We start from the raw sequence: 115,343 nt of genomic DNA on the forward strand, positions 1-115,343 counted from the left end.
GAAGATTTCTCCTGTTTATTCTCTGCTTGCTATTCACATTCACCATCGTTTATGAGACGAAAGCTCAGCAGATGGATGCTGACCCACTCAATACTCAAGAGGTTACTCTCCAGGAAGCTATTAACCAGGCAAAGGTGTCAAGTCCGCTTGCACGTTCTGCGCGTTACAGGTTGATTGCAAATCAATGGCGTTACCGATCTTTTCGGGCAGATTTGCTTCCGGGATTAACGTTGTCGGGCAATGCTCCCAATTACCGGCGTGCTTTTCGTGAAAATTTGAATCCGGACGGTTCTACCTCGTTGATTTATACCCAGCAATCGAACGCAACGGTGGGGGTTACGGTAGACCAACCGCTCATGTATACCGGTGGAAATTTATCGGTTTCTTCCGGCATCACCCGGTTGGGAATTTTTGCTGATGAAAATACCTATTTATGGAGTTCTACGCCGTTGGTGATCGGGTACAGTCAGCCGCTGTTTCAATACAATGATTTGAAATGGAGAAACCGGATTGAACCGCTGCGTCTCCGAATGGCTCAAAAAAGATACGATGAATCTGTGGAGGAACTCTCGTTAACCGTTACACAGCGGTATTTTGATGTGCTTCTGGCAAAGATAAACATGGATATTGCCGAGTTTAATGTTGCCGTAAATGATTCTATCTACAACATTTCCACAGGCCGCTACAACATGGGAAATATTGCGGAAAACGATCTTCTTCAATCCGAACTGCAACTTCGAAATGCCGAGTCAGCACTGACTGAAGCCGCGATTAATTATGATCAACAGCTTAATAATTTTCGTTTGTTGTTGGGATTGGAGGCCAATGCACCGATTGATGTACAAGTTCCCGATACGATCCCCAATTTTTCTGTGGATGGGCAACTGGCCCTGGAAATGGCACGGCGGAATAACAGCACCTCTCTCGATTATCAAATGCAGACCTTGGAAGCCAACAGAACATATGACATGGCGGTGAAGGAGAGTTCATTTTCAGCCACGATCCGTGCAGATTTTGGATTGAACCAAACGTCAGAAGATTTCTCAAATCTCTATGAAGATCCGAGAAATCAGCAGTTTGTTACCCTTAATTTCCAGATTCCGATTTTTAACTGGGGCAAACAGCGTGCAGAGGTAAACTTTGCCCGGAATACACAAAGGCAGGTGGCGGATGATATTGCTTACGAACAAGCTCAATTTGACCTGCAGGTGCAAAATATAGTGGCCGAATTCCGGCAGTTGAGGAACCAGGTTATGCTGGCCGAACTCTCCAGAGATATTGGTGATCGGCGGTACGAAGTGGCCAGAAATCGTTACCGGATCGGACAGATCGATATTACAAATCTTTTCATTGCTCAAAACGAACGGGATGCCGCTCAAAGAGGGTACATTCAGGCAATTCGAAATTACTGGATTAGCGTTTACAATCTCAGAAGGTTGACCCTCTATGATTTTGAAGCCGATGTTCTTATTAATCATGAGTTATAAAAAATCCGTTAAGGCACTCCTGATTGGTTCGAAGGTTGGCTTGCCGTTCATAATTCATTTGCAGGATTCGCGTTGAATTTTAAAATTGGGTCAATCGCAGTTAACAAAACAGAGATATGGAATCCGTTATTGCATTTTTTGAGGATGTCCCCACCACATTCCGTGCCGGAATTTTGATTGGCGGGATCTTTCTTTTTTGGGTAATTGAAGGCGTTTTTCCACTGTTTGAATTCAAATATCGAAAAGTTCGCCATGCTGCAATTAATGGAATTCTGACGGCATTTTTTGTAGTAATTGGATTGGGTTTTGCCAGCTTACTTTTGGGAGCTTCGGAATATGTTACAGCCAACAATTTTGGCCTTTTGAATTGGATTTCCATGCCGGTTTGGCTGCAATGTATTGTAGGAGTGATGCTCCTCGATTTTTTTGGTGCTTACCTCATCCACTGGATTGAACACAAAGTGAAATGGCTGTGGAAATTTCATTTGGTTCATCATACCGATACAACTGTTGATGTAACCACGGGGCTTCGCCACCATCCCGGAGAAGCTATTTTCAGAATGTTATTTACCATTTTGGGAGTGATTGTAGTCGGCGCTCCCATCTGGATTGTTTTCCTTTATCAAAGCATTTCGGCACTTTTTGCGCATATCACACACGCCAATATTAACATGCCGAAAAAAGTGGACCGGACGTTGTCTTATGTATTCATCACACCCCTGATGCATAAGGTTCATCACCACTATACACAGCCTTTAACCGATACCAATTACGGAAATATTTTTGCCGTTTGGGACCGCCTGTTTGGAACCTTCGCCGAGGTAGAAGACACGAGTGAGCTGAAATATGGAATCGATACCCATATGGATCCGGAAGAACATGACCGAATCGGGAATTTGCTGAAAATTCCATTTCAAAAATACAGACCACCGGTAGGCTCAAAATTTAATATCAAGCGGGGAGAAGAGTTGGATGAGTCGGAGTGATTCTGATTATGAACATTTATGTACCGTCACCAGAAGAATCTGAGAATAAGAAAAGAAAAAAGCGTTGGAACTTTTTAAAAGGGTTGATGATTGGGCTCATCTTCTTCGGCTTCAGCAGTTTAGGGTTATTTTGGATGGGTTTGGACAACGTTGAAATCTATACTTGGATAGCTCTTGGGTTGGGAGTTTTGTTTTTTGGTTTTTTTGCGATGATGTTTGGCAGTACTTTCTTCAAAAGCATATTTGAAAAGTTCAGCTTTTAAATGGACAAATCCCCGATTAAAGGCCGAAGTTAACAGGTCGGCATAACGTATAAACAGAACAGGAACAGATGGAAAATAAAACGCCTGGTGAATTTGCAGACAACCAAGACCGTAAACGATTTGAACTTCAAATTGGAGATATTACCGCATTCGTAGACTATATCATCAACAAAAAAGGAGAGATCTATTTAACTCATACTGAAGTTCCCAAAGAAGCGGAGGGGAGAGGCCTCGCAAAAGAGTTATTGGAAAATGTTTTTGCAGACATCGAAAAAAGAGAGTTGAAATTAGTTCCCATCTGTCCGTTTGTGAAAGTCTATTTGCATCGAAATCCACATTGGAAAAAATTACTGGCTGATTTTGCACGGTTCTGATATTGAATTTCCCATAAAATGATCTCTTTCGTTTCCAAAAAGTGCATGTGAAAGTGAATTGAAGTCAGTGAGAGCGAATGCTCTTCAGCCGAACTTTTTGGAAAACGATTTTTATGGGATCAGCAGATATTAAAAAAATATTAGAGCGAACAGGGTTTTTAATACTCCTGCTTGTATGTATAGTTAGTTGTCGCGAAAGCTCTACAAATTCATTAGACAACGTACAATCAACCTGCTCCAATTCAACGGGAATCGAAGGTCTTTTTTGGGATATTATGAATGGAGTTCCAAGGGGCGATATTCCGGGTGGTGTGCCAACCATTAAAAATCCGGGTGGAACATACATACATCCTCAAATTCCTCTTCTTGGGTTTCAATATCCTGCGGGATACACACCCCAAACAGATTTTACACAGAATGCAATTGGCGTGAATGTAATCAGGAATGATAACGGTTCGCTGTGGAGGCAAACACAAATTGCAACTCTAAACCAGGTTCGTGCAAGAGATGTCCTGGCTGCTGAAATCAACTCACTTTTGGGCTTTTTTGGAGGAAATGCAGATCAAATACAAGTCGTCTGTTTTAATGAAGGGACGCAACCATCGGACCAGCTTGCTCCGGGATTTATCGTTGATTTTTCAAACCGACTTATTCGATTTAACGGTGTAACTGCGGTTATTACCACGAGTGTCACTTTTACATCAAGCGGTTTAAACTCCATTGTTATTCAAAAAATGGCGTCGGCAACCAACCAGTTTAATGATGAAATCATGAACACTTACCTGCCTATTTCTTGGCAATTGCTTTTTACGAACGGAGGAGAGCGAGATTCCGATAACGACGGCGTTCCCGACAACCGTGATTTGTGCCCAAATACGCCGCCCGGTACACCGGTCAATGCAAATGGTTGTCGTATTTAATAAAATGGTTAGCGATATCGGAAGTCTGCACTTTTCTTGAGCGCTTTATTCAGTCGCCGCCGATATTCTTCTGATGAGATTTCGATACAACCAAACTGAGAAAGATGATCCGTATAAAATTGTGTGTCCCACAGGGTGAATCCATTCTTTTTTAAAATTTGGTGAGTATGCCAGAGAGCAACTTTATCCGCTTCGGTTGCCTTTTTAAATATCGATTCGCCGAAAAAAGCCGAGCCGAGAGAGACCCCATACGATCCTCCAACGAGATTTTCATCTTCATCAAATATTTCCACAGAATGGGCATGTCCCGCAAGATGAAGCATTTCAAATGAATGAATGATGATGTCTGAAATCCAGGTGGTGTTGCGGTCTGCACATTCTTCCATCACCCGCCGGAAACAGGTATTAATTTGGCAGTTGTATCGGCCTTGGCGAATAATTCTTCGAACATTGGACGATACTCTGAACTTTTCAACGGGAATAATCCCTCTTTGGCGGGCTGAATACCACCTGACAGATTCGTCATCTCTGGATTCGCTCATGGGAAAGATTCCATTCCTGTAGCCGTTCAATAAAACTTCCGGAGGGACAATTCTGTTTTTTGAAAACGACTGCATGGCAGAATACAAAAATGATGAGAAAATGGCTCAGGATACGGTTATGAACCAGTTTTTGCTACTTCGTTATTAATCACTTTATAAACGAAATAGGGAGGAATATTGAGCGCTACAAAATCCGTGTCGTAATTGCCAAACACTTCCATAACCGGTTTTTTCAGGTGACCGCTGGTTTGGTAGGCGAGAAATAGCCCGCCGCCTTTCAGAATTTTTTTTGTCGCCTGGAGTACCTCACGTTTGCGGTCTTTTTTCAGAAAAGAAAACGGAATGCCGGATAGCACATAATCCACATTTCCAACATCCTCAGGGTTCAGCACTGATTCTACTTCACCGGCAAGCCGATTGTGAACGGTGACCCTGGGATCTGTGATAGTTTCCTTTAAATGTGCAGCAAAATCTTCATTGGCTTCAATCAGAATCAGGCGGGAACCGGCGCTCATTTTTCCGAGGATATAATTCGTAAAGACACCGTCTCCGGGGCCGTATTCTACAAGAGTAAAATCTTTAGTGAAGTCGATGTTTTCGCATACTTTTTTTACACAATGCAAAGAAGTCGGGATAACAGAAGCGACATCTTTGTCTTTAATAAATGTTTTAAAAAAATCAATTTTACTCATGTGGTTGTTTAATCATAGTTCTTTTTCCAGTTGTGCTATTTGATCCCGAATCCTTGCCGCTTCTTCAAATTCCATATTTTTTGCTGCCTGTAACATGGAATCGCGTAAATATTCGAGAAATTTTTCCTTGCTTTCAAATGTAACTTCTTTCATTGCCGGGCTGGCTTTGTACTGAATACCTTCCTCGGCTACTTTTACAACTTCAAGGTAATCTTTTTGATCCTCTTTTTTAGGATCGAGTGTAAAATCCTGAGTGGAAATTAGTGACGGATCCACCAGAGGCTTGAGTTCTTTCTTCACAGTTTGCGGGGTGATTCCGTGCTTCTCATTATACTCCCGTTGAAGCTCACGGCGGCGATTGGTTTCCTCAACGACCTTTTGGATGCTGTTTGTCATCTTATCGGCATAAAGGATTGCCTTTCCGTCTACGTTCCTTGCGGCACGCCCTACAATTTGGAAAAGGGATGTTTCCGATCTCAAAAATCCTTCTTTATCTGCATCCATAATAGCAACGAGGCTCAGTTCGGGAATATCAATTCCTTCACGCAGAAGATTAATTCCTACGAGCACATTAAAATCTCCGCGTCGAAATTTATAAAGAACTTCAACTCTTTGCATGGCATCCAGTTCACTGTGCATGTATGCCGCGCTGATGCCGAGATTTTTGAGATACTCGCTTAGCTCTTCACTCAGACGTTTGGTAAGAGTGATACAGAGAACCCGCTCATTTTTCTCTGCACGAATCCGGATTTCTTCAAGCAGGTCATCCACTTGGTTGCCGAGGGGACGAATTTCAATTTCGGGCTCCATTAACCCGGTCGGACGGATAATTTGTTCAACATACACTCCGCCGGATTTTTGAAGTTCATAGTCACTGGGCGTAGCGCTGACAAAAATGGCCTGGTTAATCATCGTCTCCCATTCTTCGAATGTAAGAGGCCGGTTATCCAGGGCTGATGGCAATCGAAATCCGTGTTCGACCAACTCTACTTTTCGGGAACGGTCTCCACCGTACATAGCCCCGATTTGTGGAACGGTTTGGTGGCTTTCATCCACAACGAGCAAATAATCATCCGGGAAATAATCCATCAAACAATAAGGACGTTCACCCGGTTTTCGGGCACTCAGATATCGCGAATAGTTTTCGATGCCGGAACAGTAACCGATTTCCTGCATCATTTCTATATCAAAAAGCGTTCGCTGTTCAAGCCGTTTGGCTTCAAGAAACCGGTGCTCATCCTGAAGCACTTCCACACGCCAGTGCATCTCTTCGCGAATCTGTTCGATTGCCTGTTCCAACCGGTTTTTTGAGGTCACATAATGCGAGGCAGGATAGATTCGAAATTCATCCACCTCTTCCATTACGTTCCCTGAATCCACATCAAAAATTTCCAGTTTTTCGATCTCATCACCCCAGAAAGAAACCCGCAGACCCTCTTCAGAATAAGCCGGGTAAACATCAACCACATCGCCGCGAACACGAAATGTTCCGCGTTTGAAATCAATGTCATTCCGGTTGTAATGGAGATCCACCAAATCGTACAGCAAAGTATTCCGTGGAATTTCCATTTCCGTACTGAGATTGATAATCAGTTTTTCGTATTCGGATGGAGATCCGATGCCGTAAATGCAACTTACGGACGAAACGATAATCACATCTCGCCGGCCGGAAAGGAGAGAACTTGTTGCCCGCAATCGAAGCCGCTGAATTTCTTCGTTGATGGAGAGGTCTTTTTCAATGTATTTGTCCTGCGTGGCAATGTACGCTTCGGGCTGATAATAGTCGTAATAGGAGATGAAAAACTCAACGCGGTTTTCCGGGAAAAAATCACTCAGCTCGCGATATAACTGGGCAGCCAGCGTTTTGTTGTGGCTCATTACCAGTGTGGGTTTCTGCACATTTTCAATCACACCGGCAACCGAACGGGTTTTTCCCGATCCGGTGATTCCAAGCAGCGTTTGAAATTTATCGCCGTGATGAACTCCTTCCGTTAATTCTTTAATGGCTTGTGGCTGATCCCCAGCCGGTTCCCACGGGGAGTGTAATTTAAAGTCTGACATGTGCGGAGCAGATACCTCTCATTAAATCCATAAGAACGGAATATAACAGAATATCGTGCGGGAATCATTTTTTGCCGAAAGGAAATTTATTGGTGCGGTATGATAACGTAGGGGCGTATTGCGATATGCCCCTACATTAAAAATTGTTGGGATGATTTTGATCTTCTTGCCACGATGCAGGATTGTTCTGAATATAATCCCGGATTCGTTCCAGGGATTTTCCATTTCGAATGATGTGTTCGTAGTAGTTTCGTTGCCAGATCTTTTGGCCCGGTGTTTCACGAATCTGGTTAATCTGTTTGGTTACAGTGGATTTATATCCGCGAACAATAGCCCCCACGGTTTTAGACGGTGATTTGAATTCGCGATTGGTTTTGGGTTGTTTTGTATCGCGATACGCCCTTACCGTTGGGCGACGGAATTCATGGACGTCTGCTTTAATTCCAAATATGGCGTGCATGTGATTGGGCATGATCACAAAAATGTCCAATTCAACATTGTCCCGAATGTTTTCGGTTTGCAACCATTCATGGTGGGCAATTTTTCCGAAATCATTTAAAACCATTTTCCCATCCAAAACCTCACCAAATAAACATTCACGATTTTGTGTACAGATGGTGATGAAATATTCACCGGGGGAGGAATAATCGTAATCCCGCAATCGAATAGATCTGCGATTGTGTGGGTTGCGGGATGTCATGATGAATGATTGGTATAATGTTTCCCGTAAGGGCGTATTGTTATACGCCCCACAAGATCTTAACATATAGGGATGTATGGCTATACATCCCTACGGTTTGGTGGCAATATCGTAATTACGCCGCCAATATCTTCGAAACTTCTTCGGCTGCTTCTTTCAGAAGAACGGCAGAAATCACATTCAGATCGCTGTTGTCAATGATCTCTTTGGCTTCTTCGGCATTCGTTCCCTGGAGACGAACAATGATCGGCACATTCTGAACCTTCTCGGCAATTTCCGGATCTTTTACGGCTTCAATCACACCGTTGGCAACACGGTCACATCTCACAATTCCTCCAAAAATATTAATCAGAATGGCTTTTACATTTTTGTCTTCGAGGATGATCCGGAATCCATTTTTAACCGTTTCTACATTGGCTCCCCCACCGACATCAAGAAAATTAGCAGGTTCACCACCGGAAAGTTTGATGATGTCCATCGTAGCCATGGCAAGTCCGGCACCGTTTACCATACAGCCCACATTTCCATCCAGCTTGACATAGTTTAAGCCATATTTTGAAGCTTCCACTTCCACAGGATTTTCTTCTGCGATGTCACGCAGTTCCTGCAAGTCTTTGTGGCGATACATGGCATTTCCATCAAAGGTGACCTTGGCATCAAGAGCCATCACATCGCCGTCAGTGGTGAGGACCAGAGGATTGATTTCAACCATATCAGCATCCTGATCAACATAAAATTTGTAGAGAGAAGTAATGAACTTCACGGCTTTTTTGAATGCATCGCCTTCAAACCCAAGGGCAAATGCAAGGTGGCGAGCCTGATTCGGCGCGAGGTCCATTCCGGCTTCAACCCACTCTTTTACAATTTTTTCGGGAGTTTCTTCAGCTACCTGTTCAATTTCTACGCCGCCTTCGGTGGATACCATGATCACATTTTTGCTTTGTGCGCGATCCAGTAAAATTCCCAGGTAAAACTCTTTCTCAATATCCACGCCGTCAGTAACGTAAATGGTTTTTACTTCCTGTCCTTCCTCTCCGGTTTGAATGGTAACCAGTGTATCTCCCAAAAGGGATTCGGCTGCTTCGCGGACTTCTTCAATCGAGCGGCAGAGAATTACACCCTTGGCATTGTTTTTCTTGGTTCGTCCTTTACCCCGGCCGCCGGCATGGATTTGTGCTTTAACCACAAACAGGCTGGTGCCGTTGTCTTTCATCTCTTCAGCGGCTTTCACGGCTTCATCAACAGATGATGTGGCTACACCATCTGGAACGGCGATGCCATGTTCTTTAAACAACTCTTTGGCTTGATACTCATGAATCTTCATAAAAGGATGCGTTTAGCTAACAATTTCAAGGGTTTAATTTTTCGGTTCGAAAATACCCAAATCGCGGCCTAAAAAAAAGCTCGGAGAAAAACCTGTAAGGAATTTTACAGTTTCGGCTCATACTATAAAGAACCAAAATCGAATTGTGAGATGAGAAACAGGATACGAAAATCGACAGAACTGGTTTATGTTGAGTTGAGAATCGCAGGTAATGTGCCGCTTTTCACAATTACATCATTCCGGAAAAAAATTCTCGACGGGATACAGTGGTGTTGCGATAAACGCGGTCTCCGGGTTTATGAATATTCCCTGTTGCCAGACAGGTTTTTAATGATCGCTAACACCGCCTGGGGATCATTGCCTGAAGTGATTGAATCCTACAAAGACTTTTCTTCTAAAGCGGTAATGCTGATGTTGAGAAATGGTCGTTCAGGCATAAACACTTCGTGGATGTTCTCGGTTTTCCAGGAATTTGGTCCACAGAATAAACATGAAGGGATGCATATCTGGGAAGAAGAAACCCAAACTCGATCCGTTTATACACAGGATCAGATTGATGAAGCGGCACTTTCTATCTTGCATCAATCTGTGAAATTGGGATTTGTTGAGAAACCGCAGCACTATTTGAATTGCAGTGCACATCCGAACAATCCGTTGCAGGAATGGATTGTTGTGGCTACAGATCCGTGGAGTTGACCCAACCTAAATCCCCTTCATCGTTCCGTGCTTTTGCGGAATAGGGTCGGGGGTTGGGTCACGGACTCGGCCGTCTTGCTACTCCAGTTTCAAACGCGGCTTCTTTCACCGCTTTAGATACTTTTCGGACAACCTGTTTGCTGAAAACGCTGGGTACAATGTACTCTTCACTTAGATCATTGTCGTCGATATGGCCGGCAATGGCGTGAGCCGCCGCCAGTTTCATTTCTTCGTTAATGTCTGATGCACGGGCATCCAGCGCTCCGCGAAAAATTCCGGGGAAAGCAAGTACGTTATTGATTTGGTTGGGATAGTCGCTTCGGCCTGTTGCAATAATACGGGCGATATTTTGAATTTTTTCAGGGCGAATTTCAGGAACCGGGTTTGCCAGGGCAAAAACAATTGGATCTTTCGCCATTTTCTCAACGGCTTCGACGGGAATAATATCCGGACCGCTGACACCGATTAAAAGATCAGCTCCGTCGGTCGCATCAAGAATGTTGCCACCCAAATTATTTGGATTGGTATTTTCCGCGATCCATTTTTTACTCTCGTTTAAATTTTTAATTCGGTCTCGGTTAATAATCCCGGAACTGTCGCAGCAAAGAATATCTTTTACACCTTCATTTAACAATATTTGTGCAATTGCCACGCCAGCCGCTCCGGCGCCGACAATCACAATCCGGATATCCTGAAGCTTTTTCCCGACAACTTTCAAAGCGTTGATGGTGGCTGCATGTGTGACGATAGCCGTGCCGTGTTGATCGTCATGAAAAACGGGAATGTCCAGTTTTTCTTTAAGGCGCTGTTCAATTTCAAAACATCTCGGCGCACTGATATCTTCCAGGTTAATTCCCCCAAATCCCGGTGAAATCAGCTCAACGGTTCGTACAATTTCATCGACATCCTGGGTGTTGAGACAGATTGGATACCCGTCCACATCAGCAAATTCCTTGAACAACATGGCCTTTCCTTCCATGACCGGCATGGCGGCTTCAGGGCCAATATTGCCCAGCCCAAGTACGGCAGATCCATCACTGACTACCGCCACAGAATTTTGTTTGATAGTAAGTGTGTGAGCTTTTTCGGGATCTTCAGCAATCGCTTCGCACACTCGTCCCACGCCAGGAGTATAAGCCATCGACAAAGCGTCCCGCGTATCCACCGGTACTTTGTTTTTGATACTGATTTTTCCTCCCAGGTGAAGCAGAAAAACCCGGTCGGAAACATTCCGTACTTTAATTCCCTCAATCTTTTTAACCGCTTTCACGATTGCTTTCGAGTGATCTTCATCACGGGCACTGACGGTGATGTCACGGATTTTATATTTACCTTCCACCCGTACAACATCAACGGCTCCGGGATCTCCTTTTTCATCGGCAATGGCATTTAAAATTTTTGCCAGCATGCCCGGCTTGTTTTCAATATGTACGCGCATGGTAAAACTGTAACTAACACTGGTCTGAATGTCACTCATAAATCAGGGGTTTTATTTTTTCTATGTGATGGATGAAAGGTACGTTCCCCCCACGGATGAAGTCAAAATTAACTGTTTTTTACACTTTCAGTTGAGGTAAAATCAATCGGGTTTAAAATTTTCCCGGAGATTTTGCAAAACGGCGGACATGTTTGTACAAAATTGCAGCCATTTGTTCCTGTCTTCACAAAGTTTTTGATTCACTTCCAACTCAATTCCCAGGTATGAGTTTTCACAAAAATTCTTACGAAGAAAAGTTGTGAATCCGTCTGAAATGCCTTTGTAGGGTTGATTCATCCGAAGCCGAAGATCAGGTAGAATTTCATTGATCTGTGATTTCCAGATTCGGCAGACATTTTTTTCATGATTTCTTTTTGAATCGTACAACAGGCCAATCTCAAAATTTCGCTCTTTTCCATCCAGAATCGGGGTAAAAGTGTGAACACTGATATGAATTACAGGTCGGTTTTTGGAAATATTTTTATTGATTGCATCCGCTACTCTCATTCTGTGCGGATGATAATATTTCTCAATGATTGCTTGCTTCTCCGTTCTGCTCAAAGATCGGGTGAATTCTGAAAAAAGTTTGGGATGGCCGATCGACCGATTCAGTTCAATAAAAAGCCGCGTGAATGAATAGGTGAAAAGTTCTGAGCCGGTTCTCTCAGATAGGATTTGAGCGAGTTCAAATGAACCGGGATCCCATCCGCGATGTGAATTCAGTATTTGTTCGGCCCCTTCAAAAAGAAATACGTATTCATTGGGGATCAGATTTCCCGCGTGCTCACAGCTGAAAATCAACTCAGGGGAGGAAGGGAGTTCCATGTCTCAGGCAATCAGAAAGGTTTTGGTACACATCCAACAAATCATCATGATCGAAACTTTCGGGAAGTGAATTCAGAATTCTTCTTGCAAGGGGACCATATTTGAAGATCAAATCAAGATGACCGACGGATTTTTGAGTGAAATGATAGTCTTCTTGTAACGATGCAAAAAGATGCATCCAAAGTTCTCCGGCAGATATTCGGCTCTCATTCAAACCGAACAGTGACAGGTATTCCGAGTTCGAAATAATTGCCTGTTCACCGTCTTTAACAATCGCCATCAGGATATCATAGAGAGACTGTTCAGACCATTTTTTTTGATCGGCGAGTGGCGCCCATTTTTCATCCACCAATGCTTTTGTGAGATTCACAATGAGTTCAAGTATCGCAAGATCTGCCGCAGGATTTTCCTGGATATCTATCACTCGAATTTCAATCGTTTCGCGAGCCCAGCGGGACATTGCTCCGCGCGAATTGAGCCATTCATCCTGTAAAATTCCGTCCGGATCAAATGGAGCAATATCGCGGTACATCCGCTCTAAAATTTCCGTTTGATATTCTTCGTGAGTAAAAACCGGTTCAGGAACAATCGATCCGGTAACCGATGGAATTCGTTTGGAGTTCGTCCGATAAGTTTCCATTCGAAAATCCAGGAATGGTTTGATCTCGCTGTCGGCAATCGGTGAGCTGGCGGCAACAGCAGGAATTAACGGCAACAAAAGCCGGACAGCAGCGTGAAGCTTTTCAAAATCCTTATCACCATGAAACGGGAGGTTAAGATGGGTGCTTTGAAGGTTTGCCCATCCATGCCCGCGGCAGTCAAAAATGCGATTGTAGGCTTCGTAAACGGGATTAAATTCATGGGGCCAAAGTTTTACTTTAAAAGGATCCATCCATGGATGAATGGCACCGGGCATAAGGCGGGCGTCAAAATCAGCAAGAATTCTTTCGATTTCGATAACTTCATTTTGAAAAATTTCTGCTGCGCCTTCCAGATTTTTTGCCGGGCCGTTGGTCTTGATTTCAATCAGGTGAAGAACCAGTTCATTGCTCCAGGCCATCGGGCCGCGTTCATGTTCAGTGATGATTTTTCCGGCGGCCTTTTCCAGAACTTTGTCTGAAATGGGAAGCACATTCAGGTCAGACTTGCCCACAATAATGTATTCCATTTCAATTCCATATCCCTCAAAAAGATGAAGCGGTCGCTTCTTTTGAATCTCCATATCAGTTTTTTTTCTTTTTCAGTTCAACCCGTCGCAGAAATTCATCCATAATAGCCTGGTAGAGTTTGTCTTTCAGTACGGCATCTTCACAGCCAGAATCGATACTGGGGTTGTCGTTCACTTCAATCACGTAAACTTTTCCATCGATTTCTTTCACATCTACTCCGTAAAGGCCGTTTCCAATGAGTTTCGCTGCTTTCAAGGCATTTTTCACCACGTCTTTCGGCATGTCTTCTATCGCCAGTGTATCGGCATTTCCGGAATAGGTTTTTCCACCTTCGGTTCTTTCATAAATTTGCCAGTGTTTTCGTGCCATGTGATATTTGCAACCGTAAAGCGGTTCTCCGTTCAGAATTCCTACCCGCCAGTCGAAAGTAGTGGGGATGAACTGCTGGGCAATCAATAAATCTGATTTCTCAAAGAGCTGGTTCGATTTCTCTTTAAATTCATTTTGATCATTCACCTTCACAACTCCCTGTGAGAACGAACTGTCCGGCTGTTTCAGAATGCAGGGAAAGCCAAGTTTTTCCGGGACTATTTCAGCCGTTTCAGGACTGATGATCAAGGTTTCCGGTGCCGGAATTTGATGCTTCGTCAGGAGTTCGGCCAGGTACACTTTGTTGGTACACATCAGGATCGATTCCGGGTCGTCAATTACGACGAGTCCTTCAGCAGCGGCTTTTCTCGCCATCCGGTACGTATGATGCATTACGCTGGTCGTTTCGCGGATAAACAAGGCATCGAATTCATTGATTCGTGAATAATCATCTTTTGTGATCAGTTCAGTATGAAAATCAAGTGACTCGGCTGCGCGAATAAATCGTTGAAGAGCTTTCTCATCCGAAGGAGGCAATTCCTCGCCCGGATTCACAAGAATGGCGAGATCGTACCGGGTATCTTTTTTTGGGGTGACGGAATATCGCTTCTTAAAAAAATCCTGTGCCATTTGGGTGATGAACGGCTTGTGCTCCTCCGGAACTTCATTGGCAGAGATTGCCTGGATATTCTTTAGAATCCATTCCTCATCTTTTTTAGAAAATTCTGCTCGAAGAAAAGGTGCCTGGAACTGGTTGAATAGTTTCTGAGCCAGCCGGTCGTACCGTTTGGCAACGTTCTTCCCGAAATAGATGCTCAGGGTAAATTTGTCAGTATGAATCGGTTTCAGGCTTTTTTGAATCAGCTGATTTAACTCATCCGACACAATTCGAATGATGGATTGTGACTTGATATCCTGAATGGCCAGCACATTCGGAAACGGTTTGTGGCCGCGCGCATTTGCCAGCAGAGACACATAATATCCCAAACTTTGATAGCGATAGCTCCGGCAAAGATTATAAACCTTCAGGCTTTTTAGATTGATAAACGCCGGATCGGTGATATAAGATTTGGCAGAAATGATATCCACGCCGGGAATATCAAGCGGCCAGTTTTTGGGATTATTTACAACAATTAGGTGATTCATGTTAAAGAAGACTTATGGAGTGATGATAATAAGATTTGCATCGTAGGTTACGATCCCGAGCAAGATTGCATTCATGACCCGATCGATATTCATTTTATAGAGCTGTCCATCTTCAAACGGGTTTATAATGATGGGGTCGGCGATGAACACATCACGGGTTTCTGAATCGTATCCATGCAGAAGCACGAAGTGGCCGGCCGGTTCGCCGCGCAGATCATCATAATCCATATTGGGCCCGAATTCCCGCGCACTTTGGTACAGATAGGTCGCGCTCAATCCAACAATAATCGGCTGTTCTTTCTTCAGATATTTAGTGATTACTGATGAACGCAGATCTTCGAATTTTAGATGTCCGCCATGCTGTAAAAAAAGAGTGTAAGCATTTACGGCGGCTTGAAGTTTCTTGTCTTTTTTGAACTCCAGTTGTTTTTGAATACGGTCAATCATGAAATCAGAAGTTTCACCAAACCACGTGGGATCAAATACTTGCAGATTGTAGGAGTAAATCGTGGCGTTGTATCCTCTTTTCAGTGCATGGACAGCTAACAGTGCGCCAAGCGTACCACCACCTTCGAGATGATGTACTTCATCAATGACTCTGTTTAGATCAATTGAGTCACTATAAAACTGGTAAACGGCATGAAGACAAGTGGGTCCGCATGTAGTTTCATCCGGCTGCTTTTTTATTGGGATTTCTAACATGATTGTTTAAAAATCTCTCTGATACTTTTAATGAATGAAGACTTGGGAGAAAAGAAAATTACGAGTAAAAAATGAGATTTCATCTACTCTCAAATATTATTTCCCGGAAGGTGTGTCAATAGATTTTGTGCGTCACTGCGAATGAAATGACGAGAATGCACCAATCACATAAGATGTATAAAAATCAAACGTATTGATTCTTTCCGGCTTCCCACCCGGATTTGAGTTTTAAAAGCGCAACAAGGAAGAGAAATGCCAGAGGAATGATCCAGTTTTGGGTCCAATCAAAAAGAGCCCCAAAAAAGACCGGCCCCACGGCGGCAATGGTATATCCAATGGATTGCGACATCCCGGAAAGTTCGTTAGCAGAATCCGAATCCCGGCTTCGAAGTAAAATAAAAAGCAAAGCCAGTCCGAAGCTTCCTCCAAGGCAAAAACCAATAATGCTTATAAAAATTACGACGCCCCAAAAGGGCAGAGGAACAATAAGGCCCAGAAGACTGATCATTTCAAAAAAAACAATCCACAAAACGGATTTCTGCTGGCTCGGTTTTTCAGAAACGAGGTAAGGCGTAACGAAAGTACCAATCACGCCAACGCCATGCATGGTTGCCAAAAGCCATCCTGCATGAATATTGTCTATTCCACGCTCAATCAATATTTCGGGCAGCCAGGCAGTGAGGGTATAAAAGGTAAGTGATTGAAGCCCTACAAAGATAGCTACATGCCATGCCAGTTTGGATGTGCCTAAATCCCGAATGGAGGTTCGGAATGATTTTTTCATAATGGCAGACATGTTTGACTTTAGCTGGGGCAGCCAGACAAGTAAAGTCAAAGCAGAGAAAAATCCCCAGCTACCAAGAGTCCAGCGCCATCCAAGCCCTTTACCCTGCGAGAGTGGTACACTTATGCCGGTTGCAACAGTGGCTGAAACTCCCAACATGGAGGAGTAAATGCCTGTCATTAATCCGGCTCTTTTGGGAAATTTCTTTTTTACAATTCCCGGTAAAAGTACATTCCCCAATGCTATACCAACTCCCAGTAATAAAGTGCCTCCAAAAAGTGCGAGGTTAGCCGGAATGGCTCTCATCAAAGTACCTGCTGTGAGAATAAAAAGAGCAAAAGCCATGGTTCCCTCCGTTCCAATTTTGCGGGTAAAAAGAGGAGTGAGTATCGAAAAGATTCCAAATGCCAGGACGGGCAAGGTAGTGAGCAGGCCAAGCAGGCTGTTTGAAAGTCCCGTGCTTTCCCGAATTTCAGCAATCAAAGGCCCAACAGCCGTAATGGATGGCCTGAGGTTCAGGGATATCAGGATGATGACAAATATGAGGAAGTATTTCTGTTTTTGCTCCGGCGACATGACTCTTTTTTTAATAAGCCCTCAAGGTACGAATATTCAGACTGTAAGTAATAAGAATCATCCTGAATTCAGATCGTTAAGATCAATTGAACCTTTAATTGTTTTACAATCCATCAATCCCTAATTTTAGTCACAAAAATCACCTCGAGGTAATCTTTGGAAGAAGCCAAAATCATGTCGGAAGAGGATGTGAATCGCACCTACCTGCGATTTGCACACCAGTTCTTGGAGCCCCATGACGATCCTTCCGAGCCAGCCATTATTGGAATGCAGACCAGAGGTGTGTTTATCGGCCGAAGAATTGTAAATATTATCGAAGATATATCTGGTATCAAGCCTGATTTTGGAGTTTTGGATGTGACGTTTTACAGGGATGATTTTCGCTCGAAACTAAAAATACCGGAAGTAAAAATAACCGAAATACCGTTTGATCTTTATAACAGAGATGTGATTTTGGTAGATGATGTTCTTTATACCGGCCGAACCGTTCGTTCGGCTATGGACGCCCTGATGGATTACGGCCGCCCAAGAAGTATTAAATTTTGTTGTATGATTGACAGGGGACACCGGGAACTGCCAATCCGTTCGGATTATGTAGGTATGACCGTTCCAACCCATGCCGATGAGGAGGTTCAGGTAAAAGTAAAAGAACTGGACGGAGAAGATGCCGTTTATATTGTGAAGGGAAGGAGGACGGATGCCTGAAGCGACTTCAGAATACAGCTTCAAACAAAAGCACCTTCTGGGTCTGGCTGATTATTCGGCCGATGATATCAAATTTGTACTCGAGCAGGCTAAAACATTCAGGGAAGTACTGGATCGTCCGGTCCCGAAAGTGCCGACTCTCCGCGACAAAACCATTGTAAACCTGTTTTACGAAAACAGTACACGAACCCGCTTGTCTTTTGAACTCGCACAAAAACGAATGGGGGCTGATGTTGTAAATTTTTCTACAAGCACTTCAAGTACCCGAAAAGGTGAGTCTCTGAAAGATACCATTCGCAATATCAGTTCAATGAAGATTGACATGGTTGTGGTGCGTCATGAAAGTCCCGGCGTTCCACATTTCCTTACTAATTGTGTTGATGCGGCAATTCTAAATGCCGGTGATGGTGCTCACGAACATCCAACGCAGGCACTCCTGGACATGTTTACGATTCAGCAGGAATTGTCCCAATTGGAGGGCAGAAAGATTGCCATTATCGGCGATATTACTCACAGCCGTGTGGTTCGTTCCAATATTATTGGGATGTTGAAGATGGGAGCGGAAATCACAATCTGTGGCCCAAAATCGCTTATGCCGGCGTATGTAAACGCTCTGGGCGTGAACGTCTCTTACAATTTGGAAGAAACACTTTCCTGGTGCGATGTGGCAATGGCACTTCGGATTCAGATGGAACGTATTGGTGGCGCAACCGATCTGTTTCCAAGCCTGAGAGAATATCACAGCCTGTTTGGAATAAAAATGTCTCATCTTGAAAAATATCCCCAGTTTACCATTATGCATCCCGGGCCTATCAATCGCGGTGTGGAGATGGAAAGCGAAGTTGCAGACAGCAATCGCGCAGTAATTCTGAACCAGGTTACGAACGGACTCGCGGTCAGAATGGCTATTCTTTACCTGTTAAGCGGCGGCGCCAGAGTATAAATCCCTTCTAATACGCTTCATACGCAGAAAACTTATCTAATTTTTTGTTAAACATTTCTTAACAGAAACCCGTAGAAAAGATTCTCGAAAGTTATTATTTTGACCGTCATTCAATTTCTGACCATTAGTCAAATATGAAAACAAAGATGACCCGTAAAGAGCGGGAACGCAAAGCCCGTAAAGAGCTCATCATTGATGTCACTGAAAAGATCATCGAAGAGCGAGGCTATGAAAATATTACTATGGATGAGATTGCAGAGAAGGCTGAGATGGGCAAGGGATCTCTTTATCTTTATTTCAAAAATAAGACCTCCATTATTTTAGCTATCTGTGATCGTGGTTCAAGGATTTTAACCCAATCTATGAGCAAGGTGCTCACCCAGGAGATCACAGGATTGGAAATGATTGAAAAGTTGGGCCAAACATACTTTCAGTTCATCAAAGATAACCCATTGTATTTTAATGCTTTCAGCTATTTTGAAGGCCTGATGAACCGCGATGCGTTAGACGAAAGTCCTATGGCTAAAAAGTGTGAAGAAAATGCTAAAGAAGCGATGACCTTCATTATCCGGTCAATACAAATTGGCATGCAGGATGGAAGTATCGATTCATCTTACAATCCGAAGGAACTCGGGTTGATTGTTTGGGGCGCTTCGAAAGGGGTTGTTCATATGGCTTATATGAAACAAAAAGAACAACACATGGCTGTTTTGGACGAGGTAGAATTCAGCCTTGAATCACTGATTGATACATTTATGCAGTTGGTAGGACAGGGAATGAAAAATACTGACCATCAGTCAGAAAATGTGTAACAAACAAAAAATGCAAACGTAGCAGGTATCTGATTTTTTAAAATTGTGCAGAAATAAAGAACAATGCAGAAACAAAATAAACGACTAACGAAGGTTTTAGTTCTCTTACTTCTTGGTTTTTTGAACGGGAGTCAGTGGGCATTTTCTCAAAATATAACCGTTGAGCTACCCGAGGATAACGAATTAACGATGAACCAGGTAGTACAGCTTGCTGTTGTGAATAACCCACAAATTAAGCGGGCAATTTTGTCGGTGGAAACAGCCGATGAACAAGTTAAACTTGCCTGGAGTGAGGTTTTACCGGATGTAACAAGCGCGGCCACTTTTACCCGGAATATTGAAATTCCGGTAAACTTTGTGCCGGCAACATTTTTTGATCCCAATGCAGATCCTGATGAATTGGTGCCTTTACAGTTCGGTACGGATAATAATTGGCAGGGCGGTATTACAGTTTCACAAAATATATTTCGCGGTGAAGCGATTGTGGGTATCAGCAGTTCCAGCGTTTTTAAATCATTACAAGTTGAATCACTCCGTTCAACCGTTCAGCAGGTGATAACCCAGGCCCGGAAAGCCTTTCACACAGTTTTGATTGCTGAAGAACAACTCAGGCTACAGGAAGCAACCATCACCCGGATACGGACAAACCTTGACGAGAATCAATCGAGATATGATGCCGGACTTATTGAAGAGTACGATGTTCTGCGCCTTGAAGTGCAGCTGGCAAACCAGGAACCTCAGTTAAAAGACGCTGAACTGGCAGTGGATGAGGCATATCGTTCATTGAAAGAGGTGATGGCACTTCCTCTGGATATGCCGGTGGAAATTACCGGGAGTCTGGGAACGTATACGATTAACAATTCTCCTGAGAATATTGATGTAAACGAAGAGATCTACAAGATCGTAAGCGCTACACCTGTTCCATCACTTTCTGAGGAAGAAGCTCTTGATGTGATGCGTGACAAACGAGGAGACCTGCGGGTTTTGGGAGCGCAAGAAAGTCTGAAAGACCGAGAAATCAGAGCGATTAAAAGTCGGTTTCTGCCAACAATATCAGCCGATTATAATTTACAGTGGACGGCGGCGCAACCAGGTTCGCCAAGGCCGTTTGAAAACGCCGTACGGTTTCAAACGTTGATGCTGAATGTAAGCTTCCCGCTTTTTACCGGTTTTGAAAGAATGGCAAATCTCAATATAGCCAAGATTGAAATGAAGGATATTGAGGTACAGCAGTGGGCTACAGAAAAAACGGCTTTGAATGAATATCAAACAAGTTTGGAACGGCTGCACAACCTTGAAGGAACAGCGAATGCAAGAAAGCAGGCAGTGGATCAAGCTCAAAGAGGTTATGAGATTGCTGCAAACCGCTATGAGAATGGAATCGGCTCACAGTTGGAAGTAACCGAAGCAGAACTACAGGTGCGTGAGGCGGAGTTAAATTATGCAATATCTGTAGCTGATTACCTGAACACCAAAGCAGATTTTGATATCGCCATTGGGATGGTTCCAATGATCGATGAAACCCAATACGAATTTTAAATATCACACAACCAATCATGATGAATAACATTAAAAAACTGACAATACTTTTATTTGCTCTCGGGGTTCTTTCTGCGTGTGAGACAGAAGTAGCTGAGCACGAAGAGCAGGTTAAATCCGTAAATATTGAAACTGAACAGGTAGAAACGGAAGTTTTTGAAAGCTATCTGAGGCTTGTAGGTACCGTTATTACAAACAGCGATGTGCAGGTTGCTGCTGAAGTAAGCGGACGAATTACCGAGGTTCGAAAAAATGAAGGCGAGGTTGTTCGCAAAGGCGAGACCGTTGTAAAGGTTGACGATAGAAAATTACAGCAAGAGTTTAATCGCCTTCGTGCCACAACCGAACAATCCAGAGAAAATTATGAACGCCTCCAACGGTTGTATGAAGAAGAAAATATTGGATCGGAAATTGATTACCTGAATGCAAAGTATGGCTACGAGCAGAATCGGGCCGCTCTGGAATCAATCAAAGTTGATCTTGAAAACACATCTATTTCAGCTCCATTTCCGGGAAGTGTTGAATCAATTTTTACAGAGGCCGGAGAAATGGTTTCTCCCGGTACACCGGTTTTTCGCCTGATTAACAGGGATGACAAAAGAGTTTTGATCGGCGTTCCAGCACGATATTCCGGTGCCGTTGACCTGGGAGACAATACAGAGGTTTGGTTTGATTTTGATCCCGATACAAAGTATCAGTTACCGGTAACATTTGTGGGAAGTGCTATTGACCCGAGAAACCGGACATTTGAAGTAGAAATAAAATTACCGGTGGACATCAGCCAGATAAAAGTGGATATGATTGCAAATGTGCGTCTCCGAACCGAAAGGATTGAAGAAGCCATTGTGGTTAGCGAGCAATACATCTTCCAAAAAGAAGGAAACGATGTAGTGTATGTACTAAATCAAAATGAACAAGGTGAACCTATCGCATCTCAAAAAATTGTGAGCCTGGGTTCGGCGTATGGAAATGCTGTGGTTGTTGAGGATGGATTAAATGCCGGAGATGAACTCATTACACTTGGAGCTTCCTATTTGCAGGATGGTTCAAGAGTTTTCAAAGCAGAATCTGATCAATCGGAAATGGCCTCCAATAAAGAAAATGGGTCTGAATAAATCATGAATGAAGAAATAAATAATCCAATAAAAAAAACTTCAACTTCTGCTGAAGATCGAAAGGAGTTCGGCCTCAGTTCATTCTCCATCAACAACAGGGTAAGTGTGCTGGTGATGATTATTCTCATCGCCATCTTGGGGATTCGGGCATATATGTCCATCCCCAAGGAATCATCTCCTGATATAACGGTGCCAAATATTATTGTTATCACCTTATATCCCGGAACAAGTCCTGAGGATATGGAAAGCCTGGTTACGAGAAGGCTTGAAGAGGAGCTCGCCACAATCTCAGACATTAAAGAGATGAGTTCTACTACCGCCGAGGGATATTCCAGTATTAATTTGGAATTTAATACTGATGTAAATATTGATGAAGCCCTGCAGAAAGTTCGGGAAAAAGTAGATTTGGCAAAACCCGAGTTGCCTTCTGCGGCTGAAGATCCTCTGATACAGGAGATCAATATTTCTGAGTACCCAATCATGCAGGTTAACGTTTCCGGGCAATATGGACTGGAAGATTTAAAGCAGGTAGCGGAAGATCTGCAAGATCGCCTGGAAACCATTCCCCAGGTGTTGGAAGTAAATCTTGCCGGTGGTGTGGAGAAAGAGGTTCAGGTAGATGTTGATCTTCAAAAGCTGAAGTATTACGGCATCGCTTTGGGCGACATCATATTTGCCATCCAGAATGAAAACGTAACGATTCCGGCCGGCGCCGTTGATGTGGGTACCAAAAAATTCCTAATGCGGGTTCCGGGTGAATATGATGATCCCGGCCTGATTGAGGACATTGTCATTGATGCGCCCAGCGATTTCCCAATCTATATTCGGGACATTGCAAATGTGTCTTTCGCTCAGAAGGAGAGAGAATCCTATGCGTATTTGGATGGTGATCCGGTTGTGACTCTTTCCGTGATCAAGCGAAGCGGCACGAATATTATTGAAGCTGCCCAAAGTATCAGGAGCATTATTGACCAGGAACTGCCAAATATGCCTCCCACAACCGATATCAAGATTACTTCTGATATGAGTGAGGAGATCAACATGATGGTAAGCAGTCTGGAGAATAACATTATTTCCGGCCTTATTTTGGTGATTGGTATTCTGCTCTTCTTTCTTGGCGTCAGAAATGCATCGTTTGTGGGAATATCCATTCCTCTTTCCATGTTTATGTCGTTTATCATTTTGCAGATTGCCGGCATTACAATGAACATGATTGTGCTCTTTTCATTAATCCTTGCGCTGGGAATGCTGGTAGACAATGCCATTGTGGTCGTAGAAAATATTTTCCGCTATCTCGAAGAAGGATATGATAATATCGAAGCCGCAAAAAAAGGCACGGGCGAGGTAGCATTGCCGATCATTTCCGGTACGGCAACAACGCTGGCTGCATTTTTGCCCATTGCGTTCTGGCCCGGAATGGTGGGTGAGTTTATGTCGTATCTGCCCATCACACTTATCGTTACGCTGAGCTGTTCTCTTTTTGTGGGCCTGGTTATCAATCCGGTGCTTTGTGCAGTGTTTATGACATTGGAAACCGAAGAAGATACATCCAAACCTTCTATGACCAAGAAAGGGAAATGGGTATTAAGCATTTTTGGTGGAGTGATTCTCGTGCTGCTGTTTCTCGGTAATCCTCCTCTCTGGGGAATGATGATTCTTTTGGGAGTACTACTCTACTTCAGTTTCAGATTTTTCATGAAACCTGTTGGTTTATGGTGGCAGAAGCGTGGTTTAAACAAGGTTCTCGAATATTACGAGTCGTCATTAAAATGGTCGCTCAGCCATCGTTTTATCGTTTTGGGAATTTCCATAGCAGTACTGATTTCCAGTTTCATTGTATTTGGAATGTTCAATCAGGGGGTTGAGTTTTTCCCCGAAGACATTCCTCCGGCGCGGGTGTATGTCCAAATCGAAACTCCTCCCGGAACCAATGTTGAATTTACTCGCGAAGTTGCATTGGAGTTAGAAAACCGGTTAACTCAGCTTTCCAATTACGGAGATGTTGAAACCATTGTGACCACTCCCGGAGCACCGGTATCCAGCGGATTTGAATTCGGAGGCGGAAATAGTTCTAACCGGGGTACCATCGTGCTCAGTTTTGTGGACTACAATGAACAGGAAGGAGATGTGTTCGAGGCAATTGAGCAGATGAGGGAAATCCTTCCGGAAGGAATTGCAGGAGCAGAAATAACGATTGAAAGCGAACAGGGTGGTCCGCCGACCGGTAAGGCGATTAATCTTGAAATCGTAGGTCAGGATCTGGAACAACTCGACAGCATTTCACAAGAAATTCTCAGGATACTGGAAAACGATCCGATTTACGGCAAACTTGATGGTTTGGAAACCGATCTGCCGGAAGCCCGCCCTGAAACACGAATTACCGTAGACCGGGAAAAAGCGGCAATCTTTGGCGTGAATACCTCTGATGTTGGAAATACAATCCGGCAGGCAATTAATGGTGTTGAGGCTTCTCAATACAGGGAGGGTAACGATGAGTACGATATTATTGTGCGCCTGGCAAAAGAGTATCGGGATGATTTAAGTACCCTGAACAGTCTTACCGTTATGGGAGAAGAAGGTCGTCAGATTCCACTTTCAGAAATAGCTGGCTGGAGTATTGAAGAAGGATACGGTGGGATTAGGCGGATCGATCAGAATAGAGTTGTTTCTGTTCAGGCAGATGTGAGGAGCACGTACAACAGTAATGCGGTTCTTGCCGAAGCACAGCAGATCCTTCAGCCGTACCTCCAGGATCTGCCGACAGGTGTAACGGCACGCTGGACAGGGCAAATGGAAGAGCAAAATGAAGCACAGGAATTTTTGACAAATGCATTCTTTATTGCTCTTGGTTTGATGGCGTTTATTCTCATTTCGCAGTTTAATTCCGTTGCCAAACCCTTCATTGTTTTAACATCCGTTATTATGTCCATCGCCGGTGTGTTGTATGGACTGGTTATTTTCCAGATGCCGTTTGGTATCATTATGACAGGTATCGGGGTAATTTCACTGGCTGGGGTGGTTGTAAATAATGCCATCGTGATGATCGACTACATCGACATTCTGAGAGTTCGGGATAAGATGAAGTTGTATGATGCACTGGTACAAGGAGGAATGGTTCGTTTTCGTCCGGTAATTTTAACGGCTGTTACTACAACACTCGGTCTTGTTCCTTTGGCTATTGGTTTTAACCTGGACTTTATCGTTCTGGCCAATGACCCGGTACTGTTTTTCAATAATATCGGAGAATATTTGTACTGGGGTGGAGTACAGGCAGCATGGTGGAGCCCCATGGCAATTGCCGTGATCTGCGGTTTGATGTTCGCCACATTCCTCACTCTGATACTTGTTCCGGTACTCTATTTTATAGTTGAGGAAACGAGGAGAAATACTAACAAATATTTCTTCGACACCGTCAATCCTGCCATTATTATTGATCAAAGCAACAGCATCAGGCAAAATGGATCATCCAAAGAGGAAAAGGAAAAAGAGTACCATACATAAAGGCCTCAAAGAGATTGGCAGATATTCATCTTCGATGTGGTATCTGCCAGTCCATTTCTTTATTTTTTGGGAGAATTTTCACCAAATCTTAGCAGTTTGATCCAACGACCTCAATCCCTCTATTTATTTGTTGCCGCACTTATCAATCTCGGCGTTTTTTTTAATTCAATTTATAGCAAAGCCATGGCCGATCCCGCAGAATGGATTGGGTATGGATTGGCAATTTCCATCACTCTTGCCCTGCTCCTTGCACTGGTTTCAATTTTTCTATACAAGAACCGGCCACTTCAGTTAAACCTGGTCAAGTTTGGAACCTACATTCAAATAGTGGCTCTTGGTTTTGGAACCGGGGTTCTATTTTCACTTGGAGGGTTTGGAATTTTCTTGTGGCAAGAGACAATTGGTGTGGCTCTTCTTGTCTTATCACTTGTAATGTTTTGGCTTGCAGGCAAGAATATTAAGAAAGATGAAGCGCTGGTCAAGTCGATGGACCGCATACGGTAATCTTTTTGAACTCCTCCGATACTTTCCAAATACCTATTCTGAAAGTAGTTATTTTCCTTTTTTTGGGATTGATTTCTTTCGGTTTGGCTCCCATTTTGGTCCGCTTTGCCACAGATGTTGAACCCCTGGTTCTTGCTGCCGTGAGAACCATTTTTGCTGTTCTTTTATTGATGCCCTTTTGGGCATCAAAGGGGAAATCATTCAGGCAGCTAAAAAACAATGGGGTAAATCCATTATGGCTGGGTGGCGCCGGGCTTTGTCTCGGTCTTCACTTCACGTTTTGGATAGCATCACTCCACTATACATCGGTTGCATCAGCCTCTGTTTTGGTAACCATTCATCCCGTAATGTTGATTGTGGCCGAGAGTCTTTTATTTAAAAAAAGTTTTCGGCCGTTGGTTTGGTTGGGTGTTTTTATAGCCTTCATCGGGTCCGTTTTTTTGGGAATAGCTGATAAAGCCCTGGCAGAAGAATTTCCCCAGGCACTTTTCGGGAATGCATTGGCATTCACAGCAGCCGTTATTTTTGTGATATACTTTTTAATCGGGCGAAAAATCAGGCAGCATTCCGAATGGATTGATTATGTTTTCCACGTATATCTTTATGGAGCTATTACATGTACGATTTTATCATTTCTATGGGTGGAAGGAGTGCCGGTCATAACAACACCAGCCATTATTATTGGTCTTGCATTGGCCGTGGGGCCCACTCTGATGGGGCATGGTTCGGTGAATTATGCGGTTAAATATGTTTCTCCAACATTACTTTCCACGTTAATTTTGTCCGAAGCTGTTTTTGCGGCGATTGCTGCATACTTTATTTTTGATGAATTGCCAACGATGCTATCCATTACAGCAATGATAATCATCGTTTGTGGAATTGTATTGACGTGGTCACGCCGAATAATTGGCAAGAAAGATCAGTAAACAGATGTCGGGAAAAGGATGAGATTTGTGTTTTTTTGTTCAATCAAAACAAAACTGCTACTTTAGCGTATAAATATCTTGAAAATTTTTTATTACCCGATAACATTTAACCAGTAAATTCAAGAGAATCAACTGTTTGCGTTTCAAAAAATGATTCGATAGAAAACTGCGTTATAATAGTTGATTTACAAATAGCAGAAGGAGCCGTTAGAAAGTTTTTGGATTTTATGGATAACGATCCTTCACAAACAGGAAACAACCTGTACTTCATGAAATTAAAATCCCCTTTTGTCGCAAAAGAAATAGGTAAGTTGTTTTTTATCCTCTTCATAATTTCTTTTGTTGCAATTTCCTGTACGCGAGATTCAAAGAAGCAGTCTTTTTCTTCTGAATCAGCTCCAATCACTGTTTACGATCCGATTGACCGTGATTTTGATGATATTAAGGAGAGCGGTGTACTGAGAATGATCACCTTTTACAGCTCAAATACCTATTTCTTAAATCAGGGTATCGAAGTTGGCTTTGAATACGAACTCTTGAAGGAATTTGCCCGGGAGAACGACCTTGCACTTGAAGTAATTATTGTCGGTGCTGATGAAAATCCGTTCGATTTGCTGAATAAGGGAGTGGGTGACGTTATTGCCGCCAATTATACGATTACGCCCGAAAGGAGAAGGGTTGCAACGTTTACACGGCCCTATAATATTGTAGATCAAATGGTGGTTTACTCTGTTGAAGAATCTGACAGGCCTCAAACTCTTGAAGAGCTCTCTGAATCCGGAATACCCATCTCTGTTCGGCGAAATAGTTCCTACTACTCCCGCCTCCAGGAATTGAACAATGAAGATTACAATTTTAATATAAATCCTATTTCGGATGGGATGGATACAGAGGCTGCTCTTTATCAGGTAGGCCAGGGTAATCTGCATGCAACGATTGCAGATGATAATATGTATTACGCATCCAGCCGATATATGGAGGGTTTGTTCCCGGGCCCGACTATTGCCGAAGCCGATACAATTGCATGGGCAATACGAAGCAATGCAGAGGAACTCGAATCCAGAATGAACCGGTATCTCTATAAACATTTTCGGTTTTCGGAAGATAAAGATCAGCCGCGGCGTTCTACATTTCTCAATGTGTTGAGGAAAAAATATTTTGAACAGAGCCGGCAAATGGCAGAATATTACAATCCGGAGTGGCAATATCAATCTATGGGAGTTATTTCCCCCTATGATGAAATGGTAAAAGCCGTTGCCGATTCACTAGAGTTGGATTGGTTGATGCTTACGGCGATGATTGCCCAGGAATCCAGCTTTAATCCAAATAGCAGAAGCTGGGCAGGTGCTGTTGGTTTGATGCAAATTATGCCTCAATTTGTAGATTCAACCGCGTACGAATCTTACCGGGAATTATACGATCCTATGACAAATATTCGGGAAGGCGCAAGAATCATCAAAGAACATCTTGAACACTATTCCTATCTCGAGGATAAAGATCAGCAGTGGGCATTTGCACTTGCAGCATATAACGTTGGTTCAGGCCATATGGCCGATGCGAGGAGGCTCGCCATCGATCAAAATAAAAATCCCAATGACTGGGATACCGTATCCAGCGCCTTATTGAAGTTAATGCAGAGAAGACATTATCAGCGTGCCCGCTACGGATTTGTCCGTGGAATCGAGCCGGTGAAATATGTAGAAGAGATTATGAACAGATACCGGACGTATGAGGCGATATTGGCTCTTTCTGAACAACAACAGCAAGCCGGTTTCACAGATGTATTAAGCCCGACATTTAATCGCTAACTTGTTGCCTTTATTATCAACAATGTAAGGTCATCAAAGAGCTTGTGGTTGGAAAATACGGATACTTCATCCACGATAGCCTCCATAATTTCATTGGAGGTTTTATCCCGGTTTCTGATAATACATTCCTTCAAGCGATCAATACCGTACTCCTCTTCGTCAGTATCCATAGCCTCATTCACGCCATCGGTATAACAGATTAAGACATCGTTAAAATTTAGCTGAATGTCTTTTTGATCGTATGGCATCATAGTTTCCATCGCTCCCAAAAGCAGTCCGCCCTCGGATAATTCTTCGAATGTATTGGAATTATTTCGCAGCAGTAACGGAGGGTTATGGCCTGCATTTACATATCGCAAAATTTTATGAGTGCTCAGATATTTTGCCCAAAAGAAAGTGATGAATTTATCAGGGGGAGTGTTTCTATAAATAAGATTGTTGATCCGTTCAGTCGCCTCAGATAGCGTTATATCCACGGGGAGGAGAACATGCAGCATCGACTGAAGGTTGGCCATGAGTAAAGCCGCAGGCACTCCTTTTCCGGTTACATCGGCAATGGCCAGAATCGTATTGCCGTCAAGTGTTTTGGCGATATCAAAATAATCGCCTCCAACTTCACGCGATGAGATCGTGCTTGCGGCCAGGTCCACTCCCTCAATTTCCGGTATTGGGTCAGGAAGTAAACCCTCCTGGATGGATTTGGCAATGGAAAGTTCTTCTTCCATTCTTTCTTTATCAATCCGTTCTTCCAGGAAATATGTTTTTTGGATTGAAATAACAGCGAGATTTGCCAGAGATTTCAGGAAATTGAAATCGGTTTCAGAAAAAGGGACTCCATTCGCACGTTCACCCACGCCGATAACGGCCACCTTCTCATTTTGTATAGATACACTGATTAAGGCGGTAATATCGCTTTCACAAATCCAGGCATGATCTTCACCGAAACTTTCATCCACCTGAATCACATCGTCCTGGGTGGCTTCAAACAGTTTTTGGATCTCTTTGGAATCGGGTTGTTTTTGGAGACCGCTGGCTGCCAATAAATTAATATCATCCTGGTTTTTATATATCAGAAAAAATGTTCTGATAAAAAGCTGTCCCAGCAGAGCGAATTTAAAAATCCTTGAAATCTTCTCCCTGTCCACCAAAAGGTTGAATTCCTTGGAGAGATCAAACAGTGTGTTTAACTCATGAATCCGGCGGTCTAAATTGCGATACGTGTTTTTGAGTTCTGTAAACAGCTGTGAGTTAACCAGTGCGGCTGTAGAGATAATGCATAACCCCTCGATAAACTCAAGTTCATGTTCCTCAAAAGGTTGGCTGTTTGCTTTTTTTCCTAAAAAAAGAAGCCCGTGATGGTTATTGCTGGTTCGAAGGTTAAAAAAGAGGCCGCCATCGGTATCACCTAAAGAGGATCGAAAAGGTTCGTTCGAAAGTTTAGCTTCAAAGTAAACCCGGTCTTTATGTGTGTCTTTCTCAATGATTTGGTATTTGTCATTTTCCTTTAAATCAGGGAGACCCTTGGATTTTCTCAGTGAATAGGAACCGGTTTGAGGGTCGTAGATAAAAATGGCTGCCCGGCTCACCAACAATCTTCCCATCAGAATGAGAAGCAGGTTGTTGATTATGAATTCACTATTACGCGATTCAACCAGCATGCGGCTGGTTTCAAGAACTGTTTTAAGTTCGAATCTGGATTGTAGCCCTTCTTTTTTTTTGGATTGGTTCACTCTGTTAACTCAATTCCGGTTTTTACTCATTCGAAGTATATTCTTCTGATTTTTGATGTTGTATGACACTTCATCCATCAATTTCCTGATTAAATAAACTCCCATACCGCCTCTCTTCTTTTTCTCAATTTGCCTTTTTAAATCCGGCTTTTTGTATTTCTCAATATCAAATCCTGTTCCATGATCGGTCAGGGTAACTACCATTTTATCATTATCAAACTCAAGATTAATAATTACTTCTTTGCTCGAATCATTTTTATAGGCATGTTTGATAATATTCGTATATGCTTCGTCGACAGCCAGCTGGATGTCAGCAACTTTTTGAGCAGAAAAGCCCTGATTTTCGGCATGTTTTGACACAAACTCCCGGATTGTAGAGAGATTTTGTGTCGAAGCATAAACCTTCTTTCGGTATGTGGTTGCCTTATCCAATATTGGTACTACTTTTCATTTAAAAATTTTTCAACGGCATTTTTTTCGTCTTCAAGAATATCATAAAGAGTAGGAAAGCCCAGGAGGTCAAAAACGTTATAAACTTTATCATTCATATTGGTCAGCTTAATATCTCCGCCAATACCGCGAACATCTTCTATGTATGCCATAAATACTCCAAGGCCCGCACTGGCTATATAGTCGAGTTCACTAAAGTTTACGATGATATTGGATTTTTGATTATTGATAAGACGTTTGAGAGAATCTTCGAGCTGAGAAGCAGTGTGCGCGTCTAACTCACCGTAAAGATCTAATACCTCAAAGCCACTGTTCGTGCGGTGATCAATTTTAAAGTTTTTCATTTACTCAATGTACTTGGATTGAAATGATGGAATATATCTAAAATAGGATTAAGAGGAATAGACCGAAAATAAGAATACGTAGGGAAGATAGGGAGGTTTCGCCAAAAAAATAGGGTATCGTACGTATCCGGTACGATACCCTGACTATTCATCAAGAGAGACGCTACTTGAGCGCCCTTCATATTACCAAAAAAGCGACAAAATCCACAACCTTTAATTGAAACATATAGAAGTTTCATTGAAAACGGGTCTTTTCTCCTACTGTTTTTTACTTAGATGATTTTTTTGAACTTAGTGCTAAACACTTGATTTAGTACCCTGCGATTGTTTTTGGATAAAAAAAGCCATCACAACCAAATGTGATGGCTTTAAATAATTAAAAGTTAATGCAGCTAAAATATCAATCCATTCTTCGGATTTTGATATTTCTGAACCATACATCATCTCCATGATCCTGAAGCCCAACGTATCCTTCTTCGGCTACATCGGCCCAGTTTTCATTTAACTCGGGGAATTTACTGTCTGCTACGTCTTCTTCCCATTTGGGTGTCCATAAGTGGTATTCCACAACAGTTTCGCCGTTTTGTTTATGAACTACGGTTCCATCATAAACGATGATCTCGCCGCTGTTCCATTCACCGGCAGGATTTGCGTTTTGAGGATCAGCAGGATATAAATCATAGAGAGAAGCAGATTGCCTGTTACCATTTTCACCCAGCATAGCATCGGGGTGTCGCTCGTTGTCGAGTATCTGGTATTCAGGGGCAGTCATCCAGATGTAATCAAATTCATCTGATTCCTGTCCGAGGTATAAAATACCTGAATTACCACCTTCGGCTACTCTCCATTCAAATTTTAAGTGGAAGTTACCGAAAACTTCATCATAGAGAATATCTCCACCTTCAACTGCTCCGGCTTCGCCGCGCCCTGAGCCCTGGATGTGCAAGGTTCCGTCAACAACTTCCCAGGCACCCGGAAAAGAGTCGCTTTGATAACCGCGCCAGCCTTCAGAAGTTTCTCCATCAAACAAAAGAGTGAAGCCTTGTTCCTCTTCCTGAGCGGTTAGAGTATTTGGAGCTGCCTCCTCAGTTTCTGTCTCCGTTGCTGTGGATTCTGATTGTTGGGTTTCCGTATCTGAAGAGCAGGCTGTAAAAAAGCCTACAACCAGAGCAAGCAGAGTAAACTTGAAGAACCCAATATTTGCAAGTGATTTCATTTTCATAAGTATTATTTATTTAGATTTATAATGGTTTAGTTTACATGGGCATGTCTGGCAGACTCCAAGGAGCTCTGTATTCTTTCTTAATCAAGCCATTCGCAAACTCAAGAGCATTTATTGGATCGGTATATTCTCGACTAAAGGTCGGGTTACCGTCTTCTATATTGAAGCCATCTTTAATAATAATACGCAATTCTTCGTCAGAACCAATATTGGTGAACTCCATGTTTTCACCATCCCACTTCAGTTCTTTGTCGAGTTCCTGAAGACGAACAGCGAGAACTCCCATCACAACCATTTCATTAAATGGTCCGGATTTATCGAAGGATGATTTGGCTTCGGTTCTATTTTCAGGGCTTTCTTTACAAGCACGAACCCAATCCATTTGATGGCCTGCTTCGCCCTCAAGTTCACCTACTTTAACACGTCGTTGTGTTTTAGGAACATTGGGGGTATTTCCAGAGAGTAACCATGGATCAGATCCATAACATCCATGAACCAGTGTGTCTTTGGTTCCGTGCATAAGTACGCCACCTCCACGATGGTTCATGTCTCTGCCTTCTGGCCATCCTTCTGGTTTGAGGGGCTGAAGTCCGCCATCATACCAATGAACTTCTACTTCCGGAAGAGTTCCAAAACTGCTTTCCCGTTCAGGATAGGTTAAGCGCACACGCTGTGCGGTTGGAGCAGATTCCTGAAGAAGAAGTGTTGAACTACCCTGTACTTTTGTCGGATAGCCAAGTTCAAGAGACTTAAATGGTGCGTGCAGAATGTGGCAAGCCATGTCTCCTAAAGCTCCGGTTCCGAAATCCCACCAGCCGCGGAAGTTCCAGGGGGTGTAAATTTCGTTGTATGGACGCATTTCAGCAGGGCCAATAAACAAATCCCAGTTCATTGTATCGGGAACAGCTTGCTCCTCTTCAGGAACGTTCAGGCCTTGTGGCCAAATAGGTCGGTCGGTGAATGCTTCAATTTTTGTTACATCTCCAATTACGCCATTTTGAACCCATTCGGTTACAAGGTTAATACCTTCACCGGAAGCTCCCTGATCTCCCATTTGAGTAGCAACGCCATATTCAGCGGCTAATTTGGTCAGCAATCTTGATTCGTATACGGTATGTGTCAATGGTTTTTCAACGTACACATGTTTGCCCATTGTCATTGCATGAGCAGCAACAATAGCGTGAGAATGATCAGCCGTAGCAACTACCACTGCATCAATTTCGTCTCCCATTTCGTCGAACATTTTACGCCAGTCCCAATATTTTTTTGCATTGGGATATTCATCAAAAGTACTTTGAGCATAACGCCAGTCAACGTCACAAAGAGCTACGATGTTTTCAGTGTCTTTCATGGGTCTGAGGACAGCAGCACCACGACCACCAATCCCTACACCAGCAATGTTTAATTTATCACTGGGAGCCCGGTGTCCCAAACCGCTGATAACCGTGCTTGGAAGAATGGTAAACCCCGCAGCAAAGGCAGCTGATTTGCCTAGGAAGTCTCTGCGGGAGATACCGCCATTCATAACTTTTTTATCTAATTTTTTCATGATATGGGTTTTTTATTATTGAATTCAATGAATAAAAGATGTTGGAAAGTTTCTTAGTGGAAGCGATAATCTTCTGAAGAATATTCGTTGTACCAAATGGTTAGACGAACTTTCCAGTCTATTAAGACATACGTATATATTAATCTTTTTTTGATGTTACTTCAATTTAAAACAAGAATGATTTATTTCAATCTGTTTAACAGATTTTTAAAACTTGTCAGCCTGCTATTTCGTTATAAATTTAATCGGCTGTCAATGAAACAAAAGCGAAAAAATAAACTTATACATTTAGAGTTTATAAAGAAGAATCTGCCATTTATCCATACTCATCAAACAAGTCCAGTTATGAAAAAAGTATTCGTTACATTCGGTTTAATCTTTTTATTAATACCCATCGCCAACACTGTAAATGCACAGTTTGCCATAGGTGCTTCTTACGAAGTACGATCGGAGGACCCCAAGAATGGATTTGGTTTTAGAATGGAGAAAGGTTTTCTGGAAGGAGTACCACTTTTAGACCTGGGGCTTCGGGCTCACTTCAGCTACTTCAATGAAACGAATGAGCTCAGTTTGGACGACCAAAGTATAAGCACCGAGATAGATGTTTATGATTACGGGTTGGCACTCCTCGGCGGGGTAAAGTTAGGCCTTGTAAAACCTTATGTTGGATTGGGAGTAGGGAACCAACAGTTTAAGTTCGATCCTGAAGAAGTTGTTGGTGATGAATCAAGTTTTTACTGGAATGGTTTTGGTGGTGCGGAAATCACGCTTTTGCCACTCTTTAATCCATTTATTGAATATAGAATTGCACATTTAACAAGTGCCGATGACATTGATATCGACAATATCAGCCGGTTGGCTATTGGATTTAATTTGAGGTTTTAATCTGTTGAAATAACCTTTTGAATATATTTCCGGAGGTTTGAAGCGGAAGAGAAATCTCATTACACCTGCTCATTTCAATAAAATGAAATATTCCTTAGTTTATGTAGACTGTATTTAAATAAGTGACTTTATGTTGTAGTCGCATTCAGTCTGCATAAACATGCTTCTTGAAGTTAAAAATATTGCGAAAGCCTTTGTAAAAGGCATTCCGGTTGTAAACCAAACAACCTTTAATGTCCATAAGAACGAGATTTTTGCCCTTCTCGGGCCAAGTGGTTGTGGGAAAACAACAACCCTCCGCCTCATCTCGGGATTTGAACATTTGGACGATGGAGAAATTTATCTGAATGGCACCTTGCTTTCATCTCTTCAAACACATGTTTCTCCTCAGAAAAGAGGGATTGGTTTTGTTTTTCAGGATTATGCTCTTTTCCCCCACATGTCTGCTCTTGATAATGTGGCGTTTGGGTTAAAAGATTTGCCCAAACACAAGCGCAAAGTATTTGCAGAGGAAGTGTTATGCAGAACCGGAATGGGAGATCACAAAGATAAAGGACCTGCCGAACTATCCGGCGGGCAGCAACAACGCGTAGCACTTGCTAGGGCGATTGCACCGGAACCCGAGTTGATTCTGTTGGATGAACCCTTCTCGAATCTTGATGCCATTCTCCGTGATTCGACCCGGAAAGAGGTTCGATCCATTATTAAAAAGGCAGGAATGAGTGCAGTACTTGTTACTCATGATCAGGAAGAAGCACTCTCTTTTGCCGATAGAATCGGTGTGATGAATAATGGCTGCATCGAACAAATCGGGACCCCGGAGGAGGTTTATTATCAACCCAAAAATAAATTTGTTGCCCAGTTTCTTGGAAGAACCAATCTGTTTGAAGGAGATATTGCCGATACGGATACCATCGAAACGAAAATCGGTCACCTGAAGCTAAACCGGAAAGCAAAGGGCAAAATCACTTGTTCCATTCGGCCTGAGCATCTGACAATTGAAAGTTCGAATGGATCGTCCGGTGAATTCAAAAAAGGAATTATTGTAGCGAGAGAATTTAAGGGGCACGATATTACCTATCATGTAGAGTGCGACGGAGAGAGATACATTGTTCATACAGACAACAGGATTTTGTTTGAACAGAACGATGAGGTGATTGTAAAACCCCTTGAGTCGGCGGTGGTTTTGGAACAATAGGTCCGTTTTATTTTAAAATGGAAATGGACAAAAATCTTCGAAACGAAGAGTGTGAGTTGCCGTAAGAACAAGTCCGAATCCGCAGAAAAAATCATTAATGACACGGCATTTATTTCTTCTTCTTTTATTTCTAATAGTCTCAATAACCCCGGCATTCTCTCAGACAGAAGTTCGTGGTATAGTTATTGATTCTGAATCCGGTGAAAGCCTTCCTTCTGCCACAGTTGTTATAGAAGGAACTTATAAAGGAACCATTACAAACGAAGATGGGCTCTTTTCTCTATCGGTTGATTCTCTTCCCGTTACTCTCAACATTCGTTACATCGGCTTTGAAACTTCAAGAATTGAGATTACAAAACGCTCTTCATTACCTGTTCGGGTTGGCTTAAAACCATCCGTTACCGAGCTCGAAGAAATTGTGGTAACAGAACGCGATCCCGGACTTTCAATCATGGAATTGGTCATTGAAAGAAAGAAACTCTGGAGAGCAAATCTGGAAACGTATCAGGCAGAAGCGTACACACGTCAAATTCTTAGCAATGATACGTCCATCGTTTCCATCAGCGAAAGCAGCTCTCTTGTTTTCTGGGATGATGAAAAAGGGCATCGCGAAATCCAAATATCAAGAAAACAAACATCAAATATTTCTGAGGATCAGAATTTTGCCGGTGTTAATTATCAACCCAATTTTTATGATGACAATGTGGAAATTGCCGGCTACAATATTGTTGGAATTACACATCCTGATGCACTGAAATTTTATCACTTTGAACTGCTGGATGTCAACCAAATGGATGGCAAACCGGTCTATAAAATTGGAGTTACGCCCCGCCGGCAACGGCAGCCAACGTTTATGGGCACGGCCTGGGTGCTGGGACGCGATTATGCACTGATTGAAGTAGACCTGAAACCCAACGATGTTGTAAATTTTCCTCCGCCAATCCAGGAATTTAACCTCTCGTATCAACAACAGTTCAGTAACTATGGCGGCGAATTTTGGCTCCCGGTAGATATGCGGGTAGACGGCTCTGTGCGAGTGGGAATGGTAGGATTACGTTTCCCGCCGTTTTTATTCAGTCAAACTTCAAGAATATCCGATTACCAGGTAAATGCCGTTCTACCGGATTCAATTTACCAGGAGCACGACGTTTTTATCAGGGCTGATTCTTCATTCGCCGGAAATCGTGAGGCTGTGATTGAATCAATTCCCCTGACTGCCGAGGAGGTTTCAGCCTATGAAACCATCGACAGTACCCGAACTTTCGAAGAAGCTTTTAAGCCGGAAGGTTTTCTCGCCAATATGGTGGATATGGATGACGACAGCAGCGATAATGATTCAGGACCTTTCAGTAGAATTACGAGCTGGCTTCCTGATGGTTTGGGAATAAGAGCCCGGTTTAACCGGATGGATGGATATCATCTCGGCTTAAAATACCGGAACAGAATGAATGATATTGGCCTGACATTTTCCGGATATGGCGGCTACAGTTTTCACAGTGAGTTGTGGGATATGGGTCTTTCTATAAATCAGGAGTTATTTGATGCTGGAAATACCTCGTTTATTTTGAACGCCGGTTATGAATATGGAACAGACACCCGGTTTTTATCTCCAATGTATTCACTTGGTTTTAACAGCCTGCAAACGCTTGTGTTGGGTACAGAAGATTATTTTGATTATTTCAGAAATGAAAAAATGTTTGCAGGAATCACGATGGAAAATCTGTTTCCAGAACTGGATGTGACAGTAACGGGGAATCGGGAATTACACAACTCTTTTGATGAAACCCCGGTCTTTAACTACAGTTTGTTTGGTTGGCATAAAGATCGCAGACCAAATCCGGCAATTGATGAAGGGACATTACAATCAATTTCACTCAATGTAGCTTATAATAAAGTGCCGAAAGATTTCGGATTTATGGGAAAAAATCAGGTCATTTTAATGGCTGAACACAGCAGCGATGCTCTTGGAAGTGATTTCGATTTTACAAGATTTTCCGCACAGGTTGACGTACACATTGAAACGTTTTACCAACGAAGGCTTTTTGCGAATGCACTTGATCTCTTCTTTGCCGGGGGAACCTACCTTGGAGATTATTTGCCATTGCAACGGTTTGGAAGTGTTGACGGAGCTATGAACCGGTTTACTCCTTTTGGTGTGATTAAAACCCGCAAATCAGTTCCATATGTGGGCAGACGATATTGGACCGCATATGGGGAGCATAATTTCAGAACGATACCATTTGAACTGCTTGGTATCGATTATCTTGTGGATAAGGGCTGGGGAATTATCCTGTTTGGTGGCGCCGGCTATGCGGATGCTAAAAACGAAGATCCCTATAATCTGTTGATTTCAGATGATATTCATACAGAGATAGGGGCAAGTTTGAACAGTGTATTTGGAATTATTCGGCTGGATTTTGCTAAACGCCTCGATGCTCCCGGATTCTTTATCGGGTTTAGCGTTCCAAAATATTTTTAAAAATCACATCAAATAAAAAAGGCGAACTGAAAAGTCCGCCTTTAAAATCTATTCTATTATTTAGTTGAATCAGTTATTCATTGGAGTGAATGAATGAGGATTCACCGGATGCGATTCCGCTCTTCTGTTCTTCTCACAACCGGGGGTATTTGCATCCATTTCGGCTTCGGCACATGGCACAGGTGCTTTCCCTAATCCGCGGAGCTCAATCCTATCTTCACTGATTCCGTTTCTCTTATAAAAATCTGCTACCGAATTCGCTCTCCTCACACTTAAGCGGAGGTTGTACTGGTCGCCGCCAATGTGGTCGGTATAAGCATCAACCCGAACACTAAATGCTTGTGCTCTCAGCAGTCTTTCAACGTTGAGTGACAAGAGTTGAGCAGCTCTGTCGGTAATGTTTGATTGATCAAATCCAAAGTTAATCGTATTCATGGAACCTTCTCGGATAAAAGGAGGATCTTCAGGATCAAGGGGATCTGTACCTTCTTCAATTTCAAGGCCATCACTGAATCCGTCGCCATCAGAATCATTATTTATTGGATCTGTACCATATTCATTTACTTCAGCGCCATCATCCAGGCCATCGCCATCTGTATCTGTATTTAGCGGATCGGTTTCGTGCACATTTACTTCATCACCGTCACTCAAACCATCACCGTCAGAATCCGGATTCAATGGATCCGTATTGTAAACATTTGCTTCATCTCCATCACTAAGTCCGTCTTCATCAGAATCAGCAACCAGAGGATCTGTTCCATATTCAAAAATCTCATCGTAATCGTTCAATCCGTCATCATCTGTATCAGGCTCCAACGGATTGGTCTCGTAAACGTACAGTTCATCGTAATCATTTACGTCATCACCATCGCTGTCTCTCTGTTGGAGTTCTTCGTCAGAAAGGCTCCGAAGGTATTCAATGGTTAGGGGATCAGGCTCAGGTCCGGGACCGCTTGGCCCACATCCGGATAAAATCAGTGCAGAAATGAAAAGTGTAAAAGAAACAATCTTGAGTGGTTTGAGCATATCTTGTTGGATTATTTGGGTATTTCCATATGTTTTTTGCTTATATACCAAAAATAAAGAACCGCAAAGGCAATCAAAAGGTTTTTTGACTTATAAACTGGAAACATGATATATTAGGTCTCTCGTGAGGGGCTATAGCTCAGCTGGCTAGAGCGTCGCGCTGGCAGCGCGAAGGTCCGGGGTTCGAATCCCCGTAGCTCCACATCACTCTCCAAATCTAAAAGATTACTGTTAAAAGTTATAGCGGTTTTAGGTTTAGATTTACTGTAAAAGCTTTTATCTTAGGGATTCGGGCAAGTTCCATACAGCCAGCTCCCTGTGAACTCCGTCAGGGTCGGAAGGCAGCAGCGGTAGCAGGTCGTAGCGGCGTGATATGGGTAGCTTGCCCTCTTTTTTTATTTTTTTCGGGGATAAAAAAGAGGAGTAGAAGTTGCAGTTCTTTTATACATGTTTATTAAAAAACAATAAATATTATACGGGTCTTCGGTATGGGTATCGCAAAAGAAACTTATTTACGAGTTAATGAACCGCATGTAGTACATGAAACCATAGAAGGCGAAGCCATCTTATTGAATTTAAGTACCGGGAATTATTACAGCATTGAATGGCCGGGAACGGTTATTTGGGATCTGATATGCGAATCAGGTGATGTTGATGGGATAAATCAAGCCTTTCAGAAAGCGGATAAAACCAAGAGAAATGAGATTGAGAAAGCGTTCGATGGATTTCTGAAAACTCTCGTCGAGGAAGAATTGCTGGTAGTGGATGAGAAAAGTTCACCTGTTCCTTTTGAAGTGGACAAACAAACTGCAGAGGAATTTAAAAAAGCAGTGGAGAAGCTCGACAAACTCAGCCTTAACAAGTACTCGGATATGAAAGATATGTTGCTTTTAGACCCGATCCACGATGTTGATGAAAAGGGCTGGCCAGAGCCCAAAAAGGAACCTAAACAAGAAAAATAGTGCAATCGAGTGTTGGGGGAGCTTTCCCGAGCCCATCCCAGGAAATGCTTCTCAAAGCAGCATTGATGGATAAAGATGTTGCTCTGCCAGCGTGGAAGCAATGGAGAAAAGAAGTAGATTTCGAATTAGATGTCGATCATGGTTCATTTCGGTTGCTACCCCTTACCTATCATAATCTTTCCTCATTTGGCTATTCAGATGATCTTGTCGAGGGCCGCTTAAAAGGAATTTACCGGCAAGCCTGGATTAAAAATCAACAGCTTTTCTATAAAACCGGAACGGTTCTCGAGACGTTGCATAAAACTGGAATTAAAACAGCCGTTCTGAAAGGGATTGCTCTCACCGAATGGGTCTATAAAAATTACGGCATCCGGCCTATGGCAGATATGGATATTCTGGTCCCATTTACAGAGGCTCACCATGCAATTGACGTTTTAAAAAATACCGGTTTTGTTTTACAAGACACTCATCTGCTTCAGCATAACCTGGATTATGGCAGGGGTATAGCTTTCAAGGATGCGGACAATACTGAAATCGATCTTCACTGGCACGCCATCAGCCATGCTCACGAAAATATTGAGATCACAGATTTTTGGGATGAAGTGATCCCGATTGAAATTGCCGGGGTGAAGACACATATTTTCTCCGCCACGGATAATCTCTTTCATACCATTGTCCACGGAATACGGAAAAACCCCGAGCCACCTATTCGATGGGTTGCAGATGCCGTTACCATCATCAATTCAAAAGATGTTTCTGTGGATTGGCAACGACTTTTGTTGTACTCACAAAAGCTTCGGGTGTACCTTCAGATAAAAGAGGCCTTGTTGTATATTAAAAAACATTTTGGTGCCGATATTCCTCGGGAAGTGATAGACCAAATTAATAACTACAAACCTTCTTATGTCGAAAAAGTTGTTTATTGGCATGGGAAGAAAATCGGTGATAACGCTCTTGAGTTTACATTTTCCGATCGGGTTTATTCATTCTACGCCAGATATTTGCGACAAACCAACCGGGAAGGATTGGTGTCCATTCATTTTGGATTGATTGGATATGCATTAGATAGAATGAAAGCTCGCCTGAAAGAGTAATTGTTCTTCCGGAATTTTAATCATGTAATAGATAATTTTCGATTCGTCAATACATTACATGTAGGTGACAAAATCACACTTTATAGAAAGAAGATGGTAAAGCGTAGCTTTGGGATGGATATTGTACCGGTGGGAATGAATATTCCCCAACGGACTGAAGAAGAACAGCTTCAGTTTTTTGAGCAGTGCATTGATTGTTATTCAGAGGCAGTAAAAAGAACAGGTGAGATTAAACACTATTACAATATTGCCGGCACTACGGTGTGTTTTGTTTTTGCGGGTGCTTCTCTTATTCCGCTATTAACACCGGCTTTATCGCATCTTCGTTTGCCGGCGAAGTCCGAAGCCGAGGCAACCATTTATATCTGGGACTCTGAGTCAACCGGGGTTGACATGGCGGCGCCGCCTTGCGAGAATACACATTTCACAGATCGGGGCGATATTTGGGGATTTAACAGTGAAAGAATAAAAACAGCTTTCCACTGGAGTGAATTTTCAGTGAATGTGATGGATATGGATTCAAACAAAGCTGTGTACTGGGTGAAAAATCCCGACCATCTGCCGTACTGGGCCACTTCCTCACCATTCAGAACGATTTTTCATTGGTGGATGGAAAAAAACGGCTGCCAGCTTATGCATGCGGCTGCCGTTGGTACCGATGACGGAGCTGTTCTAATAACTGCGAAAGGAGGGGCAGGCAAATCTACCACAGCGCTTAGTTCTCTGGTGGATGGAATGTACTATCTTTCGGATGATTATTTGATTGTAAAAAAAGATCCGGTTCCTAAAGTGTTTACCCTGTACAGCACCGCAAAAATTGGTGTGAACGACAAACACCGATTTACTGAATTGGAGGGATATAAAGCTGAACATCTTGAGCAGGATCAGGAAAAGGATGTTATTTATCTCTACCCGGCATTTAAAGGCCAGATAAAAAATGAGCTTCCGATTAAATCCATTTTAATGCCCTCTATCCAAAAAGATCAGGCAGAGACAACCTTTTCGTCCATATCTTTTTGGCAGATTTACAGGGCTATGTCGTTTACAACGATGTCGCAATTGCCGGGTGTTGGAATCCATACTCACGATTATTTCAAAGAGCTGTGTGAGGCCGTCCCATGTATGACGCTTAACCTGGGAAGTGATATCGAAAAAGTGCCGGTTGCATTGCGCAATCATTTAAAAAATCCTGAGTATAAATATTCAGCAGCAAAAACGGGTATTCATCAGAAAGATGATATTCCATTGGTAAGTGTGATCATACCTGTCCATAATGGCGAGAAATTTATCGAAGAAGCCGTGGAGAACGTTCTCAGCCAGGATTATCCTGCCGTTGAGATTATTATTGTGAATGATGGATCAACGGATAATTCCGACTTTATCATCAGAAATTTAAAAACGGACGTACGATATTTCAGCCGCCAAAATTCGGGCCCGTCATCTGCAAGAAATACGGGGATTAAAGATGCTTCTGGAAAATACATTGCTTTTCTTGATGTAGATGATTTATGGCCGGAGAATAATCTTTCCTATTTGGTAGAGCTCCTTGAAGAGAACGAAGATTTGCATGTCGTACGCGGGTATGCCCAGTTATTCAGAGATGCAAAAGCAGGTGGAAAGGAATACTTGGGAAATCCTAAAGAATCGTATGAATTTTACATCGGAGCCGGTCTTTACCGTGCGGATGTATTTTCGAAAGTTGGCTTGTTTGATTTGGGATTACTTTTTGGTGAAGATACGGATTGGTACAATCGTGCGCGGGAAGAACACATTCCCATCAAATGGCTGGATGAAGTAACTTTGTTTGTTCGCAGGCATGGGGAAAATATGACAGAAGGAAAAACTCTTGCTGAGCTGAACAGGCTCAGGACGGTTAAGAGAGCCATTGACCGGCATCGATCCTACAAAGACAAATGATTTTATGGTATCGCAAAGCCATAATAATCCACTGGTATCTGTTGTGCTTCCGGTTTATAACGGGGAGAAATATATATGCCAAGCCATCAGAAGTGTACTTTCACAGGAATATAATCCCCTTGAAATTATTATTGTGAACGATGGCTCGACGGATCAAACCGAAAAATGCCTCAAAGATTTTGATGGACTGATTACGGTCATTAACCAGGCCAATTGTGGTCCCTCTCTGGCAAGGAACAGGGGAATTGAAGCTGCAAATGGAGCGTATATAACCTTTATGGATGCAGATGACATTTGGGCGCCCGGTCATATATTCTTTCACTTGGGGCAGTTCAGGAAATACTGTAATCTTGAAATATCAGTTGGATTAACTGCTGAACTAGATTTCGATTTTCCTGAAGACATCGACATAAAAAAGGCAAAAGAGAGAATTTTTTTACACTTGGTGATGGGTGCAACGATGATAAAAAAAACTGTTTTTAAGAAGGTAGGCCTGTTTGATGAGGAACTGTTTTTAAGGCAGGATACAGACTGGTTCTTAAGAGCAAGAGAGCTTGGATTAAAAATGGGGATTGGGCGGGAACTGGTATTATTCTACAGGAAGCATCCCCATAACAGAACGAATAATAAAGCAAAATCGAATTATTATTTGTTTAAGATTCTTAAGAAGGCGAAAGATAGAAAATCCAAAAATCATCTTTTATCTCAACAGGAAATACCCAAATCGGAAAATCTGGATGATCTGATTGATGTTTGGGATAATATTTCCACCGAGGTTGTAAACTGAAATGGAACCTGCGAAAAAAGTTAGTGTAATCATTCCCGTCTATAACGGCGAAAAATTTGTTGGAGAAGCTATTGAAAGTGTTCTCGGGCAGAGTATAAAACCGGCAGAAATTATTGTTGTAAACGATGGATCTGAAGATACTACAGAAATTGTATTGAAGAAGTTTAAAGATAAGATTCGATACGTTTACAAGGAAAATGGCGGGACAGCATCCGCCCGGAATTGTGGATTGCGAACAGCACAAGGGGAGCTAATCGGATTTTTAGATGCTGATGATATTTGGCTGGAAAATAAATTAGAACGGCAACTTCAACTATTTCATGAAAACCCTGAATACGAAATTGTACTTGGCCTCTTAAAGCGAATTCCAATTTCAAAGACAGAAGAAGCTTTAAAAATAAACCATGAGGATGGCGAGTATGCGGTGTCAGCCGGAAGTTCACTGATTAAAAGAAAAGTTTTTGACAAAGTTGGCACTTTTGATGAAGAAATGGGATTCTGTGAAGATGTTGACCTGTTCTTAAGAATTCTCGATTCAGAAATCAAAGTATTTGGCCATAAGGATGTTGTACAATTTTACCGCCGCCATGACCAGAATATCACGCTGGATAAAAACCGCTCCTTTCACGATTTACTCAGGGTTTTTAAAAAAACAGTTGACAGGCGAAGGAAAGCCGGTAAAAATCTTCCCGATTTAGCAAAAATGGGAGCCATTATGGAGTTTTGGCAGTCGTAAATACAATAGGCATCAGGCCATTGCAACCCACTTATTTTATTATGGAAAGCAAACCATCTGTTAGCGTAATTATACCGGTTTATAATGGTGAGAAATACCTGGACGATTCCATCAAAAGTATTCTTCAGCAAACCATACAGCCTCTTGAGATTATTGTTGTAAATGACGGTTCCACTGATGGCACAGAGAAAATCGCGAAGAAATATGGGGACGTTATTCGGTATGTTTATCAGCAAAATGGCGGTGTTGCAGCAGCGCGGAACAAAGGATTGGAACTGGTTCGGGGAGAATACATTGCTTTCATAGATGCTGATGATATTTGGGTAGAAAATAAGCTCGAATTGCAATTAGAACTATTCCGTAAAAATCCGGACCATGATATGGTGATTGGTCTGCTTAAACGGATTCCGTTCTCAAAAACGAGCAAAATCATTCATGAGGAAAGTAAAAATGGAGAATACGTGCTGCAGTTTGGATGTGCGATTCTGAAAAAGAAAATCTTTGATAAGGTTGGCATATTTGATGAGAGTATGTTTATAGGGGAAGATGTGGATCTTTTTTTAAGAATATTGGAAGCCGGGATAAAAGTTTGGAGCCATCCGGATGTCGTTCAATATTATCGCCGGCATGATCAAAACATAACTCTCGATGAGAGAAGAAAGAATTTTTACCTTCTGAAAGCGTATAAAAAATCACTCGACCGGCGCAGAAAATCAGGGAACAGAAAGGTTGAAGATTTGCCGAAATTAGGGAACATTGAAGAAATCATTAGTTACTGGAAGTCTCAATGACTCGGTATTTGATTTCATTATTTTTGAAAAGTATTGCACACCAAAAAAAACTCAAGCCACCCTTTTCTTGAATGTGGAAATAAAGAATAAAAACCTTATGATAGTTGTGCAGAATGCACTTCAAAATATCGAAAGGGGTAAATTTTAATTTTGCCAGGTAGCTAAAATAATGTCTTTTAAAGAATCCATTAGTGTAATTATTCCGGTTTACAACGCCGAGAAATATTTGGCAGAAGCCGTTGAAAGTGTGCTGGCCCAAACGATTCAGCCACTGGAAATTATTTTGGTCGACGACGGCTCAACCGACAAAAGTGTTGAAGTAGCCCAAAAATATTTTCCTGACGTTCAATTAATTTGTCAGGAAAACAAGGGCATTTCGGGTGCAAGAAATACAGGAATCAGAATTTCCAAGGGAGAATTGCTGGCTTTTTTGGATAATGATGATATTTGGCCGGAAGATCACATAGAAAAACTTCTCGCACTTCTTCATTCAAACGAAGATCTGCAGATGGTTTTTGGGCACGTTCAGCAGTTTATCAGTGGGGATGTGAAATCTCCTGAAAAGCGAATCCCTCAGGGCCAGGAAATTATGCCGGGTTATGTGGCAGGTGCTTCGCTTACCAAAAAAGAGGTGTTTGATGAAGTTGGGCTTTTTAATGAGGAGTTGATTTTGGCCGAATATATCGATTGGTTTTCTCGCGCCAAGGACGCCGGCTTCAAGTTTGAAATTATTGATGACATTGTTTTAAAAAGGAGAATTCACACCGATAATATTGGCATCAAGAAACGGGAATACCGTGGGGATTATATTAAAGTTTTAAAAGAGTCTATTAACAGAAAAAGAGAAAACAAAGGAAGGGACAATTGAACTCCGCTGTTACTGTTTTTTTGAACTACTTTTGCCGAAAATCTGATGGCTGATAAAGATGAATTGATACATGAAGTAAAAATCTACGTGGACAAATTCAGAAGCTGGAAGAGACGTGTTCTCGAAAAAAAAATCAGCTATTATAAACACTTGGTCCGCCAAACAATCCGGGGCATTTCTTTTAAAACGCGGGGCGATAAAATTGAGGAATTTGGTGAGATTCTTCATTCCAATTCTGAAATCTACTTTACAACAGACCTGGTAAAAACAGGCTTTACAGATCAGCTTATTGGCTTTTCTTTTTTATACAAACTGGGATTGGGTTTGGGGTTAAAATATCATCACACCCGGTTAAGCTCGCACAGGAGTTCGGTTCCTTTTCTTTTCTATCCATATTCAAAAGAAAAACTTCCGGGTAAAGACCAATCAGATATTTTTGATTTTTTAGGGTTGAATTCTTTCCTCAAAAGAAATTTCGGCCGGAATTTACCCGACGGCACAAAAGAAGTTAAAATCAACATGGAGGCAACGCTTTTTAGGAGTAACTCTGTAAAGAATTATGAGACGCTGATTGATGAAATGAAGGTGATTCTTCACCCTTTTTTGAAAAACGACCGGACGATTCTTATTACGTTTGAATGCAGTCCGATAACCTATTTTAAATATTATAAATATGTCGCATCAAAGAGAGAACATGAGTTGGATTTTCGCCAACTATTCAGAGACATGGAGAGTGAAAATCAGTTTAAATCGACCTTCAAAGAGAATACTAAAAAAGTGATGGTCCACATACGCCAGGGTGATACAGGTGTTCTGAAAACTCCCTGGAATACATTTATCCCAACGTGGTACGAGACGAAAGGAAAATACACACAATTCCAAAAAAGGCAGGATATATCACATCGGTTACTGATTGATGTAGATGAGTTTTATAGATTTTTGAAGGATTTACTGAAACAATTTGATGCATCGGAAATTTCGGCGGCTGTTTTTTCGGATGGATTTAAGAAGACGTTTCGGGCCATTTATCAGTCCTACAAAGTTGAGGATATTTCTCATAAAGAAATTTCAAAACTGAAGGAGATAGAGTCTACATATGATGAACAGGAATTTCAGGAATTTCGAATGTTACCCGGGGTGGAAAGCGTCATCGGCGAAGAGGTTGAAAAACTGTACAAGTTTATTCACTCGTTTATGGAAGCCGAAATTTTAATTTGCGGTACACAGGGGATCATGATTCCAAAGTTTTTGGCAACTTATGGTGACCAGACAAAAATGCCTCTGATGATTATGCTCTACAAAACTGAAAGGCCGTATTTAAATCATGTGGGTTTCGACAATTCTGAGGACTTCATGATTTTTGTTGATATAGAAAATTATGATATCGACATGGTTTCGAAACAGGTGAAAAACTACTTCAATCAACGAGATTTAATTTCAAAATGATAAGATGTTACAAAAGCCATTCAGGTAGATATTAGGAGCACATATTGTTCAGGCCGGCAATCATATCGATTAAGAAAAGAGCCAAAAGTATAAAGAAAAGCCTTCTTCAAACGTACTACAAAATGCTTTTTTCTCTACAAAAAGATACCCTCCGGAAATTCGATAAACTGGTTGCCGAAAGAGAGAGCTATTTTACGGTTGATGTTGATACAGGGGGATTTACAGACCAGTTAATCAAATTTATGGTTTTTTATTCTTTTGGCACTTCGCTGAACTGTAAATACTATTATACGCCGATACAATCGGAAAGAAGCAGTGCTTTGGAGGGAAATACAAAAAATACAGATAAAGAATACAGCGATATTTTTGACTTTTTGGGTTTGCAGGATTATTTGAAAGAGATTTCCGTGGATACTGCAAAACTCGACAGCAAACCATACACTCTGAAATTGGACGAGTTTTTCTTTCTTGAGAGAGGATTAGAGAGTAAAGAGCTGATTATCGCGTACCTGAAACTGAAGCTGTATCCATCCATAAAAAATCAGAAAAAAGTAAACATCAGGATTATGCTGGAAGGGTACAGTTCTTTTTTTGGAATCTATAATAAACTGGATGGTTGTGAGGATTCAGGTCTTGATTTTAGGTCTGCTTTCCTCAAAAAACACAGTCAAACAGAACAGCAGATTTCGGGACAAGATTTTTCAAACAGGGCTATCGCTCACATTCGCCAGGGAGATACCGCCATGATTAAAACTCCATGGAACACATATGTAAATGTTTGGGGAGACTCTAAGATATCGATGAAAGAGTTTGATGATCCCCGGAAAGCCCGTGCAACAGGCCATATAAAAATTGAAGAGTATTATGAGTTTTTGAAATTATTATGCGATCATTTTGAGAATGAACTTACTCCTCTCACTGTCTTTTCGGATGGGTACAAACGAGCCTTCAACAATTGTATTTTCAACCAAAACAAGTTGGGCTTTACGGAATCGCAAGTGGAGAAACTTGCCGAACTCTCAGAAATCTATGACCGGCAGGCATTTCGAATATTTGATAATGACAGTCGTTTCCACCTCAGAATAGGAGAAGAGGACGAGAAACTTTACCAGATGATACAAATGCTTCTTCATGCCAACATTGTAGTGATGGGTACGCAGCAGAGAATGGTACCCAAGTTTCTGTCTGTTTATTGCAATGCACGGAATATGCCTTTGGTGATTGTTTTATATAACAAGGTGATCCCCAATCATCTTGGATTTGCAAGAAGGGAGTTGATAAACAGCTATCTTTTTGTGGATATAAATAATTACAGCATTCAGGATATTGCAGATCGAATAAAAAAACTTCTCAAGAAGAAGGCTGAAGAAAGTGAATCCGCGCTATAGATTTTTCTCAATATCCGTGGCGATATGATTCGCATGAATACGCGTATTTTCGATAAACAAACTGCTGGTATCCATCCCGCCACAAACCACACCAGCCACATACAATCCCTTTCGGTTGGTTTCCAGGGTTTCAGCACTATGAATAGGCATCCTGATTTCATCGGGTGAAAGTTCGATCCCCAGGTTTTCCATCAACCCAAAATGCGGGTGATAACCGGTCATTGCCAGTACAAAATCATTGGGTATTGTCACCTTTCCATCTGGGGTTTGAATATCCACTTCAGTTTCCCTGATTTCGAGTACTTCAGAATTGAAATATCCCTTGATGGAGCCTTCCTTGATCCGGTTTTCAATATCCGGCTTTACCCAATATTTGATGGTTTGTTTTAAGGTGGGCTCTCTGACCACAACCGTAACATTCGCTTTACACCGCCAGGTTTCGAGTGCGGCATCTGCGGCTGAGTTTCCAGCTCCCACAACAAGCACATTTTGCCAGGCGTATTTGTGGGGATCGTCATAATAGTGAGATACTTTTGGCAGTTCTTCGCCCGGCACGTTCATCAGGTTTTCCTGGCCATAGAAGCCGGTTGCCAGAACCACTTTTTTTGCCTCATAATTGCCTTTCGACGTTTTAACAGTATAACTTCCATCCGTTCCTTCGAGTGCATCTACTTCTTCAAACAAGTGGATATTCAACTCATAATGTTCAGCAACCCGTCTGTAGTATTCCAGGGCTTCTCTTCGCGTAGGCTTTGGCCCGTGTGAAATAAACGGAATATTTCCAATTTCCAGACGATCCGACGTCGAGAAAAAGGTCATATTTGCGGGGTAATGGTAAATAGAGTTAACCAGACATCCCCGTTCGATGATGATCGATTCAATATTTTTCCGTTGTAATTCTATAGCTGTTGCCAATCCGATGGGGCCGGCCCCGATAATAACTACCATGGTGGAATTTTATTTGATTGCATAATGACTTTCAGAATCTTAAAAATACAAATCAATAAGGTTTAATGTCATACGATGTCGGAAGAACGATTTCTTCCTTTTCATTTTAAATGAATGTTTTTCTATTCATTCCAATAAGACAGTCGATTTATTATTTTGCTGAGATGATCATTGGAAATGGATTAATAGCATCCTCTTTTTCAAAGACTCCACATTCATACTCAGATGTGGTGATTTTTGCCAGTGGAGTCTCAAATTCAAATGAGAAATCTATTCTCGCATTTAAATGAGAAGAGGAGTTACTGTTGGCAACACTTACCGAACATACAGAGAGAAAGGTTGTTTACTTTAGTACATGTGCCATTTCTCAGGAGAGAATTTATTCAAAATCGCCATACTTGCAGCACAAACGGATGATGGAAGCGTATGTAAAGCAGCATCCAACTTACCTGATTATACGATTGCCCAATTTGGTTGGCGGTACCGGAAACCCCGAGAACCTGGTAAATCTTTTGGCCAGAAAAGTTCGGCAGCACGAAGTGATCGATATTTGGAAGAATTCAATCCGGAATATTCTTGATGTGGAAGATGCCGTTCAAATAACAAATCAACTTGTAGAGAAAGATATTTTCAACAAGGTTATAAAAGTAGCCAGTACAGTGAATTATAGAATCGAGGAGATAGTAAGTGAGATTTCTGTTTTTTATGGAGCAAAACCGCGCACAAATGTCATTACCAAACCGCCTGATTTTGAGATTTATCCGTCGGAAATTGTCAGGGATATTATCGGGGAATTAGGGCTGAATATGGATAAACTGTATTTCAGAAGAATTCTGGAAAAGTATTTTAACAATCAGAGAAATATTCCGGTTACAAAGAGAGAACCGGATCAGGTAAACGAGGAGAAATAATCGCCGATCTTTTGATTCAGCCAACCATTCGGCAAACTCCAAAAACCAACATGTCCGCCTTTACGCGGGAAATACGCAGTGAATTTTGAGTTGTTCTGAATCTGTTCTGCCGGCGTCCATTCAAACGGACACAAAGGATCTTGTTGGCTGTGAATGACCAGAGTTTCTGTTTGAATCTGATCGATGAAAAATCCACTTGAGCATTGGTGATAATAGTCCTCCGCATTTTCAAAACCGTGGATTGGGCCGGTCACCTGGTCATCAAATTCATAAAGAGTAGATCCTTTAAAGCCCGGAAGGTCAGGATATGTTTGTTGTTTTTCTTCCAGTTTTTTAACCAGGGTTTGCAAAAAAAGCAGAGAATAAATGCGGTTAAATCCTTTTTCCAGGTTTACCGATCCTTGCTTCAAATCAAATGGAGTAGAGATTACGGCACCGGCCCGAAGCGGGTGATGTGTTCCATGCTTTTTTAGATAATTCAGAAGTGTGCTGCCACCCAGCGAGAATCCCGCCGCATAAATCTTTGAGGCTGGAAATGATTCGTGAACCCAGTTGAAGACGGTTTCCAGATCCTCAGTCTCGCCGGAATGATAAAACCGGCGCTGATTATTCATTCGACCTCCGCAACTTCTGAAATTCATCGCAACTACTGAAAAATTACGGTTGATAAGATGTTCAGCAAGTTGAGTGATGTAAAACCTCCTGGAGTTTCCTTCAAGCCCATGAAAAAGAACAACCACTGGCTTGCCGGTTCCCCGGTTGACCACATCCAGCTCAAGGAAATCCTCATCCGGTGTATCAATCCGGATTTTTTCTGAATGCAGATTGGGTGAATCGAACACCAGGGAGCAAAGTACGGTATGAGCATGCCCGTTGAAACACCAAGGGGCCGATTTGAAAGCGGGAACACTATTCATCATAATCCATAAAATTAAAAAAGATGATAGATATATGCAGTGCTTCAAAAAAGAAAGAGGAAGGAAATCAATCCCTCTTGAAACTTGTTTTTAAGTACAAAACCGCAATTCATCACAATTAATTAATAAATGGCGGAAGATTTTGGCAGACACTTTGTTTATCATTTTACTGATGTCTAACCAACGGCCGTAATTCATGACTGAAATTTATTTTAAGAAACCTGTTAAACGGGTTGCCGCAGTTGATTTGGGTACAAACTCGTTCCATGCTGTAATCGTGGATATTTATCCCGATGGAAGTTTCTATACGATTGACAAACTAAAAGAGATGGTTTTGCTGGCCGAAAAGGGAATGGAGAACCGATTATCTGACGAAGCCATGGATCGGGCCCTGAATGCTTTGTACAAGATTAAAACACTTTGTGATCACCAAGGGGTAGACCGCATTCTCGCGTATGCAACCAGCGCTATTCGGGAAGCAGAAAATGGGGGCGAGTTTATTCAGCGTGTTATTGATGAAGTAGGAATTAAAATTGTTGCCATTCCCGGCCGGGTAGAAGCTGAATTGATTGGACTCGCTGTTCAGCATGGAGTGGAAATGCCGGATCATCCGTCACTCATTATGGATATTGGCGGCGGCAGTGTTGAATACATTCTTGCCGATAAAGAGAAGTTTTATCACCTGAGCAGTAAAAAGATGGGAGTGGGCAGGATGACCGCCAAGTTTGTGGATCATGATCCAATCTCGAAAGACGAGATTCAAACCCTTACCGATTATTACAGGGATAACCTGTCGGATGTGGCACAATCTTTTGCATCTAACCGGGCCGCTTTACTTATCGGTTCTTCCGGTACGATGGAGAATATCGCATTGATGATTGCCTACAGAAAGAAGCAATCTCCAAATATGACAGTCAATGAGATTGAATTCTCATCAGAAGAGTTTTTTGAGTTTTATGACGAGGTTATTTCCATGAATTACGACGAACGCTCGAAGCTGAAGGGACTTGATGAGAAGCGAATTGCCCTGTTGCCTGCCGGTCTGGTTTTGGTGCATTATGTGTTGAAGAATTTCGGAATTAAACGGGTCAAGATTTCCTCTCAAGCTTTACGGGAAGGCATTATTCTGAGATATATCAACCAGGAGATGAGTCACATCAAAGAGAGAGAGTTTATTGAAAGTCCGCGCCGCAGAAGTGTCATGGAGCTGGTTCATAAATGTGACTGGCATGAGCAGCATTCCAAACATGTGGCAAAACTGGCTGTCCAGTTATTTGATAATTTTCAGGAGGAACTGGAACTAAACGATGTGGATCGTGAACTGCTGGAATACGCTTGTTTTATGCACGACATTGGCTATCATATTTCTCATCGGAAACATCATAAACATGCGCTTTATATCATCCGAAATGCGGATCTGAAAGGGTTCAAGGAAAATGAAATTGAGATTATGGCCAATGTAGCCCGTTATCACCGCAGGTCTACGCCCAAGAAACGCCACACGCATTACCATAAACTTCGCGAGAATGATAAGAAGCGTGTAAGAAAGCTTTCTGCCATCATGCGTATAGCCGACGGACTGGACAGAAGCCATTACCAAAATGTGTTGGCGATGGCTGTCGAAAAAGGTTCTGATGAAATTATCATCAGGATTAAAACGGAATCTGACGCCCAACTGGAGATTTGGGGAGCAATGAGAAAGAATGCTCTTTTTGAAGAAGTAACCGGAAAGACATTGAAGATTCAAGAGGTCGAAAGCTTGACAGCCGTAATGGCTTAGTCGGAATAAGAATAAGAGATTATTTCTTCTCTGTTTGTTTTTCCTGATACTCCTTAAGCTTCTGAATATACTCGTAGCGTGCCCGAATACCCGCCCGGTTGCCAAAATAAATTCCCAATCCACATGCAAGGACAAGCACTGCAAGAATAAGAATCTCATCAGTAGAAATGGCAGTAGCAGAGATTACGATCCAGCAGGCCGGCGGGAGAAATACCAGAACTCCCAGCAGGTTATGTAATTGGGTGGGTGCAGGCACTTTCCTGATGTATCGCTTCACAACAGTGAAAACCAGATTCATATATACAAATCCAAATACAAGGAGTACGACCAGTCCCTCCCAGCCGGGTTGAGCTACGAAGGTTAAAAACCGGTTTGTAAATAAAATGATGGCAAGCGAAATCATGATCGCCCATGTCGAGTAAGCAAAAAGCCTGGCTTTATCCTGCATGTTTATAAGTTGTTTTTGATTTCATAAAGTATCAAACATTATTGCCAAGTTTCTAACCAGATCTTAAAAACGAGGTCTGCGCCCATTTGGTGAAGAGCTTCTTTCGAGATTATTCAACAACGGTAATTTCTGGAAAAGTCCCTGTAACTTTCCGGCCTGTAACGAGAGGCGGAAGGAGTAGTACTGGAACTCTCCGAATGGACTAAACTGGAATGATAAATTCCAGCAAACCATTTCCCGGTTTAAACTAAATTGAGAAGGTGTCAGCTCTTTTTCGATAAAGTCGTATCCCATGCGGGTGCTCACGCTCCACTTCGGGGTCAGGTTAAATGTAATCCCGTTGGCATTTAAAACTGCTGATTTGGTGGCTTCCCTGTTTGGCCGGTAGGACCAGCGATAGCTAAAATCGAGCCCCATCCTGAACGGGGAGTTAAAATGCTGAATGGGTTGTGTATAAAAGCGTGAATCCACAGGGCCGAAGAACGTCTGATCGTACGGATCATACGGCCGGTATGGCGGGGTTGAAATTCTTGCTCCCCGTCGTCCCCCCAGACTTATATCGGTCGAGACACTAAAACTGTAACTCAGCGGCTGCAAATATTTATTTGATTCCTGCCAGATAAAGCGGTCAATTTCCCCGCCATTATCATTTCGGGCATAAAACGAGTATGAGGCGCTTGCCCGTATTCGAAAATTATTAACTACACTCGATGTGAGTGAGACATTCATATTTCCAAAGTTCAAACTATCGGCGGCAAAATTATAGCTTGATGTTGCCGATAAGTTGTCGATAATCCGAAGAGTTTCCGAGTTAATCTCTCCCGTAGAATCTCTGCGGACTCTCTTGGTTTCCAGGATATTGGTAATGCCAAATGACATGGTTCGTTGTTCGCCCGCTGACGGCCCTCCAACAACACCTTCGTCAAAGATGGAATATTTTCGGGTATTTCCGAGTGTATCCGATTGAACTTCGCGATAATAACCCCATGTGTCACTGGAAAAATCCGGTTTGTAACTAAAACTGATGGTAGGCCTGACGGTGTGGCGAATTCCTTCGAAGTTGCCGATTTTTACTTGGGAGATCCCGTAAAATGTTGTGTTGAAATTCAGGCTGGTGGTAAAATCACGGGCAGTGGTAAATCCACTTTTGTAGGAGGTTTCAACCGCATTTTCTTCTTCGTTAAATTCTCTCCGAATGGTAGTGGGATACCAGTATTCATTAAAATTTACATTGGCGCTTATATTCAGAAAACGGCTTGGAATAATTTGCCCGGCATTAACCTGTGCACGTTGAATGAATCCGTATTGAAGATGCTCATCATTCCCGGTAGTTTCTTCATACTTCTGTTTGTCAAAAAGAGCTTCAAACCAGTTGGCATTCCCGGATAAAGAAGTATCTGGCCTGAATGAATATTCAGATTCAAAACTATTTCGATAAGTTACAGATACCCGCTCATACCATCGCTCGTCTGTTGAACCCGGACGATTTGATTTGAATGGAGAAAATTGCCGAAGCGAGAAATCCATTTTTGGTCCGGTAAGTCGTGTTGTATTTGTATTGAACTGTTGGTTCAGATTAGAGCTTACACTAAAGTTAAACAGGTTTTCGGGGTGATTATACCGGTATGAAATCCGTGAAGTACTACTGGTTTGAGCACGATCATCAATATTAAATGAGTTTCTGCTGAAATAGTCACTGGTTCTAAGATTGATATTAGCAGAGATATTTGCATACGGCGAAAGCTCCTGATCGTGTGTGATCGATAGGTTTTTGGATACCGTTTCTCCATATCCAGGGTCGGTAGATTCAAGCCCTCTTTCCTTGGAATAACCCAGCATAATACTTCCGTTAAACTTGCCGGTTCTTCTATACTGCATTCTGGTTTCATTAAAAAAGGTACCGGAAGTAAACAGGTCAAAAGAGGTTTGTGCAGTAAAATAATCGCTGAAATACTGGAACCAGCCCAGGTTTTGAAGTCCAATTCCCCTGGCTGATGTATTTTGGAATGCATACGTGGGTTCAAGTAATCCCGATTGCTTTTGTTCAATTCCCGCGGGTACATAACCGAAAGGGAATACCAGCGGATAGGGAATGTCCAAAATGAAGAGCCGTGCATTGGTGAAAAATATTTCTTCTTCCTCCACAACTTTCATTCGGTCGGCCTGGATGTAGTAATACATATGAGTTGGGGGACATGTGGAATAGATGCCATCCTCAATAAAAACCTCATCTCTCGAAACGTTTTTTACTTTGGTTCCGATCAGGTGCCCTTCCTGGATGCTGATTTCGGCGACTTCGAATTTTCCCCGTTCCGTTTCGTAATTAAACAGAATTCGCGTACTTCTGAGTTCTTGTTCGTCTCTGGTGAGAACCGGGTACGATAATGTGTCTTGAGGCGAGCTTGCCGTTGCCTGAACCTGGCTTTCATTAAGATTGAGCTCAACAGAACCGGCAGAAAGTTGTCCGCTCTCATGTTCTACATTTGCGGAACCGTAAAGCATGGCAATCCGCTGTTCCCCAAATGAAAACGTCAGGGAATCACGCGCCTGGAAATTGACGGCATCTTCTATGGCCTCGCGCTCGGCTCCCCGGCTTTGGGCCGTCTGTGTAGTTTGTCCGGATTCCATTTCGGGAGAAAAACCTCCGGGGGAAATAGAGGAAGTATCTGGCGGGGAAATCTGCAGTGTGTCCGGTTGTAAATCCAGTAAACTGTCCGGAGGAACGGTTTGCAAAGTATCGGGTTGCACAGATTCTAACGTATCGGGTGGAGAAACCTGTAAAGTATCCGGCTGAATTTGTGCGTACGCATCTCTGCCTTCAAGAGAAAAGACGAGAATAATGAGCAAAAAAAGCCAAATTGAAGGATTTCCCGATAGGTGATTTTGCATGTTTTAAGCTAAGCATCACAGCTCTTCAAACGCAAGGCTTGCTGCTCCCAGGAGTGCGGCGTCATTTCCGAGTGATTCATAAATAATATCGAAGTCCTCGAGAAATGGAGGCATCAATAATCTTGATGCAGTTTCTTTAGCCGGATCCAGAATAAATTTCCCGGCCTTGGCTACACCTCCGCTAACAACAATCTTTCTGATGTCAAGAACATGTATATAATTAACAATGGCATAGCCGAGCTTTTCGCCGGTTTTTCTAAGAATTTCAATAGCCAGAGAGTTACCCTCTTTTGCTGCATGATAAAGGTCAACAGGCTCAAGCTTTTCAAAATCTTTATGAAAGGTTATATAAAGCGGGTTGTCCGGATGCTGACGAATCGTATCAGCTGCGTAACGGCTTAAAAAACGTTGTCCAAGATACGCCTCAATGCCACCGCGTGTATTACTGTTAGATAACGGGCCATGATAGTCAATAATTACATGGCCAAGTTCTGCAGCCATGCCGGTGGTTCCGCGATAAATTTTGTTGTTGAAAATAATTCCACCGCCAACTCCCGTACCGAGAGTGACCATAATAAAATTGTCGAGATCTTTTCCCACGCCAAACCGGGCCGAACCGAACGCCGCAAGGTTGGCATCGTTTCCAATCACACATTTAAAACCGGTTCTTTTTTCAATCTGATCGGCAACATTTTCTACTTTAAAGCCTGGAAGATTCGGAGGGCTTTTAACCACTTTTCGATCCATACTTACCATTCCCGGCATGCCCATCCCGATTCCGATTGGCTTTTCATCATGGCCTTCCAGAAGGTCGGCTACAGCCATCGCAATTCTGTCGAAGACATGGTCTTTACCCATGTCGGCGTGAGTTGGAATGGAGCTTGTTTTAACAAATCCTTTTTTCCTATCAACAAGGGCGGCCTTGATGTTTGTACCGCCTAAATCAATACCAATAGCAATCATATCTTTTCATTATGTGAAGTGACATCTATTCAAAAAAGAAAAGAATTGGCCATGGAAGCAAAGGTTATTCGTCCGTTTTTTTAACCTTATAAACCGTTTCATCCGGTTTCTTCATGCCGTAATCTTCCCGGGCAATCTTTTCAATCAGATCCGGATTATTTTCCAGCTCCTCAATTTTTTTCTCCAATTCGGCTGCTTTTTCGTGATACTCTGCTGTCCGCTCAATCAAATCATCTTTTTGATTTTCTAACTGTATTTTCGTCATTAAACTGTATGTATCAAAAAAAAGAAACCAGATAGCGATACAGGCTGCGAGCAGGCTGATGAGCAGGGACTTGTTCCAACGCAAAGGATTTAAATACTCGGTGTTCATGGTTCTGTATCGATATTTTTACGAAATTACTTCAAATTACGCGTAGATACAAAATATCTCACTGTGAAAAGCGAAAAACCAAAAGTGAAAAGGTTCCGGTTCGAAGCCGAATACTTCTTTTTACTTTTCACGTCTTACCTCCGCTTAAACACACTTAAAAAAACCACCGGATATTTTCTCCTCTTTTATTTGATCACACCGGTTCTTCATGAAATTCATGCCCAGAATGCCGATACCAGTTCAGTAGAATGGATTGAAGTGTATTTCAATATGCCGGCAGATCATTCTGTGGCCAAAGAGAACAACAAGGCTAATGATGAGCATGATCTGGTTAAGACACTGGTGGATTTGATCGACTCCGCAAAATACAGTGTTGATTTGGCTATTTACGATTTGGAAAATATGAAAGTGGGCCGGGCGTTGGTTCATGCGGCCGAAAGGGGAGTACGGGTTCGGGTAGTTACCGATTATTACAATCGTTTCAACGACCGTGAGTTGGATGAGAAAATGTGGACTACGCTGCGGAGCGCCGGAATTTACAGTATAGATGATGGCGGCGATGTATTTCACCCCGACGGATCGGTAACATCAAACCGGTTGGTCGGTGCCAGTTACGATATGCACAACAAGTTTGCCGTGATCGATATTCTGAGTGAGAATCCTGATGACCATTATGTGTGGACCGGCTCCATGAACCTGACGTATACAGGCCCGATCAACACCAATAATACCATTGTAATTAAAGACAGCGGAATTGCCGAGGCATATTACAAGGAGTTTTGCCAGATGTGGGGCGGAGAGGGAGATCTTCCAAATCCCGGGTTGGCGCGTTATCATAAAGACAAACAGTACGTGGGAGAGAGTATCTTTTTTGTTGATTCGACCCAAGTGGAGTTGTTTTTTGCTCCGATCAACCGGGACCGAACCAAACCTTCGCCCGGTACCAGGATTTATGAATTGATTCGGGATGAAGCCGAGCAGGATGTCAATTTTCTGGCGTTTGCAATTACGCACAATATCCCGATGAGCCAGGAGATGTGGCGGCGCTCTTTTCGTGACGGGATTAAACTACAGGGATTGATTGATCCGCGATTTTACGCCCAATACAGAAATGCCGGTATTATCTGGGCTACGCCTGAGGCTCGAATGGGAACGCGCAATATCCGCCAGGCAAATGAACTTCGGACGCTTCACAGCAAAATCATGCTGATTGATGTGACCAAACCGTTCGAGAATAATCGTGGAATTGCTATTGCGGGATCGTACAACTATTCCAAAAATGCTGAGGAAAATAACGATGAAAATTTGTTGATTTTTCACTCCCCAACCATTGCCAATCAATATTACCAGGATTTTATGGGTGCGATGAATCGTGCTATTGGGGCGGCCGCACCACCCGTTCCTCCAATTGATATCAATGAATGGTACACCGTTTCGGAAGTTATTGACGGCAATATGTTCCAAATTGAGATTGCCGAAGGTTTTGGATACCCGGTCAGATTACTTGGAGTGGATGCACCGCGAATGTACGCGGGTCAGGATTCATCTGAATATTTTTCCGGGCATGCAGCTGTTTTCCTGAGAAATCTTCTTGAGGGAAAAGAGGTAAGATTAAAAGGGTTCAACCTGGGAGTTCCGGAATCTCGTTACAGTTCGTACCGGGCGTATGTTGAAATGCGTGACGGGAATGGAAATATTAAACACATAAATTCAGAATTGATTAAAAAGGGTTTTGGGGAATGGACCCCGTATTTCCGTCAGCATCCGGATTCGGTAAGTGCCTTTCAACAATACGAAAGACTGGCACGGGGGATGAGAGTTGGTATGTGGAGGAATACAGAAAAAGTTGGCGAATTGATACCAAGAGTTCATTTGGAAAATGCAAATACCCAAGTTGCCATCACATTTCCAATCAATATAAATACCGCAAATATGGAGACATTGCAGGCACTTACCGGAATTGGCCCCACCTATGCCACACGAATTGTACAATACAGGCTGGAACACGGACTCTTCAAAGATGTGGATGAGCTGACCAATATTCGTGGAATCGGGCCTGTAACTATGCAGAAATTGAGACCATACGTGACTGTTGAGTAGAGATCATCCGATGAATAAAACGTATCCAATCGTAAATCGCTCACTCACAAATCTAATATCGCATATCAAATCTCTCTCTATAAAAAAATAACCCCTACCGGGTATCAGCCGATAGAGGTTAATCAAGAGAGATTCTTAGTAAAATGGTTTGCTCTAAAAAGCGTGAATCGGGAGGGGCTCGAACCCTCGACCCACGGCTTAAAAGGCCGTTGCTCTACCGACTGAGCTACCGATTCAACGAGCATATCGTTCTCGTCAAAGGCTGTCAAGATAAGAGTTTTATCAATTGAAAATCAAACGTTGAAATCTAATTTTTAAACTCTTTTACTTATATGATTAAACATTCAGTAGAACAAAGTCCTTTATAAGCATGCAGAACAAAGACTTTCTAATTATCTTAACGGTGTAAATTCCGTTCTATTTCGAACCAGATAAATTTATTAATATGGCAACCATTTTTACAAAAATTATTCGCGGCGAGATTCCATGCTACAAGGTGGCAGAAAATGATACGCATTTCGCTTTTCTTGATATCAATCCCATAGCCGAAGGACATACGCTGGTGGTTCCGAAGAAAGAAACAGATTATATATTTGATCTTTCTGATGAGGATCTTGCACAAACCGTAATTTTTGCTAAAAAGATCGCTTTTGCCATTGATCGTGCCTTAAAACCCATCCGTACAGGTGTTATCCTGGAAGGGTTGGAAGTACCGCATGCGCACGTGCATCTTGTTCCCATCTATGAGGAGAGTCAAAACGTATCGCTCAGAAACAAGGTTGAAGTATCAAAAGAGAAAATGGAAGTACTGGCGAAATCCATTGCTGATGAGGTTCGGTTATGAGAATTTTGATTTTAAACGGACCCAACCTGAATTTACTCGGAAAGCGGGATGAAGCCGTTTACGGTACTGAAACGCTCAACGATGTAGAAGATCTGTTGAGCCAATCCTATCCCGATCATGATTTTATTTTTGTGCAGAGTAACCACGAGGGAGATTTGATCGATGCCATTCAATCCGTACGAACCGGAACGATAGACGCTGTGGTTGCGAATTGGGGCGGGTTTACGCATTCATCCGTTGCCATTCATGACGCCCTGGAACTTATTTCCGTGCCAAAAGTGGAAGTGCATATTTCCAACATTCATGCCCGGGAAGAGTTTCGTGAACGGTCCATAACCGGCAAAGCGATGAATGGAATTATTACCGGATTTGGAATCAACAGCTATGTGCTCGGCGTGCAGGCCGCTCTGCAACTCATTTCGAAAAAATAAACGGTGCGAAAACTCAAAGAACTTTTTTCCGATTCGTTGATTTATGGTGTCAGTAATGTGCTGGCACGATTTATCAATTATCTGCTGGTTCCGTTCTACACCGATGTTTTTTCCACTGCACTTTATGGGACTGTTGGGCTGGTTTATGCAGCAATTACATTTTTGAATGTGGTTTTTACCTTTGGAATGGAATCCGCTTACCTGCGATATGCTGAATATCGAGAGGAAGCTGCTGATATTTTTAAGACCATTCAGCTCAGTCTGCTTGGATTTGCTACACTTCTTTGTCTGTTACTTTGGCTGATGATGCCGTGGCTGCTGCACCAGTTTAACTTAGGTCCTGAAAGCTCGGGCATTTTTATCTTAATGCTGGGAATTGTTTGGTTTGATACGCTTGGAATTGTGCCGCTGGCTGAGCTGAGGCTGGTACGAAAAACCATTCCTTTTGCGGTATTAAAATTTGTGCATGTCATCATCAACCTTTCGCTTAATTTTTACCTGATTTTAGGGTTGAATTATGGAATTGAAGCGGTCTTTATTGCTAATCTTTCCGCTTCAATGTTTGTTACGTTAATGGTTTGGGTATTCACAGCAGATTTGTTCAAAGGCACCTGGAATGGGGAGTGGATGAAAAAAGTCATTCAATTCGGATGGCCATTTGTACCCGCAGGAATCGGATTTGCCATCAATGAAGTACTGGACCGCTTTTTCCTGAACAATATGGATCCTGCCGTTGCAACGGAGTTGTACGGAGCCAACATCACTCCCGAAGATATTGTTGGGATTTATAATGCGTGTTACAAACTTGCGGTTTTTATGCTTCTTCTTGTCCAGATGTACCGGATGGCGTGGCAGCCGTTTTTTATGCGACACGCGAAAGACGAGGAGTCTCCAAAAGTATTTGGGCAGGCGTTTATCTGGTATAATGCTGCTTCCGCAATCCTGTTTCTGGCGGTTGCCCTTTTTAAAGAGCAGATTGTTGCAATTCGAATTCCTGTTCTCAATGCTACTTTAATCGGCAGCGATTACTGGCTCGGGTTGGAAATTGTACCTTATCTCTTGCTGGCATATTGGTTTCATGGCTGGTATATCAACTTTTCGTCCGGTGTATTTATCAAAGAAAAAACCAAAGTGTTGTATAAAATTACATTGATGGGCGCCGCGATTACAATCGTTGCTAACCTTGCACTTATTCCACATTTCGGGATGATTGGTTCGGCTGTTGCCACTTTGATGAGTTATGGTTCTATGGCACTTACGCTTGGATACTTCAGCCGGAAAATTATGCATGTGCCTTATCGATTGAGAGAAAGTTTCGGTTTAATGGTATTTTTTGCAGCACTGGTTCTGGGTGAGCCAACAATCTCAGGCTGGCTTGGAACAGGATGGCTCATCTCAAAAGAATTGATATTTATTTCAGGAATTTCTGTAATGGGATTGTATTTATGGGTTCTTACAGATAGAAATGATGAATTTTGAATGTTGAATTTTTAATGGCTCGTGAGAGCCATGACGAGATCAGGAAATGTAATTCAGGAGAAGAGTTTTAAATTCGCGCTCGACATTATTGGGTTATGTAAAGAATTGAAAGCAAGAAAAGAGTTTGAAATTTCGAGACAGCTACTGAGGGCAGGAACAAGTATTGGCGCAAATGTTGAAGAAGGAATTGCCGCTTATTCCAAGAAAGATTTTATGCATAAAATGAGTATTGCTTCCAAAGAAGGGAGAGAGACAAATTATTGGTTGAGGCTTGTGAAAGCGAGTAATTTAGTTGAAGTTCCCGATCAATATTTTTCTGATATCAACGAGATAAATTCTATTTTGACATCAATTGTAAAAACAACTTCTGAGTCACTGAAGTAATTTTGAATGTTAAGTTTTGAATTAAATTCATTCAACATTCAAAAATTCCAAATTCAACATTCCCAAAATGATCAAATCTCTCCACATTAAAGATTTTGCGCTGATTGATGAACTGGATGTTCAATTTCAGCCGGGACTCAATGTACTCACGGGACAAACCGGCGCGGGTAAATCAATTATTATCGGCGCACTGCACATGATTTTGGGCGAGCGTGCCGATACGGATGTCATCAGAAAAGGGGCAGACAAGGCCATTTCTGAAGCATTTATTTACGTAGGGAAGAATGATTATTTAAAAAATCTGCTTGAAGAGCAATCCATTGATTATAGCGAAGAACTCATTCTTCGGCGGGAGATTCGGCAACATGGTAGCCGTGCGTTTATTAATGATACGCCGGTAAATATTTCTGTCTTAAAGCAGGTGGGGGATCAGCTTGTGGATCTGCATGGCCAATACGATCATCAGCTTTTGTTGAAAGAAGAACACCATCAAGGCGTGATTGATCAGTTTGATTCCATTGAGCCGGTGTTAGAATCCTATCAAAAAGAATACCGGTCCATGCAGGATTTGCAAAAGCAATTGCGGGATCTCAGGAAAAAAGAACGGGAGCTTAAAGACAAAACCGAGCTCTACAAATTCCAGGTAAAAGAATTGGAAACGGCTGAACTGGATCCCCATGAAGAGGAGGAGCTTGAAGCTGAAATGAATCTTTTGGACAATGCCGAAGATCTGGACCAGAAGGCATCAGCAATTACTGAGATCGGCAATGGCGATGAAGTGAGCCTGATGGACATGCTGAATACCATCAAACTGAACCTGGAAGATATGGCACGGATTGAACCGGAATTTGGAACGTATCTCCAGGAGGTAACAACGGCGAGAATCAGTATCCAGGAGACCATTCAATTTGCTGAACGGTATCGTGATCGGATTGAATTTAATCCGCAGAGGTTGGAGAAGCTTCGCCAGCGTCAGTCTGAACTTAATCGACTTCAGAAAAAATACCAGAGATCCATTCCGGATCTGATTTCTTATCTGAATGAAATCAAATCGGAATTGAATGTTGCCGAAAATTTTGATGTAGAGATTGAACGGATTGAGAAGAAAATTGAGGATCAGGCTCATATTCTGAAGGAAAAAGCTGTAGACCTTCATGAGGAAAGAGAGGCTATTGGCCGATATCTTTCAGACGATATTGTACTTTCCCTGAAAAATCTGGGCATCCAACACGGACAATTTAAAGTGGAGGTTGCCTGGAGATTTTTGGGAAAAGGCTGGATTGATATCGACGGACAAAAAGTGGATTGTAATGAAGATGGCTGCGATGATGTGCGCTTTTTTATCTCCACAAATAAAGGTGAAGATCCCAAGCCATTAGCCACGATAGCATCCGGCGGGGAAGTAAGCCGCGTGATGTTATCACTCAAATCTATTTTGGCGCGAGAGCAAAAACTGCCGGTTATGATTTTCGATGAAATTGATACGGGAATCAGCGGCGAAATATCCGAAAAAGTAGGCCGTGTGATGCGGGGTCTTTCCGAAATGTGCCAGATTGTAGCAATTACACATCAACCACAAATTGCAAGCCAGGCGCATAAACATTACAAAGTGCAGAAAGTAGAAGAGGATGATCGGACGGTTACCAAAATTCTTCCGCTTTCTGATGAGGAACATATCCGCGAAGTTGCGAGTTTGATGAGTGGGGAGCAGATTACCGAATCGGCTCTTACCAGTGCCCGCGAATTGATAGACCGTGGCGGGATGAGAAACTGATTTCAGTTGAAATTAGCAGTAACCAGTAAACAACTTTTCTATTCACTTTAATTAAAAAATATGTCGAAGAATCATTCTGAAAAATTTGTTGCTCTTGTTGATGATGCCCTGACACGAATTCCGGAAATATCTGCGGATGAAGTGGCTCAAAAATTGGTTAGGAAGGAAAATTTTACAGTGATTGATACCCGTGAAGCTCACGAATTTGAAGACGGTCATCTGCCAAAGGCTATACACCTGAGTAAAGGAGTTATTGAACGCGATATTGAAGATGAAATTGATGAATATGACCGAGAGTTGGTGCTTTATTGCGGCGGAGGTTATCGCTCGGCACTGGCTGCAGACAACCTGCAAAAGATGGGTTATACCAATGTGAAATCTATGGCCGGCGGTTGGCGTGAATGGACAGAAAAACAATTTCCGACTGAAGACTAAATGGTTTTCTCTGGATGAAAATCTGCCTGCTCTTTTTCAATTTTTTGTTGATGGCGTCAACCGTCATCGCTCAAACCTCGGTACTGATTACCTACCACAGCGAAACCGGTAATACAGAGAAAATGGCACAGGCGGTTGCTGAAGGCGCAAACTCTGTTGAAGGAGTATCTGTAAAAATTTTGACAACGGCCGAAACGAGAGAATCAGACTTGTTGGAAGCTGACGCCATTATCATCGGAAGTCCGGTTCATAATGCGAATGTATCTGCTGAAGTTCAGCGTTTTATTGCATCCTTGCCCTTTGAAGATGAGCCGCTAAAGAATAAGATAGGAGCGGTATTTGTGACGGGAGGAGGAATATCTGCCGGCGAAGAAATTGTTCAAATGAATATGATCCAGAGCATGCTGGTTTTCGGGATGATTATTGTGGGAGGCCCGGACTGGACACAACCATTTGGTGCTTCCGCTATTACATCTGAACCGCCGTTTACGGCAAATTCAACAGAAGATATATCCGATCAGTTTCTACAAAAAGGGAGGCTTTTAGGCAAACGGGTGGCTGAGATTTCAACAAATTTCAGCAAAGAATAAATTGTACTTTTTCCCCTATCTAATGCTTGAAAATGAAGCGAACTTTTTAGTAAAAAGAATAAATAAACGAAGGAGAGTTAGAGACTTAGCATACCAGTAGCAGGTATTGAATCGAATCAGAGATCTTAGAAAACTCTAATTTGAGTGGAGGACAGGTCATGATATCTTTCATGTCAACTACTTGGTATGAAACACGTTCTTACTTGTCTATTTATATTCGTATTAGCGAATACTCTTCAGGCACAAACTAATGCTTCTATACGAGGATACATTACAGATAGTAACTCAGGTGATGTATTGCTTGCTGCAACTACTGGTATTATCCAGCTAAGTAAAGGTGTGTCTACCAACTCCGAAGGTTTTTTTCAGATCACAAATATTCCTCCCGGTGCATATCTAATTACTGCTTCATATGTAGGATATGAGGATTTCAGTCAACAGTTGACATTTAATGAGGGCGATGATCTTGAACTTCATATCCAGTTGAAACCAAAGGCATACCAGCTCGGGGAGGTAACGGTAAAATCATTAAAACATGAACAGACCAAACACGATATAGGTGTTGCTCATGTGGATCCTTCCTTTATTAATAATTTACCGTCGCTATTTGAAGATGATATTTTTAGGTCATTACAGTTATTGCCGGGGGTGAAAAGTAGTTCCGAGCTTTCCAGCGGCCTTTATATTCGGGGAGGAAGTCCGGACCAAACTCTGATTTTATTTGATCATGCTCCGGTTTATAACCCATCACATTTTTTTGGATTTTACTCCACGTTTAATCCTTCTGTGATAACAGATGCGAATCTTTTTAAAGGCAACTATCCTGCTAAATATGGAGGGCGTCTGGGTTCGGTTCTTTCCCTGCAGAACAGAGAAACGAATAATGAGAAAGTTGGGGGAGAAGTTTCTGTTGGAATGCTTGCCGCAAGTGCTGCAGTTGAAACACCATTTTGGGATCGAAAAGGTGGGATTATGGTCGCTCTTCGAAGGTCTACCATTGATCCGGTGTTGGGAATACTTCGTGATTCATATGAGGATATCCCCGAAAAGTTCTATTTCTGGGACCTCAATAGCAAGGTTTATCTTAAGCCTAATGCAAACAACCATTTATCACTATCCATTTATTCCGGGGTAGATCATCTCCGTTTTCCTTTTGCCAAAGATGCCGGCATCCGTACGGATTATGGAAACCAAACCATCAGTGGTACATGGCAGCATAATTTTTCTGGCACTTTTTTTGGTGAAGTTCACTTTATCGGTTCACGCTATTTTAGTCAGCCGTCTTTTGATGTTGCTTCTACTTTATCGGAAAAAGAGAATGAGATTTTTGACCGAACCCTGAAAATGGATTTCGAATACCTTCCCGGTGAAACTCATGAGATTTCGTTTGGCTATTCACTACAATTGCAGAACTTACAATTGCTGGAGGAATACGACCAAAATCCTGTCTTTGAGACTGATATTCAGACCCATTCGCATGCATTCTATATTCAGGATGATTGGAACGTATCCCGAAAGGTTAAGTTTTCTCCGGGATTGCGAATTCAGCATATGTACGGCACAGAGCATTTGTTGCTGGAGCCGAGAATCTCATTTGAATATATCCCGTCTTCAGTACTTCGTTTACAGGCCGCCTATGGAAGATTCAGTCAATATTTGACGATGGCTACGAATGATAATTTGAGCGGGCTCGATGTGTGGTATTCAGCCGGCCAGAATATGCAACCTGCGGTGGGAGACCAATACGGTGTGGGAGCGAAATTACAGCCATCGGAGAATTATAATGTGGATGTGGAATTTTATTATCGAACGATGTCCAATCTGTTCGAACCGGACCCGTATTTACCGGATCGTTCAGGGATTCCCTATCAAGAAATATTCAGATACGGAGAGGGATTTGCTTACGGTTCTGAACTATTATTCAAAGGCAACCTGGGCAAGCTAACGGGGTTTGTTGGCTATTCGTTTAGTATCACGCGAAGAAGATTTTATGATGAAAACTCTCAGGACTGGGGAGAATTTTTTGCCCCGAATTTCGATAGAAACCACGATTTTAGTATCGTTGCTTCATATAAAATCAATTCCAAATGGTCGGCTTCTACTGTATTTCGTTATACAAGTGGCCAACCTTACACCCAGCCTCTCGGCAGAACTTTTTCTTTTGAATCACCCTTTGCCGGAAGAGGAAAACACCAGGTAATAAATGGAGAATTCAATGCAGCACGAATGCCTGCATATCACCGACTCGACATTGGTTTTACCAGAGTGGGCTCATTTCTTGGCTTGGGCAGTTCAAAATTTCAGTTCCAGGTTATTAATGTTTATTCAAGACGCAACATCTGGTTCTATAACTATGATTTAAACAAGACAGGCCCGAATCAAAGAGAGGCGGTTAAATTGCTTCCGGTGCTTCCAAGTTTGTCATATACGGTAAATTTTTAGACAGATGAAGAAAGCACTGTTATCTATATTTTTTCTTGTCATTTTATACGGATGTGATCTCTACGAGGTAGAGCAGTTTGAAGAGACATATGCGATTGAATCTTACCTTATCGCTGATGAAAACCTGCCACAAGTAATGGTTACAAAAACCTTACCCATTGGTGCAAAATTTAACAAGAACCGTATTGCCATTCCAAATGCAACCGTGGAAATTTCTCTGTTGAAAGCGGATGGTTCAATTGATGAGAAATATGTTTTTTTTCACACTAAATCAGGTCAGTATTTGCCGGAAACTGAGGTATTGGTAAAACCTAAAAGATGGTATCAACTAACCGTTACGATGACGGACGGAAGCCTCGTTGAAGCGAAAACATTTGTTCCCGATACATTTACGATTGCTAATGAGATAGAGGGTGCCTATGTCTATCAGAGCAATTCGAAAATTTCCATTTCTGCCACTCCAAGCAGTTATTACAATCGGTCTTCGTACTATATGTTTACGGCGGAAGCAGTTGAAACTGTTGAAGAAAACTTAACTCCTTATTACAAAGATCTTGTCAAAGACAAGGGCAGCTGGATTAACAGTTACTATATCAACTCTTCAGAAATTACGAACGAGAATAAGTATAAAAGAGATTCAAGCGGCAACTTATCTATGGAAATTCCCTGGTCTCTTTTTGCTTTTTATGGCCAAAACGATGTTTCAATCAGTGCCATAGATGACAATATTTATGACTACATGCGTTCTTCTGACGACATTACGGCTGGCACAACTTTAGGATCAACAAGCGTTCAAAATGTGAAATATAATGTAACCGGCGGTATTGGTATTTTCGGTAGCCTTGCAAGAGTTACAAAGCGGGTTGAAATTACTCCATAGACATTTCTGTTGATAAACGTGTAGCTGAGATTGCGAGAGATTTCAGCAGAAAAAATTGTTCTTTTTCTTTTGTCCACATCTAATATTTAAAAATGGGTCGTACTTTTCTGGAAAGGGAGCGAATAAAAGGAGGGGAGTTATGGCCAAGATTCTGCATAAAATCATTGATGAACAGATTAAGTCGTGGGAACTGGAAAGTTCGTTTAAGAATAAAATCATTGCTCCACAGGGCAAACAATTTCCGGTGATTACCATTTCGAGGGAATTCGGTGCAAGAGGTGCGGCGCTGGCAGCCCTGATGGGAGAGAAAATTGGCTTTAAGGTATGGGACAGAGACATACTTCAAGCCATTGCTGATAAACTTGGAAGCAATCAAAAATACCTGAAATCGCTGGATGAAAGCCGAAGGGTATTGATTGAAGATGTGGTTGTTGGATTCATGAAGAATGTGAATACCAACGTCAATTATCTTCGGACGCTGAATAGGTTGATCCGAACAATCGAGTATCACGGAAACGCCATTATTGTGGGGAGGGGTGCCAATTATATCTGCAAGAATCCACATTCTTTCCATTTGAGGATTGTTTCTCCCGTTGAACGAAGAGCGGCTGATTATGCAAGCAGGGAAGGCATCAGTAAAGAAGACGCGCTTGCAATTATTCGTAAAACCGATGAAGAAAGAGCGGAATTTGTTCGGTACCATTTCAAAAGTGATGTATCGAACGCATCCAACTACGACCTACTTATAAACTCCGCTACATTCAGCCTGCAGGATATGATGTCGATTGTGATTGAAGCTTATGAACAAAAAAGCGGCTTTCAACTCGAAATCATTAACTGACTGTTTTTCATTCATGAAGGGGTAGGCTGTATCATCGCTGCATCAAGAAGGCACTTGGATTTGACTAAGTTTATAATTTGATGTAAATGAAAGAGACCATAACCAAAACTGCTAAGAAACCACCCATATCATGAATAATCAAATTTCAAGAAAACAGTTTATTAGCTCTTCACTAATGGCTGCTGCAGGATTATCGATTGTCCCCGCTTCTGTTCTGGGAAAGAAAGGAGTTGCTCCAAGTGATAAAATTTCCATCGGGTTCATCGGAACAGGAAGGCTCAGCCCCACTCTTGCAAACGGGATGCTGGCTTTAGAAAATGTAGATATCGTTGCTGCTTCGGATGTATACAAAGCGAAGGGAGATGCTTTTCAAGCGCTGGTGGAAAATCATTATAAAGAAAAAACCGGTCAGAATTCCTGGACTGGATTTCAAACATACCACAATTATGAAGACATGCTGATGCGGGATGATATCGATGCGATTGTTGTAGCCACTCCCGATCACTGGCATGCCAAAGCATCGATTGATGCGGCCAACGCCGGCAAACATATTTACTGCGAAAAACCACTTACACATACCGTTGTGGAAGGAAGGAAACTGGTAAATGCTGTTGAGGCAAATGACGTCATTTTACAGACAGGAAGCATGCAGCGTTCGTGGGAATCTTTTCGCCATGCCTGTGAACTGGTTCGGAATGGATATTTGGGCGAGATCAAAAAAGTGGTTGTGAGTGTTACGGATCCTGCAATTCCTTATGATCTTGAAGAAGAAACAAAGCCTGAAGGCCTGGATTGGGATCGCTGGATTGGTCCGGCCCCGATGAATGTATTTAATTCTATCGTTGCTCCGCCTGTTGAAGATACAGGCTGGCCACGATGGAGAGACTTCAAAGAATATGGCGGAGGTACCTTGTGTGATTGGGGTGCACATATGTTTGATATTGCGCAATGGGCTTTGGGAATGGATGATACAGGTCCGGTTGAACTCATTGCTCCAAAAACACCGGTTCCAAAACGCGGTCTTAAAATGATCTATGCCAACGGAATTGAAATGGAACACTATGAATTTGGAAGGGGACATGGTGTTGAGTTTCATGGAACAGAAGGAACCATGCAGGTTTCCCGAGAGTTTCTCCAAACCAACCCGGCTAATATCGCATCAGCCAGGATGAAATCTTCAGACGAAAGATTGTATCACAGCGATAATCACTACGCAAACTGGATTGATGGAATTCGCGAGCATAAAGAAACGATTTGTCCGCCCGAGGTTGGGCATCGGTCTGCTTCAATTTGCAACATCGCGAATATTGCCTATTGGGTAAATCGTGACCTCAAATGGGATCCCGAAGCCGAACGCTTTGATGATGACGAGGCAAACAGCTACCTGGACAAAGAATACAGAGAAGGATACGAAGTTTAATATTATCGGTTTGGTATGATGACAAAACAGTCACCGACGATTATTGCCGGTGACTGTTTTTTTATGTGCAGGAAAGAAGATTTTTAAAATGAGAAGCCGATTCCAAAAGCCACACGCCGGTACGTAAGCTCCGTCTCAATATTTGTGTCATTGAACTCTTCTTCTTTAAATGAAGCGTTGTTCACATTATAGCTGATATTGATCTGCCATCGAAAACCACTGCTGGTATTAAACTGAATTCCCATGCCGGGATTGATCATCCAGCCACCACTGTGACTTTCAATGAGATGAATGTTTTTGCTTGCAATACTGAAATTATAGCCCGTTTTCAGAAAGAGAAACGGAGCACTGTTGGCCTTAATCAGGTTTAAATTTAACTGAAGATAAACTGGTATCAAATCCAGCGGATCGCGATAGGGGATGTATCCAACACCAATTCCTGCAGCAAAGCGAGGGTTGAACTGGTATCCGTTCATAGTATAGAACAAGGGAGTAAGGTCGTCATCACCTGAGATCAATTCAATCCCGGATGTATTGATATAACCCGACATTTTATAGTATCTGATTACAGGTATTTCTTCTTTGGTAATCTCATCCACTTCATTCATTTGCACGACAAACACATTGCGCCCAGCCGTTTCAATTTTAACCGTCTTGTTATTGATTTCAAGAATTTCTCCTCGCAGAATACTACCATTTGTCAAATAAATTACATCTTCCGTTTCTGATTGGGCAGCAACGGTTTCCGGAGACGAAATCATCCCCAGAATAATGATTAGCATACAAACTATAGAAATAGATAATCCCGGCTTTTTCGAAAGTTTCGTTTGGATATTCATATGTAAAAAAGGTTTATCGAACAGGGTTGAATATTCTTATGAGATCTCCGGAAATGCCTCTATTCCGTATCATTTGCTACCACCGGTATGGTACTGAGGCGTCGCAGGTCATCAATATCACTGTAATCATATTGCACAATTCCGTCATCGCCGGTAACCATTAAAACACCATTGAGCGGTATCACATCATAGGTTTTTAAATCTTTGATATGCCGCAGCAGTTTAATGTCTTTCGGTTTTTTGGCATCCATGATTTTCAGGCCATGTTCGCCTTCACTTACAAACAAAACATCGCCGTCAATTCCCAAGCCATGCGGGCTGATCATGTCATAAAAAGCTGTTTTCTTAGGATTGGTCAGATCTTTCACATCAATGACCTCCAGACGGTTGACCCCGCGTGGACAGCGATCTCCGTCTCGCAAGGTTACAAATGCAAAATCTCCTTCAACAACTACAGGATCGCAGGCGGTTGTATGCGGATATATGGAAAGCTGTTGTGGCGAGAGGGGATTTGTGATGTCGAAAATGTACATGGCAGATGCCGACCCGATAAACAGATTGTCTTTATGCGGAAAAATAGTTTCAATGGCCCATCCAACACTAATTTTATCTACAAGTACAGCGGAGCCGGAGATATCGAAGGTTGAGAGAGTGGAGTGGTCCACCGTATAAAGATGATCGCCGGTAATCGTAAACCGGGCCATTGAACCGCCTGTTCCGCCAGAATTGGCACCGAATGAAGCATCTGCACTACGGTTGAAACTGTCTAACAAAAATACTTCACAATCCACACATCGCCAGGGACGTGCCGGGTGAGATCCGCAATCCGTTTCGCAAACTTCTTCTCTTATCACCGGTTTCCAGTCCACGAGAATTCCTTTTGAAGGATCAATTGACTGGGTTGTAAATCCGGGCGGAATTTCGGCTGAGTTATTAAAAATTCCCTCCATTCTTTTAAGGAGTTCTGGTTGTTGGAGATTACTGATGTCAAAAACCAACAGGTCTTTCTGCGAATCGGCGTACAGGCGATTACCTTTCACGGCAATATCTTTATTGGCAGGAATATTGATGAAACCGATATTGAGAGGAGCAGATGGATCGCGGTTGTCAATAATGTGGATTCCCTCATTTACTTCATTCACAAAAAGGTATCCGTTGTAAAAGTAAATTTTTCCCGGGCGCTGGAGATCGTGGGCTACTTCAAGTGCCACAGAATTGATAAACTCCGTTTCACTCATGTATACAGGTTCATATTCAATCCACCGAATGGTTTGAACGCGAACATCTTCACATGAATTGAATGACGCCCCAATGGCAAGAAAAAAGGTGAAAAGTAAAAAATAACGTCGTCCTGATGATTTTTTAAACGAACTGCCCCATACTCTTTTCATAGCTCAAGTATTTTGGTTGATGTTTTCTTTTGATACACCCTGAAACAGAGCCATACCTATGAATGGGGCTAAAATTGCTGTTTAAGCACAAGCCAACTGTCTAAAAAAGAGGATGTTGAGGGAATGCTTTAGAAGAGCTATAAACTATTCGCCAAAAGAACGGCCGGGTGCTGTGCCTGTCGGCTTACTCCATCTGCAATTTGATGCCGGCAGGAAAATCCAGAAGCGCAAACCAGTGAATCATCGGGAAGATCACGAAGAGCCGGAAACAAGGTCTGCTCGCCGACTTGCATAGAAACGTCGTATTTTTCTTTTTCATACCCAAAACTTCCGGCCATTCCACAGCATCCGGTTTGTAATTCAACAGGTTCAAATCCAAACTGTTTGAACATTTGAACCATCGGGTCGTTACCGACAAGCGCTTTGGTATGGCAATGTCCGTGGATATACACCTTGCGATTTTTGCCAAAATTCCTGGCTTCTTCCGAAGCGAGTTCCGTGTAAATGAACTCTTCAAAGAGAAACGATTTGGCAGCAATTTCTTCCGCTTTTTTGATGTCGGCTTCATCACACAAATCCAAATATTCATCCCGGAGAGTCAGCACTTCGCTGGGCTCCAAACCAACCATTGGAATATCCTGATCGGCAAAAGCCGCAAAACGGTTGATGTTTTCAAAACAGATTGATTTCGCTTCCTTCAAAAATCCCTTGGACAGCTGTGGTCGTCCGGTTGGCCAAATTCCCGGCACCAGCACATTGAACCCAAGAGAAGTCAAAACCTTTAAAGCAGCTTTGGCAATATCCGGTTCATGGTAGTTCGTAAATATATCAACCAGGAGTACAACCTGCTGACCCGCTTCATTTCGAAAATCATCTCCGTTTTTCTTGAACCATTTCTCAAATGTTTCAGAAGCGAATTCAGGAAGTTTTCGCCGGGAATCAATTCCCACAATCTTTTCAAAAGCTTTCTTAACCGGGGCTTGATTGGTGATGAAATTTGTACTCTTCGCAAAAGTAGATGCCAGAGGATATAATTTTTCGGGCCGTCCAAAGAACTTTTCAGCCAATGAAGCCCCTTTTTTTTCATGCCAGCCATTCATGAATTCCGTTTTCATTTTGGCCATATCCACATTGGCAGGACACTCACTTTTGCAAGCTTTACAACTGAGGCAAAGGCTTAAAGCTTCTTTCAAATCTTCTCCCTCAAAACCTTCCGGATTTTCACCCGAAAAAAGTTGCCGGAAAAGATTGGCACGTCCGCGGGTAGTATCTTTTTCATCTCGCGTGGCATGATAAGACGGGCACATTGTTCCGCCGCTTTCAGCTAATTTCCGGCAGACTCCAGCTCCATTGCATAATTCAATTGCTGAACCAAAACCGTCGGTTTGGCGCCAATTAAAAACGGTATCCACTTTCGGTTTTTGATACGTGGGAGGAAATCGTAAATCTGTATCAATCGGCTTTGGATTGATGATTTTACCCGGATTGAACCGATATTCGGGATCCCAAATTTCTTTCACCTGTCGAAGCAGGGGAATCATCTCACTGCCCAAAACAGTTTCGATGTAAGGTGCGCGCGTCCGGCCATCGCCATGCTCACCGGAAAGAGAACCCCGATATTTTTTTACAAGATCCGCGACCTCCTGGGCAATGTCCTTCATTTTCTGGAGGCCGGCCGGATTACTTATATCCAAAACGGGACGAAGGTGCAATTCACCAACCGAAGCATGTGCATAAAACACACAGGATGTGTTGTGCCTGTCGAGAATTTGTTGAAACTCTTTTACATACTCCGGCAAGTCTTCAACCCGAACGGCGGTATCTTCAACAAATGTGGGGGATTTAGAATCACTGCCGAGCCCCATCAAGAGACCAAGTCCGGCTTTTCTGAGATCCCAGACCCGTTGCATTTTGTCATTATCCGTTAATATCGGGTAAGCATAACCAAGGCCCAGTTCTTCAAGTCTGGCTTTCAGTTCAAGGTTTTTTTGCGAAAGTTTATCAGCATCTTCGCCTTCAAACTGGATGATCAAAATACATTTTGGGGAATTTTCTAAAAAGAATCGATTTTTTCGCTGTTCAATATTTCCTTTCGTGGCATCGAGAATAATATCATCCACAAGTTCAACCGCAGACGGAGCCCATTTTACAGCCTCAACAGTTGCAAGCATAGCCTCATGAAGGGATCGGAACTGGGGAATAATCAACGTTTTTTGAGACGGGAGCGGAGCGAGATTTACTTTTGCCGATGCAGTCATTGCCAAAGTTCCTTCACTTCCACAGAGAAGTTCTGCAAGATTAAAAGGCCGGCCGCCGGGTGTGATAGGATCCATTTCACAAAGACGATCTAACGCATAACCGGTATTTCGCCGGATGATATCCGGGTGGGGAAAATGTTCAAAAACAGAATCTTTATGCGTTTTTAAAAGCTCCAGCATTTCCCGATAGATCTTTCCCTCAAGAGTATCGAGTTTGCATTTTTCATCCAATTCTTTTTGAGAAAGCGGCTTGAAAACAGTAGTTGATCCATCACTCAAAACCGCTTCAATCTCAAGAATGTGTTCCCGGGTAGTTTTATGTTTGATGGAAAACGATCCACAGGAATTGTTTCCGATCATGCCTCCGAGCATACAGCGATTTGTAGTGGCTGTATCGGGCCCAAACTGCAGTTTATATTTTGCGGCTTCACGATTGAGAGTATCCCGAATGACGCCGGGCTGAACATGTGCAAAATGGTTTTCAGAATCGATTTGATGAATGGCGGTTATGTGCCGCGAAACATCCATAATGACACCATTTCCGGTTGTCTGACCCGCAAGACTGGTTCCGGCGCTTCGGGCTGTGATCGTAAATCCCTCTTTCTTCGATTTTTTAACCAGATCACAAATATCCTCAAGTGTTTTCGGAAAAGCCACCCCTTGTGGAAGCTCTTCGTAGATGGAGGCATCGGTGGCGTAGAGCCTTCTGATTAGAGAACTCGTTTCAATGCTGGCCATTCGAATGGTATTCTTCTAAAGTGAAAATGAAGCCCTGGCTTTCTCAACAATTTCATCCCCAATGGAAAGCCCTGCAGTGGCAGCCGGACTCGGAGCATTCAGTACATGAATTTCACGTTCGGTCGTTTCAAAATAAAAGTCATCGAGCAATTCGCCATTAGGCTGCAAAGCCATTGCACGAACCCCGGAAGGCGATGTTTTCAGATCTTCTGCCTGGATGGACGGAATTAATTTCCTGAGATTTTTTAGAAATCCTTTTTTCGAAAACGATCGATACATTTCGTCGAGCCCCATTTGCCAATGCTTTCCGGCAAGCTTCCAGAAACCGGGGAAATCAAACGTTTCGAGAGTGTCTTTGAGGTTGAAGGAGGTCTTTTTATAACCTTCTCGCTTGAAAGCAAAAACAGCATTCGGCCCGCACTCTACTCCGCCGAGAGCCATTCGCGTAAAGTGGACACCCAGAAATGGGAACTCGGGGTTTGGCATCGGGTAAATCAAACCTTTTACTTTATGTTCGGCTTGGGTGGTGAGCTCATAATACTCACCCCGAAATGGTACAATTTTAATATTGGGTTTGATTCCGGCCGATCGCGCAACGCGGTCGCTGTGCAGGCCCGTGCAGTTTATAAAATGCCTGGTTTTAAAATTCTCTTTTGTGGATTGAACCGTTAAGCATCCGTTGGTTTGATGCACGCTTCGTACAGGACTTTTAAACTGAACGGATTGTCCGGCTTCGGAAAGTTTATGATGAAGAGACTGGCAGACACCTGTAAAATCAACAATACCGGCACACGGAACATATATAGCCTGAACACCGGCCACATATGGCTCAATTTCTTTTAACTCTTTATTGTCGATTAAACGAATGTTTTCAATTTCATTTTGAAGGCCACGCTCATACAAACCGTTCAATCTGGGGAGGTCATCTTCGGTTGATGCAACGATTACTTTTCCACAAATATCGTGCTCAATCCCGTTCTCCTTGCAGTAATCAACGATCTGGTGGCGTCCGTCGATGCAATTTTTAGCCTTGTAGCTCCCGGGTTGATAGTAAATCCCGGAATGAATAACTCCCGAATTATGACCCGTTTGATGTGCTGCGACTCTGTCCTCTTTTTCCAAAACAAGGATGGAGGAGTCCGGGAATTTCTTGGAAAGTTTATACGCTGTCGACAATCCTACGATACCGGCTCCGGCTACCAAAAAATCATAAACCATTAGCAGTACGTTTTAAATTCAAACATATAAATATAAGAATTGTATTGCTATTAACCTGATATAAAAGCGGCACATTCATAGCGAATAGAACCATTAGATAATCATTAAACATTTTACCGTAAATCCTGTTATTTTTACGGCTTAATCTTTAAAGGAATTAACAGAATGAAAAAAGTAAATCTTCTATTAATCTTTTTGTTTTCATTGATTTTGGCCGGTTGTGGTGGCGAATCGGATTCGCAGCAACAAGCACAAAATCAGGAAAACGATTCAGAAGAAAGTATTGTTGAAAATGCGGTCTTTACGGATCTGGATGGCAATGAAGTGAGTGTGGGTGAGTATGAAGGAAAGCTCGTTCTTATTGATTTTTGGGAAACCTGGTGCGGACCCTGTTTGCAGGTTTTTCCCGCGATGCAGGATCTTCGCAGTGAACATCCGGATAAGTTTGAAGTTTTGGCCGTAACTGTAGGACTCAACGAAGGCCCCGAAGAGGCAAAACAATTTGTTGAGCGGAATGATTATGATTTTGAATTTTTGTATGATGAGAATGATATTTTTGACAGGTTGGGAGGTCAGGGCATTCCTTTCAAAGTATTTATAGATCCGGATGGAAATCTCATTACCATTGAAATGGGATCCTACGGAAGAGAAGCCGATTACGAAAAAACGAAAGAGTTATTGGCTCAATATTTCGAAATCGAAGAGTAATCAATCGATTTTTGGGTTGAACCTTATGTTTAATCCGTTTGTTAATTGAAAAGCAAATTTAAAAACAACACTATTTTTTAATGGAACAACAAGTAGAAAAATTACCCTACAAAGTTAAAGATATTGGTCTTGCCAAATTTGGCCGGCAGGAAATTTCACTTGCCGAAGCAGAAATGCCCGGATTGATGGCAACCCGCGAAGAATTTGGTAAATCAAAACCCCTGAAAGGCGCACGTATTGCCGGTTGCCTTCACATGACTATTCAGACGGCTGTTTTAATCGAAACACTGGTTGAACTCGGTGCGGAAGTCCAGTGGTCATCATGCAACATTTATTCCACTCAGGATCACGCCGCTGCAGCGATTGCAAAAGCCGGCGTACCTGTTTATGCATGGAAGGGAATGACCGAAGAAGAATATGAGTGGTGTATTGAACAGACACTTTTCTTCCCGGACGGAAAACCTTTAAATATGATTTTGGATGACGGCGGTGATCTCACCAATGTGGTGCTGGATAACTATCCTGAATTGGCCGAAGGAATTCGCGGTATTTCTGAAGAGACAACTACCGGCGTGCTTCGGCTCTACGATCGCGTGAAAAAAGGAACGCTTACCATTCCGGCGATCAATGTGAATGATTCTGTAACCAAGTCTAAATTTGATAACAAATATGGTTGCCGTGAATCCTGTGCCGATGCTATTCGTCGTGCTACAGATGTAATGATGGCCGGAAAAGTTGCCGTTGTAGCCGGTTACGGTGATGTTGGAAAAGGTTCTGCCGCTTCATTGAGAGGAGCCGGTGCCCGCGTAATCGTAACTGAGATTGACCCGATTTGTGCGCTTCAGGCTGCAATGGATGGATACGAAGTAAAACGAATGGCCGATGCCGCAAAAGAGGGCGATATTTTTGTAACCGCCACCGGTAACAAAGACATCCTGACTGAAGAGCATTTCAAACTGATGAAAGACAAAGCGATTGTTGGGAATATTGGTCACTTTGATAATGAGATTGATGTAAAATGGCTGAAAGACAATGCTGAAGAAGAGAATATCAAACCCCAGGTAGACCTGTTTCGGTTTGAAGACGGTAAAGAACTGATTCTTCTTTCGCAAGGACGACTCATGAATCTTGGAAATGCAACAGGCCATCCAAGCTTTGTAATGAGTAACAGTTTCACCAATCAAACTCTTGCACAGATTGCTCTTTGGAATGAGGAGTTTGAAGTGGACGTACATGTTCTTCCTAAACATCTCGATGAGAAAGTTGCACGTCTTCACCTTCAAAAAATCGGTGTGGAGTTAGAAGAACTTTCAAAAGAACAATCTGATTACATCGGGGTTCCAAAACAAGGGCCTTATAAACCAGATCATTACAGATACTAATCTGTTTGCAGATAAGAAATCTATAAGTAAAGAAAAGCCCGTCCTGAATTTCAAGACGGGCTTTTTAGTTTTTGAGACACTGTCTTTTCACATCAGTATATAATTTATCTCAAGACTTCTTTTGATTACGGCTTAAAACGCTTTGCCGATAAGAAAATACAATGTCTTTTTGTGGCTCTTATTATTCACCTCGGGTAAACTGAACATTCAGATCCAGTTTTACTTCATCAGAAACCACGAGATTTCCGGCCTCCGTTACGCCATTCCATTTTAAGCCAAACTCTTTTCGATTAATTTTTCCGGTTACTTCAAATCCAGCTTTTACATTTCCGTAGGGATCTGTTACGGTTCCGCCATAAACGGCATCCAATTCAACGGGTTTTGTGTTTCCGCGAATCGTCAGATTTCCAATAAGTTTGTATTCACCTTCACCAATGTGCTTGAAAGAAGTGGATTCAAATGTAAGTTTTGGATGCTCTTCTGCATTGAAGAAGTCATCAGATTTCAGGTGTGCGTCACGGTCTGAGCTATTGGTATCAATACTGTTTACATCCGCTTCGAAGGTTATCTTCGCATCTTCAAAATTTTCGTTGTCTGTTTCAACAGATGCAACAAAAGTTTTGAATTTCCCAGTCACAGTAGAAATCACAAGGTGTTTTACTTTAAAGTTGATTTCGGAGTGAGCCGTATCAATTGTCCATTTAGTTAAAGTGTCAGCTGCCATAATTCAAATAGTTAGATTAATATCAATTAGTTTAATATTAAACTAATTTAGTATAACATTGATTCCTGAACAAATAGAACTTATTGATGATGTTTATAGATAAGTTTCGTTTTTTTTAAAAGGAGATAGGATAGAAAAAACGTAAGGGGATTATGAATTCCCCCTACGTTTCTTAAATGCATTTTATAGTTCTTTAATAGAGATATTTTTGAACTGCACCAAAGACGGCGGACTGTTCCATTCGCCATTGGCATCTTTACTGCCGTGGTGTTGCAGCGCAATTTTCCCGGATTCGGGAACTCCAGGGAGATGAGCCTTATCCAAAACGACGTGGCCATTTAATTCAACGGTCAGGTATTCGTCTTCAACCGTAATCACAAAACTATTCCATTCGCCAATATTATGATCAGCATTCATAGTGGGGGTCACGCCCGCACGAACTTCCTGCGATAGGGAGGAATCGGTTCGGTAGCCATACACTTCGCCGGAGCCAATGGGCCAGTTCCAGATATTAATTTGAGCTTTTGATGTTCCCCGAACATAAATTCCTGAGTCGGAATCAGGTACAGCCATGCGGATTGTTTCGCCATTTTGGTCGAGTTTGTGAGATCCATCCGGCATAATAATCGGCACATTGGGATTAATGTAAGGTGTTTCTTTGATCCGCCAGTCAACTTTAAGCACAAAATCCTGGTACTCTTTTTCCGACCAAAGTGCTTTATCATCTTCAGCTTCACTCATGGCATCGTAATCTATCACCCCGTCAACAACCTTCCAGTGGCCACCGTCACCTTCAGGAACAATCCATCCGGACAGATCATCTCCATTGAAGAGAGAGGTCCATTCGTTTTGCGAAGGCTGAGTTTCAATGGAAGAAGTTGAAGTGAGAGCAAAAACGAAAATGAGAAGACCGGCAGTGAAAAAAGATATAATAATGTTGGTTAGGTTAGGCAGAGATTTCATCAAGACGTGTTTAGGTTATTGGAATATTTAAAAAGTCCTTACTCTGAAAGTAACAGTTAGAAATAAGAATTCAGACATTGAAAAACAATAAAATTTAAAGTGATAAATAACAGCACTTGAATGTGAAACTATCGATCCTGAAAGCACGTCCTTCAAAAGGATGCTATGTCATTTTTAATGATTTAGTTACTTTATCGGATAAAGGGATTTACTGTTCGTTAACTGAAATATCAAAGAATACCAGTCTTATGAAAAAAAGTTTATTCACGTTTTTTGCATTTCTTCTGCTATCACCCGCTGCTTTTGGACAAATCAGCGCAAAATTAATGCAGTATATGGATGTCTCGGAGACCGACATTGTTTTTGTTTATGGAGGAGATATTTGGTTGGCGCCGAAGGATGGGGGAACGGCGGTTCAGGTTACGAGATCTCAGGGTGAGGAGTCATGGCCAAAATTTTCACCCGATGGAAATGAAATTGCTTACACGGCGAGCTATAATGGAAATGAAGATATTTATGTAATTCCGGTTCAGGGAGGAGTTCCAAAAAGGGTAACTTACCACTCATTTTCGGATCGCATGATTGATTGGCATCCCGATGGCGAGCGGCTGTTGTTTGCATCCCGCCGGCACATGGGCCAGCGCAGTTCAAATAAGTTTTACCTGGTGGATAAAGAAGGCGGTTTTCCTGAAGAGCTTGAGATTCCATACGGAGAGTTGGCAAGTTTTTCTCCTGATGGAAACAAGCTGGCATATATCACAAAAATAACTGAAAATTATCCGTTTAAGCGTTATAAAGGCGGCTTGGCATCGGAAATCATCATTTACGATTTTGAAGAACATCAAACCGAAAGAATCACAGAAAATGAATTAAATGACGGAAAACCGGTTTGGGCTGGTGATACAGTTTATTTCCTGTCGGACAGGGGAGAGAATTTCCGGTTAAATATCTGGAGTTATAATACTACCAATGGTGAATTCTCGCAGCTAACCAATTTTGAAGATTTTGATATTTCATTTCTGTCCGCCGGACCAGACGAATTGGTTTTTGAGGTTGGCGGAGATCTATACCTGATGGATTTACAGACTCATGAATATTCACCTGTTGAGATAAATGTGGTCAGCGATCTTTCTAACGAAATGGCAAGAGACGAAGATGTGAGCGGGAACATCAATAATATGACGGCCGCGCCCGGTGGAAAGCGGATTGTATTTGAGGCAAGGGGCGAACTTTTTAACGTTCCCGCAAAAGAAGGCTTCACAAGAAATCTGACCAAGTCCAGTGGAGCATTTGACCGTGAACCGTCTTGGTCGCCCAATGGAAAATACATTGCCTACTGGAGTGATAAAGAAGGCGAGTATAACATCTATCTGCAAGATGTGGCAACTAACGAAGAACCCAAAAAGCTTACAGGCAGAGAGAACGGTTACGGTTATACTTTATATTGGTCACCCAACAGCGAGAAGATTGCATTTATAGATGAAACCAACACCATCTACATAGTAGAAATTGAAAATGGAAACATTACAGAAGCCGGGAATACCTACTGGAATGTTGGCCACGGAGGGAGACATGGATATTCTATTTCATGGTCGCCGGATTCAAAATGGATTGCCTTTACTAAAGGTCTTGATAATGCCAATAACGTAATCCTGCTCTTTGATACTGAAGGAGAAGAGTTGCACCAGGCCACAAGCGGATTTTATTCCGATAACAATCCTGTTTTCAGCCCGGACGGCAAGTATCTCTACTACACAACCAATCGTGAGTTTGATGCAGAATATTCTGATTTGGACGGTACATGGATCTACCCGAATACAACGCAAATTGCATCGATTAGCCTGATGCCGGATACGCCTTCACTCCTTCAGCCTGAAAATGATGAGTTAGATCTCAATGAAGAATCAGGGGAAGAATCGGACGAAAATGGTGAAGAGGAGTCATCAGAAGAAGGTGAGGAGGAAGAGGGCAAAACTGAAATTGAATTTGATGGTTTTGAAACGCGAATTACAATGCTTCCGCCACAAGCCGGCAATATCGGCAACCTGATGTCATTTGAAGGAAAAGTTGTATATATGCGATATCCGAATACCGGTTCCAATGGCGGACCTCCTTCATTGATGGCTTATGATATAGAAGAAAGAAAAGAAATCACCATTATGGATGGCGTAAATGGAGCAGTACCTACAGCCGACGGCAAAGCCATTTTGGTTGCAAGTTTTGGTCAATATGGAGTCATTCAACCGCAGGAAGGGCAAAGTATCGAAGAGGCTATTCCAACGGATGGTTTGGTGATGAATCTTGTGCCGAAAGAGGAGTGGAGACAGATTTTTACGGATACTTGGCGCAGATATCGTGATTTCTTTTATGATGCCGAAATGCAGCAAGTAGATTGGGATGAAATGAAAGAGCGATACGGAGCGCTGATTGAAGATGCACGAACCCGATGGGATGTCACCAACATTCAATCGAACATGCAGGCCGAACTGAGTGCAGGCCATACCTACACGTTTGGCGGTGATACGGAAAATGTAGAATATCGCGGAACAGGATTTTTGGGTATTGATTGGGAGCTTGATGACGATGTGTATCGCATCAAACGAATTGTGAAACCGGCGTTGTGGGATACGGAAGTTCGTTCGCCGTTTGATCGCCCGGGAGTGGATGTCTCCGAAGGGGATTATATTCATGCCGTAAATGGAGTACGGCTGAATCCTGATAAAGATCCGTACGCTGCATTTGAAGGATTGGATGACGAAACTGTATCCTTAACAGTAAGTAGCGATGGCGATCCCGAAGATGTGAGAGAAGTCATTGTGGAAACGTTAACTCCGGGAGAAGAATCTCAACTGCGCTACCAGGAATGGGTGGAGAACAACCGGAAAATGGTGGATTCACTTTCCGACGGACAATTGGGATATATTTATATGTCGAACACTTCTTCCCAGGGACAGAGAGAATTGGTTCGGATGTTCTACGGACAGCTCGATAAAAAGGGATTTATTATTGATGAGCGCTTCAACGGTGGCGGCCAATTGGCAGACCGTTTCCTTGAACTGCTGCAACGTCCCGTAGTTTATAACCTGCACTGGCGGCACGGGCGCGATCACACCAATCCCGTTCAAACAAATACAGGACCTATGGCCATGTTGATTAATGGTTGGGCCGGTTCTGGCGGCGACGGTTTGCCGTGGGCCTTCCAGGAATTGGAAGCCGGACCGATTGTGGGCGAGCGTACACTTGGAATCTTGGTCGGACCCGCTACCGGCCATCAACTGATTGATGGCGGCGGAATTACGGTACCCGGCGCGCGCTTGTATGATAATGATGGTCACTGGTTCTGGGAAGGTGAAGGGGTTCGTCCTGATATCGAAGTATGGGATGACCCAAATGCATTGATGGAGGGAAGAGATCCTCAAATGGAAAGGGCGGTCCGTGAAGTACTGAATATGGTGGATGAAAATTCAAACAAAATGACACCGGCTCCACCTTATGAAGATCGCACGGCGAGAGGCTTAAACGGAGATTCCTGAAGACGGTCATTTAATTTTTTTATCCCGGAGTTCCCATCAGGAATTCCGGGCTTCATTTATGGGAACCTGAGTACAAACTTTCTGTATCTATTATTACAAGCTCAACACGCCTTCATTTTTAGAAGAGAGTGATGTAATAAAACGAGGAGAAAGGAGGATGCCATGAATGAGAGTAACGTGGAACGAGTGTCATCGCTTCATGAACGTGTAAATATCCTTAAAACAAAGGGATACAGAGGTTTTCGTATAACGAAGAACGTTAAAAAACCAGAGTTCTCCATAGAAGTATGTGCTTCCAACAAAACCGGAATGCGGTTGATTGCAGTAGGTGATACACTGGATGAAGCGTATGAAAACCTGGTTGAAAGGATTGATATTACTCTCGACGGTTAAGGGGTTTTTTTTGAGAGTAAACAGAAGTCTTTTTGAGGAAAGAAAATTTCGGGGATTGGTTCGGTTGTTTCCCAATCTGAAAACGCTTATTTTTCTAATCTTTGATTTTTCAGGGAGACCTGAAATTGTCATATTGATTTTGTTTGCGCCCGTAGCTCAACCGGATAGAGCGTCTGACTTCGGATCAGAAGGTTGAGGGTTCGAATCCTTCCGGGCGTACCATTTGAATGCCGAATAGAGAACAAGGAATTAAGGATGTTGAACAAACCTTACTCATTCCTAAATCTTTGTTCAATATTCGATATTTATCTCTTTTGCACCCGTAGCTCAACTGGATAGAGTACCTGACTACGAATCAGGCGGTTACAAGTTCGAATCTTGTCGGGTGTACAAAATAAAAGCCCCTGTGAAACAACGAATTCACAGGGGCTTTTTTTATATCCAATTATGGCATTCTATTTTAAATGTAATACTCTCGGAAAAGTGGTTGGGTATTACTTCCTGAAGTTGCATCCGGAGGGGGCGATTTGATTTTTATCCCAAATAAAAGAGGAGTATAGACATCACTTATTTTTGCTTAAACGAGTCAAGACTAAAACATATAAGCCCGTAGAGTTCCATTCCTGGTCCAAAAAATATAAGCCTTTGGCAGTCATTAACTTCTGATCCGCCAAAGGCTTTTTTTGTCATGAAAAAAACGTAGAAGAAAAAAATTCTTACAAAAATGAGGCATCACACGTATCCGGTGTGATGCCCTGACTATTCATCAAGAGAGACGCTATTAAAGCGCGTTCATAATACAGGTAAACAGGGCAGACACCCCTAACTCATTTTTAGATTTTTTTGTAATAAATCTCGAATGAAAATCAATTCCATCCTGATAGAATAATGGACGCCGATACTCCAGCTCCGTGTCTGCTTCAAGAGGTATTGCTTGTTGAAAAATCCCTACATACGTATCCGTAAATCAGTAACGAAGAGCATAAATAGAAATGGTAAATTTCATGATATAGCCTGTTAAAAATGGATGTTTATTGCAATACGGAAGCATATTTTGATCTCATAATTATATGAGGAATTTAATATGCCTTATTCATTTTTAAACAATGTACTTTCGCCCGAAACAGTGGATTGATTTTTAAGTTTCATGAGTTTTTTGAAAAATTTAAATGTTTTAGTGATCGATCTTTGGATGCCAACCCCCGACCGGGACAGCGCTTCTTTAAGAATGATCAACTTGCTGAAAATTTTGTCAGAGAAAACCGGCAAGCTAACCTTCGGTGCCGGTGACAATCCGGAATGGAGACAGAAACATGAACTGTGGCGGCCATGCTCTTCTTTAAACCTCGATCTCCTTGATGGACACAAGACTATTGAAGCTCATTTGGAGCAATACAGCACACAATATGATGTGATCATTTTGAGCAGGCTTATAACAGCAAATCGCTATTTTGACAGGATTCGTGAAATGGCTCCGGATGCAGTAATCATTTTTGACACGATCGATTTACATTTTTTGCGTGGCTACCGGGCATCGAAAATAACCGGCAATATAAAACTTCTGCAAACCTCGCTTCTGGCGAAGCGAGATGAATTGTCGCTGGTTAAAAAAGCCGATTGTACATGGGTTGTGAGCACGGCAGAACGGAAAATCTTACATGAAGAATGCCCCGGGTGCAAGATTCATATCGTATCAAATATTCACGAAACATATCCTTCCAGCCGAAGATTTTCAGACCGTAGCGGAATTCTTTTTATTGGTGCATTTTCACATCAGCCCAATGGCGATGCTATGAATTATTTTCATAAAGATATTTATCCGTTGTTAAAAAAGAGGTTGCCGGAAGCCGGGATTACAATTATTGGTTCTGATCCCCCTGAATGGCTAAAATCTTCATCTGACGGACATTTGGTGGTTACAGATTATGTGCCCGATATAGCTCCCTATCTCCATAAAGCAAAGCTTACAATTGCTCCGCTCCGGTATGGCGCCGGTGTTAAAGGGAAGGTTTTGTTGAGTTTGGGATATGGAGTGCCCGCGGTGGGTTCATCTATTGCTGCGGAAGGAATTACAAACCATGAAGATGGCATGCTTGTCGCAGATAATCCCGAAGATTTTTGTGATGCAGTTGCAGAACTCTATGAAAATGAGAAGTTATGGAATAAGCTCTCTTACAGAGGAATGGAAATTGTTGATCGTGATTTTTCATTCTCGGCCGCCAGAAAATCACTTGAGAATTCGTTCAACAGTTTGATTGCTAAAAAAAGCATCGGAGAAGAAACATCTGACCAAACCTGATATAATTAACAAAGTCTGTGAATTCACAAGCCCCGCTGGTAAGTATTATTATTCCTGTGTTTAATGGCGAAGATTTTGTTGCTGATGTTTTCCGAAATGTAGAACAACAGGACTACCCTTCAAAAGAAATTATTTTTGTGGATGATGGTTCTGAAGATTCCTCAAAAGAAATCATCCAACAAATAGATGACGTGCAGTATGTATACCAACCGAATCGCGGACCGGCTTCAGCCAGGAATACGGGATTTCGTAAATCCCGGGGTAAATATATCGCTTTTTTGGATGTAGATGATTTATGGACAGAGAACCAGTTGGCGCACCAGGTGAACGTACTGGAAGAGAATCCGCAATACGATATGGTGCAGGGGCGAATTCAAGATTTGAAACGGATTGGTGAGAATAAAAATGCCGGCATCTTTGAGAAAACGGGTTCTCCCTATTACTCTGTGAATTTGGGAAGCGCTGTTTTTCGTCGCACAGTATTTGAAACTGTAGGCTTATTCGACGAAAATCTACATTTTAATGAAGATACAGATTGGTTTGTGCGGGCGTGGGATAAAAAGATTCAAAAAAAGAAAGTGGAAGAAGTTGTTCTGCATTATCGTAAGCATGCAAATAATTTAACCCATCATAAAAATTCGCGCCACTCCGGCATGGCATGGCTGCTGAAAAAAAGACTGGATCTTCAGCGCCGTGAAAATCAATCTTCAGAAAACTCTGTATCATCCCGGTGGATGAGCATTAATGAGTATATTGGCTGGTAAAATGACAGGAGAGGCTTATTTTCTTTTGTCCCTGATATAGACCACTTTTGAATGTCCGTCACCCACTTTTCTCTCTTCCATTTCAAAAAGATCAATGGCTTTAATCAGTTCGCCAAGTTTTTTATATCCGTAATTCCTGGGATCAAAACCGGGTGATTGTTTGGCGATGAAGCTGCCCACCGGGGCAAGATGTGCCCATCCGCTTTCATCTGAGGATGCTTCGATTGCATTCCGAACCAGGTTGACAAGTTTGGTGTCTTGTTTGAGGTCGTTTGTTGCTCTTCGTTTTCGCTGATCTTTCTCTTCATCCTCTTCAACCAAAACTTCCGTGTAGATAAATTTATCACAGGCGGCTACAAAAGGATCCGGAGTTTTCTTTTCTCCAAATCCGTATACAACAAGTCCCGCTTCACGAATACGTGCGGCCAGCTTTGTAAAATCACTATCGCTTGAAACAAGACAAAATCCATCAAACTTTCCGGTATACAAAAGATCCATTGCATCAATAATTAACGCGCTGTCGGTAGCATTTTTGCCTCTTGTATAACCAAACTGCTGGATAGGTTGAATGGAATGTTCGAGCAGGATCTCCTTCCATCCGCGGAGTTGAGGTTGAGTCCAGTCCCCATAAATACGTTTTACGTTAGCGGTGCCATATTTTGCAATTTCAGCTAAAAGGTTTTCAGTGATGGAAGGCTGTGCATTGTCGGCATCTATCAGAATGGCAAGTTTTTGGGTTGAACCGGTGTCCATGGAATGTTTTCGACAAATTATCGTTTCAATGAGTGGTGCTAAGGACTTAAGATAAGGTTTTTTAAATGTTTAAAAGCCTAAAATCCCAAAAATTGTTGAATCTGGCTGAAAAAAAGGAGTCCTTTTAAATATAGATATAAGTGTTAACACAAATAGATGACCATGCCGAAGTGTGAAATTTACCAGGATGTGAAAGGAGAATGGAGATGGAGACGAACCAATAAAAAGGGCGACATTCTCGCTTACGCCACTGAAGGTTTTGAGAAGCGTGAAGACTGTGAAAAAAACGGGAAAGAAGAAGGCCCGTGCACCAGCTATAAGCTGAAAGTCTAATCAATTATTCGCGGGCTCAAGATAGGCTTGGAGGATAGCAGAAAATTGCTTGGGTTTATCCAAAAAAGCATAATGGCTGGCTCCATTGATCACAACCAAAGCACTATCTTTAAATAATTTTTCCATTCGTTTTCCCTGATCCATAGGAGTTGCTGTATCATTTTCTCCCCAGATAAGAAGAATTTCCTGTTGAACATTGGGTAACAGGTGATCGAGATATTCATTCACACAAGCAACGAACGTCTGCCTCATTACTCCTGATAATTTTTGGTAATCAGATGAGCCAAGACTTTTCCAAAGGGAGGTTTTCCGGAGTTTGTCCAGTCCTTTCTCCCTCAGGTTTTGGGGCAATAGATAGAAGGGTAGCTTCAGGGTTTTGGCGGTGTATTTTTTCAGGTAAAAAGAAGCACTTCGTTTCGGTTTGAGGCCGGCTGCTCCCGTAAAAACCACTTTGTCAATTCTTGGGCTGATTTCCGGCCGCGTGAGCAGCTTTAGTGCCACTCTTGCTCCGAATGAATGAACGATGAGATCGAACTGTGGCTCTTCAATTTTTTTGGATGCGAATTCCTCAACGATGTCTGCATAATCATCTACCGTCCAGGTTAATTTCGGCTCGGGAGAACCGCCGAATCCGGGGAAATCAACCAAGTAACTTGTTCGGAGATTCTGAATCTGTTTTGCCATCGGCATCATTACTTTCGAGTCACTTCCCCATCCGTGTAAAATCAATACCGGTTTTCCTGTTCCGATTTTGTACCAGGCTAGTGAGCCTTTTTCACATTCAAAGCTGTTTGATTCCATTTATAAAAAAATTGTAAGGGATTCAGAAATTCTGGTTCATAAATATACAGAACCTGAGAAGGTTTTTGAGAATTGGTTTCAAGAGTTGTTGAATTTTGTTTTCGAACCGAAAAGAAAAACGTTGGTTCCAGAAAGAGAGGATTTATGAGAAGAAAACTATTTTTCCTGATTGAAAAACTGGAGATAAAGAGAAGCGAGAGAATCGCCGTATCCGGTTTGCTGATTTTACTGGTAATGCTGAGCGGAGTACAAACATTTCTGAATCCGGAACCGAATTATGATGAAGATGAGTATCGTAAACTAGAACAAATTTTCCGGGAGAAGAGTCAAGCCATTCAGTCTGAGAAAGATCTGATTATGGCGAGATACGAGCCCGATGAGGAAATCCCTGTAGCAGTTTCAGTAACGGGAGCTTCGGCCCTGGAGATTATGGAACCGGACACGACAGAAAAGGAATCTCCAGCCGAAGATTTCGGAGAGATGATAAATATCAATACAGCTAGTAGCGAAAAATTGCAGGAATTGCCGGGGATTGGTCCGGCTTATGCGGGCAGAATAGTAACGTGGCGGGATGAAAATGGTTCTTTTACGTCTAAAGATCAGCTACTCGAGATAAAAGGAATTGGAGAAAAACGCCTGGCAAAAATAAAACCTTTAATCACACTTCAGTAATTCTCGAAAAAATTGCCAGAATCACTTAAATGCTGTTTTTATACCGACCCTGTTTCGTTATTTTTTAAACTCACAAAAGCAAGCAGGGTATCAAGATGTCTAACAAAATTTTATGGGCCGACGATGAAATTGACCAGTTAAAAGCTCATATCATCTTTCTTCAAAATAAAGGATTTGAAATTACTCCCGTTACAAATGGGGAAGATGCGGTTTCTTTAATCAAATCGCGGCCATTTGATATTGTTTTTCTGGATGAGCAGATGCCGGGAATGGACGGTCTGGCCACACTCGAACAGATTCAGCAAATTCAGCCTTCACTACCGGTGATCATGATCACAAAAAGTGAGGAAGAATCGATCATGGAAGATGCCATTGGAAATAAAATTTCCGACTACCTGATCAAACCGGTGAATCCCAACCAGATTTTGCTCACCATCAAACGGATTCTTGACAAGCGAAGAATTCAAAACGAAAAGGCTGCTCAAACCTATCTGAAGAGTTTTAATCAGCTTTCATCCAAGTTCAGTGAAGAGACCAGCTGGCAGGACTGGATTGATATCTACAAAAAACTCACACACTGGGAACTGAACCTGGAATCGAGTGATGAAGGTTTACAGCAAGTATTACAGGATCAGTTTCAGCAGGCAAACCAGGCATTCGGGAAGTTCATAAAACTCGAATACAAAGGATGGTTAAAATCGCAGGATAATGATCATCCTGTTTTAAGTCCCGACCTTTTGGAGTGGAAGGTATTCCCTCAACTAAAATCTGGCAAAACGGTTGTTTTTTTTCTGATTGATTGCATGCGATACGATCAATGGCTTTTGTTCCAGGGAATGCTGAATGACTATTTTACAATAAAAACGGATTTCTATTATTCCATTTTACCGACGGCAACTCCATTTTCAAGAAACGCCATTTTTTCTGGTTTGTATCCGTTGGAAATCCAGCGCCGTTATCCCGATTTGTGGGAGATGGGACAGGATGAAACGTCTCTGAACAGAAATGAAGAGGCTCTGTTAAAGAAATATTTGAACCGACACGGGCTTCCCGAACAGGTGAAATATGAGAAGATCATCAACCCGGAAGATGGAAATAAAATTGCCGATAAAATTTCCAACTATACGCAAACCCAGCTCTCAGCAATCATTTATAATTTTGTGGATACACTGGTTCACAGCCGTTCTGATTCTGAGGTTCTGAAACAGCTTGCACCGGATGTCTCTGCTTTTCGGTCGCTCACGGAAACCTGGTTTCAGCATTCGTCACTTTTCCGGATGTTTAAAGAGCTGGCAAAAGAAGATGTGACGGTGGTAGTTTCAACTGACCATGGCTCGGTTCGGTCTATGCGCGATACAAAAGTATTTGGTGATCGTGACGCGGCCACGAACTTGCGATACAAGTATGGAAGAAATCTTCGTGCGCAGGACAGCGCCGCTATTTTTATTGATAAACCCCACGCCTATCAGCTCCCGGTGGAGCCTCCGGCCAATTCATACATTATTGCCAAGGAAGATTATTTCTTTGTGTATCCTAATAATTACAACAAATTTCAGAATCGATACCGCGATACCTTCCAGCATGGCGGCGCCTCTATGGAAGAGATGATTTTGCCGGTTGTGACCATGAAACCCCGCGGCAGGTAATATGAAGACGGTTCTGAGCAGCACTCCGGAAGAGACGATCCAAATTGCCAAAGAATATGCGAAAACTGTAAACCCCGGGGATGTGATCTGCCTGGAAGGGAATTTGGGCGCAGGAAAAACACAATTTGTCCGGGGATTTGTCCAGGGACTTGGTTTGGCCGGAGATGTTGTATCATCGCCAACTTTTACCATCATCAATGAATATGATGGGGAGTTACCGGTTTATCATTTCGATTGCTATCGGCTTGAACATGTTGAAGAAGCAGTAGAAATAGGATCGGAAGAATATTTGTATGGCGATGGCGTTTGCTTAATCGAGTGGCCGGATCGTATTTCCGAATTATTGCCACCTTCCTCAAAGCATGTTACCTTTAGCATCATTGGAAAAACCGAACGCGAGATTATTTTTCATTAGAATTTTTAAAAATGGCAACACGAAACCGGCGACTCTCTTACCGATTGGATCTGCTTCCCGTGATCTATCCGTATCACAGGAGAGCATCAAATATCGTGCAACTTGGAGATCTCGTTTATTATGGCCCCTCGCCCGAGTATTATGGAATTGGTGAGGTTGTCAGCGCTGAAGGAAATTTTTGTGTGGTTGATTTTCGCGGAACAGGTTTGCTTGGAATTCAGAAAGATGTTTTTTCCACAAAGTACATTATTCCTATCCATAAGCTGAATTTGGGTCATCTGCTCAAATCAACATAAAGAATCGGCTTTCAAAGATTCCATTTCTACTTACTCATTCTGAGCCTTCCATAGATCCACAAAAGGATGGCTAAAAAGAGTCCGGGATAAAAAGGCTCAATCCTATAAAAAGCATACCCACCGCCGGGTTGAGGAAGGACTGTTCCAAGAATTAACCATGTAAGAGAAACCAAAGTACAGCCAATGATAGATGCGTAAACGATTTTAGCTGGAAATTGAAACGGTTTGAGATAAATTCCCAAAACAGGAATTAATAGTCCGGGAATGAATACAGATCCGATGACGTACCACAGATCAATCACACTTGGATAGATAATGATGAGAATTATCCCGAGAATAGCTGAGACCAGGATTCCAATTCGGGTTAGAAGGTTGGGCCGAACCGAAGGAAAGTATTTGAGAAGATAATCCCGCCCGAGGGTTTGTCCGGAAATAAACAGGTAACTGTCTAACGTTGACATGATAGTTGCCAGCAGGGATAAAAAGAACAGCCCCTTTACACCAATAGGAAGAATTTCATCCGCCAGGATCGGGTAAGCTAAAACCGGTTGTTCGAGTCCGCCGCCTAAAATAGCATATGCATAAAGGCCGGCAAAACAAGTTAGAAAATCAAAAGCGATCCAGAATGCGATAGACCAGAAGATTCCTTTTTTTGCCGTTTCGGGAGATTCCGCCGCGGCCGCCCTTTGGTGAAAACTTGGGTCTACAAACGTCCAAAGTGCAATAAAAAACCATACGAGAATATATTGCAGGGAATGTCCGCCGGTGATGTCCATATGTCCATCCGGAAGAGATTCGATAAGTGTGCCAAATCCTCCGAATTGCGCCATTGCAAATATCAACAAGACAATAAATCCTGTAAACATGAGAACAACCTGCAAAATATCTGTTCGGATAACGGCGCCAAATCCCCCAATTGTGATATAAAAGACAGAAAAAAGAGCCACCAAAGATGCGTACAAAAGAAACGGGGCATCGCCTCCAATAAGAAACTGGAAAAGCAATCCGAGCATCAAAATATATGGAGCCGGACTGACGAGAATAAAAATGGGCAGCGCACTGATTCGCCCGGCTCGTTCGCTGTATTGATTGGCAATAGCTTCGGGGATGGTCAGCGCTTTGTTCAGGCGAATTTTACCGGCGAGATACACGGCAAATATGGCCGAAAAAATGTAAAATGGTGCGCCGAGAATCAGCCATTGCGAAATGCCGAATTGATAACTCCATTCACCCACGCCCAAAATTCCCCCGTACCAGGTGGATACCAATGTAGCTACAAAAGCCGGGAGCGTTACTTTGCGTCCGCTCAAAAGGAATTCTTCTTCCGAATCTTCAGATTCCCAGCCCTTTTTCCAGCTAATCCAGATCAGGAAAAAGAAATAGAGCGCTACAAGTAACCAGTCAAAGAATGCAAAATCTGAATTCAAAAGAAGGGTATTTAATGGTTAATCAGGAGAAGAAGGTCTCCTTTTTTGAATTCAATTTCGACCGTTTTTTCGATGGATTCATTGGAACTTCCGTCACGAACTCCATTTTCAAGGTCTTCATTTTTAAGAGGATACTTCAGACCTTTGGTTGTAATACCCTCCACTTTGCCGGAAAGTGGAAAAAGAGAGAGAATGGTTCCCGGTTCAAAAGATTCTTTGAAAGGAGAGTGAATCATTTTCATCACGGCATAGTCGTCCATTAGCAAAATCGAATTAAAACTTGCATCAAATTGAAGCAATACGGAGAGATTTTTCAGGGTGTGATCCAGCCGTTTTCCCGTAGCACCGAATACTACAGCTTCAGTTGCTGAACGGTTCAATGCGTGGGCGAGTGCTTTTTCAAAGTCGTTGGTTTCCTGATCTTTATCATGAATAACTTCAGCCGTTTCAGTACCTGTAACTTTATAACTGTCCAGGTCTCCGATGATCACATCCGGCTGTAAGCCGAGTTTTTGCGCATGATACGCACCGCCATCGGCTGCGATGAATAGATCGGAACCCGAGATTTCCCGCTCAATGATTCTTTTTTGGGGAATGTCACCGTCACAAAGAATAACTGCTTTCATGCAAATGATTATAGATGAATCAACGTTAAGAATCCATTATAGCCCTTGTGGACAATTGGAAGCTGTTTGAGGGTGGTTGATAAAACCAGTCAAAAAATCTTGCTATCTAAAGAAAGAAACTTCATTTTTGTACGTTCGAGAAAATTCGATTTTAAAAAGTGAAATTTAAAGTGAATGCATCATTAGTTCGCCATTAAATATACGGTCATTGTGAGCTTGAAAAGCAATCATTCATATGGAAATTTCTATGATCGCTACGTTCTCACATTGGCTGGACGACTGTTCAGTATTCATCAAAAAAGTTGGTTCTGAGATGATTTTAATCTCAACCAAAATAACGATAAAGAATTAAGTTCGAGAACATATGTTTTCTGAGTTTATCGAAAAAATTAAGAATTATAATCACATCGGTGTACTGTCTCATGTGCGCCCGGACGGTGATTGTCTGGGATCGCAGGTGGCGATCAGCAAATGGCTGCAAAAAAACGGGTACACGGTTTCGGCTTTTAATGACGATGAAATTCCACTGAACCTGCAATGGCTGACTCAAGCCGTTGAGATCGAAAAACCTACGGACGCCAAGCTCGATGAATGCGATCTTTTCATTATGGTGGATGGAAATGCCATTCACCGTTTCGGGCAGTTTTCTGAATGGGTTGAAGGAAAATCGGTTCCCATGTGGATGATTGATCACCACCCCAATCCCGCTGATGAGTTTGATATTACAATTTCAGTGGACGATGCCTCTTCAACCTGCGAATTAATTTACGGGCTTTATGAAGAGTCCGATCCTAATCAGATTGATTCCGTGGTGGCGAAGGCGTTGTATACCGGAATCATTACAGATACAGGTTCGCTTCAGTTTGAAAGTGTAACTCCGCGAACGGTTGCCATTGTATCTGATTTGCTTGCGCGGGGGAATTTCCGGCCGAATGAGGTGATTGAAGTCATCTATTCCAACAAAACACTTCCTCAAATGCGGCTTCTCAGTTTGGCCCTGGAAACCATTCAGCTTTTTGAGGATAATCAAATTGCGGTGATGAGCGTTACAAAAGAGATGTTGGAGGAAACGGGAACGACCAATGCAGATTGTGAAGGTTTTGTCAGTTACCCGCTCAGCATTGCAAAAATTAAAGCAGCCGTACTGGTGAAAGACTTTTATGACGAGGGCATCCGCATCAGTCTTCGTTCCCGCAGTGCCGTTGATGTAAATGTGTGGGCCCGGCAATTAGGCGGCGGCGGACACAAAAAAGCTGCTGGTGCCTGGCACGAAGGTCCCCGCGAAAAAGCAATCGAAAAAATTATTGAAATTGGCGCTAAACAACTCAAAGATATTGAAGCACCTTCTGTTTTATAGTACGATCATTGCAGGTTTTGCAGTTCTGTTGAGTTGTTCAAATCCTGATGCCGAATCGGGCATTTCCCTGAATCCTGATGAGGAACCGTTTTCGGCCGCGTATATTGAGGAAGATTCCTCTGAAGAGACGCGGCCAGATTCGGAACGTGTGTTTGAGTCTCCCACTGAAACGATTTCTGCAAACCGGGCAAATGCTATTACAAATGCCGTTGAGAAAGCAAGTCCTGCCATCGTCAGTATTGTGGTTACGTCTCCCGCCAGAACATATGCACAGGATGAATTTTTCCGTTTCTTTTTTGGCGAACCTCCGCGCGAAAATACCAGTATGGGATCTGGTTTTGTGATTAGTGAAGACGGACTGGTAGTTACAAATCAGCATGTTGTGGGCAGGAATCCCAGTGAAATTACTATTTCCACTCCGGATGGTGAATCGTATCAGGCCGAGCTGATTGGCAGTGATGAACTCACGGATATCGCCCTTTTACGAATCGATTCGAATCACGTTTTCCCTTTTGTAGAACTGAGCAATTCCGATGAAATTATGGTGGGTGAATGGAGCATTGCAATGGGTAATCCGTTCGGGTTATTTGATGATGGAAATCCCACTGTAACGGTTGGCGTAGTGAGCGCGGTAAACCGTGATTTTCGTCCAGACCCAAATAATCCCCGCACTTACATCGATATGATTCAAACCGATGCAGCCATCAATCGTGGAAATTCCGGTGGTCCGCTGTTAAATAGTAATGGCGAAGTAATTGGCATTAACACGTTCATTTACACAGGCGGAACCAGTGCTGGGTTTGTAGGTCTGGGATTTGCCATTCCAAGCAATCGGGTTGAAAAGATTATTTCACAGCTATTAACGAGTGGCAGCGTAGTTTTGGATTACAATCCCGGAATGGAGTTTACATCCATGACGGAGCAATTAGTGTACAGGTATCGGCTGCCATATGTAAGCGGACTTCTGGTTACCAGTGTAAATAAAGATGGACCGGCATACGAGTGCGGAATTATGCCGGGTGATATTATTGTTCGAATCGGGCAGGAGCGTGTTGCCAGCCGAATGCACGCCATGGCTCTTTTACGAGAATACGAAGAAGGTGAAAAAATGCATATTGAACTGATTCGCGAAGGGAATCTTTACAAAACGGAGATGTCTCTTCGCCAAAAAGCCTCAGAAGAATAGAATTTTGATTTAGATAATCATCAAAATGAAAAAGCCGCAAAATGTATTCATTCAACATTCTGCGGCTTCTCATAACTCTTGATTTCTTATATGCCCTTCTTTAAAAGTGGAAGGTTTATCTTTCTTCTTGATCAATAGTCTACTTGTATGAACCGGATTTTTGAAAACCCTTACAGAAAAAAATTATTTTTTTTGAAATAACCTTTCTTCATTGGGTGGTTATATTTTTGTTATTTTTGACGATATGCTCATAGAAAAAGAACATCCTCAAAAAACGGAGTATTTGCTGGAAGTTCCTGAGGGGCAGCACTCAGACATCCGGCTTGATAAATACATCACTTCTTTTGTTCAGAATGCCAGCCGGAACAAGGTGCAAAAAGCCATCAAAGATGGGTATGTTTTGGTGAATGGAGAGCAGCAGAAGTCGTCATACATTATGCAGCCGGGAGATAAAATTGAGATTTCTCTTCCCAAACCTCCTCCCCAGGAGGCGAAACCCGAAGCTATGGATTTGAACATTGTTTATGAGGATGAATACCTGCTTTTGGTAAATAAAACGGCAGATATGGTAGTGCATCCCGCCTATGGCAACTGGACGGGAACGCTGGTAAACGGATTGCTTCATTACACTCAACAGAATCTCTCGAAAGCGGATGAAGAGACTTTGCGCCCCGGAATTGTTCACCGCCTGGACAAAGATACCAGCGGACTGCTTGTGGTTGCAAAAACCGATGAGACGCATCAAAAACTATCCAGGCAGTTTGCCAAGAAAAAACCCGAACGGAAATACTGGGCTATTGTTTGGGGAAATCCACCTGATGAAGGAACGATTGAAGGAAACATCGGGCGCTCTCCAAGAGACCGAAAAATTATGACGGTTTTGGAGGAAGGAGGGAAGTCAGCCGTTACCCATTTCAAAAAAATTGAGAGTTTTGATCATCTTGCGCTGCTTGAAATTCACCTGGAAACGGGACGTACTCACCAAATAAGAGTTCATATGCAGCACGCAGGTTACTATGTTTTTGGGGATAAAACCTACGGCGGAGATTCCGTGCGATACGGCCCCAATACCGGCAGCAGAAAAAAAATGTTTGAAAACCTTTTCAATACCCTGGAGCGCCAGGCGCTTCATGCAAAAACTCTTGGATTTATCCACCCTGGAACGGATGAATTTGTTGAATTTAACTCGCCGCTACCGGCCGATTTCCAGGAAGTGCTGGATAAACTGCGCGAAAATTGTAAACCTACATCAAATTATGTCTGAAAAATCGAAAAAGATAAATATCGAAGTTCTTCTGGATGAAAATAATGTACCGGAAGAGATCAAATGGTCAGCCACAGATCTGCAGGGATTTGATGAAGCCATCTGCCGTGCCATGCTTCTTTCACTCTGGGATCATCGCAATAAAGACACTCTTCGTCTTGATTTGTGGACGAAAGATATGACTGTGGATGAGATGAAAATATTTTTCCATCAAACGCTGGTCACGATGGCAGATACACTCGAAAATTCTACGAACGATCCACGAATCAGCGGCGATATGCGGGATTTTTGCGACTATTTTGCCGAGAAAATGGAAATAGCTGAGTAAAAGCTCATTAAAGAGTATCGGCTACCCGACAAGAAATTACATAAGAATTGTTCTTATATTAAACCTGTTTTTGAGAAAGCAGTGAACCTTAAACCTTGAAACCTGAGACCGGAATGCAGTATCTCGATTTTGAACAGCCTATTGCAGAATTGGAGAAGAAAATTGATGAACTGAATGAACTCTCTGTAGGCGATGAAATTTTGACACCAGAAATCAACCGGCTACGCAAAAAAGCGGATCAGCTGCGAAAATCTATTTTCAGCAATTTAACCCGCTGGCAAAGAGTTCAGCTGGCCCGCCATCCCGAACGCCCCTATACGCTGGATTATATTGATCTGATAACGGAGGATTTTATTGAGCTCCACGGAGATCGGTTTCATTCAGATGACAAAGCGATGGTAGGCGGATTGGCCACTATTGACGGCCAATCGGTTATGATTATGGGCCATCAAAAAGGAAAAGATACCAAATCACGTCAATACCGGAATTTTGGGATGGCCAATCCGGAAGGATATCGTAAGGCCTACCGGTTGATGAAAATGGCCGAGAAATTCGGAATTCCAGTTATCACACTGTTGGATACTCCCGGAGCCTATCCCGGGTTAGAAGCCGAAGAGCGGGGACAGGCAGAGGCCATCGCCCGAAATCTTAAAATGATGGCGGTTCTGGAAGTGCCGATTATTACCATTGTGATTGGCGAAGGTGCGAGTGGTGGTGCAATCGGTATCGGGATGGGAAATGAACTATACATGATGGAAAATACCTGGTACTCGGTCATTTCTCCCGAAAATTGTTCTACCATTCTCTGGCGAACGTGGGAATACAAAGAGCAGGCAGCATCAGCCCTCAAACTCACGGCCAAAGATCTTTTGGATATGAAAATTATTGACGGCGTGATTGAGGAACCTTTGGGTGGAGCTCACAGAGACTATAAGAAATCGGCTGAAGCTGTGAAGGAACAGATTCTCAAGAGTCTCAAAAAACTCAAAAAAATGAAAGCTGATAAACTCATCGAACAGCGAATTGAAAAATATGCAGCGATGGGTGTTTGGCTTGAAGGCAAGCAAAAAGCCTGAATTTCATCATGATCCGGTTTCCAGAGAAAGAGCCGATAATTCGGTATAAGCACGAACTAAGAAGCCGGTATGGCGAAACTGACCAGATGGGATATGTTTATTACGGGCGATATCTGGAATATTTTGAAGTGTCGCGAACCGAAATGATTCGCTCACTCGGTGTTTCCTATTCCAAATTGGAAGAAGACGGATTCATGCTGCCGGTTGTCTATTCTCAAATAGCATATAAATCCCCGGTTTTTTATGATGAGATGATGGCCATTGAAGTAACTGTCTTCGAAAAACCTACAGTCCGGCTCGATACATTCTACAGAGTTTTTACCAATCGCCTGGATAAACCGCATGTTTTAGGCCAGGTGACTCTCTGTTTTACGGATGCCGATACCCGAAAACCCTGCCGCGCCCCGCAGTATTTTAATGACCTGATGGATCGGAAGACATGAGATGCTATGACGAACAAAAGAAGCTATTGGCTGCTTTTTGCAGGTCTTACCGCTATTGTAATCTTATCTTTGGGAGGCGGTTTGTGGGGAGCCGAACAAAGCATTGGTCACTGGACAGGGTTGTTGTTTGAAAGAGTTTGTCACCAGAATCCACAGCGTTCTTTCCAGTTTAATGGAGTGCCGATGGCGGTAAACAGCCGGTGTTTTGGAATATTTACCGGCTTATGGAGCGGCTGGTTCTTCGTGCCGTTAATCATCAAAAAGTGGCGGAAAATTTATTGGATTAGTTGGTTTCTTTTTCTTGCAGTGATGCTTCAAATCATCGATTATATGGGAAACCATATATTGTGGGAAAATACAAATGCCACCCGCGTTGTATCGGGGTTTATTCTTGGAATAGCGGTGGCGATTTTTTTATCGGATTTATTCAGAACCAAAAATAAAAAGGCGTAATCATGAACGAGGACGAAAATAATCAACCATTATCATTTAGTGACTATTTGCCATCTGTAGGAATTGTCGGGGCCATTTTTAGTCTGGTCAGTTTTGTAATCGGGCTATTTTTTGGATATCAACAGATTAATGCCGAACCAACCGGTTCATTCTTTTCTCCGATGATGCTGAGCGGAACGGTTGTATGCCTGGTATCTGCTTTTGCCGGTATGATTGCCGTCTGGCATTTCACCAAAGAGGTAACCCCATATTTAACGTTAGGCCAGGGTGCGCTCATCGGATTTTTAACAGGGGCTGTTATCGTAATTGTGAGTGTTTTCCTGAATGAACTTTGGATCATGGTTTTTGACCCTGAATACACAACCAAAATAATGGATGCCACCATAGCGAATATTGAAGCCATGGAAATGCCCGAAGAGAGCAAACAGCAAATGATAGACGCAATGGCTGATTCGATGGGTACAAGCCAGTCTTTCTGGCGGCAAATATTCTGGGGCGTTCCCGTTACGGGACTGATGAATTTAATTACCGCCCTCATTGGTGTAAAAATATTTGGCGAGAAGAAAGAAGAGACATTTTAATCAGCAGTAATGAATCAACCATCTGAAGATTTTACATTTACTCCCACGGTCATCCATTCATGGGCAGAACGAAATGGTTTTGCTCACTGGGTTATTGCTCTTATCTGGCTCGTTGTGGTTCTGATTCTATTCCAGATTGTGGCGGGAATTGTTTTCATCGGTTTGGTGATGGTAACCGGTGGCAATATTGATCCTGCTAATGCGATGGGGTCTCTGACGCAGCATATCGATCTGCTTTTTATCGGCAATTCAGTCGGGCAGATTCTGTTCTTGGGGTTGGCTACATTTGTCATTGTCCGGCTACATACCGGTGGGGAAAGCAAAAGAGCATTTTTACGAATTCAATGGAATAACCAGGTTGTACAATACCTGTTGCTGGGAGCGTTGCTAATCATTGTTATACAACCGCTTATAATCTATTTGGGATATCTGAATTCATTACTCCCCATTCCGGATGCCTTTAGCGATTTACAGGTTTCTCAGTACGAAATGATTGAGGATTTTCTGAATACGGATGGAATTGTCTGGTTCGGTCTTCTCAACATCGCCTTGATTCCGGCCATTTGCGAAGAGATCCTTTTTCGCGGATATGTTTTTCGCGCCTTCGAAAAAAGTTGGGGTGCCATTGTTGCGGTTTGCGTATCCGGTTTAATCTTCGGTTTGTTTCATATTCAGCTGGGAAATGTATTTCCATTAGCCACTTTGGGAATCATTCTTGCACTGATGACCTGGCTCAGTGGAACGATTTGGCCCGCAATTATTGCTCATTTTATAAACAACGGTGCGGCCGTTTTGGTTGGATCACAATTTCCCGAATTGCTTTTTGAGGAGGTGACCTACGAAACGCTGCCCCCGTTCTGGGTGCTGGGATTAAGCATCTTTTTTACAGTATTAATCATTTACTGGATGTTTCAAAAGTCAGTACAATTAAAATAAATATTCAGGTTCATGTTACGAGGTTCAGAACCTAACAAAATTAATAACTGGGTGTGCGTACTTGAGAGGGGTACGGAGTACGAGGTGGAGCTTGCGAAGAATTATCTCTCTAATCTGAAGATACCATCAAATATTCTGTCAAAAAGAGACTCTTCCTACAGTTTGAATTTTGGCGAGATGTCGATGGTTTACCTGTATGTGCCCAAAGAATTCGAAGCCAAGGCAAGGAAAGCACTTGCAGAGCTCGATAGTCAAGAGGATGAATTTGATTTCGATCCAAATGAGGACGAAGAAGATTGAGTGAATTAACAAAAAGAGTATTATTTGCTGTACCGGGTGCTGCCGTCATGTTAATCATTACATGGATTGGTGGCCTCGCCTTTGAAATTCTTTTCGGACTCATCACCATTCTTACTATTTGGGAGATCCATCGCATTTTAAGGCACACACACGACAGAGATCTGTTTCCACTATCTTTTCTGGTTGCAATACTTGTATGGTTTTTCTCGGATTTTCCAATGTGGGCGGTGTACATGGTTTCCGGAATTGGGATTTTGGTTTCACTCTTGGCATTTGTCTATGGTCGCCATGAGTTTCCGAGGCGGTGGTTCGCCACACTTTTCAGTGGAATTTATGCTCCGACCGGTTTTTTGATGATTGTTTTTATTCGAGATTTAATGCCGGGCTCAGGCGGATTCTGGCTCGTCCTCACTCTATTTTTAATGATTTGGGGAAACGACGTTTTCGCATATTTTGGCGGCAAAAGGTTTGGTAAACGTAAATTGGCTCCAAGTATAAGTCCCAATAAAACAGTGGAAGGATTCTGGTTTGGCTTTTTAGGTGCCGCTGTAGGTTTTTTGATTGTCTATTTTATAGCCGATCCCTTTCCGCTTTCAATCCAGGCCATTTTGCCGACGGTTATTTTTATCGGAACCTTGGGGCCGATTGGAGATATTGCCGCCAGCCGGTTAAAACGATTGGCCAATGTCAAAGATTCCTCCACTTTGCTGCCCGGACACGGTGGTTTTTTTGACCGTTTCGACTCCATGATTCTTTCAGCTCCCTTCATCTATTTTCTCTATTATCTGATTCTCTAATTTCTTGTTTCCCGGATTGATTTTTCGGGCAAATATGTTTCTATCACATGGACACAAAAAAGATCATAATATCAGGCGGAACCGGCTTTGTAGGCACTTATTTGAGTGCCGAGCTTTTAAAACAAGGCCATTTTCTCTCCATCATTACCCGCTCACCTGAAAAATACTCCGATGAACAATCAAAAAATCTGCGATACATTGACTGGGGCGATGATTTATCTGAGGCCATGGAAGAGGCAGATGTTGTTTACAATCTTGCCGGAGAAAGCCTGTTTGGTAAACGATGGACCGACAGCGTAAAGAAATCAATCTATAACAGCAGGATAGAATCCACGAGGCAACTTGTAGATGCGATGGGGCAAGCTTCTTCAAAACCGGAATTGTTTGTATCCATTTCTGCCGTAGGAATTTATGGCGACCAGGGAGATACAGTTTTGGATGAATCTACCGAACCGGCAAATGATTTTCTGGCACGAATCTGTATCCAATGGGAAGAAGAAGCACAAAAAGCATCAAGCCTTGGCATCAGGGTTGTAACCCCCCGGATTGGAATTGTTTTTGAAAAGGATGGAGGGTTTTTACAGATGATGAAGCTGCCATTCTTGTTTTTTGTGGGTGGCCCTCTGGGTGATGGAAAACAATATCTCCCCTGGATTCATATGAACGATGCTTGCCGCGGGTTGATCTATCCAATGGAAAATGAAGAGTTGTCCGGCCCCTATAACCTTTGTGCACCAGAGCCTGTAACAATCAATCATCTGTCTGATGCAATGGGCAATGTGTTGAACCGCCCATCTTTTTTTCGGGTGCCTGAATTTGTGATGAAAACAGTTCTGGGGGAAGCGGCAGATCCTGCATTATCCAGCCTGAATGTTCAGCCAAAAGTACTTCAAATTTCAGGGTTTGAGTTTCAGTTTGAAGATGTGGAAGAAGCCCTTGCTGATATTTTTTGAGTATTGCTACATTTAATCAACCGATTCGGTACTCTCTCTTACGGTGTAATGAATGGTCCAGCACTGAAGGCCTTCTCGTGTTTGCGCAATAATTTCCTGCTTACCATTCCCAAGAAAATCACTGATTACAGGATAGGTCATTCCCGATGTCGGGAGTTCATTGTGGCGCTGACCGCTCAAAATATCCCAGGCATACAAGCGCCCGAAATCAGCCAGTGCGACGATATCATCCCGTTGATCTCCGTTGATATCCAAAACGGAGGGAGGATAGTTGGCAGATGACGGCTGCCCCATCGACTCCGTAAAGTGAAGCTGACCGGAATCATTATACAAGAAAACGGATCCGTTTGCTGTTTGGAGAAGAATGAGCATGCGCCGTTCAAAACTTTCGTCTTCTGTAGTCATCAAAACTTCATGATGAGAAGGTGTTGTATTCAGGCTGCTGTTGGAGACCTGTAATGATTGAATGGCAAGGAAATCTGCCGATACAATGTTTGAAAGTGAATCGGCAAACAATGGAGTCGTTCCTACGCTGTAAAGATTTCCATCCAGCCCGGAACCAAGAATATGATTCTCATAATTGTGAGGAGCTCCCTGCATCTGTGCGGTAAGAAAAACGGGATAGTTTGTACGGAGTTCTCCGTTTATCTCCCAGGCATGTAACGTGTTTTCAGAGAATGCAAACAACGATTGTTGATTGTCAATTTCAGCAATCAATGGTTTGGATTCCACAACAGAATTTGTGGCTTGCGGCCAGCCAGATATGGCCCGTCCTCTGGCATTCAATATGTGCATATTCCGGTCGGCAGTTGCGACAATGATTTCCGCCACACCATTTCCTGTAATGTCGGTAATCGTTAACGGTGTTGTGATATTTTCATCAAGAAGAATGGGGAAATTTGGAAGAATTGCGCCGTTTTGATTCCATGCATATACTTTATTTCCGGCTGCCTGCATAATGATGTTTTGATTGTTGCCATACCAATCATACACAACCGGCGGACCCATTGGCACGTCCTCTCCGGTTGATGCCTGGAGAATAACGGTGCCATCGGTTGCAAGAGCATACACATATCCATTTTCTGTTGAGAAAATCACCTCATTTCTTGCACTGCCGGTTAAATCAGCTAATACGGGGGTGCCGCTAATTTCAGCTCCACCAAGCGGGAACACCCATTGTTCGGTATAGGGTTCTTGTTCTGCTTCTTGCTGGAATGAAGTAAACCGAACATCAATCACATCAGATCCCTGTTCAAGGCGGGTTGTAATTACAAACTCATTAAGGTTGCTCAGGAGGTTGCCGGCATAGTTTTGGGGAGCAAGCCACGGCTGGATGTAGGTTCCAAAATCGGTAGTATTTATGTAGTGAATAGAACTTAGTGGCTGGGGTAAGGCATCTCGTATGGAAGAATATCCGTTATCATAATACATAACCCGCCGCCGTGCCGCGTCACCGCCAACACTTTCTGCCAGTCCTTTTCTTTGTGAAATGGCTAACACATTCTCATACACCGTGACATAAAAATCTTCGATTGGGAAGACGTCTGAACCCATCAACTTGCCCAACAGTTTGCTGTTTACAGAGTATGTGTTCTCATCTCGAACCAATAGCTCTTCGCCGGCAAGCGTATTGAGCGAAGACTGTATGCCAGAGGTATTATTGACCGTTCGAAGGAAAAGATATTCGCTTGAACTGGCCGGGCCGGAATTGGCGAATGAAACGAATGCAACTTCGGTCCCCAAACCTTGATGAATGGTATGCCATACATTTTGATGAGACTGTATGTATTGGTCGATTTCCAGGTCGAACTCTGTATCTTCAGAAGTTGAAAGAACTTGCTGATTTGTTCGAAATATGCTAAACCCGGCAGCATTGGTCGGGATAAACCGATCCAGCGAAAATGCCGAGGCGGGCTGTGTAAGATATTTGACAAAAGAAGATGTACTGTCCTGAAGCTGCATCGTGCCTTGAAGTTGCCATTCCCATTCACCAGTATTTTCGCCTTGGTTTAACACGATCGGCGAAGCACCTTTGAATATCCCATCTAAAAAGGGGCGGTACATGACCTGCGTAAATTGCTGCGACCAACTGTCCATGCTTTCTGTATTCATGATGATGGCGCCCGCATTCAATTGTTCGTCAGACAAATTCATCTTTTCTTCTGAGCCAATCAGGCTTCGGATACAACTTTCTATTGAAATGCTGGATTCAGAATAAAGGGTCCAGTTTCCCAAGGTTGCCATAAATACAGTGCGATCACCAATAAAGAGCTTTTCAATGGTAAATCCCTTGAACTCATATTGATTCTGCTCATATTCTCTTTGATAAGATCCGGTTAATATCCCCGGCAAACCATCAACAGATTGGGTGATCCAAACAGGTTCCCAATTGCTGGAACTGCTGGGATGGAGCAGAAGTGCGTTCACCATTATTGGATTTGAACTATGACTTTGGATGGTTGTGACCAATTGCATGACAGATGGAGTTATATCATCCATCAGTGGCATTATGGGATTGGAAAGAACTTGTGCTACAGAACTGTTGGCCTCAGGAATGATTACAAAAAAGGTGGACTGAGGAACAAAATCAGACCAATGATCAGCAGATCGGTTTGTACAGGCGGAGAAGAAGACTGTAAAAAGAAGAGCAAAACTTAAAAAAGCTGATGTCAGATTTTTTTTAAAAGCCACCGTAGATCAAATAATATGTTTGTTAGGGATGGGTTATTACCATAGCTTAATTGTGCTAAGCCGGATTTGTTCCAAATTTCAGTTGTTCAAGGTAAAAACTTTTTTCACTAAATGAGCTTTCTAAACCCATTTTTTCTTTTTGCCCTGTTAACGGTAGCTGTTCCGCTGTTAATCTACCTGCTAAATATTCGGAAGCCCCAAAAAATCAGGTTTTCTACGCTTACTTTTTTTGATTCCCTGAAATCTACATCCCTCAAGAGAATTCGAATCAAACGCTGGCTGCTCCTGTTGATTCGAAGCCTGGCCATTCTTGCACTTGTCTTAGCTGCATCGCGGCCGTTTTTACCGCCGGAATATGGCTGGGCCAGTAACAATCAACCCAAAGCGATTGGGATAGTCATTGACAACAGCCCAACGATGAATCGTGTGGATCGGAATGGCCCCTTCATAGAACAGGCAAAAGAAGCCGTGCGAAATATTTTGGCCATTGCTGGAAACGACGATCGAATTTTGATAGATATTACAAACGGGTCCTCACTCAATGTTCCGTTGATTTCAAAACGGGCAGCTCTGAACAGATTGGAAGATATTACTACAGTAAATGCGGGAAACTATCTTCAGGATAGGTTGCTTACGGTAAATGAACGAGTTCAGGAAGCGGATGAACCGAACAAGATTCTCTATTTAATTACCGATGGACAGGAATCGCAATTCAGCACATTGGAGAGTGAAGATGCCATTTTTGAGAATATCAATGTGCAGGTTTTGAAGGTAGGAGAAAGTGATGCCCTGAATATCGGTTACGAAAGTGTAGATATCGAATACGGCGGGATCTCACAAACGGGAAATCTACAATTGCGTGCAACACTCAAGAATGAGGGGAGTCAACCTGCGGCCAACCAATTCATAAATTTATACCAGGATGGCGAGCTTATCACACAGCAGACTTTTGATTTGGAGGCCGGTTCAAACACCGAGTTTCTGTTTGATATTCCTGTTTCTGATCGCGACTCGGTTCGTGTTGAGCTTTTGCTTGAAGGAGATGAACTCTCGTTTGATAACCGCTATTTTGCGGCTATTGAGTTGCCCGAAGAGAAGAATATTCTCGTTTTCAATCAACAACCGGAAACAGAAGATTTTCAATCCTACCTGGTTCCCATGCTTGAGATTGCTTCAGATGAATCCGGGCGGATGAATATCCAGTTTGCGAATGTGAATAATTTCCAGCTTTCTGAATTGAGCCAGTATGATGCGGTTGTTCTGGATGGCATCAGGCGAATTCCGGATTACTTGTCAGAGGCATTGATCGATCATGTTCAGGCGGGAGCAGGCTTGCTGTTTATGCCCGCAGCGAATGGAGATATAAACAGCTACAATCGCCTTCTGAATTTTAGTAACTCCGGCAGATATTCGAATGTAATAGGAAGTTATGGTTCATTCGAACCAGTTGACAGAATGGCCGAGCCCACTGAGGGTCATCCTATCATGGATCAGATGTTTGAAAAACCTGAGGATGAAGAGATTCGGTTAAATGTGCCCGAGATTTTTTTCTATTACGAAATACAGACAGGAAATCAATCTTCCGGCATATCAATTTTACAAACCCGAACAGGAAATCCGTTGCTGGTAGAAAACAGGGTTGGAAGCGGGAAGATTGTTTATTCGGCAGTTGGCAGTGATCCCGGGTGGTCAAATTTTCCTGTAAAACCATTTTTTGCTCCCTTATTCTACCGAACAGTCGATTATCTTGTGCAGGGAAAAGAGGCAACGCTGCAGGTTCATGAATTAGGAGCGCCCTTTCGGGCTACGTTGACTACCAATACAGAATCTGTTCAGCTCGAAAAGAACGGAGAAACCATCTTACCGGAGATTCAGCAGACCTTCCAGGGAACACAGATAAGCTACCTGGCAGAAGAATGGCAACCCGGTTGGCTGAGGTTGCAGACCGATGCGGAAACAAAATTATATTCTGTGAATCAAAACGCAATTGAATCCAACTTGAGTTCGTTGACAGAAGACATGATATCAGAAAAAATGGGCACGCTATTTAATAGTGTATCTGTTGTGAGGGCCGGATCGGACAATTCGGGATTAGAAAATGAACTCGAATTAGCATCTTTTGGCCGGGAAATTTGGTATTGGTTTGTTTTAATCGCAATCATTTTATTACTATTGGAGTTGTTAGTATCCCGGTATTATAAAGCGGAAACAATAGAATGAATATTTCCACGGATATATATAGCCTGTTTGTGTTGCTTCTGGCAATGTTTACGTTAGGTGCCACATTCCTTGCCGCTTATACGGCAGCGAATGCCATACGTCTCCGAAATATCAGGATGAGCTGGAAATCCGGAAAGCTGAAAGGTTATCCGCTTTTTTCAACCCTGTTTTTGGGATTCACCGCTTTTGTAGCTTATGCTGTGTACTACTACGAAATTAACCAGTTTTACACGTTGCTTGGCTGTTATAGCTGGATGGGAGTTTGTTGGTTTTTATCAAGTTACTTTACCAACAAATCTTACATAACAGATCATGGAATTGTTAAAAATATTAATGATCCATCTCAAACTATTGCTTGGCATCAAATTAGTGATTACGTTGAAAAACCGGCTTCAAAAGGCTCCGAGTATGTATTCATTTACCATGAACCATCAGAGAGAGTAACCCGTACAACACTCATTCGCCTTGAACTCTTTGTACCCGACAGGAATATCCATAAGTTTAATAAGATTATCGATCTGAAGATTGGCAAAACCATGACGCCTGTTGCCGACTCCTCTTTCGATTTCAAGGCTTTTGAATAAACGAATTATTAACAAAAGGACATTTATAGAGCTTGTTAGAAGAGATTAGAAAACCCTCATTAGAGAAAGAAAGGGCTGTACTTGTGGGACTTTTCGGTCCCGACACCCCAAGATGGCTGGCTCAGGAATATCTGGACGAACTGATGTTGCTGGCGGATACAGCCGGTGCGGATACTGCCGATAAAATTTTGCAGAACCGCCCCCATCCGGATCCTACTACTTATGTTGGGCAGGGGAAAGTGAACCAACTAAAACAGGTTTGTGCTGAAAAGAATGCAGATTTGTTGATTTTTGATGATGACCTGACAGCTACCCAGATTCGCAATATTGAGAAAGTGGCCAAGGTAAAAGTTTTAGACCGAAGCGGATTGATTCTCGATATTTTTGCATCCCGAGCCAAAACGGCCGCTGCAAAAACCCAGGTTGAACTGGCACAGTTGCAGTATTTGCTTCCCAGGCTGACTCGGTTTTGGACTCACTTATCCCGGCAAAAAGGGGGGATCGGAACAAAAGGTCCCGGTGAGACACAGATTGAGACAGACCGGCGCTTGATAGGAACCCGAATTACAACGCTGAAAGAGAAACTTGAAAAATTAGATCGTCAGCGGACAACCCAGCGAAAAGGCCGCGAAAAAAATACGCGTGTATCTTTGGTTGGATATACCAACGCCGGGAAATCAACCCTGATGAATGCACTGACGGAAACGAATGTACTCGCTGAAGACAGATTGTTTGCAACGCTTGATTCGACTGTCCGTCGCCTAGAGCTGGATAATCACAAGGTGCTGTTGTCGGATACGGTTGGGTTTATCCGGAAACTTCCTCATGATTTGATTGAGAGTTTCAAATCTACACTTGATGAAGTTCGTGAAGCCGATGTTTTGCTTCATGTGGTGGACGCCTCAAGCAAACTGATCGAAGATTATATCGATGTTGTAAATGATACCCTTGAGGATATGGGAATCCAGCATTCCAATAAATTGCTGGTTTTCAATAAGATTGACTTGTTGGAACCGGAAGATTTGATGGCACTTAAGAAAGAGTATCCTACGGCAGTATTTGTTTCAGCTTTCAGGGGAATTGGCCTCGGGAAACTGGAAAAACGCCTCGAAGAAGTAATTGAAGAAGATTACGTTGATTTTTCTTACAATGTTCCTTTGTCCCACTACAAGGCGGTGGCTTATTTGCACGAAGTTGCCGTGGTAGATAAAGAACAATATGAAGGCAATCACGTATCAATAAAAGGAAGTACATCCAAAGCAGAGCGTGACCGTTTTGAATCCATGCTTGCAGACATAAAATAAGTTAGGAAACCGTGTTAGCTAGAGATTTATTAAATACAGACTTTACACCTCTGGAGCCATCCAGTAAAATATCGGCTGCACTGGCTAAGATGGACGCGTGGCATACGTCATGTTTACCGGTTGTAGAGCCCACTACAAAACGAAATGTTGGGCATATTTTGTTTGATGACATTGCCGACCAGGCAGACGAACAGGCTCCAGTTTCTTCTATTGAGTTTCGAAAACCAATTTATACGTTTGAAGATCAGCATATTTTTGAAGTGGCCCGGCAGATGCTACAACATGAAGTCCGGCTACTTCCCGTTGTTGATTCAACCGAAACGTATCTTGGAATTATCGAAAAGAAAAAGGTTCTTGAGGCATTTTCTACGATGCTGAATATTGCGACGGCAGGCTCAACGATTACAGTTCAACTTCAGAAAGCTGATTTTACCCTTTCAGAACTGGTTCATTTAATTGAAACAGAAGGCGCAAAAATTCTCGGTTTAACCGTAGAGCAGCAATCGGACAGCGAATCAATGTTACGTGTTTCGCTTAAAATAAGCCATGAGGATACCTCAGCCGTTACTTCTTCCCTTCAACGGCACGGCTATACCACAACCACCGAAAACCGGAACGATATTATGCAAGTCGATCTTAGTTCGAGGGCAGACGAGCTATTACGGTACTTGGATGTCTAGATCAATTTTGCTCATTTTATTAAATGTGGGAACAAATTAGGTTGAGTGCTATATTTCAGAATACAATCATTAAACTGTGAGTTATTAGTTGTTTCCATGAATAAACGCCTGATTTTTACCGGCTTACTTGCCATACTGCTACTCAATGTTAGTACTGTTTTAGCCCAGGATCACCAGGAATCCCACAAAGAAAACCTTCAGATGGGGCTAACCCTTTTTGAGAAAGGGCTTTATTCTGAAGCTATTCCTTATTTTGATTATGTAGAAGAACATGGTGAAGATTGGTTAACACGGGAAACGGCCGCTTTTTACAAAGCAAGAGCATTAACCCAGGTTGATTCGACCGGAACCAATCAGCATGTGGATAGATTTGTACAGGCTTATCCGGGTAGTAACCGCTCTGCTGTTTTGTTAAGAGATGTAGGTGAAGAATATTTAACGGCCGGAAATTACGAAGCTGCCATCGAAAGGATGGATGAGGCGCTGCATTTTCCTCAATCCTATAACAACAGGGCAGAACTCTACTACACCTTGGGGGAAACTTCAGCTGATGCTGGAAATTTTGATCAGGCCAGGCGCTATTTTTTAGATTTGGCCGATACACATGGACGAAGTGAATGGTCGCCAAGAGCCCTCTATGCGCGCGGTCGGCTCTTTCTTGAAGAGGAGAGATACGCAGATGCTTCCGAAGCTTTTGAATTGCTGAGAGACCGCCATCCGCAAAATTCGATGACGCGCAGGATCGGAACGGCTTTGGGAGAGTCTTACTATCAACAAAGAAAATTTGAAGAGGCGATTGCTGCTTTTGAAGAAGCTCTTCCATATCTGGATGACGAAAATCGCGCAAAAGCAATTTATCTTACAGCAGAAAGCCATAATGCCCTGAACCAGTATGAAAGGGCAACCGCTTATTACAGAGAATATTTGAATTTGATTGATGATCCTGAACAGGCCAGGATTGCTCACTACGGACTGGGATGGGTATTTCACAAGCAGGATATTTACCACTGGGCAGCCCGTTCTTTTGCAGAAGCTTCATCCGGTGATGACGAAATTGCGATGAAAGGCCAGTATTACGAAGCCGTAAATCAGAAGCTTTCCAGTCGATACCAGGAAGCGCTCGATTCATTTCGGGAGTTTGGAGATCGGTTCGGGGAGGAAGATCATCCAATTGTAGAACATGCAAAGTATGAATGGGCAATCACGGCTTTCGAAGCGGGTTTATATAACGAGGCAATCGAAATTCTTTTACCGCTTGCACGTGAGTATGAAACGTTAAATGAGCCCGGAAAAATCCTGACATTTTTGGGTGAAGTATTCTATGCCAATAATGAGTACACACGG

General features: G+C 42.5%; 102 protein-coding genes, 4 tRNA genes and 1 other RNA gene (2 of these 107 cut by a window edge). 72 read left to right on the top strand and 35 right to left on the bottom strand.

Going from position 1 to position 115,343, the window contains the following annotated elements; translation table 11 throughout:
- The 4 genes from L0B18_RS05210 to L0B18_RS05225 form a co-directional block, all read left to right on the top strand.
- Nucleotides 1–1,487: the 3' portion of a TolC family protein gene (locus L0B18_RS05210; RefSeq protein ID WP_234568903.1), read on the top strand. Its footprint begins 7 nt before the window's first position; only the last 1,487 of its 1,494 coding nucleotides appear in the window; its start codon lies beyond the left edge, outside the window; its stop codon occupies nucleotides 1,485–1,487.
- Between the two features lie 116 nt (nucleotides 1,488–1,603).
- The gene (locus L0B18_RS05215; protein WP_234568923.1) at nucleotides 1,604–2,473 is read left to right on the top strand and encodes a sterol desaturase family protein; all 870 of its coding nucleotides are present in this window, start codon (nucleotides 1,604–1,606) and stop codon (nucleotides 2,471–2,473) included.
- Between the two features lie 331 nt (nucleotides 2,474–2,804).
- A complete protein-coding gene (locus L0B18_RS05220; protein WP_234568926.1) occupies nucleotides 2,805–3,110 on the top strand; it encodes a GNAT family N-acetyltransferase in 306 nt (101 codons plus the stop codon).
- 113 nt (nucleotides 3,111–3,223) lie between these two features.
- Nucleotides 3,224–4,030, top strand: coding sequence for a hypothetical protein (locus L0B18_RS05225; RefSeq protein ID WP_234568929.1), 807 nt, complete (start codon nucleotides 3,224–3,226; stop codon nucleotides 4,028–4,030).
- 8 nt (nucleotides 4,031–4,038) lie between these two features.
- Here the strand turns inward: L0B18_RS05225 and aat are convergent, their stop codons facing one another.
- The 5 genes from aat to sucC all read right to left on the bottom strand — a co-directional run bounded on the left by aat (nucleotide 4,039) and on the right by sucC (nucleotide 9,349).
- Entirely contained in the window at nucleotides 4,039–4,647 is a 609-nt protein-coding gene (aat, locus tag L0B18_RS05230) for a leucyl/phenylalanyl-tRNA--protein transferase (protein ID WP_234569001.1), read from the bottom strand.
- Nucleotides 4,648–4,688: 41 nt separating this feature from the next.
- Nucleotides 4,689–5,264, bottom strand: a complete 576-nt coding sequence (locus L0B18_RS05235) for a class I SAM-dependent methyltransferase (protein ID WP_234569019.1) — start codon at nucleotides 5,262–5,264, stop codon at nucleotides 4,689–4,691.
- Between the two features lie 12 nt (nucleotides 5,265–5,276).
- Entirely contained in the window at nucleotides 5,277–7,325 is a 2,049-nt protein-coding gene (gene uvrB / locus L0B18_RS05240) for an excinuclease ABC subunit UvrB (RefSeq protein ID WP_234569022.1), read from the bottom strand.
- A 136-nt stretch (nucleotides 7,326–7,461) separates the two neighbouring features.
- Nucleotides 7,462–8,025, bottom strand: coding sequence for a transposase (locus L0B18_RS05245; RefSeq protein ID WP_234569025.1), 564 nt, complete (start codon nucleotides 8,023–8,025; stop codon nucleotides 7,462–7,464).
- 115 nt (nucleotides 8,026–8,140) lie between these two features.
- Nucleotides 8,141–9,349: an ADP-forming succinate--CoA ligase subunit beta gene (gene sucC, locus L0B18_RS05250; RefSeq protein ID WP_234569028.1), complete on the bottom strand. Its 1,209-nt coding sequence runs from the start codon at nucleotides 9,347–9,349 to the stop codon at nucleotides 8,141–8,143.
- A 150-nt stretch (nucleotides 9,350–9,499) separates the two neighbouring features.
- On the opposite strand from sucC, the gene L0B18_RS05255 reads away from it, so the two are divergent.
- Nucleotides 9,500–10,045, top strand: coding sequence for a hypothetical protein (locus L0B18_RS05255; RefSeq protein ID WP_234569031.1), 546 nt, complete (start codon nucleotides 9,500–9,502; stop codon nucleotides 10,043–10,045).
- Between the two features lie 58 nt (nucleotides 10,046–10,103).
- On the opposite strand, the gene L0B18_RS05260 is transcribed toward L0B18_RS05255, so the two are convergent.
- The 6 genes from L0B18_RS05260 to L0B18_RS05285 form a co-directional block, all read right to left on the bottom strand.
- Nucleotides 10,104–11,522, bottom strand: a complete 1,419-nt coding sequence (locus L0B18_RS05260) for an NAD-dependent malic enzyme (protein WP_234569059.1) — start codon at nucleotides 11,520–11,522, stop codon at nucleotides 10,104–10,106.
- Nucleotides 11,523–11,624: 102 nt separating this feature from the next.
- Entirely contained in the window at nucleotides 11,625–12,347 is a 723-nt protein-coding gene (locus L0B18_RS05265; protein ID WP_234569074.1) for an N-formylglutamate amidohydrolase, read from the bottom strand.
- Nucleotides 12,325–13,569, bottom strand: coding sequence for a carboxylate-amine ligase (locus tag L0B18_RS05270; protein ID WP_234569089.1), 1,245 nt, complete (start codon nucleotides 13,567–13,569; stop codon nucleotides 12,325–12,327). Before L0B18_RS05270 ends, L0B18_RS05265 begins: the two co-directional genes overlap by 23 nt.
- 1 nt (nucleotide 13,570) lies before the next feature.
- Complete coding sequence (locus tag L0B18_RS05275; RefSeq protein ID WP_234569105.1) at nucleotides 13,571–15,031, bottom strand: RimK family protein; 1,461 nt, start codon at nucleotides 15,029–15,031, stop codon at nucleotides 13,571–13,573.
- A 12-nt stretch (nucleotides 15,032–15,043) separates the two neighbouring features.
- On the bottom strand, nucleotides 15,044–15,733 hold the full coding sequence (locus L0B18_RS05280; protein WP_234569109.1) for a C39 family peptidase: 690 nt from the start codon (nucleotides 15,731–15,733) through the stop codon (nucleotides 15,044–15,046).
- Nucleotides 15,734–15,917: 184 nt separating this feature from the next.
- Nucleotides 15,918–17,093: a CynX/NimT family MFS transporter gene (locus L0B18_RS05285; RefSeq protein ID WP_234569113.1), complete on the bottom strand. Its 1,176-nt coding sequence runs from the start codon at nucleotides 17,091–17,093 to the stop codon at nucleotides 15,918–15,920.
- Between the two features lie 156 nt (nucleotides 17,094–17,249).
- On the opposite strand from L0B18_RS05285, the gene pyrR reads away from it, so the two are divergent.
- The 9 genes from pyrR (at nucleotide 17,250) to L0B18_RS05330 (ending at nucleotide 28,946) form a co-directional block, all read left to right on the top strand.
- Nucleotides 17,250–17,798, top strand: a complete 549-nt coding sequence (pyrR, locus tag L0B18_RS05290; protein ID WP_234569127.1) for a bifunctional pyr operon transcriptional regulator/uracil phosphoribosyltransferase PyrR — start codon at nucleotides 17,250–17,252, stop codon at nucleotides 17,796–17,798.
- Nucleotides 17,791–18,741: an aspartate carbamoyltransferase catalytic subunit gene (locus L0B18_RS05295; RefSeq protein ID WP_234569132.1), complete on the top strand. Its 951-nt coding sequence runs from the start codon at nucleotides 17,791–17,793 to the stop codon at nucleotides 18,739–18,741. Before pyrR ends, L0B18_RS05295 begins: the two co-directional genes overlap by 8 nt.
- A gap of 134 nt (nucleotides 18,742–18,875) precedes the next feature.
- Nucleotides 18,876–19,553, top strand: a complete 678-nt coding sequence (locus L0B18_RS05300; protein WP_234569135.1) for a TetR/AcrR family transcriptional regulator — start codon at nucleotides 18,876–18,878, stop codon at nucleotides 19,551–19,553.
- A gap of 63 nt (nucleotides 19,554–19,616) precedes the next feature.
- Nucleotides 19,617–21,092, top strand: coding sequence for a TolC family protein (locus tag L0B18_RS05305; protein ID WP_234569138.1), 1,476 nt, complete (start codon nucleotides 19,617–19,619; stop codon nucleotides 21,090–21,092).
- A gap of 17 nt (nucleotides 21,093–21,109) precedes the next feature.
- Nucleotides 21,110–22,207 carry an efflux RND transporter periplasmic adaptor subunit gene (locus tag L0B18_RS05310; RefSeq protein WP_234569141.1) on the top strand — a complete coding sequence of 366 codons (1,098 nt, stop codon included), beginning with the start codon at nucleotides 21,110–21,112 and terminating at the stop codon, nucleotides 22,205–22,207.
- 3 nt (nucleotides 22,208–22,210) lie between these two features.
- Complete coding sequence (locus L0B18_RS05315; RefSeq protein WP_234569151.1) at nucleotides 22,211–25,708, top strand: efflux RND transporter permease subunit; 3,498 nt, start codon at nucleotides 22,211–22,213, stop codon at nucleotides 25,706–25,708.
- A 96-nt stretch (nucleotides 25,709–25,804) separates the two neighbouring features.
- Entirely contained in the window at nucleotides 25,805–26,212 is a 408-nt protein-coding gene (locus L0B18_RS05320; RefSeq protein ID WP_234569152.1) for a DUF4293 domain-containing protein, read from the top strand.
- 5 nt (nucleotides 26,213–26,217) lie between these two features.
- A complete protein-coding gene (locus L0B18_RS05325) occupies nucleotides 26,218–27,138 on the top strand; it encodes a DMT family transporter (RefSeq protein WP_234569154.1) in 921 nt (306 codons plus the stop codon).
- Nucleotides 27,139–27,407: 269 nt separating this feature from the next.
- Complete coding sequence (locus L0B18_RS05330) at nucleotides 27,408–28,946, top strand: transglycosylase SLT domain-containing protein (RefSeq protein WP_234569171.1); 1,539 nt, start codon at nucleotides 27,408–27,410, stop codon at nucleotides 28,944–28,946.
- Here L0B18_RS05330 and L0B18_RS19815 read toward each other — a convergent pair.
- The 5 genes from L0B18_RS19815 to L0B18_RS05355 form a co-directional block, all read right to left on the bottom strand.
- Nucleotides 28,943–30,676, bottom strand: a complete 1,734-nt coding sequence (locus L0B18_RS19815) for a SpoIIE family protein phosphatase (RefSeq protein ID WP_234569174.1) — start codon at nucleotides 30,674–30,676, stop codon at nucleotides 28,943–28,945. The genes L0B18_RS05330 and L0B18_RS19815 overlap by 4 nt on opposite strands.
- Before the next feature lie 9 nt (nucleotides 30,677–30,685).
- Nucleotides 30,686–31,108, bottom strand: a complete 423-nt coding sequence (locus tag L0B18_RS05340; protein ID WP_234569177.1) for an ATP-binding protein — start codon at nucleotides 31,106–31,108, stop codon at nucleotides 30,686–30,688.
- An 8-nt stretch (nucleotides 31,109–31,116) separates the two neighbouring features.
- Entirely contained in the window at nucleotides 31,117–31,470 is a 354-nt protein-coding gene (locus L0B18_RS05345) for an STAS domain-containing protein (protein ID WP_234569180.1), read from the bottom strand.
- 400 nt (nucleotides 31,471–31,870) lie between these two features.
- Complete coding sequence (locus L0B18_RS05350) at nucleotides 31,871–32,692, bottom strand: 3-keto-disaccharide hydrolase (protein ID WP_234569196.1); 822 nt, start codon at nucleotides 32,690–32,692, stop codon at nucleotides 31,871–31,873.
- 34 nt (nucleotides 32,693–32,726) lie between these two features.
- Nucleotides 32,727–34,217: a Gfo/Idh/MocA family oxidoreductase gene (locus tag L0B18_RS05355; RefSeq protein ID WP_370647529.1), complete on the bottom strand. Its 1,491-nt coding sequence runs from the start codon at nucleotides 34,215–34,217 to the stop codon at nucleotides 32,727–32,729.
- A gap of 369 nt (nucleotides 34,218–34,586) precedes the next feature.
- Between L0B18_RS05355 and L0B18_RS05360 the strand changes: the two genes are divergently transcribed.
- The 3 genes from L0B18_RS05360 (at nucleotide 34,587) to L0B18_RS05370 (ending at nucleotide 38,803) form a co-directional block, all read left to right on the top strand.
- Nucleotides 34,587–35,126 (top strand): outer membrane beta-barrel protein, encoded by a 540-nt coding sequence (locus L0B18_RS05360; RefSeq protein WP_234569201.1) that lies wholly within the window; start codon nucleotides 34,587–34,589, stop codon nucleotides 35,124–35,126.
- Nucleotides 35,127–35,286: 160 nt separating this feature from the next.
- Nucleotides 35,287–36,324 (top strand): ABC transporter ATP-binding protein, encoded by a 1,038-nt coding sequence (locus tag L0B18_RS05365; RefSeq protein ID WP_234569204.1) that lies wholly within the window; start codon nucleotides 35,287–35,289, stop codon nucleotides 36,322–36,324.
- Nucleotides 36,325–36,421: 97 nt separating this feature from the next.
- The gene (locus L0B18_RS05370; protein WP_234569207.1) at nucleotides 36,422–38,803 is read left to right on the top strand and encodes a DUF5686 and carboxypeptidase-like regulatory domain-containing protein; all 2,382 of its coding nucleotides are present in this window, start codon (nucleotides 36,422–36,424) and stop codon (nucleotides 38,801–38,803) included.
- Between the two features lie 69 nt (nucleotides 38,804–38,872).
- On the opposite strand, the gene L0B18_RS05375 is transcribed toward L0B18_RS05370, so the two are convergent.
- On the bottom strand, nucleotides 38,873–39,829 hold the full coding sequence (locus L0B18_RS05375; protein ID WP_234569210.1) for an OmpA family protein: 957 nt from the start codon (nucleotides 39,827–39,829) through the stop codon (nucleotides 38,873–38,875).
- Nucleotides 39,830–39,957: 128 nt separating this feature from the next.
- On the opposite strand from L0B18_RS05375, the gene L0B18_RS05380 reads away from it, so the two are divergent.
- The 11 genes from L0B18_RS05380 to L0B18_RS05430 all read left to right on the top strand — a co-directional run bounded on the left by L0B18_RS05380 (nucleotide 39,958) and on the right by L0B18_RS05430 (nucleotide 49,818).
- Nucleotides 39,958–40,031: transfer RNA gene (locus tag L0B18_RS05380), tRNA-Ala, on the top strand.
- An 89-nt stretch (nucleotides 40,032–40,120) separates the two neighbouring features.
- Nucleotides 40,121–40,220: signal recognition particle sRNA small type (gene ffs / locus L0B18_RS05385), an RNA gene on the top strand.
- Between the two features lie 97 nt (nucleotides 40,221–40,317).
- Nucleotides 40,318–40,791 (top strand): PqqD family peptide modification chaperone, encoded by a 474-nt coding sequence (locus L0B18_RS05390; protein ID WP_234569213.1) that lies wholly within the window; start codon nucleotides 40,318–40,320, stop codon nucleotides 40,789–40,791.
- Nucleotides 40,791–41,885, top strand: a complete 1,095-nt coding sequence (locus L0B18_RS05395) for a nucleotidyltransferase family protein (RefSeq protein WP_234569216.1) — start codon at nucleotides 40,791–40,793, stop codon at nucleotides 41,883–41,885. The genes L0B18_RS05390 and L0B18_RS05395 overlap by 1 nt, the downstream gene beginning before the upstream one ends.
- A 93-nt stretch (nucleotides 41,886–41,978) precedes the next feature.
- Nucleotides 41,979–43,802 (top strand): glycosyltransferase, encoded by a 1,824-nt coding sequence (locus tag L0B18_RS05400; protein ID WP_234569219.1) that lies wholly within the window; start codon nucleotides 41,979–41,981, stop codon nucleotides 43,800–43,802.
- Between the two features lie 4 nt (nucleotides 43,803–43,806).
- Entirely contained in the window at nucleotides 43,807–44,589 is a 783-nt protein-coding gene (locus L0B18_RS05405; RefSeq protein ID WP_234569223.1) for a glycosyltransferase family 2 protein, read from the top strand.
- A gap of 1 nt (nucleotide 44,590) precedes the next feature.
- Entirely contained in the window at nucleotides 44,591–45,325 is a 735-nt protein-coding gene (locus L0B18_RS05410; RefSeq protein ID WP_234569228.1) for a glycosyltransferase family 2 protein, read from the top strand.
- 41 nt (nucleotides 45,326–45,366) lie between these two features.
- The gene (locus L0B18_RS05415; RefSeq protein ID WP_234569243.1) at nucleotides 45,367–46,116 is read left to right on the top strand and encodes a glycosyltransferase family 2 protein; all 750 of its coding nucleotides are present in this window, start codon (nucleotides 45,367–45,369) and stop codon (nucleotides 46,114–46,116) included.
- A gap of 169 nt (nucleotides 46,117–46,285) precedes the next feature.
- Nucleotides 46,286–46,984: a glycosyltransferase family 2 protein gene (locus L0B18_RS05420; RefSeq protein WP_234569261.1), complete on the top strand. Its 699-nt coding sequence runs from the start codon at nucleotides 46,286–46,288 to the stop codon at nucleotides 46,982–46,984.
- Between the two features lie 45 nt (nucleotides 46,985–47,029).
- Nucleotides 47,030–48,430: a hypothetical protein gene (locus L0B18_RS05425; protein WP_234569279.1), complete on the top strand. Its 1,401-nt coding sequence runs from the start codon at nucleotides 47,030–47,032 to the stop codon at nucleotides 48,428–48,430.
- A gap of 122 nt (nucleotides 48,431–48,552) precedes the next feature.
- Entirely contained in the window at nucleotides 48,553–49,818 is a 1,266-nt protein-coding gene (locus tag L0B18_RS05430) for a hypothetical protein (RefSeq protein WP_234569282.1), read from the top strand.
- Here the strand turns inward: L0B18_RS05430 and L0B18_RS05435 are convergent.
- Nucleotides 49,813–50,766: a YpdA family putative bacillithiol disulfide reductase gene (locus L0B18_RS05435; RefSeq protein ID WP_234569287.1), complete on the bottom strand. Its 954-nt coding sequence runs from the start codon at nucleotides 50,764–50,766 to the stop codon at nucleotides 49,813–49,815. The genes L0B18_RS05430 and L0B18_RS05435 overlap by 6 nt on opposite strands.
- A 305-nt stretch (nucleotides 50,767–51,071) precedes the next feature.
- Here L0B18_RS05435 and L0B18_RS05440 point away from each other — a divergent pair, with 305 nt between their 5' ends.
- Nucleotides 51,072–51,677: an NAD-dependent epimerase/dehydratase family protein gene (locus L0B18_RS05440; protein ID WP_234569288.1), complete on the top strand. Its 606-nt coding sequence runs from the start codon at nucleotides 51,072–51,074 to the stop codon at nucleotides 51,675–51,677.
- On the opposite strand, the gene L0B18_RS05445 is transcribed toward L0B18_RS05440, so the two are convergent.
- Nucleotides 51,656–52,597 carry a YheT family hydrolase gene (locus L0B18_RS05445; protein ID WP_234569289.1) on the bottom strand — a complete coding sequence of 314 codons (942 nt, stop codon included), beginning with the start codon at nucleotides 52,595–52,597 and terminating at the stop codon, nucleotides 51,656–51,658. The two genes, L0B18_RS05440 and L0B18_RS05445, sit on opposite strands and share 22 nt — an antisense overlap.
- Before the next feature lie 193 nt (nucleotides 52,598–52,790).
- On the opposite strand from L0B18_RS05445, the gene L0B18_RS05450 reads away from it, so the two are divergent.
- The gene (locus L0B18_RS05450; protein WP_234569290.1) at nucleotides 52,791–54,374 is read left to right on the top strand and encodes a Ppx/GppA phosphatase family protein; all 1,584 of its coding nucleotides are present in this window, start codon (nucleotides 52,791–52,793) and stop codon (nucleotides 54,372–54,374) included.
- 19 nt (nucleotides 54,375–54,393) lie between these two features.
- Here L0B18_RS05450 and L0B18_RS05455 read toward each other — a convergent pair whose 3' ends face one another.
- The 4 genes from L0B18_RS05455 to L0B18_RS05470 all read right to left on the bottom strand — a co-directional run bounded on the left by L0B18_RS05455 (nucleotide 54,394) and on the right by L0B18_RS05470 (nucleotide 59,047).
- Nucleotides 54,394–54,822, bottom strand: coding sequence for a hypothetical protein (locus L0B18_RS05455; protein WP_234569293.1), 429 nt, complete (start codon nucleotides 54,820–54,822; stop codon nucleotides 54,394–54,396).
- Nucleotides 54,823–54,885: 63 nt separating this feature from the next.
- The gene (locus L0B18_RS05460; RefSeq protein ID WP_234569295.1) at nucleotides 54,886–57,711 is read right to left on the bottom strand and encodes a putative LPS assembly protein LptD; all 2,826 of its coding nucleotides are present in this window, start codon (nucleotides 57,709–57,711) and stop codon (nucleotides 54,886–54,888) included.
- A 15-nt stretch (nucleotides 57,712–57,726) separates the two neighbouring features.
- A complete protein-coding gene (locus L0B18_RS05465) occupies nucleotides 57,727–58,674 on the bottom strand; it encodes an ROK family protein (RefSeq protein ID WP_234569317.1) in 948 nt (315 codons plus the stop codon).
- A 64-nt stretch (nucleotides 58,675–58,738) separates the two neighbouring features.
- Nucleotides 58,739–59,047, bottom strand: a complete 309-nt coding sequence (locus L0B18_RS05470) for an FtsB family cell division protein (RefSeq protein ID WP_234569320.1) — start codon at nucleotides 59,045–59,047, stop codon at nucleotides 58,739–58,741.
- Nucleotides 59,048–59,110: 63 nt separating this feature from the next.
- On the opposite strand from L0B18_RS05470, the gene L0B18_RS05475 reads away from it, so the two are divergent.
- Nucleotides 59,111–61,147 (top strand): phospholipase D-like domain-containing protein, encoded by a 2,037-nt coding sequence (locus L0B18_RS05475; RefSeq protein WP_234569323.1) that lies wholly within the window; start codon nucleotides 59,111–59,113, stop codon nucleotides 61,145–61,147.
- 163 nt (nucleotides 61,148–61,310) lie between these two features.
- Here L0B18_RS05475 and L0B18_RS05480 read toward each other — a convergent pair.
- Nucleotides 61,311–61,383: transfer RNA gene (locus L0B18_RS05480), tRNA-Lys, on the bottom strand.
- Between the two features lie 209 nt (nucleotides 61,384–61,592).
- Between L0B18_RS05480 and L0B18_RS05485 the strand changes: the two genes are divergently transcribed.
- The 11 genes from L0B18_RS05485 to L0B18_RS05535 all read left to right on the top strand — a co-directional run bounded on the left by L0B18_RS05485 (nucleotide 61,593) and on the right by L0B18_RS05535 (nucleotide 72,667).
- Nucleotides 61,593–61,991: an HIT family protein gene (locus tag L0B18_RS05485; RefSeq protein ID WP_234569325.1), complete on the top strand. Its 399-nt coding sequence runs from the start codon at nucleotides 61,593–61,595 to the stop codon at nucleotides 61,989–61,991.
- Nucleotides 61,988–62,422 (top strand): type II 3-dehydroquinate dehydratase, encoded by a 435-nt coding sequence (locus tag L0B18_RS05490; protein ID WP_234569328.1) that lies wholly within the window; start codon nucleotides 61,988–61,990, stop codon nucleotides 62,420–62,422. The genes L0B18_RS05485 and L0B18_RS05490 overlap by 4 nt, the downstream gene beginning before the upstream one ends.
- Nucleotides 62,423–62,425: 3 nt before the next feature.
- Complete coding sequence (locus L0B18_RS05495; protein ID WP_234569341.1) at nucleotides 62,426–63,901, top strand: lipopolysaccharide biosynthesis protein; 1,476 nt, start codon at nucleotides 62,426–62,428, stop codon at nucleotides 63,899–63,901.
- 30 nt (nucleotides 63,902–63,931) lie between these two features.
- Nucleotides 63,932–64,285, top strand: a complete 354-nt coding sequence (locus L0B18_RS05500; RefSeq protein ID WP_234569344.1) for a four helix bundle protein — start codon at nucleotides 63,932–63,934, stop codon at nucleotides 64,283–64,285.
- Nucleotides 64,286–64,352: 67 nt separating this feature from the next.
- Nucleotides 64,353–66,059 carry a DNA repair protein RecN gene (recN, locus tag L0B18_RS05505; protein WP_234569345.1) on the top strand — a complete coding sequence of 569 codons (1,707 nt, stop codon included), beginning with the start codon at nucleotides 64,353–64,355 and terminating at the stop codon, nucleotides 66,057–66,059.
- 60 nt (nucleotides 66,060–66,119) lie between these two features.
- A complete protein-coding gene (locus L0B18_RS05510) occupies nucleotides 66,120–66,494 on the top strand; it encodes a rhodanese-like domain-containing protein (RefSeq protein WP_234569360.1) in 375 nt (124 codons plus the stop codon).
- A gap of 14 nt (nucleotides 66,495–66,508) precedes the next feature.
- Entirely contained in the window at nucleotides 66,509–67,084 is a 576-nt protein-coding gene (locus tag L0B18_RS05515) for a flavodoxin family protein (protein WP_234569362.1), read from the top strand.
- Between the two features lie 186 nt (nucleotides 67,085–67,270).
- Nucleotides 67,271–69,526 (top strand): TonB-dependent receptor, encoded by a 2,256-nt coding sequence (locus tag L0B18_RS05520; protein WP_234569364.1) that lies wholly within the window; start codon nucleotides 67,271–67,273, stop codon nucleotides 69,524–69,526.
- 4 nt (nucleotides 69,527–69,530) lie between these two features.
- Entirely contained in the window at nucleotides 69,531–70,406 is an 876-nt protein-coding gene (locus L0B18_RS05525; RefSeq protein ID WP_234569365.1) for a DUF4249 family protein, read from the top strand.
- A gap of 139 nt (nucleotides 70,407–70,545) precedes the next feature.
- On the top strand, nucleotides 70,546–71,247 hold the full coding sequence (locus tag L0B18_RS05530) for an AAA family ATPase (protein ID WP_234569367.1): 702 nt from the start codon (nucleotides 70,546–70,548) through the stop codon (nucleotides 71,245–71,247).
- Between the two features lie 130 nt (nucleotides 71,248–71,377).
- Nucleotides 71,378–72,667 (top strand): Gfo/Idh/MocA family protein, encoded by a 1,290-nt coding sequence (locus tag L0B18_RS05535; protein ID WP_234569369.1) that lies wholly within the window; start codon nucleotides 71,378–71,380, stop codon nucleotides 72,665–72,667.
- An 83-nt stretch (nucleotides 72,668–72,750) separates the two neighbouring features.
- On the opposite strand, the gene L0B18_RS05540 is transcribed toward L0B18_RS05535, so the two are convergent.
- The 4 genes from L0B18_RS05540 to lhgO all read right to left on the bottom strand — a co-directional run bounded on the left by L0B18_RS05540 (nucleotide 72,751) and on the right by lhgO (nucleotide 79,111).
- Nucleotides 72,751–73,506: a porin family protein gene (locus L0B18_RS05540; protein ID WP_234569370.1), complete on the bottom strand. Its 756-nt coding sequence runs from the start codon at nucleotides 73,504–73,506 to the stop codon at nucleotides 72,751–72,753.
- Between the two features lie 59 nt (nucleotides 73,507–73,565).
- Nucleotides 73,566–74,897 carry an LVIVD repeat-containing protein gene (locus L0B18_RS05545; protein WP_234569372.1) on the bottom strand — a complete coding sequence of 444 codons (1,332 nt, stop codon included), beginning with the start codon at nucleotides 74,895–74,897 and terminating at the stop codon, nucleotides 73,566–73,568.
- 137 nt (nucleotides 74,898–75,034) lie between these two features.
- Nucleotides 75,035–77,893 carry an FAD-binding and (Fe-S)-binding domain-containing protein gene (locus L0B18_RS05550; RefSeq protein WP_234569375.1) on the bottom strand — a complete coding sequence of 953 codons (2,859 nt, stop codon included), beginning with the start codon at nucleotides 77,891–77,893 and terminating at the stop codon, nucleotides 75,035–75,037.
- A gap of 15 nt (nucleotides 77,894–77,908) precedes the next feature.
- On the bottom strand, nucleotides 77,909–79,111 hold the full coding sequence (gene lhgO / locus L0B18_RS05555; protein ID WP_234569378.1) for an L-2-hydroxyglutarate oxidase: 1,203 nt from the start codon (nucleotides 79,109–79,111) through the stop codon (nucleotides 77,909–77,911).
- Between the two features lie 165 nt (nucleotides 79,112–79,276).
- Here lhgO and L0B18_RS05560 point away from each other — a divergent pair, with 165 nt between their 5' ends.
- Nucleotides 79,277–79,819: a TlpA family protein disulfide reductase gene (locus tag L0B18_RS05560; RefSeq protein WP_234569423.1), complete on the top strand. Its 543-nt coding sequence runs from the start codon at nucleotides 79,277–79,279 to the stop codon at nucleotides 79,817–79,819.
- 80 nt (nucleotides 79,820–79,899) lie between these two features.
- On the top strand, nucleotides 79,900–81,201 hold the full coding sequence (gene ahcY / locus L0B18_RS05565) for an adenosylhomocysteinase (protein ID WP_234569435.1): 1,302 nt from the start codon (nucleotides 79,900–79,902) through the stop codon (nucleotides 81,199–81,201).
- Between the two features lie 181 nt (nucleotides 81,202–81,382).
- On the opposite strand, the gene L0B18_RS05570 is transcribed toward ahcY, so the two are convergent.
- A complete protein-coding gene (locus tag L0B18_RS05570; RefSeq protein ID WP_234569438.1) occupies nucleotides 81,383–81,925 on the bottom strand; it encodes a YceI family protein in 543 nt (180 codons plus the stop codon).
- A gap of 183 nt (nucleotides 81,926–82,108) precedes the next feature.
- Nucleotides 82,109–82,888, bottom strand: a complete 780-nt coding sequence (locus L0B18_RS05575) for a 3-keto-disaccharide hydrolase (RefSeq protein ID WP_234569441.1) — start codon at nucleotides 82,886–82,888, stop codon at nucleotides 82,109–82,111.
- A gap of 248 nt (nucleotides 82,889–83,136) precedes the next feature.
- Here L0B18_RS05575 and L0B18_RS05580 point away from each other — a divergent pair, with 248 nt between their 5' ends.
- The 6 genes from L0B18_RS05580 (at nucleotide 83,137) to L0B18_RS05605 (ending at nucleotide 89,877) form a co-directional block, all read left to right on the top strand.
- Nucleotides 83,137–86,421: a S41 family peptidase gene (locus L0B18_RS05580; protein WP_234569445.1), complete on the top strand. Its 3,285-nt coding sequence runs from the start codon at nucleotides 83,137–83,139 to the stop codon at nucleotides 86,419–86,421.
- A 162-nt stretch (nucleotides 86,422–86,583) separates the two neighbouring features.
- Complete coding sequence (locus L0B18_RS05585) at nucleotides 86,584–86,814, top strand: hypothetical protein (protein ID WP_234569447.1); 231 nt, start codon at nucleotides 86,584–86,586, stop codon at nucleotides 86,812–86,814.
- 145 nt (nucleotides 86,815–86,959) lie between these two features.
- Nucleotides 86,960–87,036, top strand: a tRNA-Arg gene (locus L0B18_RS05590).
- A 94-nt stretch (nucleotides 87,037–87,130) separates the two neighbouring features.
- Nucleotides 87,131–87,204: transfer RNA gene (locus L0B18_RS05595), tRNA-Arg, on the top strand.
- 757 nt (nucleotides 87,205–87,961) lie between these two features.
- Nucleotides 87,962–89,113 (top strand): glycosyltransferase, encoded by a 1,152-nt coding sequence (locus L0B18_RS05600; RefSeq protein ID WP_234569450.1) that lies wholly within the window; start codon nucleotides 87,962–87,964, stop codon nucleotides 89,111–89,113.
- A gap of 17 nt (nucleotides 89,114–89,130) precedes the next feature.
- Nucleotides 89,131–89,877, top strand: coding sequence for a glycosyltransferase family 2 protein (locus L0B18_RS05605; RefSeq protein WP_234569453.1), 747 nt, complete (start codon nucleotides 89,131–89,133; stop codon nucleotides 89,875–89,877).
- Nucleotides 89,878–89,892: 15 nt separating this feature from the next.
- On the opposite strand, the gene L0B18_RS05610 is transcribed toward L0B18_RS05605, so the two are convergent.
- On the bottom strand, nucleotides 89,893–90,630 hold the full coding sequence (locus L0B18_RS05610) for an NYN domain-containing protein (RefSeq protein ID WP_234569455.1): 738 nt from the start codon (nucleotides 90,628–90,630) through the stop codon (nucleotides 89,893–89,895).
- A gap of 162 nt (nucleotides 90,631–90,792) precedes the next feature.
- Between L0B18_RS05610 and L0B18_RS05615 the strand changes: the two genes are divergently transcribed.
- Complete coding sequence (locus tag L0B18_RS05615; protein ID WP_234569458.1) at nucleotides 90,793–90,963, top strand: hypothetical protein; 171 nt, start codon at nucleotides 90,793–90,795, stop codon at nucleotides 90,961–90,963.
- On the opposite strand, the gene L0B18_RS05620 is transcribed toward L0B18_RS05615, so the two are convergent.
- The gene (locus L0B18_RS05620) at nucleotides 90,964–91,764 is read right to left on the bottom strand and encodes an alpha/beta fold hydrolase (protein WP_234569462.1); all 801 of its coding nucleotides are present in this window, start codon (nucleotides 91,762–91,764) and stop codon (nucleotides 90,964–90,966) included.
- A 144-nt stretch (nucleotides 91,765–91,908) separates the two neighbouring features.
- On the opposite strand from L0B18_RS05620, the gene L0B18_RS05625 reads away from it, so the two are divergent.
- From L0B18_RS05625 to L0B18_RS05640, 4 genes are all read left to right on the top strand, one after another.
- The gene (locus L0B18_RS05625; RefSeq protein WP_234569465.1) at nucleotides 91,909–92,436 is read left to right on the top strand and encodes a ComEA family DNA-binding protein; all 528 of its coding nucleotides are present in this window, start codon (nucleotides 91,909–91,911) and stop codon (nucleotides 92,434–92,436) included.
- A gap of 95 nt (nucleotides 92,437–92,531) precedes the next feature.
- Nucleotides 92,532–94,082, top strand: coding sequence for a response regulator (locus L0B18_RS05630; RefSeq protein ID WP_234569468.1), 1,551 nt, complete (start codon nucleotides 92,532–92,534; stop codon nucleotides 94,080–94,082).
- A 1-nt stretch (nucleotide 94,083) separates the two neighbouring features.
- Nucleotides 94,084–94,497, top strand: a complete 414-nt coding sequence (gene tsaE, locus L0B18_RS05635) for a tRNA (adenosine(37)-N6)-threonylcarbamoyltransferase complex ATPase subunit type 1 TsaE (protein ID WP_234569484.1) — start codon at nucleotides 94,084–94,086, stop codon at nucleotides 94,495–94,497.
- Between the two features lie 11 nt (nucleotides 94,498–94,508).
- Nucleotides 94,509–94,793, top strand: coding sequence for a hypothetical protein (locus L0B18_RS05640; protein WP_234569487.1), 285 nt, complete (start codon nucleotides 94,509–94,511; stop codon nucleotides 94,791–94,793).
- 26 nt (nucleotides 94,794–94,819) lie between these two features.
- Here L0B18_RS05640 and L0B18_RS05645 read toward each other — a convergent pair whose 3' ends face one another.
- On the bottom strand, nucleotides 94,820–96,220 hold the full coding sequence (locus L0B18_RS05645; RefSeq protein WP_234569490.1) for a sodium:solute symporter family protein: 1,401 nt from the start codon (nucleotides 96,218–96,220) through the stop codon (nucleotides 94,820–94,822).
- An 11-nt stretch (nucleotides 96,221–96,231) separates the two neighbouring features.
- The gene (locus L0B18_RS05650; RefSeq protein WP_234569508.1) at nucleotides 96,232–96,846 is read right to left on the bottom strand and encodes a thiamine diphosphokinase; all 615 of its coding nucleotides are present in this window, start codon (nucleotides 96,844–96,846) and stop codon (nucleotides 96,232–96,234) included.
- Nucleotides 96,847–97,210: 364 nt separating this feature from the next.
- Between L0B18_RS05650 and L0B18_RS05655 the strand changes: the two genes are divergently transcribed.
- From L0B18_RS05655 to L0B18_RS05710, 12 genes are all read left to right on the top strand, one after another.
- Nucleotides 97,211–98,203, top strand: coding sequence for a DHH family phosphoesterase (locus L0B18_RS05655; RefSeq protein WP_234569512.1), 993 nt, complete (start codon nucleotides 97,211–97,213; stop codon nucleotides 98,201–98,203).
- A complete protein-coding gene (locus tag L0B18_RS05660) occupies nucleotides 98,181–99,389 on the top strand; it encodes a S1C family serine protease (protein ID WP_234569515.1) in 1,209 nt (402 codons plus the stop codon). Before L0B18_RS05655 ends, L0B18_RS05660 begins: the two co-directional genes overlap by 23 nt.
- 244 nt (nucleotides 99,390–99,633) lie before the next feature.
- On the top strand, nucleotides 99,634–100,653 hold the full coding sequence (locus L0B18_RS05665; RefSeq protein WP_234569517.1) for an RluA family pseudouridine synthase: 1,020 nt from the start codon (nucleotides 99,634–99,636) through the stop codon (nucleotides 100,651–100,653).
- Nucleotides 100,646–100,981 (top strand): gliding motility protein GldC, encoded by a 336-nt coding sequence (gene gldC, locus L0B18_RS05670; RefSeq protein ID WP_234569520.1) that lies wholly within the window; start codon nucleotides 100,646–100,648, stop codon nucleotides 100,979–100,981. The genes L0B18_RS05665 and gldC overlap by 8 nt, the downstream gene beginning before the upstream one ends.
- 113 nt (nucleotides 100,982–101,094) lie before the next feature.
- Nucleotides 101,095–102,057 (top strand): acetyl-CoA carboxylase carboxyltransferase subunit alpha, encoded by a 963-nt coding sequence (locus tag L0B18_RS05675; protein WP_370647530.1) that lies wholly within the window; start codon nucleotides 101,095–101,097, stop codon nucleotides 102,055–102,057.
- An 8-nt stretch (nucleotides 102,058–102,065) separates the two neighbouring features.
- Nucleotides 102,066–102,500, top strand: coding sequence for an acyl-CoA thioesterase (locus tag L0B18_RS05680; RefSeq protein ID WP_234569526.1), 435 nt, complete (start codon nucleotides 102,066–102,068; stop codon nucleotides 102,498–102,500).
- A 6-nt stretch (nucleotides 102,501–102,506) separates the two neighbouring features.
- Nucleotides 102,507–102,953 carry a DUF2085 domain-containing protein gene (locus L0B18_RS05685; protein WP_234569528.1) on the top strand — a complete coding sequence of 149 codons (447 nt, stop codon included), beginning with the start codon at nucleotides 102,507–102,509 and terminating at the stop codon, nucleotides 102,951–102,953.
- A 2-nt stretch (nucleotides 102,954–102,955) separates the two neighbouring features.
- Nucleotides 102,956–103,534 (top strand): DUF4199 domain-containing protein, encoded by a 579-nt coding sequence (locus L0B18_RS05690; RefSeq protein WP_234569531.1) that lies wholly within the window; start codon nucleotides 102,956–102,958, stop codon nucleotides 103,532–103,534.
- 9 nt (nucleotides 103,535–103,543) lie between these two features.
- The gene (locus tag L0B18_RS05695; protein WP_234569534.1) at nucleotides 103,544–104,470 is read left to right on the top strand and encodes a CPBP family intramembrane glutamic endopeptidase; all 927 of its coding nucleotides are present in this window, start codon (nucleotides 103,544–103,546) and stop codon (nucleotides 104,468–104,470) included.
- Nucleotides 104,471–104,482: 12 nt separating this feature from the next.
- Complete coding sequence (locus L0B18_RS05700; RefSeq protein ID WP_234569536.1) at nucleotides 104,483–104,770, top strand: DUF2007 domain-containing protein; 288 nt, start codon at nucleotides 104,483–104,485, stop codon at nucleotides 104,768–104,770.
- On the top strand, nucleotides 104,767–105,567 hold the full coding sequence (locus tag L0B18_RS05705; protein WP_234569539.1) for a phosphatidate cytidylyltransferase: 801 nt from the start codon (nucleotides 104,767–104,769) through the stop codon (nucleotides 105,565–105,567). Before L0B18_RS05700 ends, L0B18_RS05705 begins: the two co-directional genes overlap by 4 nt.
- A 47-nt stretch (nucleotides 105,568–105,614) precedes the next feature.
- Complete coding sequence (locus L0B18_RS05710; protein ID WP_234569542.1) at nucleotides 105,615–106,520, top strand: TIGR01777 family oxidoreductase; 906 nt, start codon at nucleotides 105,615–105,617, stop codon at nucleotides 106,518–106,520.
- 12 nt (nucleotides 106,521–106,532) lie between these two features.
- Here the strand turns inward: L0B18_RS05710 and L0B18_RS05715 are convergent, their stop codons facing one another.
- The gene (locus L0B18_RS05715) at nucleotides 106,533–109,211 is read right to left on the bottom strand and encodes a hypothetical protein (RefSeq protein ID WP_234569545.1); all 2,679 of its coding nucleotides are present in this window, start codon (nucleotides 109,209–109,211) and stop codon (nucleotides 106,533–106,535) included.
- A 111-nt stretch (nucleotides 109,212–109,322) separates the two neighbouring features.
- Between L0B18_RS05715 and L0B18_RS05720 the strand changes: the two genes are divergently transcribed.
- The 5 genes from L0B18_RS05720 to L0B18_RS05740 form a co-directional block, all read left to right on the top strand.
- Complete coding sequence (locus L0B18_RS05720) at nucleotides 109,323–111,431, top strand: BatA domain-containing protein (RefSeq protein ID WP_234569560.1); 2,109 nt, start codon at nucleotides 109,323–109,325, stop codon at nucleotides 111,429–111,431.
- Nucleotides 111,428–112,015: a hypothetical protein gene (locus tag L0B18_RS05725; RefSeq protein ID WP_234569575.1), complete on the top strand. Its 588-nt coding sequence runs from the start codon at nucleotides 111,428–111,430 to the stop codon at nucleotides 112,013–112,015. Before L0B18_RS05720 ends, L0B18_RS05725 begins: the two co-directional genes overlap by 4 nt.
- 32 nt (nucleotides 112,016–112,047) lie before the next feature.
- Nucleotides 112,048–113,319 (top strand): GTPase HflX, encoded by a 1,272-nt coding sequence (gene hflX, locus L0B18_RS05730; RefSeq protein ID WP_234569588.1) that lies wholly within the window; start codon nucleotides 112,048–112,050, stop codon nucleotides 113,317–113,319.
- A gap of 11 nt (nucleotides 113,320–113,330) precedes the next feature.
- Nucleotides 113,331–113,999, top strand: coding sequence for a CBS domain-containing protein (locus L0B18_RS05735; protein WP_234569608.1), 669 nt, complete (start codon nucleotides 113,331–113,333; stop codon nucleotides 113,997–113,999).
- A gap of 96 nt (nucleotides 114,000–114,095) precedes the next feature.
- Nucleotides 114,096–115,343, top strand: partial view of a tetratricopeptide repeat protein gene (locus tag L0B18_RS05740; protein ID WP_234569624.1) — the 5' end (the start) only. 1,746 nt of this gene lie beyond the right edge of the window; the window shows 1,248 of its 2,994 coding nt (coding positions 1–1,248); the start codon lies at nucleotides 114,096–114,098; the stop codon falls past the right edge of the window.

Source organism: Rhodohalobacter sp. 614A (assembly GCF_021462415.1).
Classification (GTDB): Bacteria; Bacteroidota; Rhodothermia; order Balneolales; family Balneolaceae; genus Rhodohalobacter.

What these genes read in the sequence shown, in the direction of transcription:
- L0B18_RS05275 (WP_234569105.1), bottom strand. Translation starts at nt 15,031, where the DNA reads ATGAATCACCTAATTGTTGTAAATAATCCCAAAAACTGGCCGCTTGAT.
- L0B18_RS05630 (WP_234569468.1), top strand. Translation starts at nt 92,532, where the DNA reads ATGTCTAACAAAATTTTATGGGCCGACGATGAAATTGACCAGTTAAAA.
- L0B18_RS05350 (WP_234569196.1), bottom strand. Translation starts at nt 32,692, where the DNA reads ATGAAAATGAAATCACTTGCAAATATTGGGTTCTTCAAGTTTACTCTG.
- L0B18_RS05460 (WP_234569295.1), bottom strand. Translation starts at nt 57,711, where the DNA reads ATGCAAAATCACCTATCGGGAAATCCTTCAATTTGGCTTTTTTTGCTC.
- L0B18_RS05470 (WP_234569320.1), bottom strand. Translation starts at nt 59,047, where the DNA reads ATGAACACCGAGTATTTAAATCCTTTGCGTTGGAACAAGTCCCTGCTC.
- L0B18_RS05365 (WP_234569204.1), top strand. Translation starts at nt 35,287, where the DNA reads ATGCTTCTTGAAGTTAAAAATATTGCGAAAGCCTTTGTAAAAGGCATT.
- L0B18_RS05570 (WP_234569438.1), bottom strand. Translation starts at nt 81,925, where the DNA reads ATGGCAGCTGACACTTTAACTAAATGGACAATTGATACGGCTCACTCC.
- L0B18_RS05540 (WP_234569370.1), bottom strand. Translation starts at nt 73,506, where the DNA reads ATGAATATCCAAACGAAACTTTCGAAAAAGCCGGGATTATCTATTTCT.
- L0B18_RS05300 (WP_234569135.1), top strand. Translation starts at nt 18,876, where the DNA reads ATGAAAACAAAGATGACCCGTAAAGAGCGGGAACGCAAAGCCCGTAAA.
- L0B18_RS05725 (WP_234569575.1), top strand. Translation starts at nt 111,428, where the DNA reads ATGAATATTTCCACGGATATATATAGCCTGTTTGTGTTGCTTCTGGCA.
- L0B18_RS05580 (WP_234569445.1), top strand. Translation starts at nt 83,137, where the DNA reads ATGAAAAAAAGTTTATTCACGTTTTTTGCATTTCTTCTGCTATCACCC.
- L0B18_RS05425 (WP_234569279.1), top strand. Translation starts at nt 47,030, where the DNA reads ATGGCTGATAAAGATGAATTGATACATGAAGTAAAAATCTACGTGGAC.
- L0B18_RS05435 (WP_234569287.1), bottom strand. Translation starts at nt 50,766, where the DNA reads ATGGTAGTTATTATCGGGGCCGGCCCCATCGGATTGGCAACAGCTATA.
- L0B18_RS05575 (WP_234569441.1), bottom strand. Translation starts at nt 82,888, where the DNA reads ATGAAATCTCTGCCTAACCTAACCAACATTATTATATCTTTTTTCACT.
- L0B18_RS05215 (WP_234568923.1), top strand. Translation starts at nt 1,604, where the DNA reads ATGGAATCCGTTATTGCATTTTTTGAGGATGTCCCCACCACATTCCGT.
- L0B18_RS05685 (WP_234569528.1), top strand. Translation starts at nt 102,507, where the DNA reads ATGACGAACAAAAGAAGCTATTGGCTGCTTTTTGCAGGTCTTACCGCT.
- L0B18_RS05615 (WP_234569458.1), top strand. Translation starts at nt 90,793, where the DNA reads ATGCCGAAGTGTGAAATTTACCAGGATGTGAAAGGAGAATGGAGATGG.
- L0B18_RS05655 (WP_234569512.1), top strand. Translation starts at nt 97,211, where the DNA reads ATGTTTTCTGAGTTTATCGAAAAAATTAAGAATTATAATCACATCGGT.
- L0B18_RS05410 (WP_234569228.1), top strand. Translation starts at nt 44,591, where the DNA reads ATGGAACCTGCGAAAAAAGTTAGTGTAATCATTCCCGTCTATAACGGC.
- L0B18_RS05315 (WP_234569151.1), top strand. Translation starts at nt 22,211, where the DNA reads ATGAATGAAGAAATAAATAATCCAATAAAAAAAACTTCAACTTCTGCT.
- L0B18_RS05255 (WP_234569031.1), top strand. Translation starts at nt 9,500, where the DNA reads ATGAGAAACAGGATACGAAAATCGACAGAACTGGTTTATGTTGAGTTG.
- L0B18_RS05510 (WP_234569360.1), top strand. Translation starts at nt 66,120, where the DNA reads ATGTCGAAGAATCATTCTGAAAAATTTGTTGCTCTTGTTGATGATGCC.
- L0B18_RS05285 (WP_234569113.1), bottom strand. Translation starts at nt 17,093, where the DNA reads ATGTCGCCGGAGCAAAAACAGAAATACTTCCTCATATTTGTCATCATC.
- L0B18_RS05485 (WP_234569325.1), top strand. Translation starts at nt 61,593, where the DNA reads ATGGCAACCATTTTTACAAAAATTATTCGCGGCGAGATTCCATGCTAC.
- L0B18_RS05525 (WP_234569365.1), top strand. Translation starts at nt 69,531, where the DNA reads ATGAAGAAAGCACTGTTATCTATATTTTTTCTTGTCATTTTATACGGA.
- aat (WP_234569001.1), bottom strand. Translation starts at nt 4,647, where the DNA reads ATGCAGTCGTTTTCAAAAAACAGAATTGTCCCTCCGGAAGTTTTATTG.
- recN (WP_234569345.1), top strand. Translation starts at nt 64,353, where the DNA reads ATGATCAAATCTCTCCACATTAAAGATTTTGCGCTGATTGATGAACTG.
- L0B18_RS05695 (WP_234569534.1), top strand. Translation starts at nt 103,544, where the DNA reads ATGAATCAACCATCTGAAGATTTTACATTTACTCCCACGGTCATCCAT.
- L0B18_RS05235 (WP_234569019.1), bottom strand. Translation starts at nt 5,264, where the DNA reads ATGAGTAAAATTGATTTTTTTAAAACATTTATTAAAGACAAAGATGTC.
- L0B18_RS05610 (WP_234569455.1), bottom strand. Translation starts at nt 90,630, where the DNA reads ATGGACACCGGTTCAACCCAAAAACTTGCCATTCTGATAGATGCCGAC.
- L0B18_RS05260 (WP_234569059.1), bottom strand. Translation starts at nt 11,522, where the DNA reads ATGAGTGACATTCAGACCAGTGTTAGTTACAGTTTTACCATGCGCGTA.
- L0B18_RS05675 (WP_370647530.1), top strand. Translation starts at nt 101,095, where the DNA reads ATGCAGTATCTCGATTTTGAACAGCCTATTGCAGAATTGGAGAAGAAA.
- L0B18_RS05445 (WP_234569289.1), bottom strand. Translation starts at nt 52,597, where the DNA reads ATGATGAATAGTGTTCCCGCTTTCAAATCGGCCCCTTGGTGTTTCAAC.
- L0B18_RS05360 (WP_234569201.1), top strand. Translation starts at nt 34,587, where the DNA reads ATGAAAAAAGTATTCGTTACATTCGGTTTAATCTTTTTATTAATACCC.
- tsaE (WP_234569484.1), top strand. Translation starts at nt 94,084, where the DNA reads ATGAAGACGGTTCTGAGCAGCACTCCGGAAGAGACGATCCAAATTGCC.
- L0B18_RS05520 (WP_234569364.1), top strand. Translation starts at nt 67,271, where the DNA reads ATGAAACACGTTCTTACTTGTCTATTTATATTCGTATTAGCGAATACT.
- uvrB (WP_234569022.1), bottom strand. Translation starts at nt 7,325, where the DNA reads ATGTCAGACTTTAAATTACACTCCCCGTGGGAACCGGCTGGGGATCAG.
- L0B18_RS05415 (WP_234569243.1), top strand. Translation starts at nt 45,367, where the DNA reads ATGGAAAGCAAACCATCTGTTAGCGTAATTATACCGGTTTATAATGGT.
- L0B18_RS05430 (WP_234569282.1), top strand. Translation starts at nt 48,553, where the DNA reads ATGCTTTTTTCTCTACAAAAAGATACCCTCCGGAAATTCGATAAACTG.
- L0B18_RS05270 (WP_234569089.1), bottom strand. Translation starts at nt 13,569, where the DNA reads ATGGAGATTCAAAAGAAGCGACCGCTTCATCTTTTTGAGGGATATGGA.
- L0B18_RS05375 (WP_234569210.1), bottom strand. Translation starts at nt 39,829, where the DNA reads ATGCTCAAACCACTCAAGATTGTTTCTTTTACACTTTTCATTTCTGCA.
- gldC (WP_234569520.1), top strand. Translation starts at nt 100,646, where the DNA reads ATGTCTGAAAAATCGAAAAAGATAAATATCGAAGTTCTTCTGGATGAA.
- L0B18_RS05400 (WP_234569219.1), top strand. Translation starts at nt 41,979, where the DNA reads ATGGTAAAGCGTAGCTTTGGGATGGATATTGTACCGGTGGGAATGAAT.
- L0B18_RS05295 (WP_234569132.1), top strand. Translation starts at nt 17,791, where the DNA reads ATGCCTGAAGCGACTTCAGAATACAGCTTCAAACAAAAGCACCTTCTG.
- L0B18_RS05530 (WP_234569367.1), top strand. Translation starts at nt 70,546, where the DNA reads ATGGCCAAGATTCTGCATAAAATCATTGATGAACAGATTAAGTCGTGG.
- L0B18_RS05370 (WP_234569207.1), top strand. Translation starts at nt 36,422, where the DNA reads ATGACACGGCATTTATTTCTTCTTCTTTTATTTCTAATAGTCTCAATA.
- L0B18_RS05650 (WP_234569508.1), bottom strand. Translation starts at nt 96,846, where the DNA reads ATGAAAGCAGTTATTCTTTGTGACGGTGACATTCCCCAAAAAAGAATC.
- L0B18_RS05585 (WP_234569447.1), top strand. Translation starts at nt 86,584, where the DNA reads ATGAATGAGAGTAACGTGGAACGAGTGTCATCGCTTCATGAACGTGTA.
- sucC (WP_234569028.1), bottom strand. Translation starts at nt 9,349, where the DNA reads ATGAAGATTCATGAGTATCAAGCCAAAGAGTTGTTTAAAGAACATGGC.
- L0B18_RS05455 (WP_234569293.1), bottom strand. Translation starts at nt 54,822, where the DNA reads ATGCAGGATAAAGCCAGGCTTTTTGCTTACTCGACATGGGCGATCATG.
- L0B18_RS05550 (WP_234569375.1), bottom strand. Translation starts at nt 77,893, where the DNA reads ATGGCCAGCATTGAAACGAGTTCTCTAATCAGAAGGCTCTACGCCACC.
- L0B18_RS05420 (WP_234569261.1), top strand. Translation starts at nt 46,286, where the DNA reads ATGTCTTTTAAAGAATCCATTAGTGTAATTATTCCGGTTTACAACGCC.
- L0B18_RS05700 (WP_234569536.1), top strand. Translation starts at nt 104,483, where the DNA reads ATGTTACGAGGTTCAGAACCTAACAAAATTAATAACTGGGTGTGCGTA.
- L0B18_RS05535 (WP_234569369.1), top strand. Translation starts at nt 71,378, where the DNA reads ATGAATAATCAAATTTCAAGAAAACAGTTTATTAGCTCTTCACTAATG.
- lhgO (WP_234569378.1), bottom strand. Translation starts at nt 79,111, where the DNA reads ATGGTTTATGATTTTTTGGTAGCCGGAGCCGGTATCGTAGGATTGTCG.
- L0B18_RS05500 (WP_234569344.1), top strand. Translation starts at nt 63,932, where the DNA reads ATGACGAGATCAGGAAATGTAATTCAGGAGAAGAGTTTTAAATTCGCG.
- L0B18_RS05600 (WP_234569450.1), top strand. Translation starts at nt 87,962, where the DNA reads ATGAGTTTTTTGAAAAATTTAAATGTTTTAGTGATCGATCTTTGGATG.
- L0B18_RS05665 (WP_234569517.1), top strand. Translation starts at nt 99,634, where the DNA reads ATGCTCATAGAAAAAGAACATCCTCAAAAAACGGAGTATTTGCTGGAA.
- L0B18_RS05450 (WP_234569290.1), top strand. Translation starts at nt 52,791, where the DNA reads ATGACTGAAATTTATTTTAAGAAACCTGTTAAACGGGTTGCCGCAGTT.
- L0B18_RS05720 (WP_234569560.1), top strand. Translation starts at nt 109,323, where the DNA reads ATGAGCTTTCTAAACCCATTTTTTCTTTTTGCCCTGTTAACGGTAGCT.
- ahcY (WP_234569435.1), top strand. Translation starts at nt 79,900, where the DNA reads ATGGAACAACAAGTAGAAAAATTACCCTACAAAGTTAAAGATATTGGT.
- L0B18_RS05710 (WP_234569542.1), top strand. Translation starts at nt 105,615, where the DNA reads ATGGACACAAAAAAGATCATAATATCAGGCGGAACCGGCTTTGTAGGC.
- L0B18_RS05355 (WP_370647529.1), bottom strand. Translation starts at nt 34,217, where the DNA reads ATGAATGGCGGTATCTCCCGCAGAGACTTCCTAGGCAAATCAGCTGCC.
- L0B18_RS05330 (WP_234569171.1), top strand. Translation starts at nt 27,408, where the DNA reads ATGAAATTAAAATCCCCTTTTGTCGCAAAAGAAATAGGTAAGTTGTTT.
- L0B18_RS05620 (WP_234569462.1), bottom strand. Translation starts at nt 91,764, where the DNA reads ATGGAATCAAACAGCTTTGAATGTGAAAAAGGCTCACTAGCCTGGTAC.
- L0B18_RS05490 (WP_234569328.1), top strand. Translation starts at nt 61,988, where the DNA reads ATGAGAATTTTGATTTTAAACGGACCCAACCTGAATTTACTCGGAAAG.
- L0B18_RS05345 (WP_234569180.1), bottom strand. Translation starts at nt 31,470, where the DNA reads ATGAAAAACTTTAAAATTGATCACCGCACGAACAGTGGCTTTGAGGTA.
- L0B18_RS05305 (WP_234569138.1), top strand. Translation starts at nt 19,617, where the DNA reads ATGCAGAAACAAAATAAACGACTAACGAAGGTTTTAGTTCTCTTACTT.
- L0B18_RS05310 (WP_234569141.1), top strand. Translation starts at nt 21,110, where the DNA reads ATGATGAATAACATTAAAAAACTGACAATACTTTTATTTGCTCTCGGG.
- L0B18_RS05280 (WP_234569109.1), bottom strand. Translation starts at nt 15,733, where the DNA reads ATGTTAGAAATCCCAATAAAAAAGCAGCCGGATGAAACTACATGCGGA.
- L0B18_RS05405 (WP_234569223.1), top strand. Translation starts at nt 43,807, where the DNA reads ATGGTATCGCAAAGCCATAATAATCCACTGGTATCTGTTGTGCTTCCG.
- L0B18_RS05640 (WP_234569487.1), top strand. Translation starts at nt 94,509, where the DNA reads ATGGCAACACGAAACCGGCGACTCTCTTACCGATTGGATCTGCTTCCC.
- L0B18_RS05220 (WP_234568926.1), top strand. Translation starts at nt 2,805, where the DNA reads ATGGAAAATAAAACGCCTGGTGAATTTGCAGACAACCAAGACCGTAAA.
- L0B18_RS05680 (WP_234569526.1), top strand. Translation starts at nt 102,066, where the DNA reads ATGATCCGGTTTCCAGAGAAAGAGCCGATAATTCGGTATAAGCACGAA.
- L0B18_RS05245 (WP_234569025.1), bottom strand. Translation starts at nt 8,025, where the DNA reads ATGACATCCCGCAACCCACACAATCGCAGATCTATTCGATTGCGGGAT.
- L0B18_RS05515 (WP_234569362.1), top strand. Translation starts at nt 66,509, where the DNA reads ATGAAAATCTGCCTGCTCTTTTTCAATTTTTTGTTGATGGCGTCAACC.
- L0B18_RS05390 (WP_234569213.1), top strand. Translation starts at nt 40,318, where the DNA reads ATGGGTATCGCAAAAGAAACTTATTTACGAGTTAATGAACCGCATGTA.
- L0B18_RS05225 (WP_234568929.1), top strand. Translation starts at nt 3,224, where the DNA reads ATGGGATCAGCAGATATTAAAAAAATATTAGAGCGAACAGGGTTTTTA.
- L0B18_RS05545 (WP_234569372.1), bottom strand. Translation starts at nt 74,897, where the DNA reads ATGAAAAGAGTATGGGGCAGTTCGTTTAAAAAATCATCAGGACGACGT.
- L0B18_RS05465 (WP_234569317.1), bottom strand. Translation starts at nt 58,674, where the DNA reads ATGATTGCTATTGGTATTGATTTAGGCGGTACAAACATCAAGGCCGCC.
- L0B18_RS05690 (WP_234569531.1), top strand. Translation starts at nt 102,956, where the DNA reads ATGAACGAGGACGAAAATAATCAACCATTATCATTTAGTGACTATTTG.
- L0B18_RS05625 (WP_234569465.1), top strand. Translation starts at nt 91,909, where the DNA reads ATGAGAAGAAAACTATTTTTCCTGATTGAAAAACTGGAGATAAAGAGA.
- L0B18_RS05265 (WP_234569074.1), bottom strand. Translation starts at nt 12,347, where the DNA reads ATGGAACTCCCTTCCTCCCCTGAGTTGATTTTCAGCTGTGAGCACGCG.
- L0B18_RS05560 (WP_234569423.1), top strand. Translation starts at nt 79,277, where the DNA reads ATGAAAAAAGTAAATCTTCTATTAATCTTTTTGTTTTCATTGATTTTG.